This window comes from Plantactinospora alkalitolerans, from assembly GCF_015690345.1.
GTDB classification, from domain to species: domain Bacteria; phylum Actinomycetota; class Actinomycetes; order Mycobacteriales; family Micromonosporaceae; genus Plantactinospora; species Plantactinospora alkalitolerans.
Genome location: NZ_JADPUN010000422.1, coordinates 51,150 through 155,141, shown reverse-complemented (window position 1 = coordinate 155,141; position 103,992 = coordinate 51,150). Strand labels below are relative to the sequence as shown.

Below are 103,992 nucleotides of genomic sequence, written 5' to 3'. Positions count from 1 at the left end.
AACGTGGTGGGCGCATCGACGTACTCCCGGGTGTGGGAGGAGGCGCGAGGGCTGGCACTGACTCCACATCAGGTGGCCTCGCCGCTGGCGGGTCGGCCGTACGACCTGCGGCACGCGGCGGTGTCGCTCTGGCTGAACGCTGGCGTTCCGGCAACCGAGGTCGCCGACCGAGCCGGCCACTCGGTCGACGTGCTGTTGAAGGTGTACGCGAAGTGCATCGACGGCCAGGAGGCGACCGTCAACCAGCGGATCGAGGACGCGTTGCGAGGCTCCGATCAGTAGCCTCGTGCCACCGGACGTCAGTCCGAATCTTCGCGGGGCGGCCTTCGTGACATGGGCTAACCATCCCAAGGTCAATCCGTGAGCAGTCCGTGGATGGCGACAAACGGCGGCTGTCGGCGGCGCTCCGCTGCACACGGCGACCCAACTACGGAAGACTATATCCGCTGGTCGACTGCCGTTTTCGCTGATCTTCGAGGTGCCCCCGGCAGGATTCGAACCTGCGACACACGGTTTAGGAATCGTAGACCGATCAAGCCTCTGACCTGCGGCGGAAACTGTACCAGCAGGTGGGGGCCCCTCTGTATTCGGCCGCACTCGGCCACATCTGGCCATATCTGGAACCCGGTGCTGGCATGCCAGCACGGGATTCACTTAGCGTCACTCCCGTGACGACGAAGCCCCGGCAGCGCGGAAACTCCTGGCAGATCGAGTGGCGGCTCGGCGGCCGACGCGACGGCATCTACCAGGCCCTGTCGTTCACCGGTTCGGACCCCAACGTCTCGTACAAACTCGCCCTCGCGGCGAAGGCATTGGTCGAAGCGGCCGGGCACCGGATGACCCGGGACGAGGCGAAGGCGAAGATCCTCGGGGAGGAGCCGCAGACCGGTGACACGCCGACGCTGGAGGAGTTCGCCAAGGCGTGGCTGAAGAGCCGGGAACCGCTCGACCCGACCCAGATCGGCGAAGGCGAGGTTGAGGCCGGCACGGTCCAGGAGTACGCCCGGGTGCTTCGGCTGCGAATCCTGCCGTACCTCGGCCACTACCTGGTTCGCGACATCACCGAGGACGTACTCATCGACTTCGTGCGCAAGCTGCGGACGTCTCGGGTGGGGAAGACGAAGTCGAAGCCGAAGGGGCGTCAGATCAGTGCCAACTCGGTGCGGCGCGCCCACGAGCTGCTGCACCAGGTGCTCGGCTCGGCCGTGCCTCGGCACCTGGCCCTGAACCCCGCGGCGAAGCCGCACGGAACGCGGAAGAGCCGGCTCGGGCTGCCGAAGACGAAGATGTTCGAGGGGATGTTTCTTCAGGACGACGAGGTCGACCTGATCCACGACAACTGCCCCGAGGCCATCGCCGACCTGTGGCTCACGCTCGTCAACACCGGTCTGCGGCTCGGGGAGGCGCTGGTGCTGCGTGTCAGGGACGTGACTGTCGACGGCAACGCCCCCGAGGTCCGGGTGCGCCGGGCCTTGAAGAGGGACGGGAGGATCGGGCCGCCGAAGACGGACCAGTCGGCGCGAGACGTGACGGTGTCGTCGGTGGTGGCCGAGGTACTGCGGCGTCGGTGCGAGGGAAAGCGGCCCAGCGACCTGATCTTTCCGTCACCGCGGGGCAAGGTGTGGCAGCGCAACAACCTGTACCGGCGGTACTGGCTGCCGACGCTCGCCGCGGCGATGCGGTGCGAAGAGCACCGGGTTCCGGATCGGCGCCGGCAGTGGTGGACCCTCGACGACGTGTCGACGTGCGGCTGCCCGGGGGTGCTGACGCGTCGGCCGCGGATGTACGACGCCCGGCACACGGAGGCGTCGCGGTGCATCAAGGACGGTTGGTTGCCGATGGAGGTGGCGGACCGGCTCGGGCACTCGAACTACAACACCACGATGACGATCTACGCCCATCTGTGGAAGGAGAAGGGCCAGCAGCACATGCGGCTCAACGAGCGGGATCGGCGGCGGTTGCTGCGGGACGACGAAGCGGCGTAGGCCGGGGCGGGGCCCCTACCCGGTCGCCTCCTCCTCTTGGGCGTTCGCCGCCCGAACCGCGTCGATCAGCTGAAGCACCGCTACCGCCTGCTGCCGCAGGGGTTTGCTGCGGTTGGGGTTGTCGGCGATGGCGCGCATCTCCGCCTCGACGTCGGCGAGCGTCCTCGTCGACCCGGTGGCCAGGATGGTGTCGACGGTCCCGACGTCCCACCCGAGTGCGATCTCGATCCGCGAGAGTATGTATCCCTGGAACGTCGTTTTGGGGCCGTTCTCCACGCTGTGCCAGGTTTGTCGGGCAATGCGTGCGGCCGTTGCCGCCTCTTGCAGCGACAGTCCTCGTCGTCCCCGTTCGGCCTTGATCGCGGCGCGTAGCGCCGCCCAGTTGCCGTCCCCGCTCACCACGCATCGAATGATGGCAGTTAAAAGAAGTTAATGGTGACTGCTTGTACGAGAATAGACACCCATTGGTGAAGATGGACATGGCCAGACGGCTGAGGTGTCCATCCTTGTTAAAAGACGTTAAAAGCTGTTAGTGTCCCGGCCATGCCTAACCGAGGCACCTCCACCTGCGAACGTTGCCGCCGAGGCATGGCGCACGGCAGTCCGACCCCGGACGGCACAGCCATACGCCGGCACCGGCACGCGCTCGGTATCAGCCAGAGCGCCCTGGCCCGGAAGACGGGCTACAGCTCCGCGTATCTCTGCCAGATCGAGAACGGTCTGGCGCACACCATCTCGCCGGACGCGCTGAACCGCATCCAGCGAGCGCTCGGCAACCCCGACCGGAAGTACCTGGTCCTCTCCGCCGGGGGGAGACCGGCCCCGCGCAACCCGAACATGACGCAGGGCCATCTGGCGGATGCGGCATGACCGTCCAGACAGACACTCGCGCTGTTGCCGGATTCGACCCGTCGACCGACTGGTTCACCCCGATCCAGGTCGCCAAGATGTTCGGCCTGCCGTACGAGGCCGTACTGGAGCGGTGCAAGACCGGCCAGTTCCCGGCGACACGGCGCGGACAGGGCCGCCGCCGGTACCACTTCCGGTTCAACCTCGACCACATCGAGCGGATTCGGAAGATCCTGGCCGACGGCGACCCGGTCCCCGCCCAGCCGCAGCCCGAGCCGGTCAACCCGCTTCAAGAGGCGATCGAGGCGACCCGCCGGCGGCTGAATCGTCACCCCGGCCCCCGAAAACGGTAACCACCCCCGGCGGATTCGTCCGCCACGCGAGCAGGGGCCGGGCGGGACAGGCAGCCGAGCAGATCGGACCTCCACCCGCCGCTCGCACCGCCGCCCGGCCCCGCACCGCACCAAGACGACGAGGCCCCGCCGGAGGGGGCGGGGCCTCGTTCTCCACTACCAGGGAGACATCGATGCCAATCGTAACGCAACCGCACCTGGTCGCCCACACCCCGGAGCAGGTGATCGCCGCCGGACAGCTCGCCCGGAGCGCGGCACTACGGATAGAGCAGTACGGCCACCACGTCGGCGACTTCGGATCGGAGATGGTCGGCTACTCGATCGACGGCGCCGTGTACGCGGCTGCCGGTTTCAGCCCGCAGCGCGCCACGATGCGCGACCCCGTCATCTGTGAACCGTGCGTCGATAAGCGCCGCACGGGCGGCGGCGCCGGCCCGAACTGTGTCTCGGGGTGCGAGCGGTCGCTCTGGACCCGCTGCCAGCGGACGTTCGCGTTCGCGGCTCACGTGCTCGGCTCCGCGAACGGTCGCCAGCTGCTGCTGCGCGACGTCGAGATCATCCCCGCGCACGACTACGCCACGATCCTGTCGGCGAACGAACGCCTGACCCGGCAGGGCGCCGTCGAGGTGCTGCACGAGGTGTGGCTGTGCGCGAAGGACCCGAGCCACAGGCGTCACCTGGTCGCGGCCCGCCGATGAGCGTCCATCCGATGGTCGTCCCGCTGTTGCGGTTGTGGCGATCGACCGGCTGGACCGCGAAGGCGTGGGCGGTACGCGCCGGCGTCGGACAGATGACCGTCAGCGCACTGGTGCGCGGCACGAAGGCCAGTCGGGTGACGTCCGTGGCCGCCCTCGCCGGGGCCTTGGACGCCCAGTACGTCGTCGCGCCGAAGGACCTGACGGACCGAGGGCACGTCGAGTTTCTGATCGAGCAACTGGGACTACCGGCCGACAGGGCCGCCCGTGTGCGGGAGTGCCTGCTCTCCGCCCCCTCATCTCCCCGGCCGGTTCCGGACGGGGTACGCGTATCGAGGAGTTTCGTTGATTAACCGTAAGTTGGCCGGCGCGTTCGCGCTGACCCTGATGGCCGGCGCCGTCGTCGTCGGCACCGCGGCTCCGGCCGCGGCGACCGGCAGCAAGACATGCCCACCGGTGTTGCACAGCAACACCGGCGACATCACGCTCGCCGGCCAGCCCGACCCGACCGTGACCCTGCTCGCCAAAGGTGTCCAGGTCTCCACCTCCGACAACAACGACCAGGGTGCCACCTGGTGGAAGTCGGTCGCCCCGGTCCCCCCGATCTTGGTGCACCGGATGTCGTACTGGACGAACAAGGTTGCGCACGGCGTGGAGTCGCCCGAGGCGATGCCGGCGTACCTGCTGCGGCTGTCGCTGCCCGGCGGGAAGACGGCGACGCTCGTCTACGAGCCGTACGGCAACCCGAACGACAACAACAGCCCGATCCCGCCGGGCCTCGGCGAGAAGACCTTCGACGTCGACAAGGGCACGTTCTGGACCCTGGACACCGCGGTCAAGGGGATGATCGAGTACACGTCGAACGCGCACGCCGGCAAGAGCCTGAAGGAGATCGCGAAGGCGAACCCGTTCGCCAAGGTGGTCGCGTTCGGCTGGCGGCAGGAGTGGTCCAAGGGGCTGATCGCCCAGGTCGACGACGTCGAGTTCGCCGCCGGGAAGACGTGCGAGAAGCACGTGTGGCGCAAGCCGGCGGGTAAGCCGGCCGCCGAGTTCGTCGACACCTGCACCGGCACCGACGTGACCGTGAAGAGCCCCGACGACCGCAAGTGGAAGTTCTGGCTGCTGCGCAGCGCCAAGACCGTCGGCGGCCCGGCCACGGTGGACAAGGGTGGCAGCAAGACCTTCACGGTCCCGGCCGGGCCGGGCGAGATCGTCGTCCTGGCCAAGCCGTACCAGCACGGCGCCCGGTGGGCAACGGTCGGGAAGCACCGGTGGGCTGAGCCGGCCGGCTGCGACGCCGACATCACCTCGGAGAGTACCTGCGACGCCCTGAAGGTCAAGATCGTGGTGCCGGCGAAGTCCGGGCCAGTCAAGGTCGTCATCACCCCGGGCCTGGACGGCGCCGCGACGCACGAGTTCGAGGCCGCCTCGGGCAGCGTCCACAACTTCACCTACCCGGCGAACCCGAAGGTCACGGTGAAGGTCGAGGTCGCCGGCACCCCCACGGAGGAGTTCACGTGGGCCCGGCCGGACGACTGCGCGCAGCCGACCCCGACCCCGGGGCCGACCGGATCGCCGGAGCCTGGCACCGGTGGCGGCGGTGACGACGACGGCGGCGGCGAGCTGCCGCTGACCGGCGTCCAGGTCGCCGGCATCGCCGGTGGCGGCGGTAGCGCCCTCGCCCTCGGCATCGTCCTGTACTTCCTCGCTCGCCGCCGGCGTACCCCCAGCTTCACGGCCGGCGTCGACCAGTAGCACGAGGCGGGCGTCAGGCCACGGATGGGTGGCCGCGTCGTGCGGGTTCGAGTCCCGCGGCGCCCTCAAGGTCCAAAGCAAGACAGCGAGAGGTTCACATGCCCGAGCTACCCGTGGGCGCGCCACTGCCAACCGTCGTCGCCATCTACCTGCTGGTCGGCATCGGCCTCACTGAAGCGATCCGGCAGACGTACTGGCTGGCCAGGGAAGCGCTGTGGCAGCTGGCGTTGTGGCGGGCCAGGCGCTGGTCACGGCGCGAGTGGGCCAAGTTGCTCCCCCCGGAGCTGCCGAAAAGACGGCTGCCGAGACGGCGACCGCCGATCAACCACGACGGAGGGAAAGAAGCATGACGGACGAATACGACGACGGCTGGTTCGCTCTCGTCGGCCGCGGCTCGCACTGGCGGGTCGCGGTACGGCAAGACGCACCCGACTCCGCGCGCGGCGAGTGGTACGAACTGCTCGGGAGGCCGACGGAGACCCTGTCGTGGGGCGACCTGCGAAACGCCAACTCGTTCTCCTCGCCGCCCGAGCCGGTCGTGCCGCTGTACCTGACGGAGCAGGCTGTCGAACTCCTGTTGCTGCCGGTGTTGATGGAGGAATACCGGCGGCAGCGCGCCGAAGCGGCGGCGTCGGCGTCAGCACCCACCGGCCGGCAGCTCAGTCAGGCGGCACTGGGAGTCCGGACGGCCATCGAACGGTTCGCCGAGAGATACAGCCTGCCCGCGCCCGACTGGGGTGAGCCAGCCGACCCGCCCCCGCCGCCCGGGTTCCTCGCGGAGATTACTCAGCCCATGGCGCCCATCGTGCCGGCCGAGCCGATCGAGCCCGTCACGTCGACCGAACCTGTGGAGCCGGTCGAGATTATCCCGCCCGAGGCGGCGGCGGAGACCAAGGTGCGACGCCTGCTGCGGTCGGTGTGGCCGACGAACAACGGCACGCAACCGCGTGGCGGCCGTCACCGCCACCACCGCCGCGACGCGAACTCGGGCACCTGGCCCCAGCAGACGGCGGCGGCCGGCGACGACACCGGTCAGGTGGCGGTGACGTGACCGATCGGGAGACACGGCTGCGGGAACGGGTCGCCGACCTGGAGCGCGAGCTGGAGGAAGCCAAGCGGGATCGGGACCTGCACTACGAGGTCGCCCGGGCTGCCCGTGAGGGATGTAGGGCCGCCGGCGAGGAGTTCGCGAAGCGCGCCGAGGCCGCCGAGCGCGCGGCGGATGCCGCGCGGCGAGCCGGGCAGGCGGCGCTGATCGAGGCGGGGGACAAGACCGAGTACGTGGGGCGGATCTACGGCCGACTGGGCGAGGTCGACACGCAGGTGCAGGCATGGGCCGACCGCCTGCCGCCCGAGTTTGTGGCCGAGGTGCGTAAGCACACCCGGCCGGACTTCGCGGAGCTGCTGGGGGTGGGGCGCTGATGTGGGACGACGAGTCGACGGGGGTCGACATCGGCGACGCGACGGTGCGCCAGGCGTGGCAGTTCCTGGCCGAAGAGTGGGCCAGTGAGGGCTTCGACTCGCCGACGGTGCTCACCGTCGTCACCGTCGGCGCCGTCGTCCTGGCCCTGGGCCTGATCGCCGCGGTGTGGCTGCGGGTCTGGGCCCGGCGGCTACATGACGAGGCGGATGCCCGGCCGGTGGATCCCGGGCGGCGCGAGGCCACCTTTCAGCCGGGTCGGTTCAAGGTGGGGCCGGTGGCGCCGGAGTCCCCGCGTCGACCTGGAGCGGTGTACGCGCCGGGAAGTGTCGACGAGACGGTGCTCCTGCGTCCGGGGCCACCGCCGGCGAGCGGGCGGCCCAGGCGATGGGATCCCGACACAACGATCGAGTTCCGGCAGCAACCCCGGTGATCCTGGATTGACCAGGGTTGTCGCCGGGGGATAACCTAAGTCATACGGCTTTGAGAGGTGGGCCCTGTGGGCGACAGAAGCGTCAGAGCGCGTGCCGGCACCGCCGCGTACGCCGCCGGCCAGCTCGGCGCGGTCGGCATCATCGGGGCGCTCGCCCTGATCGCGCTGCCGGTCGTGGTCGTCGTCGCGGGAGCCGCCTGGCTCCGCGACCGGCTGCGGAAGGGGAACCGCGGTGCTTGACATCGACGACATGTCAACCCGGATGCAGCGATACTGGCGGGATCTGCTGGTCGCGGCGGACAACGGCAACGTGCGCCGGATCCCCTGCGGCTCCGCGATGCACGACAGGCCATCCGGTCAGCCGCAGCGGGTCTGCGGCATGGTCAACGCCGCCCGGGGGTCCGGCTGGTTGCGCCTGGACGTACCGGCCAGCCTGTACCGGCTGACCGACGCCGGGGGCGAGGCCCTGGCCGCACTGCAGGAGCGGATCGACCAGGTCGACTGCGTCACCGTGAGCCGCCGCGCATGAGTCTCATCGTCGCCGACCGCCCAGGCCCACCGAACTCGATCACCTTCGAGTCCGGCGCCCGGATCTACCTGATCGGCGACGAACGGTACTGGTCGGTAACCAGCGCCCTGAAGGGTGTCGAAAAGGAAGGGCTGGTGCACGGAGCCGGCTACGCCGCCGCCGACGCGGCCCTCGCCGACGTCACCCGCATCGCCGTCGCCGTCAAGGTCGACCCGTGCGGCCGGTCGTACAGCAAATGCAAGCACCCCGACGGCGACCGTAGCGACTGCTGCCCCTGCTGGGAATGCCAGACCTGCGCCCGCAGGTGGATAGCCGAAGCACACATCCGCAAGTCGGTCCGACGCTCCGACGAAGGCATCCGGGCCCACAAGTTCGTCGACTGGTGGGCAAACCGCGACGGCGAGCAGCGCGGCTACGACGACGACATCGCCCCGTACGTACGCGCGTTCCTCGCCTTCATCGAGAGATACGGACTTACCCCCGAGTCGTTTCTGGTCACCGAACGGACCGGCGTCAACAAGATCTACCGCTACGCCGGCACCCTCGACGCGATCATCCGGTTCCGAGCCCGCGCCACCCCGGAGGCGGCGAAACTCGTCGCCCGGGTCCTCGGCATCACCGCCGAGGCCGCGATCGCCACCGACGCCTTCGTGGACCTGCTCGTCGACTTCAAGACCGCCGAGAAGATCGACGCGCCCTTCCGCCCGGAACACGCGCTGCAGACGGCCCCGTACCGCCGTTTCACCGGCCTGCTGATGAAGGGATTCGACGACGAGGAACCGATGCCGGCGACCAACGGCGCCGGCATCGCCCTGCTGCGCCCCGACGAGGCCGTCTTCCGGCCCGTCGTCACCGACGACGCCGCGTTCACCGCTTTCCTGCACTACCTGCGCGGCTTCGAATGGGTCATGGAGCACGGCAACAACGCCATCCTCATCGCCGCGTTCCCGCTGCTTAAAGAGCCGAAGCCGGAGCCCAAGCGCCGCGCTCGCGCGAAGAAGCCGCCGATCGACGAAACCCCGGCCGCCTGAAAGGAGTCAACGTGCCGATCAATTCGAAGCTCGTCCAGACCCGGCTCCCGCCCGACGGAGTGATCCGACTCGGCTACAGCGAGCCCGGCAACAGGGGCGGGAAGAAGCCGAAGAAGCTCGACAAGTTCCGACTCACCTCGCCCAGCGAGCCGTTCATCGTGGAAGCCGCCGCACTGTACGGCGGCGAGCCGCAGCCATGGCAGTCCGACGAGGGCCCGCAGTGGCAGGTGTTCACCACCGCCGACGCCATCAAGGTGTTCGTCCCCCGGCAGCGAATCGACCCGTTCATGGAGTACTGGGAGGGGCGAGCCCCGCAACGCAAGTGCGACGGCGAGCGGGAGTACCTGCGCGGGCAGCCGTGCAAGTGCCTGCAAGGTTGCCGGCTCTACCCCGAACACGACTTCGAGACGAACCTGCTCAGCCGTGGCGAATGCCCCTGCGGCGCCAAGCGGCTGTGCAAGCCCACCACTCGCCTGTCGGTGATGCTGGCCGACGTCCACTCCGCCGGCACCTGGAAGCTGGAGACCCACGGCTGGAACGCCGCCGCCGAACTGCCAGGACTGGCCGACGCCATCGCCGTCGTCGCCGAGCCGGTCCCGGCAACTCTGCGCCTGCGCATGCACAAGGTGACCCGGGTCAAGATCCAGAGGGGCGTGGAGGGCACCGAGGTACGCCAGTTTGCCGTGCCGTACCTCGACTTCGGCGGCCTGTTCACCCCCCGACAGGCGTACGAGGGGCAGCTCACCACCGCCGCCCGGGCCGCGATCGGTGCCCCGTCGCTGGCCGCGATCGCCGCCGGCCCCACCCGGCCCACACTCACCGAGGAACAGATCCTCGACCAGGCGAAGCATCTGCAGACGCCCGACCAGGTCGCTCGACTGCGGGAGATGGCCGAAGCCGGCGGCGCGCTCACCCCCCGGGTCGAAGCCGCGCTGGCCGCGGTCACCGCCGATCTGGATGAGGCGCGCGAACAGCGCGAGGCCGTCGACCCGGACCGGGCACGTCGCGCCACCGCGAAGGCGGCCGTGGCCAGTCAGCCGCCGAAGGACGTGATCGTCGACGCCGAGGTGGTGCCCGACGAGGCGATCCGCGAACTGTGGCAGGAGGCGGTGCGGCTCGCCGCAGCGCTCGGCTGGGGCGAGGACGTCGTCATCCAGCGCTTTGAAAGGCGGTACGGCTACCACCCCGGCGACGAGAGCAGGCTGCGACTCGCCGACTTCGAGGCGTTTCGCGACCTGGTTCGAGACGCCAAGCCGATACCGCCGGCGACCGCCGAACAGGCCACGTGATGGGCAGGCATATTCCGGCGGGCCTCACCGGCAAGGAGCAGCTGGCCTGGGCAATGACAGAGCGACCGGAGCTTCAGGACGCCGTCGTCGCCCGATGCAAGGCGCGGGCCCTGCTGTGCTACCACACCTACGACTCCCGCAGGAGCCAGAAGGGCTTCTTCGACATCGTGGCCATGGGGCCGGGCGGGATCGTGCTGTGGGAGCTCAAGCGCGAGGGCGAGAAGCCGACGAAGGCGCAGCAGGAGTGGCTGGACGCCGCCGGGCGCCTCGGGCTGACCGTCGCGGTGATCCGCCCGTCGGACCTGTTCTCCGGTTACGTCGACCGCGAGATAGCACGCCTGGCCGCCCCGCAACGTAGGCGGACCGTCACGGAGCGCCTGCGGGCGCTGCAGGCGGTCCTGCGGACGGCGCGGGAGGCTCACGGCTGGACTCAGGACGAGTTCGCGAAGCGGGTGGGAACCTCGCAGTCCCATCTCAGCGACATCGAACGCGGGGTGACGTTCCCGCAGGTCGACACCCTGCTACGGATCGCCGAGGAGCTGGGGATCCATGACCTCGCCATCTGACCCGCGACCCACGTCGGCCCCCGGTGCGACCGGCAGCCGCACGGGTCGTGCCGCCGACCCGGTCGAGGTTCGGCTCGGGGCTGCCGTCCAGCGTCTCTACCGTGCCCGACTCGCTGCCGGCTTGAGCCAGTACGCCCTCGCGGCCCGTAGCGGTGTTGCCCAGCCGGTCATCAGCGGCCTGGAATCCGGCCGGCAGCCTCCCACCCTCACCACCGTGATACGCCTGCTCGAAGGGCTGGGTATCGATGAATTCACCATTTGACGAGTGCGGAGCGATCCGCCTGTCCGGGTCCACGCCCTGCGTGAAGCGCCCCGGCCACGAGAACCATCCTGGCGACGAGAGCCACCAGCCAGGCGACGGCAGTGACCCGTGGCGGGAGCGCCCGTTGCGGGCGCCGGCGGACCCGGATCGGGTAGAGGCGTCCGTGCGTGCCGACGCCGTGCGGATCACGCTGCCGTACACCGCGCGGGCCACGACCGGTCACCCGCTGGTCGTCGAACCGGCGGCGCCGGTGCGTCTTCGAGACCGTGTCGTGTCGGCGGTGTCCATCGGCGGCCGGGTCTTCACCGCGGCCGGCGCCCTGGACCTGTCGATCGCGATCCGGGCGGCGTGGCGCAAGAAGTGCTCCCGGACCGTCTCGCCGGTCGGCGAAGGTCGCCCGATCCAGGTCCGTCCGGTCAACCGTTCGACGGCGTTCGTCGACGGCCTGCCGTTCGCGCTCGGCGACGCGCTCCTGCTCGCCGCCGCGATCGCGGCGGCCGTCCACCGGCCGCTGAAGGCCGTGGCGACCGCCCGAGGGCGGGAATCGGACACACCGCGGCTTGACAAGGGTTATCGCCCGGGAATAACCTCGGTCAAGTCAGTTGTTGCTGCTGCCGGAGGTTCGACGTGAATGACCCGGATCCGACCCTGGTCGACTTCCCGACGCCCGCGCTGCCGCCCGGCACGGTCCAGGTACGCGCGGACGAGCTCGTGAAGCTGCTGAGGCGACTGGCTCCCTTCCCCGGATCCAGCACCGCCGCCGTCACCCTCCGCTACGTCTGGCTGACCACCGCCGGCAAACGACTCGTCGGATTCGCCTCCGACACCGGCACAGCCGCGCAGGCCACCGCCCAGACCTACGGCGACGGCCCCGGCCTACCGCTGGCCGGGATCCTCCCCGTCGACATCGCCGAGCTGGCCAAGGCGCTCAAGGAAGTCGACAACCTCGTCCAGCTCGTTCCCGTCGGAGCCGAGCTGATCGTCCGCAAACGCGACGACGAACTCGCCCGCGTCCCGGTCCGTGTGCCGACCAGCAGCGACGAGAGGTTCATTGGACAGCTGGAAGCCGAGTTGCATGAGTCTCACCGGCTCGCCACCAAGAGCAGCCTGCCGCTCGGCTACGTCAACCTCGCACCGCACGTCGTCAACCGGTTCAAGCTCGGCCGCAACACCGGCGATGTCTGGTACGCCCCGCACGGTCGCGGATTTGTCCGCGTCGATGCGAACTTCTGCGGCCACTTCAAGCCGGTCGGCCCGACCCGCTCCACCCGGCCGACACCAACCGCCCCCCTGCACATCTTCCCCGCCACCAGAGAGGCAGCCGCCTGATGCTGGACACCCTTGATCGCCTCGTGATGTTGCCCCTGCTCCCCTCCTTCGACGAGCTCGCCGAACGCGGCGCCGAACACCTGGACCAGCACGGGCCGACCGACTGGCCGTGGCTGACCGACCCGGACCGGCTCGACCTGCAGAGCACCGCGGACTGCGTAGCCGGGCAGGTGTACGGCGACTTCTGGGAGCTCCCGGCGCTCGCCGAGGTACGCCCGGCCAGCGACCCGGGGGACGAGGCCCGCTACCGGCTCGACATCGACAAGGTCGCCAGCCGGCTCGGCTTCGCCGTCTGGCCCGAGCACGCCGAACCGCTGCGGGCGGCGTGGATCCGGGCCATCAACCGCCGCCGCGCCGCCGCCCAGCCGGCCGTGACCGATGCGAACCTGGCGAACGCGGCATGAGCGCCATCGCCTTCGCCCTGGCGCTGGTTGACCGGCTCGCGACAGTCGTCCACAACGCGTGGATGCGCAACCAGCAGCTCAATGGTCGAACCAGCACGTGGTCGCGGCTGACCTGCCAGCCGCTGATGGTGGCCTACCACAAGCTGCACGAGGCCGACAAGGAAGTGGACCGGGGCACCGTCCGCGCCGTCCTCCAGGAGCTCGTCGCGGCGGGCCACGCCGTCGCACTGCCGATCGACGAGAACAACCCGCCACCGACGACAGTGAAATACGTCCTCGACGCGGACGGGCACCTGTGGGCGCGCGTTGAAGATCGCGACCTGTGGAATCCACTGACCGGCGACTCCTACCCGCGATCCTGGGCGCAGTTGTACGGAGTCGGGACGCCCATCACCGTGCTCGTCGCGGCAATCCCGCTGGACGTCGAGCGGTGAGCGCCCGACTGGCGATCGTCGACGACGAGTGGGCAATGATGTCGCCCACCCGCCGTGCCGGCCTGACACTGTTCCTCGGATACCACGCGCCGCTCGACCTGCCCGACGGGGGTCGCAGCGAATGGGCGGCGCTGCCTGCCAGTTCGCAGGAGTGGTGGATCGACCTGGCCGCCCAGGCAGCCCAGGCGTACTCGCCGCACCCGCAACACCTCCGCTGGTGCGTGTGGCCCGGCTGCCCCATGTCGTACGACGTCATCAGTCCCGACCCGGGTCGACCCCGGTGGATCCGGCCGGGGCACGAGCCGATGTGCCCCAGCCATGCGGCGCTCGGACATCTTCCTGGCTACGGCACCGCGCTCGGCGACGGTACTGCCTGGCGGGCTACCTGCTCGTGCGGCGCAACAGCGGTCATCGCCCCGGCCAGCGGGCGGGCCATGACCGACTGGTGGGCCGGACACGTCATGGAACTTCCGGTCTCGCGCGGAGAACTGGAGGGAACGCGATGAACATTTCCAGCCTGAACGTCCTCATCGGCCCGCCCGGCTGCGGCAAGTCCACGTTCGCTCGTCGCCACTTCTACTCCGAGGACATTGTCAGCCTCGACATCGAGCGCGAGCGGATCTGCGGCGACCCCGGCAACCAGCGCGCCACCGAGTACGCGGTGTCGATCATGCACCCACTGCTGGCCGGCCGGTGCGCGTTCCGGCGGACCACCGTCCTCGACAACACCAGCGCGAAACGGGTTGATCGGCTGTCGGCGCTCGCCGCCGCCAAGCAACACCCGAACCCAATTCCGACAGTCGCGATCGTGTTCACCACCCCACTCGACGTCTGCGTGGTACGCAACGCCGAACGTCCTGCGAACCGGCGCGTACCCCGCGAAAAGATTGAGGAAATGCGGGAGACCATCGACCGCGACTTGCCGCCCGGCGTGCCGGCAGACGGGTTCAACTTCACCTGCTGGGTCGACGTCGACGGTCGGGTCACCGTGTACGACCCGATCCCCGAGGTGTTCGCGGGCGCGTCCTGGTTGCGCGGAGCGCGGACGGAGGTCCGGTCGTGACACAGGCCATGCACCCGTCGCACATTGCGGAGCCGGCGCTGACGCGGGTTCTGCCCGGCCAGACGCTGTGCACCGCGTGCTCGCAGACGATCCGCAGCGACCGTGACGGCGTGCTGCACGCGGGTGCTCAGCCCTGCCCGAAGGCAGGTGCGCGGTGAACACCGAAAGCCGCACCCAGTTCGACGTCTCACAGAGCTTGGTCAGCGACATCGCCGACGGCCGCGTATGGCGGCACGTTGGGGGACCCATTACGCGCGGTCGTCCCAGCCGTTGCCCCGCCAAGAAGGAGGGCCAGTGATGGCCGTCGTTTACTGCCAGGTCTTCGACGTCAGCAGCACCACTGCCGAGCCCGAGCACGTTGGCGTCTTCTTGAGCCACCCGGCGGGGCCGCCCGCGGTAGGCGCCCTCGTGCACGTCGAACCAACCCGGCGCTCCCAGTGGACCACCTCCACATGGCGGGTCGTCGAGCACTACTGGTCGATCGACCGCCCCGACGAGTCGGCAACGAAGTTCTGCCTGCTCGTCACTCCTGCCGAAGACCCGTTCGCGACCAACAAGGAGGCCCACTGATGGCCGGAGACACATCGATCACCGTCATCGGCAATCTTTGCGATGACCCGGAATTGAGGTTCACCCCGTCCGGCGCCGCCGTCGCCAAGTTCCGGGTCGCCTCGACGCCCCGGTTCATGGACAAGGCGTCCGGCGAGTGGAAGGACGGCGAGCCGCTGTTCCTCGCCTGCACCGTGTGGCGGCAGGCCGCCGAGCACGTCGCCGAGTCGCTGCAGCGCGGTGCACGGGTGATCGTTTCCGGTCGGCTGCGTCAGCGCTCGTACGAAACCCGCGAGGGCGAGAAGCGCACGGTGATCGAGTTGGAGGTCGACGAGATCGGACCGTCGCTGCGGTACGCCACGGCGAAGGTGCAGAAGATGTCGCGCTCCGGCGGCAGCAGCGGCGGGTTCGGCGCGCCGGCCGGCGGCAACGCCGGCGGCAACGAGGACCCGTGGGCCACGGCGGCGCCGTCCGCGCCGTCCGCGGACACCTCCCGGGCCGGCGCCGGCAACTTCGACGACGAGCCTCCGTTCTGATCGACCCATCGACAATCGTCCAGTCCTTGCTGTCGAGCAAGCATCCTGATCGGAAAACGACATGATCATCGAGACGTACGACTTGATCAGCCGACTGTGTTACATCCGCGCATTCGCCCCCAGCAGCCGAATCGACCGCGACAACGCCCTGGTCCGCATCGCATGGACCGGCACCCAGCTGCACATCTCCGCCTACGCAACCAGCTACGGCGCGGTCGCCACCTGGGAGTCAGTTCCGGTCGACGACGCGCCGGGGGAGATTCTGCTCCCGAACGCCAAGGTCAAGGAGATCATCGACACGTTCGAGCTGAAGGGCGCGAACACCCAGCACACCCCACTCGACGTCGAGATCGGCTTCAACACCCTCCGGATCCGCCGCGCCGGGAACGCCGACGAGGGCGTGCCCGCCAAGTCGTACGGCTACACCAGCGAGATCGAGCACAACCCGCCCAAGACGTGCGAGGTCTTCGCTGACCTCGGCGCACCCCAGTTCGGGGAGCCGGTCCGGATGGACCCGTCGGCGCTGATCGCGCTCGCCGCCGTCGCGAAGCGCAGCGAGATGCAGGTCCAGTTCGACCCGTACGAGCGAGGCGTCCGGTCGACGATCGGCCCCGTAACCGCTTTCTCGCGGCACCCGATCGAGCCCGAGGTGGCCGAGAAGGCCGCCGACGAGGACGCGATCGCCAAGGAGGCCCTGGCGGGCGTCGGTGGCGCGGCGTGAACGCGCTGATGCGGGCGCCGATCGCCGTCGCCCTGGCCGCCGGCCTGGCTCTCGGCGCGTTCGGCTGCGACAGCCCGGCACCAGACGCAGGCGTCGAGATCGAGGCTCCCGACGTGTCGGACTGCGACGCCGGCGACAAGAAGGTCAACAAGACCCCGGACTGCGGCCGGATCGTCAACGGCAAGTTCGTGCCGTGGTCGTGGGTGAAGGCGAACAAGACCAAGCCGCCGCCCGGGTGGACGCCGGCCTCCGAGCCGAAGTCCACCCCGGCCGGGCCGACGCCGACACCCAGCAAGAAGAAGGCGGGCCGCTGACATGGGCCCGATCGGCTTCCTCGACACGGAGACCACTTCCCTGGAGCTACCGGGCCTCCCGGAGCACGACGCCGAATTCGACTGTCGGGCATGGGAGGTGGCTCTGCTGCTGCCCCGCCACGACGGCGTCGTACGGCGGCAGTGGCTGATTCACCAGTACGACCTGAACCTGGACCGGGCCGACCCGGAAGCCCTGCGCATTGGGCGGTTCCATGAACGGCACCCTGCCGGCGAGCGGTACCAGCCGCCGGCCGGCCCGGCGCCGGTGCTGTACCGCGAGGGGCAGGTCTGGCGGGCCGTGGCCGAGGAAACCGCCGGCCGGACCGTGATGTGGGGGTCCAACGTCGGATTCGACATGGTGCGGATCCAGTACCGGATGTCCCTGTGGGGCATCAAGCCGACCTGGCACTACCACCCGATGGACGTGCCGAGCATGGTTCTGGGTTGGCTGGTGGCCAAGGGTCTACCGCTGCCCGAACAGATCAAGTCGGACACCTTGTCGCTGGCGGTCGGGGTCGACCCGGCCGACTTCGACCGGCACACCGCGCTCGGCGACTGCGAGTGGATGTGGGCCGTGTACCAGGCGATCGGCAGCCCGTGCGGGGAGACGTCCTGATGGCCGCCGTCGTCTTCCTCGTCTGCGTCCTGTGTGTCGCCACGGGGTGCTTCGTTGGCTACATGACCGGCCGTACCGCCGAGGTGCGCGCCCATATGCGCCGCTACGGAATCACGCCGAAGTCGTCCCGGCTGCTCACTTCCGCAGCCAAGATCCTCAATCGTCTCGTCACCGTCACCGACCTGGACGGCGATCTCGCCGCCGACCTTCTCTCCCCCGGCAGCCGTCGTCAGGTCGACACGTGGCTGGCGGAATACCGCAAGGAGATCAGCTGATGCCTGCCCTGTTTGTCGCCGCCCTCGTCCTGTTCGCCCTCGCCGTCGTGGCGGCGCTCGCGGCGGCCGTCTCTCGCGACCACCGTGCCGGAGCCGCCGGTGGCGCCGTCGTCGCCGCCTTCCTCGGCATGCTGTTCACCGTCTCCGCGTCCGCAAACACGGTGCCGACCAGGAATGTCGGGATCGTCACGGCGTTCAACAAGCCCACCGGTGAGGTCACCGGGGCTGGCCTGAAGTGGGTGGCCCCATGGAAGAAAGTCGAGGACTGGGACGCGTCCCGGCAGACCTTCGACCACAAGAGCCAGAAGACCTGCGTCCAGGTGCGGATCGTCGGCCTCCAGGGCGCCTGCGTGGAGGTGCAGATCGAGTACCAGACGCACTCCGCGAAAGCTCCGGAGCAGTGGGCGTCGTACAAGCGCGACTTCGGCCTGTTCATGAACCGGCGCGTCGAGCCGAACCTGACGGGCGCGTTGAACGACATCTTCGCCGCCCACGACCCACTCTCCAACGTCGACGCCACCACCGGCGTGGTGAAACCCGTCGACACGGCGGCTCTGGTCGAGCCACTGAAGGCCAACATCGCCAACCGAACCGGCGAGGACATCCAGATCCTCGGTGTCGTCTTCGGCTTCGTGCACTACGCGGAGAAGACCCAGCAGCAGATCGAGGCGTTCCAGCAGAAGGTGCTGGAGGCCAAGAACCTGGAGCAGGACCGCAAGAACGCGGAGCTACAGAGGCAGGTATCGGCCAAGAACGCCCAGGTCAACCCGACCGTGAGGTGCCTGGAAATCGCTGCGCAGCACGGCAAGGAACCCGGCTTCTGCCTCGGCGGCGGCAACCCGGTCCAGACCCAGAAGTAGCGCCACGTAGCTCCTCCGCGACCGCCGGAGGCCCGCCAACAGTAAGGAGAACGTGCGTGAACCGCCCGACTCACGGAAGGGCTCACCGCCGCCCGGTCGAACGCAATCGCCAGGGCGGACCGGCCACCAGCCGACCGTTCGATCCGGCCGGGACGCTCGATGACCCGACCGACCTGACCGCAAGTTCCGACCCGACGCCCGTGTCCGACGACCGGTCGAGCTCGTCGTCCGGCAGCTCGTCCTCGTTCGACTCCGGCTCGTCGTACGGCAGCAGTTCCCCGGGCTCGTCGTACGACAGCGGGTCCAGCTCCTCGGGATGCGGCAGCAGCGACTGACCTGACCGCACCAACCGGCGCGGCCCGCGCGCCAACCGGCGGGCCGCGCCAACCCATTTCCAGAATGACATCGAAGGTGGTGAATCGTGACGCTCGCCCCGGAACGCCCGAGTCGACCCGCCCAGGAGGAGGGGTCGAGCAGAACGCCACCCCAGGACGTCGCCGCGGAGCAGTGCGTGCTCGGCGGGATGCTCCTGTCGAAGGACGCCATCGCCGACGTCGTCGAGATCCTGAAGTCGACCGACTTCTACATGCCGATTCACGGGACCATCTTCGAGGCCATCCTCGACCTGTACGGCACGGGTGAGCCGGCCGACGCAATCACCGTCGCGGCCAAACTCAGCAATGAGGGCGATCTCGGTCGGATCGGCGGCGCGCCGTACCTGCACACCTGCATCACCACCGTCCCGACCGCCGCGAACGCTGGCTACTACGCCCGGATCGTCGGCGAGCAGGCCGTGCTTCGCCGGCTCGTCGTGGCCGGCACCAAGATTGTTCAGCTGGGGCACGGCGCGGTCGGCACTGGCGACGCGGACGACGCGGTCGACAAGGCCCAGCAGCTCGTCTACGACGTCACGGAGCGGCGGGTCAGCGAGGACTTCATGGTCCTCGCCGACATGCTGCAGCCGACGCTCGACGAGATCGAGGCGGTCGGCGCGAACGGCGGCGTGATGACCGGTATCCCGACCGGGTTCGCCGACCTGGACCGGCTACTGAATGGTCTCCATCCTGGACAGTTGATCGTCGTGGCAGGAAGACCTGGGTTAGGCAAGAGCACGGCGGCCACAAATTTTGTCGCAAATGCGGCAATCCGGCACAACCTTGCCGGCGCGATCTTCTCGCTGGAGATGAGCAAGATCGAAATCACGATGCGCCTGCTCTCGGCGGAGGCGCGGGTGCCGCTCCAGGTAATTCGTAGCGGCAAGTTGTCCGACGACGACTGGACCAAGCTGGCCCGCCGGATGGGCGAGATCAGCGAGGCGCCGCTGTTCGTCGACGACACCCCCAACATGAACCTGATGGAGATCCGAGCGAAGGCCCGGCGGCTCAAGCAGCGACACGACCTCAAGATGATCGTCGTCGACTACCTACAGCTGATGACCGGCTCGAAGCGGGTGGAGAGCCGCCAGCAGGAGGTCGCGGAGCTGTCCCGGGGGCTCAAGCTGCTCGCGAAGGAGGTCGAGTGCCCGGTGATCGCGGTCAGCCAGCTGAATCGCGGCCCGGAACAGCGCCAGGATAAGCGACCGCAGCTATCCGATATTCGTGAGTCGGGAGCCGTTGAGCAGGATGCGGACGTCGTCATCTTTGTTCACCGCGACGACTACTACGACCCGGAATCACCGCGCGCCGGCGAGGCGGACTTCATTGTTGCCAAGCACCGTAATGGCCCGACGGACACCGTCACGGTGGCCGCCCAGTTGCACCTGTCGCGCTTCGTAGATATGGCGATTGTGTAGTGACCCGGGTCGAAGCGTCCCGTGACGCCCGCAATTACGTGCGGATATCGAATGATATCTGGCACAACAAGAAGCTGAAGAGGATCAAGAGCCACGCGGCGCGATGGGCCTACGTTGTCTCCATCGCGTACTGCGGCAGCACGATGAGCGATGGCCACTTCCCGGTCGATGTCGTCGTCGCGGTTGCCGAGGTCCCGCAGAGTGTCGTAGCAGCGCTCGTAAAGCAGAAGTTATGGCACTTGCCGGAGCACGAGTGTGGCCAGTGCGAGCAGCCAGAGTCGGGCGACGCCGTCGTGCACGACTACCTGAAGCACCAAAGGTCCCGCGAGGACGTTCAAGATCTGACCGCCAAACGACGTGCCGCCGGAGCCGCCGGAGCCGCCGCACGCTGGGGAAATGCGTCAGAGAACGCGCAGCCCGGCATGGCAAGTGTCAAAGCAGGCCGCAATGGCACCGCAATGCCTAGAAAGAAAAGAAAGAAAGAAGAACCCCCTCCTCCCTCCCCCACGTCGGACGCCGCCGGCATCCCGGTCGGGGAGGAGGAGGACTCGGGAGCGAAGATCCTGGACGACGCCGTCGTCGAGGTGTTGAAAGATCGCCCCGACTGGGATGCCGAGGAGTTGCGCCAGGCCCTGGCCGACCCGAAGGTGCGACGTCGTCCGCCGGACGTCGTCGCACAGGTCCTGCTCAAGCTCGCCGCCGACCCAGGCACTGAACGCCCGGGTCGGATCCGGGCGAAACACCCGTACTGGCAGCAGGTGGAGCGCGAGATCGGCCGCCGGTCGGCTCGACGCGACGCGACGCTGCCGGGCAAGCCGCATCCGTGGCCGTCGCCGACGGCCGTGGAATGCAACGGGTGCACCCTTCCCCGCCAGCACGCCATTCACGACGTGCGCCCGCCGGGCGCCAACCCCCCGATACGTAGCGCCGCTACCTGTAGGGACACACCATGACCGCCTCAGCTGCCCCCAGACTGTCCGGGCTACCCGGGACACCCCTCGCCAGCCCCGCCGGGGCCGGCAGCGGACCGCCCAGGGCCGTCAAACGACCACCGCCGCGAAACGACGACCCCCGCGATGGCAGGGCAGCGAGACGCCTGCCGCCATCGAGCGCCTATCCGCCTCCTGCGGCGGGTGCGACGCCCGGTGGACCGGCGTCGACGCCGCGCACTGCGTTGTCGGCTGCCACCGCACGTATGCCGACGTCGACTCGTACGAGGCCCACCTTCGGGGCGGAGTCTGCCTCGACCCGAAGGATGCCCGCCTCATTTCAATCAGCGACGGTGAATGTGAAAAGTGGCTGGGACCCGCCGTTGAATTCCAAGCCTGGGTTACATCCATCAATACAAGTAAGGATAGAAGTGAGCGCTGAACCGACCTACGAAATCGTCGACATCACACCCGAATTGGCCGCCGACTGGCTCGACCGGTACAACACCCACAACCGCAATCTGCGGCGGCGGGTAGTGGCCGCATACGCCCGGGACATGGAGGCCAACAACTGGCAGCAGACCGGCGAAAGCATCAAGCGCGCCGTCGACGGCACGATCCTCGACGGACAGCATCGCCTGGCCGCCATCGCCGAGGCGAACGTCACGGTGCGGATGCTTGTCGTCGGCAACCTGCCCATGCGGGCGCAGGAGGCTGTCGACGGTGGCCCCAAGCGCAGCTTCAGCGATACCCTGAGGTTGCGCGGCGAGAAGCAATACGTCTTGCTGGCCTCGCTCGTTCGCCGGGCCTGGTTCTGGAACTCTGGCCTGCGAAAGTCGACCGGTAACTACTCGCCGAGCATCCCCGAGCTGCTGGTCGTTCTCGAACAGCATCCCGAGCTCCGACACAGCACCGAGGTCGTCGCCCGCATCAAGAACTCGGTACCGATCCCGGGGTCGATCCTCGGGCTCTGCCACTGGCTGACCTACCGGATCGACCCCGACGACGCCGAGTTCTTCTTCGCCCGACTTGCCGACGGAGTCAACCTGGAAGCCGGCCACCCGGTCTACGTACTGCGAAAGGCTGCCATCGAGGGTCACACCAGCAAGTCGCGTCTTACCGAGGTCGTCGCCGCCGCCTACGTGATCAAGGCGTGGAACGCCTACCGCGACGGCAGGACGATGGGGCTGCTGCGGTACCGCCCCGGCGGCGCCAACCCGGAGACGTTCCCGGAGCCACGATGAGAAGAACCTTCGCCGAAGTTTGGGACAAACTCGCGCGCACAGACCTCAATACGTGCCCCTGCGGCGTTCGCATTCCAACCTGGCTCACACATTGCAACAACGAATGCCAAGAAGCGGACGCCGAAGCCCGTTCCGAGAGCCGTGAACCCGGCTCGCTGACGCAGGTCCTCCACTACCCGCCGACACTCTCGTTCGAAAACCGGGGGCGGCGCGACGGGGCAATCCCGGACCGGACTGTCAACGGCGAGCAGCTATGGCTGCACTGGGAGGTGCACCGCCGCAACGGCTGGAACACCTGGCACCTGCGCCTGTCCGCCAACGCCCGGCGCGTAAGTCCGGTCGGCTACGACTTGCCCGAGGGTGAGGAAGAGCATCGGGCGGCCGAGGTGTGGTGCCGACTGGAGGACAGGCTCCTGGCCGACCTTCGCGAAGCCGGAGTCGTCAGGTGACCGGCGACCCGCTGGCCGCGATCGACGCCGCCATCGAGAGTCGCTGCGGCCACTGCGATGAGGCCATCTCGCCAACCAGCCCGTCCGCGTACTTCTGCGGGAGCAACTGCCAGAAGTCGTGGCTGCGGAGGCGTGCGACCGGCGCCGCGTCGGTCGAGAATTCCGAGGACCCGATAGACCTGTCGCCGACCAGCCGAATGCGCTGGGCACCGAACATGGTCACCCGGGAGCCGGACGACGACCCCGACCTCGTTCCGGCGGTAAACCCACCTGCTTTCCTCCTCTACTGCGGAGACAGGTTCACGTCGACCCTCTACCGTCGGCGCGCGACGCCGCGTTGGCACCTGCGGCTCGACGACGACTACCGGTTCGTTGGGCGGGACCTGGCCGACGAAGGCGCCGCGCAGCTCGTCGACGACGTGTGGCGGTCGCTGGAGCGCGAGTTGACCAGTGCGCGCCGGGTAAGCCGGGGTCCCATCCCGCCGTGCCAATGTCCCCGTTGCCGACCGGAGCAGTCAGCATCGGACATCGCCGCCCTCGGGAACTCGTACGAGACCCTGGCTCGTCGCGCTCGCCTCGGGTTTGGCGACCCGCGCGTTTTCCGCAGGTCGCTGATGGCCTCGGAGCGATGGCCGGACTACAGGTGGTGCCCCCACTGCCTGCAACGTTCGCGGGCCGTTCGGGCCGAACCCTCGTATCACTCCTTCTGGGACTCGCCCCGCCTGATGCGAGTAAGGGATTTCGATTCCGGGCCTGCCTGCGGGGAGTGTGGGCACCGCCTACCGCCGATCGAGATGCGTGTCGCCGAGGAAGACCCGTCCGGAACCATCTGTCAGCTCCGCACAGAGGGGCAAGAGGTAACCGTCATGGTGCCCCCGAACCACCTCGACGAGCGCTCGGTGCACGACGTCTTCGACTGGTTGGATTCGCTGCTCGCGCACCGTCTCGCCGGGAGGCCGGACGGCACGGAGCTGTGGCGACGCCCCCCGTGGCGCGGCCAGCCGTCGCGCCGCCGTTCAGACGGTCGGCGATGGGTAGTCTGACCGCCCGGGACGCGTTGACGTCCGACTGGACATTCTTCGTCGCGACCGGCGCTTACTTTGGGTGCGTCGCGGCCTACAGCGCGGCGCCTCGCTGGTCGACGGCGGAGCGGGCGTACCTCGCAGGAGTGGCGGCCGTGCCGGCGCTCCTGGCTGCTCGCGCCGCCGCGCTCGGGAAACCCGACGACTACGCCATGGCGGTCTGCTGGCTTGCCTTGACGCGGGCGTGGGCAGCCGAGCTGGCCGACGCGATCGCCCCGACCCTGTACCGGGAGCGTGGCGGTCGCCGCGTGGGCGAACTGGCACTGGCCGCCCTGGGGTGGGTTGTCGCGGCGTGGCCCCGGCACCTGGAGTGGATTGTCGGCCCGCGGCTGCCGGAAGAATCACCGCAGGACCCGCCGGGTCAGCAGGTGCGAAGACCGCCTGGCGGGGCATGATAGCGGCGACGGCCGAACCGCCATCCGGCCGTCGCCAACGACCCGCAACGAAGCTGTTGGTGATCTCCGCCCACCCTACCGCCCACCTGCGCGGACGGAGATCCACCAGATGTCTGACCTCACCTGCGTCCTGTGTCCGGTCCTGCGGCCGAACGCCGACGCGCGGTACGCCGATCGGCCGCCGGCCGACGACGGCTGCCGGTACGGATTCGACCGTCTCCTGGCCACCCTTCCCGACCTTCACCACCGCCTCGCCATGCCGGAGCCGGCCGGGTACGACAACCGCTGGTATGCGGTCCTCGATCAGCAGGGCCGGATGACCGGCGACCGGCGGCGGAGGGACCCGCTCGCCGCGTTCGGCGGCGCCGGACCGGTGCCGGGCCGGCGAGATTCGACACCGGTCAGTGGCAGCCGGGACCGGTCGGCTCCCGGGAATCTCGACGCCGTCGACCTGGTCGCGCCGGCGCGGCAGGCGGCCGTTCGGGACACTCTCGTGCCGGCGGTTGTCCTGCGACCGGTGACGGTGACGGTGCGGAACACCGTCGTCGAGTGCGCCGGCCCGGTGGTCCGGGAGACGCAGGAGCACCGGTGGCAGCGCCAACAGCTGGTGGACGAGGCCGGCCAGCCGGTGCTCGTGGCCGCCGGCGACCAGGTGGGTTACGTGTCGGTGGCGACGATCGTGGACTCGTGGGTGCAGAACGTGCGTCTGCGGCTGTGGCCGAGTTCGCCGTCGCCGGACCCATTGGTGACGCACCTGGTGGCGTGGCTGCGCGACCGCCTGGAGGTGATCGTCGACCTGTTCGAGCCGATCGCGGACATGGCGCGCGAGTTGCGTGACGTCCAGGGTGGGTTGCGCCGCGCGCTCGGCGAGGGCGAGCCCCGCCCGGTGATCATGTGGCACGTGCCGTGCCGGAAGTGCGATGCGGTGTCGCAGATCGTGTTGCACCCGGACGGGTACCGGGAGTGTGCCGGGCAGTACGGCTGCGGGCTGCTGTACTCCGAGCAGGAGTGGAAGGACCACCTGGCGAGCGATCAGGTGCGCCGGTTGACCGGCCGCCCGTAGACGCGAAAAAACCGCCGCCACCCCGGGCGGGGGTGGCGGCGGCGAGGTGACACTTGGGGGTGTTCCTGAGTGGAAGGCTACACCGGCGGAGGCGTGGGCCGGTCGGCGACGAGGGAGCGCTGGGCGGCGTCGGTGGCACCGGTCGGCCGGTACAGCCCGAAGTGGACCGCGACCGCGATGGCCAGGTTGACGGCGGTCGTGTAGACGACCGGGATCCATTCGAACGTGGCGGCCGTGTTCGCCGCCTGCAGCCACGCCTCCAGGATCACCTTGACGGCCGCCAGGGTGAGCAGGAGGACCGCTTTCGTGCCGGCCGAGGTGGAGCGGCGGGTGATGAGGCCGACGAGGATCGGCAGCAGAATCGTGATCGCGAGGCTCAGCAGGCCGCCCGCGTCGGCCCGGAAGCCGTAGACGGGCAGCGCGGGAAGATCGGACATGTCCCCTCCGGGGTGGTCAGCAGGATTCGGACGGCGGTGGCGGAACCGGGTTCAGACGGCGGCGTTCCTCGATGTCGGCCCTGGTGGTGTTCGCCTCGGTCCGGATCCGCGCCGTCTCGGCACGCACCAGCAGGAGTCGGTCGAACGACTTCTGCACCTCGGCCTGCGAACCACCGCGCGCCATCGCCTGCAACGTCTCGTCCAGGGCGTCCTCGTTGCGGACGGCCGCCTGCCGGTCAAGCTCGGCCAGGGCGCGGTCCTCGGCGGCGGCGTCGGCGCGGGCGGCCGTCGACTTGGCCGACGCGTCGGCGTACGAGGCGAGGCAGGAACTGACTCGGGCGTACCCGAACACCAGTGCGCCGATCATGATCGCGTAGACGAGCATGCCGGCGGTGATGATGCGGACGGTGGTGGGCGTACCGAGAGCGGACCATGCCCTATGTGCCACTGTCGCCACCTGACCTCCCTCTCCGGTCCCAGGCTCGCCGGGCGAGCATGCCGGCGAGCACGTAGATGGCGGCAGAGGCCGCGGTGAGCAGTAGGTAGTGCCAGACCGGATTCACGGCGCCGCCTCCGGCTCGGGCGGCGGGTTCGGCGCGATCACCGGCGGGCCCGCCTCGGGCGGCGCCGGCGGCCCGGACGCGCCCGAGGCGGCACGCTGCCAGGGTGTGTACAACGCGCTGTACGGGGCCAGCGGGATGCCCCAGAACCAAAACGGGGGCAAACTATCCAAAACCTTCGCCCCCGAGGTGAACAGCTGAGTCACGGCCGCGCCGGCGTAGACGATCCAGATCAGCAGGGTCAACATCATGATCAGATCGCGGACCTGTTCCGGCCGCGTCCTGGCGGTGGTCACGGCCTGCCGCCTCCGTCCAGGGTTGTACTTAGCTGGCGGCGTCAGCGGTCAGCTTCGCCGCCAGTTCGTCGACCCGGTCGCCGAACGCCGCCTTCAGCGCGGTCGCCACCTCGTCGAGGTCCTTCGAGCCGAGCCCGGCGAGCACGCCGTTGACGATCTGCTCCTCGTCGACCCAGTCCTTGCCGAGCAGGACCTGCTGGTTGGCCAGGATCTGGGCAAGCTTGGCGGGCATTGGCTGCAGCGCCTGTTCCACCGTCGGTCCGGTGCGGCCCATCAGCTGCCGGACAGTCGCCTGCCCGGCCCTGGCCGCGATCTTGTTGATCGTCGCGTCGTCCACGTCTTCCTCCTGGTCATCTCCGGCCAGTACCGCGGCCACATCCCGCCGGAACCGGTTCATGTCGAACGTCGGATCGGTCTTCGTCGACCGTTCGCCGGCCGGCCGCCCGGCCGCCGGCTGGTGTTCCTTGTGGCCGGCAACCCGGCTGACGGGAATCCCGAGCCGCTTGACGAGCGCGGCGACACCACGCACGTACGACTCGTACTGCCGGGCCGGCCACGGTTCGCCGTGGTTGTCGTTGGCGGCCTCGATGCCGAGCAGGTTGCTGTTGCCGTAGCCCTTGTTCGGGCCTGCCCAGCCGGTCTTGTTGTGGTTGCAGCGGCCGGACGCGACGACATGCCAGGCGCCGGTGCGCGAGAGGTACAGCTGCGCGATCGGCGGCGGTGCGGTCGTCGAGCCGTTGATCAGGACGTTGATTTCGCCGGCGTCGGTCGCGTTGCGGGATCCGGCGGTGGCGTGGCAGGTGATGCCGCGGATGGTGCTGAGCGAGTTCGCGCCACGGGTTCGCCATCCGGCGACCTCGTGGACGGTCAGGCCGGCGCCACGCAGGACGTCGGCGAGCCAGGTCAGGCGGGCCATGTTCGACCTCCTCAGAGTTCGGGGGTCGCGATGTACCGGGCGTTGTCGTCCGGGTCGCGGGCGACCGCGTAGCCCGGGCCGTCGACGCGGCCGTACTCGGCGGCGTCGACCCGGGTGGTACCGGTGAAGGTCCGGGTGGTCCCGTTGGGCAGCACCACGGATCCGCGGAACGTCACGTCGACGAGTTCGCCGCCACCGACAGCGACCCGGAAACCGATCGGCTCCTGGCTGCTGTACGCGGGCTTGTCGAAGACGACGCCAATCGGTGGGTCCGGCGGCGACATGTGGGCAACCAGCGGCATGGCTCCTCCTGTCCGCTGCGGTCAGGAGCCGCCGAGCCAGACGTCGGCCCAGTCATCGGTGGACATCACGACGCCGGCGACGCCCTCCGGGTCGGCCGGGCCGACGAACATCCTCGGCTTCGACGTGTCCGCTTTCAGCGGCGCCGGGACGTAGGTGGTGCCGTCCCAGCGCAGCATGTTGCCGAACAGGGCGACGAGTTCGGGCCGCATACCGCTCGGCTCGTCCGAGTCGTAGATCGGAACGCTTCCGTTCGGCCCCGGCTCCAGCACGGCAGGCGTCCCGGCGCCGGTGGCGACGAGCAGCGCACCCTTCTCCGTGTATGCCTCCAGCGGCAGGTAGTCCTCCAGCTGGTCGGGAGAGACGGTGCCGCCGACGACCGGAGTCGTGATCAGCGCGCGGGGGCCCTCGGCGGCCTGCGCCCACATCTGGGTGACGGCGTCGGGGCCCTGGAAGCGGGGGATCTGGCCGAGGGCCCGCTCTCCCGATCCGTCAGCCGAGACGACCGAGGTTGTCGCGACGCCGCCCTCGTCGAGCAGGTCGGTGTACTGGTCGCCGCCGGACTCGGCGTCCCACAGGGTGACCGTGGCGCTGACGACGACGCAGACACGCCCGCTGAGCGCACCGACGGTGACGGTGTCCCCCATCGCCAGGGTGAAGTCCGGAATTCCGCCACCGAACCAGTAACGTGCCAAGGCCGTCCTCCTCTATGCGACAGGCCAGGAAAAGGTGGCCATGATGGCGCTGCGGTTGGCGTTGATACCGGTCGGACCCGAGTTGATGACCACGGCGCCGGCGGTCGAGATCGTGAAAGCGACCACCTGGTTACCGGAGGGCACCACGCCGTTGGTCTGGATCAGGAACGGCGGCCGGTAGCCCGCCGGGACGGTCGCCACCTGCACGTTCGTGTTCGCCGGGATGATCGCCGCCGTGCGCCGCACCGTCAGCTCGCACAGCACCCAGCCGTTGCGGCGCTTGATGTGGTTGTTGCTGGCGGTGAAACCGGAAGCGAGCGACATCGTCGACTCGCCGGTCTCCTCCGCGTACACCAGCCACGAACTGCCCGACGAGATCAGACCCCGGGCGGTGTCGGTCTGCCACACCCGGCGGCCAACCTCGTGCGGCGGCATCGTCGTGGACGTGCAGCGGATCTGGCCGTCGACCCCGACGGTCCAGGCGACCGGTGTCACCGTCGAGGCCGCGAGCGTTGTCGCGTTGTGGGCGACCGTGACCTCCGCCAGCGGCAGGTCGTACACACCGGTGTCGCCGGTGTTGTACGTACCGTTCGGCGCGCCGGCGCCCGGGGTGCCCTGCACGTACGCCTCCTGGATCCGCCACGTCGAGCGGGTCAGGCGGAGCACGATCAGGTCGACGCGGGTGGTGCCGGACGTGTTCGCCGGCAACTCGATCGGAATGTCGGAGGAGCCGGACTCGTAGGCGAACCCGCGCAGCAGGGCCCGCTTGTCGGCCCGGACCTTCACCGTGCGGGTGCCGGACCCGTCGGCGAACACGGCCGCCGGATCGCCGGGGTGCCCGATGACACCGTCGACGGCCTGCGGGCCGACCAGCCGCTCGTACAGCAGCTCGGTAACCTCGCCGCCGTTGTAGTCGGGCCTCGGATAGGAGTTGCTGGCCACCGGTCTCCTTTCACGCGCTCGTCGGCGCGGTGATGCGTTCGAGGTGGCCGAGGCGGCGGTCGAGGGCCCGCATCCGCTGCACCCACTGCGGATCGTTCGACGCCTCCTGGGAGCCGACCATGGCCGAGACGAGCTCCCCGGCGGTCGCCCACGCCTGCAGATGCACGAGGCGGACAAGGTCGGAGACCTCTTCGCCGGGGCCGACCTGGATCGAGACCCGGGCGCCGAGGTCGTAGTCGTCGGGGTACCGCTGCGTGTCGGTGTCCCACGCCGACGACTGCAGGCGGACCGTTTCCGCCTCCTCCACCAGGGCTTCGTCGCCGGCCTGTTCGAGCTCGCCGATCGCGTCGTCGCCGGAGCGGGCGACGAGCTTTTCGGTCCGCCCCCAGACGGTTTCGCCGATCGTGTTGGTGCGGGAGGTGACGAACCGGGCGGTCCCCTCGCCCTGGCCGCCGACGAGGACCGTCGTCGCGGTCGGCGCCGACCGTTCGTAGGCGAGGTGGCGAAGGTTGCCGAGGCCGAACCCGAACCGGACCTCGCCCGACAGGTCCTGCGGCTGGTAGGTCTGGAACTCGATCGTGTTGCCGACCTGGCGGGTGCGGAAGCCGAGGCCGCCGCCGTTGGACGCGACCCGGCGCAGCACCTCGACCAGCGGCTCCAGCCGGGTCGTCATCGTGATCGTGTTGCCGATGCCTTGCAGGTCGCCGAGGGTCAGCGCCGGCACCCGGCGCGCCGCGAGGGCACCCGGGCCGGCGTTGAGGTTGACGAGGTTGTGCAGGATCTGCTCGGCGTTGACGGAGGTCGCTGTCCAGTCGTCCACCAGCCAGTCGTCGGGTTCCTGCGCTGGGTTCGGAAAGGTGATCCGGGCGGCGACCCACGCCAGGTCGTCGGCGAAGTCGACGGTCAACGTGCCGATTCCGGAGTTCTCGCCGTCGTCGGACTGCTCCACCGTCGTCTGCTCGATCGGGCCGGCGAGGAAGATCCGCCGGTCGCGGATGACGACAACCCGGTGGCTGGCCTGGATCTGTTCCCGGATCCACGGATAGGCGGGCACGGTCAGGACACCGGACCCGACGGCGTTGAACCGGGCGGTGCAGTCGACGGACATCCAACAGACGATGGGGTCGCCGACGACGGCGAGGTTCGCGTCGGTGACTAGCACGGTGATCGCCACGTCAGGCCGTCTCGTACCGGCGGTAGAACGCCAGCTCGATCACGGACCCCTCGCCGGCGCCCTCCATCAGCAGGCCGACGTCGTTGGCGCCGGGCACCAGCGGCCACAGCACCGCGTCGGGCCAGTCGAGCGCCCCGGACAGGTTCTCGCCCGCCGGGCCCCGGATCGTCGGCCGGACCGAGCCGGTGTCGACGGTGATGGTTTCGCCGGCGTCGAGATTGAACGTGATCGTCCAGCTCGCGTCGAGGGTGTTGCTGGTCGCGGTGACGGCCGTGGTCGGGCCGGTGATCGTCCACACCGGCCAGGTGTCGACATCGCCGGAGTTCGTGATCGTCGTCTGGCCGAGGACCTGGCTTGACGACACCGTGATGTACGGGTCCAGGTACGGCGTCGCGGTCTCACTGCCGTACGCCCGGGTGACCCGCTCGACGACGGTGTCCCGCCAGTAGCCATCCGGGCAGAAGAGCGTCAGCACCGGGTTCGCGTGCCAGGCGTTCTCCCCGCCCTCGCCACCGAACCCGTCCTCGTAGTACCCCTCGATCGATCTTGCCTGGCCGGTCGGGCGGCGCACCGTCAGCACCCCGGGCCGCCGGAACCGGGACGTCTGCGTGAACGCCCGCATCAGGTTCCGGTACCTGGCCAGGAACTGCGTGTGTGTGGCCCCGTAGACGTTCAGCGGCCACGTGATCCGGCGCGGCTCCGTACGGATGTGCCGCACCTCGACACCGCCGCGCGCCAGCGGATCGGTGACAATGGTGATCGGCGCCGCCCCCCAGCCGGCGATACCGGGCGTGGTGAGCCAGCCGAACTGCTCGTGCGGGCCCATCAGCTCCCAGGCGGTGCCGTCGGGGGCAACCCAGTTGGCCCGGACAACGTCGATCTGCGGCGCCGGAGGTGGCGGGGGCGGGGGGATGACACCAATAGACAGAGGCATCGCTCACCCCCGCCCGCCGCTGTGCGCTACCCCGGTCGTCCAACCCGGGCCTGCGCGTTCTGCCGGTCCTCGATCGCACGCAACCGTCCGAGATCGAGAGTGGCCTGCTGGAAGTGGAAGACGTTCTGCCGCGGCTCGGCGTGCGCGTTGCGCGCCAGCGCCGCCATCATGTTCCACTGACTCGGGCTCAGCACCGCCTCGGGCCGTCCGGTGTTGTTGACCACCGTGGACACGCCGGTCGGCAACATGCCGCCGGAGTCGTACGCCCAGTGGACGTGCGGTGACGACCCAGCCACACCCTTGTACGGACCGTGCGCCCGCAACAGGCTGTCGCTGAACCGGTGGTAGCGGCCGTTCTGGATGTTGCGCGACGGGTCGCCGCCCCAGATCAACTCCTTCGTGACCTTGAAGAAGTTGTCGTGGATCCAGCTGAAAACGTCCCGCCGTGGCGGAACGTCGACAGCCCGGTTCACCGAGTGCCACGACCGGTTGCCCGACGAGGTGACGGCGCCCGGTCGGTACCCGCTGTAGAGAGACAGGCCCGGGAACTGGGCCCGCAGGAGCCGCATCATCTGCGCGGAGCCGATCCCGCCGCCGGACACCGGTCCGCCGTCCTCGCCGGAGAACAGGTTCTTCACCTTGTCGATCGCGGCTTCGGCGATCGAGCGCGGAACCCCGAGGGCAGCCCGGCCGAAGTCGGAGTCGGCGAAGTCGCCAGGAACCAGCTTGATCAGCTTGTCGGTCAGTTTCCGTAGCGTTCCCGCCGGATCGGACAGGAAGTCGGTGACGCCCTCCCAGACATCTCCGGCCTTCTTCTTCAACCGGTTGAACAGGTCACCGATACCGTCGCCGATCGGCCCGCCGTCACGGAACGCCGGGAGCGTCCCGTCGAGGACCGCCTGCCGCAGCTGATGCACCCGCTGGTGACCGCCGGCCGCCCGGACCTCCCTCGCCGTCCACATGTGCTCGCCGCGGGAGGCCCGGATGATGTTGTCGTCGGAGGTTCCGGTGCCCCAGCCGCCGATCGCGCCACCCCGGGCGAAGCCCTTCAGGTCGATGTGGACGTTGTCGGGCTTCACCTTGAACGCTTTCGCGATCGTGTTGTAGCCCTTCAGTAGGCCATTGTTCAAAATCGTTTCCACAATGAAGCGGATCGGCGTTTTCGACAGTTCGACCAATTCCGACCACGCCTTGCCTACCGCGCTTACGCCCGACCTGACGGCCGGCAGAATGTGCGAGAACCAGATTCCGGCGAACGCCATGAAGACCGGCCGAACAAGATCCCAAATTGGCTTGATGTAGATCTTGTAGAGCCCCGCCCACACCAGGCCGGCTATCTTTACCCAGATCTGGAAAAGCCCGAAGGCGACCTGGATCACGGAGAACCCGATTTTGAACGCCAGGGAAATCCCGTCCCAGATCGGGTCGATGATGTTGTGGTAGAGCCACGAGAACAACGGGGCGACCCGTTCTTCGATCAGCCATCCGATGCCATCCAGGGCCGGACGGATCCGGTTTTCGTACACCCAGGACACCACCGAGCCGATGGCGTCGAACACGGTCGTCACCGCGGTACGTACCGGCTCGACGGTGTTCCAGAGGACAAGCAGGGCGGCCACGAGGGCGCCGATGCCGGCGATGACCAGGGCGGCCGTGCTTGCTGTCGCGATGGCCGTGGCGGCAGCGAACAGGCCGATCGCGGCGGCCACACCGGCGATGGTGGCGATCAGGATCGTCAGCACGTCGACCGGGATCTTGTTGATCCACTCGAAGAGCTTCGTCAGCACCTCGATAACGATCACGCCGATAGGCGCCGCCGCGGCGACGAACCGACCAAGCAGGACCGCGGCCCGCCCCAAGAATTCGATGACCCGCGGACCATTCTCACGCACGTATTCCAGGAACTTCTGGAATCCGGTATTGGTGTCCAGGGTTTTTGACCACTCGGCGAACCGCTTCGTCATTTCGACCAGGCCACCGCCGACGGGTTCGTTGAATGGGGTGAACGCCATGAACAGGTTGATCATCGCGGTCGCCAGATTCGAGCCGATTTCCCACAGCGTGAACAGCATCGGAATGGTCTCTTTGCCGACGTAGCCCCAGAACCTCTGCCACGACTCGTCATTCGTGAGCAGGTCGGCCGTCTTCTCGAACAACAGGCCAGTGGCCGTTGCCACCTTGCCGACCCACTTGCTGAAGCCCGGCAGATACGGCAGCACCGTTTCGATAGCCCGCTGCACGCCGGGCAGCAGCCCTTCCTGGGCCGCCGCCCGAAGCTCCTGAATCGGCTTCTTGAGCGAGTACAGGAAGGCTACGAAGGTCCGGCCGGCCGGCGAAAGCGCCTCCATCCGCTCCTTCAGCGTGTCCAGGGTTTCCAGGCCAGCGAGGTTCTGGCTGCTTGTCGCCTGCTGCAGCTGGCGTTGAGCCGACGCCAGGGTCTGCTGGGCCTGGGCCACGGCGAAGACCGCCTGCCGCTGCTGGTCGGCCTGGGCTATCACCGCTTCGGCGAGGCGGCGCTGGGCGTCCTGGACACCCTGGACGGCGTCGCGCTCGCGGCGTTTCGCGGCCACGACCCGGTCCGATCCCTCAATCCCGTTCTTGTTCGCGGTGCGTTGCTCGGCGGTCAGCCGCTGGTGCTGGACCGCCAACTCCCGTACCCGCAGGGAGATTTCGTCGTAGGCGATCCGGGCGGCTTCCTTCTGCTCCTCTGTCGCCCGTGGGTTCGCCAGGATCCGGTCAAGATCGCGTTTCGCCTCGGCCTGGTCGAGCGCCGCCTGCCGCTGCGCGATCGACGTACCTTCAAGATCAAAGGCGAGATCCTGGTTGGCGCGCCGCTCCTCTTCCCGCGCTCTGATCAAGTCCAATGTGGCCTGGCGGGCCTGCTCCTGCGCCCGTGCGATGCCCCGCTCCGCGTCCTCGACCGCCTGGGCGGCCCGCCGGAAAGCCGACGCGTTGCTGGCACGGGTGTTCGCCAGCCCCCGCTCCGCCGAACGGACCGCGTCAGTCGCGCTCGCCACCTGTCCGGCCGAACGAGCCAAGCTGGCCTGCGACTTGTCGAGATCCTTCGCGTGGGCGTCCATCGCCTTGAGGGCATCGCCGATACCGGAGAAGCCGAGGATGAGGACACCGATACCGGCCGCCGCCGCGACCGCGGCCGTGCCGATGGTCCCGATCGCGCCCGCCGCTGCCGCCGCCGCCGGAACGATCGCCGTACCGAGCGACGACGACGTCACGATCAGGGCGCCCAGGCGGTGCAGCGTCACCTCGGCGTTCGCAGCGACACCGGCCAACGCCGAGGTCGCCGAGCGGCCGTCGGCGAAAACGTCGATGCGGACGTTGCGACCGTCGAGATCCTTGGCGAGGCGTTCGACACGAACCAGCTCGTTGTAAGCCCCGACAGCCGCGGCCCGAACCTCGATCGTCGGACTCGTCGCCGCCAGCTCGCGAAGCTGTTCCTTCAACACCGCGATCTGGGCCAGCGCCTCCCGCGCCGACAGGTCGACGCCGACACGGGCGCCGCTCAGAGTCTCGATCTGCCTCCGCAGGTCGAGAAGAGCCCGGGCCGCCGGCTCCGTGTTCGCATCGACGTCCAGGTCAGGAATCTGCCGGTAGGCGTCGGTGAACACCTTCCGGATCCGGCCAGCCAAGGTGGAGTTGAAGGCATCCTCGGTTGCCTTGGCGGACCGTGCCGCGAGGCGCTCCGCCTCGCGGGCGGCGTCCTGGTTGATTTTGTCGAAGAATTTGACGACGGCGACCGCCGTCTGCTGCTGCCGGTCAAAAGCCGCCTTGGCCGCCCGCTCGCGCTCCTTCGTCGCGTCGGCCGCCGCCCTGGCAACCGCCCGCTCGTAGTCCTCGTAGATCTTCTGAGCTTCGCGGGCGGCCTTGGTCGCTCCGGCGATCCGCAGTTTCTCCTCGCGCTGAAGTTGCAGCTCGATTGCCCGCTGCCGCTCCCGTTCAAGGTCGAGTACGGCCTTGTTGGCGCCCCGCTGCCAGTCGTCGTAGACCTTTCGTGCCGCCTCGGCGGTCTTCCTCGCGGCGGCAACCCGCAGTTCCTTCTCGCGCTCGGCCTGAATCCGGACGGATTCCTCCGACCGCGTCTCGATGGCTCGGAATAGGCCGTCGATGGTACGGAGCCCGGTCTCGGCATCGACGCGGATCTGACGAGGCGCCTCCGCGTCCTTCGACAGCTTGGCCAGCTCGGACCGAAGCTCCTTAAGTCGGGCCAGCCCTTCCTCGGAGATCAAGAAATCGGGACTACCGTTGACCAGCTCCAAGATCTGGTTCCGTACCGCGCGCAGCTGCTCGGTCCCCGGCCCGATGTCGACACCCTGCTGAAATGTCGGCATATCCCGAAACACTCGCTCAGCTGCCTGACGCACCCGCAGGGCGTAGGCGCCACTGATGGTGTGAGCGAGGTTGTTCTCCCAGGTCCGCCAAGCTCGTTCGCCGTCGTTCAGGGCATCGTCAAGCCCTCCCCGGACGCCGTCGACGATGCCCTTCGCCACCCCGTTGGCGACCCCTTTCGCCACCCCGTCGCCGACGTCCTTGCCAACTCGGGCGCCGCCGCGCTTCGCGGCCTGGCCCGCCCTCTGGGTCGCCCTGTCCAGGCCGTCGCTGACGCCCTCGTTCAGGCCGTCGGAGACCTTGGCGTTGAGGTCCTTGCCGATCTTCTCGGCGAGGTTGCGTAGCTGTTGCTCGATGCCTTCGAAGGCGACGTTGACGTGGATGACGGCGGTGCCGACGTCGTAGGCCACAACCCGCTCCCTCCTGGAAAGAGGCGGGCGCTACTGGTCGGACGCCTTGTGTGGCAGGAGGACGTTGACGAGCCGGTTGTGTGTCGCCCGGCGACGTCGGGCCCGGGCGCGGTCCAGCGCCGTCGTCGGCCTCGGTGCCGGCTGCATCCGCTTCGGCTTCGCGCCGGCGGACGCCACGACCGCCCGAATCAGGTCACCGACGCGGTCGAGGAGATCGGTCAGCCGCTCGACCTCCGGCGACCACTCCGCCATCGGAACCGTCGGTCGCCGCTCGGCCTGGGGCAGGCGGAGAACCTGCTCGGCCCATTCGTCGTCGTCGGTCAACGCCTGCATGTACGCGGAGTTGCGCGGCAGGTGGTCGACGAGGTTGAGAATCCGCCGGAACCGCCGCTGGCCCCACTCGTCGACCAGGTCGACCTGACGGTCCGCCAGGTCGGCTTCGATCGCGTCCCCGAAGCGGTCAATTAACTCGGAGGCGCGGTCTATTCCCCCGGTTCCATCGAATAGTGGTCCCCGTAGGCGGAGAAGAGGTCCTGCATCAGCTCGCCGTTGACCTCGGGAAAGGAGACGAAACGCTCGTAGTCCTCCGGGGTCAGGAGCAAGCGGATCGTCTCGTCGATGTCGCCCTTGCCGAGCTTGCGAAGCTGGAGGTAGTGCAACCGGTTCGGATCCTGGAACGTGACCGACTGGCCTTCGTAGCCAGGGGACTCGCTCTCGTATTCGAACGGATCGCGCTGCCGCTTGTCGCGTAGCTTCGATTCCCGCTCCAGGCGGGACGCGGTGAAACGTGCCATGGGTGGGGCTTTCCTTTCTGGGGATTAAGAGCTGCTGCCGCCGGTCGACTTGGTCGGCGGGGTGGACTTGGTGGCCTTCGGCTTCTTTCGCCACCCGTCGGCGATCAGGTTGACCTCCTGCGACGGGGTGTCGGGGGTCCGTTCCTGCTGCTCGCCGGTGACGGGGTGCTCGCGAAAGTAGGTCTCGAACTCGAACTTCTGGGGCTTCTGCGGCATGCGACTCTCCTTGACGAAATGGCGTTTTAGGGAATGGGAAACCGGGGTGGCGAGCCCCACCCATAGGGCGCCACCCCGGTCGAATTGCGCGACTACGTCGCCTGTTCGATTCCCATGTCCTCAAGCAGCGCCAGCCAACCGGGCCCGCCGAAGATCCACTTATGACTATACCCGAGGGTGCTGTCGCGAAATCCGGTGAAGGTAAGGGACACCTGTACCGGGTCGTCCCCGTCGGAGGTGTAGACCGTCTCGCCGAATTCGGTGATACGTGCATTCGGCATATACCGGGCCATGTAGATCTCTCCGTCAGAGCTTTCGTCGACGAAAAGGCCCAGGACGTGGTAGTAGCGCGGGTTCGGCAGGTCCGGCTTCGCGATGGCGAACTCACCCGTGACCGCCGCGGCCTCCAGAGCAGACGTGTCGACGCCCGTCATTAGGCCAATCGAGAGCATTTTCGTTTCCTGCGCGGTCACCTGCATGGTGACGACGTCGGAGGTGATGTCCTCCCGAGTCGGCTCCGTGCTGCCGAAACTGCGCACCTGGCTCGACTCGGTCTCCCGGCCGTAGGTGACACCGTCGGTCGAGGTGTAACCGAGGTCTTCGTAGCCAGCCGGCAGAGCGACCAAGGTGGCGGCAGACGTGCTGGTGATCGCGCTGATTGCCGTGGCGGAACGAGGCGCGATGAACACCGACCCGTCCCGCGCCCGGCGAATGAGCTGGTTTTTCTTGTCGGCAACGCCCGAATAAGTGGGCATCTGGCGTCCTCTCGTGATCGAGGGCATGCGAAACAGCCCCGACCAGCGGGGCGGACGGGTGGGTGGGGCTTCAGGTCGCCAGGTAGCGGCGGGCGGTGACCCGGTACGTCGCGCTCAGGCGACGAATCCCGGGCGCCCACGGAAGTTCGGCAGCCGCCGATTCGCAGGTGATCCGGTCCAGCACTGCGGCGCCGGAACTCAGCGGAGGGCCGGTCAGGTACTGCCGAATCCGCTCGGCGAGCGGTTCGGCGGCGGCGTACGAGGCCGCGAAGACGTCGACGTCGACGGTCGCGTAGTCGGAGGTGCGGGTACTGGGGCCGCCGGTGCGGATGACCCGCACGAACGGCAGCTTCGACTGCAGGTCACCGGGCGTCTCGATCCCGGTCCGGCCGACGCCGGCGAGCGGTTCGAGCAGCGTCACCAGAACCCGCTGCACGTCCGGAAACCGGCGCAGCGGCGCAGTCACGGCGCCGCCGGGATCTCGAAGTGCTGGAGAGTCCGGGTCAGCACCCTGAAACCGTGGGTGGTGACCACGGTTCCGTCGGGTCTGGTGCGGGCGGTGCCCTTCTCGATCGCCAAGGCGCCGGGGTCGTCGTTGAACACATCGGCGCACGCACGCGGGTTTGGCCTACGAACCGGCCAGTCCCGACGGATGTGCGCGTGGATCCCGAACGAGCCGGCGTAGTCCCCGCTCTCGTGCGGCGAGATGGACACGGCGTGGGCCATCATCTTGGTGGCCATGTCGAACACGGCCGCCCTGCTCTCGGGCCCGGTGGCCGCCTTGCCGATCCCCTTGTTGTTGATCCGGAACCGGACCGTCTTCGTCGCCACGGCCACCCCCGATCAGCCGGTGACGAGGCGGACGACGATCTCCAGGCCGACGGAGTCCCACCGGCGGGGGCGACCCACGACCTCGTAGACGTCGCCCCGGATCCGCAGCTTGTCGGTCGGCTCGATGTCCGCACCGACCGGCGCGTACACGGTGCCGTCGGTGTCGACCTGGGTCGCACCGTTCAACATCTCGGCGGAGGGCCCCGGCGCGAACAGACAACCGGCGATCGGGGTCTCCACACCGCTGCCCGGTACCGGATCGCCGTACTGGTCCCGTAGCGGCGGCCGGATCGCGACCACCGTCTCGGTCTCACCAGCGCCGAACATGACTGCCCCAGCACGGCCCCGGCGGCGCGAGGCCGGCACGGACCCGGATCGTGCTCGCCCGGGCCCGTGGCTTCTCCGCCGGCTTGGCGACCAGGTCCAGTTCGGCCTGGGTAACGGACAGCCAGGCGGTCGACGAGTCCCGTTCCCACTCGCGTCGGAACGGGCCGACGGTTTCCGCTGTCAGGCCCTGCGGGTTCCGCATCACCCGCAGCACCATGTTGATGACCGCGGTGGACGCGTTGACCGGATCGACCTCGCCGGAGATCAGCCGCTCTTGGAGGTCCGGCACCGCGCCACGCAGCATCGCGGACGCCCGGGCCAGAAGGTCGGCCACCTGCGTCTGCTGCTCGGAGGTGAGCGGCCCCGTGAGTTTGGTGATTTCGTTGACGGTGGCGTACGACGTCACGGGCGACTCCTTCCCGAGTCACCCCGGCGGCGGGCGGGGATATCCGCCGCCGGGGTGAGGCTTCTCAGGACCGGTCGAGCGCCCCGGCGTCCTCGCACGCGGCGATGATCTCGTCGCGGCTCGCGCCGTCCGGCACGTCGACGTCGTTCGCCTCGGCAAAACTCGCCCAGGCTTCGATGCCGCTGCCCCGGCCAACCCGGGGCGGCGGCGGGACCGTGCTGCGCCGGGTTGGCGCAGCCGGCTCCTCGTCTCCGGGTTCGGCGGTGTCACTGTCGACGAACTGCGGAACCTCGCCGGCTACCCACGCCTTCGGGTTGGTGATGCGGCGCGCCGCATCCTCCGGCACCGGATCGAAAGGCCCGTAGCGTTCGTTGCCGAGGTGGACGTATCCGGACAGGAGGTGTCCCTCGTATCCAGCGATTGGTGGCCGGGCGGACTTGCCGTCCGGCCCGGCATCGCCGGCTTCCCACGCCTTCGGGTTGGTGATGGTGGCGGCGACCTCTTCGGGCATGTTGTCCTCGGGCTCCCACCACTGCCCGGCGGCGTACTGCCGCCGGGCCAGCTTCCTCGCCATGTCGTCCCCCTTACGCCAGGACGTCGGCGACCATGAGCTTGTTGGGGTCGGTGATGATCGGCATGCCGACCGCGCCGACCTTGGTCCACACCCGCACCGGGTCGCCCTCGCGCAGCACGACACCGATCAACCCGGGCAGCTCCTGGAAAGACAGCTGCGGGTTGCTGACGCCGGCCAGTTCCAACGCCTCGGCGGTGACGCCCCAGGCGGTGAAGCCGAGGCTGTCACGGTCCGACGGCAGGAAGATGAGCTTGTCCTCGGGGATGACCCGGGTGTTCACGCCATCGACCTGGATCTTGGTGTTGTACTGCTGGATCGGCGGCAGGCCGTGCGCCTGGAGCACCTGGTTCACCTGAACCGGGGTGATCAGGTTCGGGCTGGCGTTCAGCGGGGAGCCGACCGTGTTGAACAACTTGCGGAACTCGTCCGCGAGCAGCAGGTTGTTCATCACGGTGTTGCTGGTCAGGATCGACCCCGGAGCCTCACCGTTGATGTCGATGTAGGTGTCGACCCAGGTCTTGATCTCCTGCAACGGGTGCGAGTCGTCGTGGTCGGACCACACCACCGCGGCGTTCACGATGTTGCTGCCCGGCACGCCGAAGTCGGCCTCCAGGAACAGGCCGTTCTCACCCGCCAACGTGAACTTTCCGTCCACCAGCACGTCGCCGCGAGCGACCTCCATGCGGTTCAGGACCGCACGGGTGTTGTTCGCCGCGTCGTCGTAGATGGCGTTGACGTAACCGTCGCGGTTGTCGCCGCCGGTGCGAATCCGCTCCAGCATCAGCCGCTCGTGCTCGCCGATCGGCGTCTTGATGCCGAGCGGAGGGAGCTTCACGCGGCTGCGCTGGAAGGAGTCACGGACGCCGATGGGCGTTTCCGTGTCCCAGCTGCGGAACTGGGCGGCCCGGTTGACCCGGGTCACCTGGTCGATCGCCGCCTCGATGTCCGGGATGAACCGGTCCGGCAGCACCTGGTTCAACAGCAACGCGTACGGGGTTGGAACGTTGCGGACGAAGCCGGTCAGCAGGGCCGGCTCGACATACTCATCGATGATCATCGGTCAGCCCTCCTCACGCCTCGAACCGGAACTTGGCGCCCAGCACGTCGCGGGCGTTGGCGTCCAACCCGTTGCCGGCCGGCAACTTGCTGGTGCGGATCACCCCGCGCCAGTGCAGCGGGGCGCCCAGGTTGCGGGTGCTCCGCACGTGCGTGGAGTTGAAGAGGAAGCCGTCCGGGATCTCCAGGCCGTTGCTGGAACCGGAACCACCCGCAGTGGTGGTGGTGACCCCGACAGCCGGCGACGAGCCGCCGGTCAGCGACGCGCCCGAGGCGGTCATCTGCGGCACGTTGTCGCCGACGTAGCGGCCGGCGAACGCCACCACGTACGGGGTGCCGGGGCCAGGGCCGCCGGACACCGACACGTCGCCGGGGTTGATGTTCGACATGGCCTCCAGGGCGGTCTGCACCGCCGACGCGGTCGCGTTGTACGCGATCGCGCCAGAGGTCTGCCCGTCCCAGGTGAGGGTGAAGGTGCCACCGGTCGGAGTGCCGGTGATGGTGACGGTCTGCGCCTCGGAGGTGCTGCCGGCGTACGGGCCGTACAGGCCGGTGCCAGTCCCAGAGGTGATCTTGGCGATGACGATGCCCGACGGGATGAACCCGTTCGGGTAGTGGACGTTGGCGGTGAACGACGCGAGATGCAGGGTGATGGTGCGTGTGAACTCGGTGCCGTCGCGGCTGCCGAGCCAGTCCCTCTTCTCGACCGTCCACGCCTCAGTCGTCAGGGAAATGTCCACGATGGACTAGCTCCTTGATCGAAAGGGAAAGACGGGAGCCCGGCGCCTGGGATGACCCCTTCGATGCGGGCCGTGCGGTGTTACAGCTGCGGAGTCGCCGGCGGCTGGGCCTGCCGATCGCCGAAGCGCTGACGCGCGATCTCGGCGCCGGCGGCGAGGCCGCTCGGGCGGGTTGCCGCGTGCGTGCCCTGGCCCATGTCGGGCGCGGGGCGAAGGGGGGCTCCCGTGACGGCAGCCGGGGCTTGCGGGGCGGCACCCGTGGCGGGCACCTGGGGCTGGCCGGCCGGCGATGCCGGTACGGCAGGGGTGACCGGCGCGGCGGCCTGCGGCAGAAGCGTGCCGACGAACGCGGCGACCCGGTCGCGGTCCACGCCGCCGGCGGCGGTCTGGAAGCGGCGCAGGTCGAGGTTCTGCAACAGTTCTGTCACCTGGTCGTCGGTCATCCGGTCGCCGATCGAGACCCGCATCTGCGCGTCGACAAGCTGGCCGCCGACTTCAGCGAGGGCCGCGGTCCGGCCCCTCGCCTCGGCAGCCGCCACCGCGCGCTCGTGCTCGGTCTGGTTCGCCTCCACCTGGCGCTGGTGCTCGGCGGCGGTCGCCCGGAGCTGGTCCAGTTCGCCCGGCTGCAGTCCGAGCGCGCCCAGGTGGCGGGATTCGTGGCGGCGGGACTGGGCCCGCCAGTACTCGACCTGGTCCTCGACCGGCAGTTCGCGCCACGGTGCTCCCGGGTTCGCCGGTGCCGGCGCCCCGCCGGCGGCGGGTGCGGCCGGCTGCTGCGGCGCAGCGGCAGGTGAAGGAGCGGTCGACGCCGGCGGCGTCGGTACGGGCGCGGGCGCTGGTGCGGGGGTCTGATCGGTTCCGGTCGCCGTGGTACCGGCGGTACCGGCGGCGGTGCTGTCACCGGCAGGCTGCGTCATCGCCGACCACCGACTTCGTCCGCGGCGCGGACCACGAGGCCGTCGTTGATCAGCGTTGCTCCCGCGTGCAGGACCAGGTCGTTGACGATCTCGTACGGGACCTGCTGTGTCAGCAGTTCCCGGCGGAAGTCGCCGAGCAGTTCAGCGGTGGTGGGTTCGGGCGCGCCACTGGCTGCCGCGACCGAAGATGTGGACGACATGGACAAATCTCCCCTTGGCGGGTAGAAGAAAAGCGCCCACCGTGACGGCGAGCGCTGGATGAACAAACCCGGTCAGGGCCGGGTGTGAAACAGGCCGACCCGGACAGAACCCCGGGCTCGGAAGATGTCGAGCGGCCCGCTACAGGGCGGTCGCCGCCAGTACGCCGGAGTTGTCGACGGTGATCTGGTACGCGGTGCCGTTCGGCGACCGCAGGACGATCGCCGAGGTGGTCGCGTTCGAGGTGAGAGACACCGGGCCGACGTTGGTCGTGTTGCCGGCTACGTCCCGGTTGAGGAGGAACACGATCCGGACGTAGGCGGTGCCGTACGGGAAGGTGTTGTTCCCGCCGGTCGCGGCCGTGTCGTAGCCGCCGATGTAGCCGCTGTACGCGGTCCAGGTGGCGGGGATCTCGACGTTCGTGCCGGCGATGTACTTGTAGGTGCTACCGCCGGTCGAGTTCCGCACCGCCGTACCCGCCGGGATCACTGGCCCGCTCCAGGCCCCGTTGAGCGTGATCGTGTTGCTGGAGATGCCGCCGCTGGCCCACCAGCCGCCGGCCTTGTATGTGGTGCTCGACCGCCGCGTGTAGGTGTAGTTCGGGTACGTGTAGCCCTTGCTGTTCACGTAGCCGTACCAGATGAAGTGGCTGTTCGTGCTGTTCAGGGCGCCGTTGTACCAGCCGGCCGCGTTCGTCAGCTGCACGGTGGTGTCGCCCGGATTCAGCTGCGCGGCGAGGGTCGTGTCGGTCGACCCGGTGTACTTCATGTAGTTCTGCGGGGTGATCCCGAGCCCGTCGATGTCGTACGGGGCGATCCCCAGCAACGCCTTCGCCCCGACCGCGTACACCGACGAGATCGCGTGCACGCTCAGCCGGTACGTGCTGGTCGGGATGACCGGGATCAGCTCGTCGTTGGTGGCCACGGCCGAGAACGTCGCGTGCCGGAACGACCCGCCGCCGGCGTACGTCACCGTCGGGTCGAAGGTGAAGCTGGAGAAGTTGTAGTTGTTGCCCAACAGGCCCGAACCGTTGGTGATCAGGTTCTCTTCACGTGACTGGACGTACGCGACCGTCGTCAGCGGCTGGGAACCCGTGCCGGCCTGGCCGCCGGCGCTCGTCAGCACCGCGCCGCTGACCGTGCCGCCGGTCAGGTTCAACTTTCCGGCCAGCGCCGTCGCCGTCGCCGTCGACACCGGCTTGGCCGCGTCGCTGGTGTTGTCGACACTGCCCAGGCCCACATCGGCCTTCGCGACCGCGACGAACGTCTTGTCGGAGCCGCGCAGGAACTGCGACGCGGTACCCGACGGTAGGCTCGCCTGCTTGGCGTTCAACGCCGACTGCGTGGCGTTCGAGATCGGCTTGTTCGCGTCCGCGACGTTGTCGACCTGGTCCAGACCCACCGCCGACTTCGAGACCGACACGAAGGTGTGATCCGAGCCGCGCAGGAACTGACTGGAGGTGCCCGACGGCAGGGTGGCCTGCTTGCCGCCGAGTGCCGTCGCCGTCGCCGTCGACACCGGCTTGGCCGCGTCCGAGGTGTTGTCGACGTTGCCGAGGCCGACGTCATCCTTCGTGACCGCGACGAACGTCTTGTCGGAGCCGCGCAGGAACTGGCTGGCGCTACCCGATGGCAGGCTCGCCTGCTTTCCGGCCAGCGCCGTCGCCGCCGCCGTAGACACCGGCTTGGCCGCGTCGCTGGTGTTGTCGACGGCACCGAGCCCGACGTCGGACTTGGTGAGCGTGACAGCACCGGTGCGCCCGTTGACGCTGCCGACGTAGACGGCGCTGGGCGGCGGCGGGTCGGAGATCGGCGGGCGGGGCCACGGCGCGACGTCGTTCAGTTCGACCGCGGGGGCCATGTCCGCCGTCAGGGTGATCTCGTACTGTCCGAGCCCGACACCGAAGTCCTCGGTCACCGCGTACGTCATGCCGGCCGGCGCCAGGTCCGGGTCGTCGGACACAGCCAGGGCCACCGCGAGCCGGCCGTCGACCACCCGCACCTCGACGGTGCTCGGGATGACGACCGCGCCGTCCGCGATACCCAGCGTCGACGGGGTGAACGTCACGATGCCGTACAGCGGCAGGCCGCTGGTCGACCGGTAGTCGGCGGTGACGAGGACCGAGGTGACAGACGGGATCTCGGGCACGAGCACCCCCTCGCGGTCAGCGTTCGGACACGCCGTAGACCTTCGCGCCATGCAGCGGCGGCGGCAGTTCGACCAGCGGGATCAGTAGCCGCTCCTGAACCGCGCAGGTGTCGCAGTAGTCGCAGATCGGCGCCCGCGCGAGATCGCCGCCAGGCGTCCGCCACAGCTCCAGCCAGTCCGAGCCGTCGCACCGGGCCCGAATCGCAATCTGGTTGCTGGCCGGCACCGACATCGGGTCAATGTCATGTGCCCGCAGGAACTCGACGAGGTCCTGACGCTCGTCGTCGGTCAGCTCGCCGAAGTACAGGTCGCCGTCCCAGAGGTAGATCAGCCGCGGCTCGCAGCCGCAGGTTGGCTGAGCCGCGTCGCCGCTCACCGCGAACCGCGGAGGGTGCCGCCCTGTGTCTCCAGGTGCGTACGTACCGCCTGCGCCACCGCGACCCCGAGCGGACCGGGATCGATGTCGACGAACGTCTCGCCGTCGGACGTCTCGTCGTCGTCGTCGACCAGCCGGACGGTCGCCTGGGTGATCAGTACTCCGGCGGCGCCAGCATCTCGGCCGAACTGGTGAAGGGTCTCGCGGTCGCTCTCCCCCAGGTCGGCGGGCACCTGGTCGACGATGAGGGCGAACGGCGCAACGCTCTGGTCGACGCGCAGGCCGGTGCTGGGCAGATAGAGGGTCTGGAGTCGCATCGAGAAGGGCATGGGTGGGCTCCGTGCGGTGGGTGGGCATGGCAGGGCCGGCCCGGCGCGGAGTCGTTCTCACTCGCCGGGCCGGCCCAAGCTGGAGTCGCGACCGCCTTCAGCGGCCTTGTTGGTGAAGATCATGTCGCCGGAGGTGTAACCGAGAGCTCCCCAGCTCAGGAACAACATCAGCTGCTCGAACGGGTCGAAGCCCTTCGCAATCCACACCCACGCGGCGCTCGCCGGCCAGCCGGCGACAACGAACCCGAGCAGCGCGGCGGACAGCCGCAACCGGGTGTCGGCGCGACGCCACCACCTACGCGGCCCCACGGCACGCCACCTTCGGCGGAACCAGGAAGAGCACGTCAGGGTCGGCGCCCTCCGCCTGCTTCTTGCGCAGGCAGATACGCAGACCGACGATCCAGTGGGCGTAGTACGGCCCGTCCCGGGCGCTCGGAGCAATGTAGGCCCGCATCCGACCCCACCTGTTCATCGGCCGCCAGCCGCAGGTAGACCCGAGAACGGCGCCCTTGAGGTCTGGAATCTCCGGCGCCCATTCGCGGCGGATCTGGCGGGCTTCGGCCAGCGTGCGGGCAACCAGGATCACCGGCGGCTTCGACCCGGGCCCCAGGGCGAGATCGACCGGCAAGTCCCACCTCCCCGTACGGTGTCGGCGTGACGGTCGCGGGCAGGTGGATACGGCGGCGCTCCGGGTGGCTCTGGGTGGAGTGGAGGCCGAAGACCTGCCGGAGAGGCCACCAAGACCCGCTACTCGGCTGGGGCGCCTGTTCCCCGTGCGGTCGGATGAGTCGTACCTGGCGATGTCGCCACGACAAGTGCCCGGACGTGCTCTACGCCTGCCACGGCGACGAGACCGAGCCGGCCCGGGTGCCACCGGTGCCCGGCACCCCGTCAGACCCCGATCTCCGCCCGTAGCTGTTCGATCAGGCGCTGCTGGTAGCCGAGCAGTGGTCGGACCCGCGTCTCGCCCTCGTCAAGCCGGCGTTGCAGCCCGGTCGTCGACCGCTCCAGGCCCGGCAGGCGCCGGCGCGCGGTGGCGGCGCGGCCGTCCCGGTCGGCCTCCTCGGCATCGCGAAAGCCCTTGCCGTACGGCAGCAGGATCGGGCCGATCTCGCCGTGCTCGCCGATCGCGACCCGCAGTTTCTTGAGTTTCCGGCCATGGGTGCCGCCGGCGGCCTTGTAGATCCGGTCCAGGTCCTGGCCGTTGATGTCCAGTCCCGGATCGGCCGGCCCGCGAATCGCCAAGACGCCGCAGCGGCAACGATCGTGGATTGGCTTCAGTTCCTCGCGCTTGTAGATCCTGTCCGCGGCGACCACGCACAGGCCGCACGGCGGCGAGTCTGGATTCCGCAACTCGGCGAGCAGGATCCGGCGGTACCCAGTGATCTCGCTCGGGTTCTGTTGGATCATCACCTCGTGCTCCTGGGCCCGCTGGGCCAGAGCCACGTCCATGTCGGCAACGTCGGCAGCCCGGGCCAGCGCCCGTTCCAGCGCCTCCGTCTCCGAGGTGCCCTCCGAGATCCGCCACCGGTACTCGGATCCGATCCGGATGTACGGCTCCATCGGATCCAGCGCCAGGAGCCGGGCCTCGTCCTCGGCCAGCTCCCGCTCCAGCTCCTGGTCGAACTCGTCCTCGATCGCCCGGAGCTCGTCGTCGACCTGCCGCTCGAACTCCTCGTCGAGCCGCCGATCCTCGTCTTCGTCCTCATCCTCGAAGACATCGTCGAGATCAAGGTCGCCTTCGGGCTCGATCTCCACGGGCGGGCGCGCCGACACGATCCGGGCCACCGCCGGTGTCACCACGCGGCGCAGCTGGGTCACGTCGATGGTGCCGACCGGACGTACCGGGCGGCCCGTCATCAGCGTCAACGTCCGGGCCAGGTAGGCGTCGGTGACCTGGGCCGCCCGGGTCTGGATCGGCTGCACGATCCGCAACACCCGCTCCACCGCGAGCGCTACGTCGACCGGGTCGTACCAGTTGACGATCCGCAGCGGCCCGAGCACAGCGGCGATCGCCATCTCGGCGAGCTGGCGGCGGATCTCCGACTGGGCCTGCACCAGGGCGTAGATGGCGGCGATCTCGGCAGCGGTCAGGCCGCCGTCAGGCGCAGGCACCGCGCACCCTCCCGTCGATACACTGGGTGAGTATTGACAAACCCCGAGTCACAGGAGTTGCCGTGATCTACTCGGACAAGCCGTACGGGCCACGCATCCGCCTGCCGCTGCGACGACGCCAGCCAGGTGCGCAGCCGGAACAGAACTACGAGATGGTCTGGGCCGTGATGAAAGAATTCCCCGAGCACGACGTCGACCAGGTGCTGGAGGAAGCTCGCCAGCGCGGCGCCACCTTCACCCGTGAGTTCGTTCAGGCCGCGATGCAGGTGTAGTGGTCACGCCGCCACCGGGAGCCCGCCGAGCGGGTTCTTCAGGACGTCCGCTGGGGTCGGCAGCGTCGGTAGCGCCGGCAGCGGGCTCGCCGCGGCCGGGCGGCCCGACTGCTGCTGGCCCTCCGGCAGCGGGTTCATGGCGGCGGTGGCGGCGGCGACCTGGGCGGCGAGCAGTTGTTCGTCGGCCCATTCCGTCATCATCGCGTCCGACTCGGTGGGGGTGAATCCCCAGATGTGGATCAGGCGGCTACGTCGCGGAATGTCGTTCGCGGCCTTGCTGGCGGCGTCGGCCCGCTCGGCCAGGCTCAGCCGCTCCGGCGGTGCCCACAGGGTCCGCAATTTCGAAAGGTCGGCCCGGTCCGGCTGATCCATCGTCAAGAAGGCGAGGCTCATCACCCGAGCCCAGGCGTGCGACGTCCGCGCGACCCGGTCCTCGACCTTGAAGACCAGGCCCTCGCGGCTCAGCGAGGCACCCTCGGCGGACTGGTTTTCACCGGCCGGCTGCAGCATGTGCATCGGCGTGGAGGTGACGCTGGCCAGGGTCTCCAGGTCGTCCTTGACCGCGCTCAGGATCGGCGTCAGGTCGACCTGCTGCGACTCCCACATCTTGGCCTCTTCGGGCAATTGCCACAAAGCAGCCGGATCCATGGTGAAGACGTCGGAGTAGTCGATTTCCTCACCGGTCTTGGGGTCCTGCAACGGCAGGCCGACCACCGCACGCTGGCGAAACGCCTGCATGGTGGCGATCGTGAGGCGCTGCAGGATCTGGTGATTGATCCTGTTGAGTAGATTCCTGTGCGGCTCGTACTCCCCGAGGCCATCCTCGTTGAGGAATCGGACCGCCGGCATCCGGTTGTGGGGCAACCGCTGCCCGTCCGCCCCGCCCTTGTCGGGGTGCCAGTCCCAGCCACGCGGGTCGAAATACACGCCGAGGCTCGTGTCCGGCCGATCCGGGGCCCCAGGCAGCCGGTTCGCCCACGCCTGCGTCTTCTGCTGGCGGTAAGCCACGAAGACCTGGCCAGGCAGGAAAAGGTAGGCGCGGTCCTCTTCGGCGACGTCGTCGTGCAGCACCTTCAGGGCGGCCCGCAGCCGGGTCGGCTGCGTTGGGTCCGGCTCCCCCACCATCGTGCGCGGGTCCTCGGCAGTGATCAGCGGCGCGCCGGTCTCCTCATCGACGTCGCCGACGATCACGTACGACTCGGACAGCGCCAGCATCTTGTTGTGCGTGTCCGGCGCGACCACGGCCATCCCGGCCCGATCCCACATCGCCGCGGCTTCGGCGTCACCGGTGACGTCGGCATCGACAGCGGTCTGGAAGCCGACCGGGCGCATCCGAGACGACGTCGCCGAGACGATCAACTTCGAGAAATTGCTGCGGCAATGCTCCTGGAAGGCGGCGTACGCCTCCCGGACGTTTTCTGCGCCTTCGGGCAGCGGTGGATGCCCGATGTAGTAGTTGTGCAACTGGGCAAGCCGGCGACGGCGCGGCGGGTCGTTGAGCTGGAAAAACAACCGGCGCAGCCACCAGCCCGGGGACTCGCGAACCTCGACGTCGATCGGCACCAGCGCACCTCCTCGGGAGATAAGGAGGCACGTGACCCCGTTGACTTCCGAGCGCCACGCTCGTAAGTTAGTAGGCGTCAGGAGTTAGTCACAAACCGAGGGGCAAGCAGATGACCGAGCAGTCGCAGCACGCAAGAGCGTTCGACCTCCCCGGCTGGCCGTGCCCGCCGCGCGTGCGTGACATCCCGAAGCACCACAACAGCTGGGGCCACATCTTGGTCGTGCATTCCGGTCCGGTCGCACAGGACGAGCTGGGTTACCTATGGGTGAACGGCGAGACCATCCCCCGATTCCAGACTCCGAACGAAACCTTGACCAGCCCCGGTGCTCTGGTCTTCTGGACGGAATCCGGCCTCGGCCTGTGGGTACACCCGAAGTCACTCCGGAGCCTGCCCTCGATCAGCCGGCTTGACATGCGGCCCGACGAGTGGTTGGCGGTGAACGAGGTTGCCAGCGAATGGCCCGACTTCATCAAGTCAACCTCGTGACCGAACTGTGGACCGTCGAGCAGGCGTCCAAGCATTGGGGCGTCAGCGTGTCACGCGCCCGGGCGATCCTTGCCAACCGGAAGATCAAACGCGTCAGCGGTTACCCGGCAGATCAGATCAAGGCTGTCGAGCTGCGGCAAGGCGCCCGCACCGACCTCGCCCCGAGTGCCGACCAGACCGGAGCCGACGGCGGTGCGTAGCGGTCACCGGCACCAGCGCACCCCCTCGGCACACTGGGACCTGTGCTTGAAATCGGCTCCGGTCAACCGGAGGAACTGACCCCTGACGAGGTCGCCGCGCTGTGGGCAGACGACGGCCCGATCCTCGGCGCCACGCCGGGCGTGCGGTGGGTCGAGTTGGACGGCTCCGCCGACGGGGTCGCCATCACCGATATCCCCGAGCCGCCGCTGACCGTGGTCGACGTGATGGAGGTCGACGGTCAGTGCGTAGTGGTGGCGTCAACACCGAGCGGATTGCTGATCGGGTTCGACGCGGCTCGGCGAGGTTAGTCGTCGTCAGAGCGCCGGAAGGTCACGAACGCCCAGTCGGGATGCTCCTCGGGCACGACCGCTTCCATGATCGGGTACCTGTGCCGCATGCCGATCAGGTCGAGCTGCGGCAGGACCTCCGGCAGCACCGAGTACGTGCGCGACTGGACACCGCCCACCGCCGCGAGCGCGGCCAGCTCGGCGTCGATCGCGCCGCAGGAGAACCCGGCGGTGAACGAGTCATCCTCGTACGGGCCGTTCGCCGATCGGCAGACGATGAACGGCAGCACGCACTCGTGGCGGTCACTCTCCGGCTGGTCCAGCTCGCTCAACTTGTCGGTCCCCTCCGATACGATTGACATCGGGCCCGGCAGCGACAGACCCGCGGTTAGTCAGGCTGCCGGGCTCGACCATACCCACGCGGCGTTCGGCGAAATTACCGCCGGGTCACCCTGCTCTCCGGCGGGCTTCGGGACTATCGTCTTCGGTGGGCCCGGCGCCGATCAAGGGCACACCACGACCTGTGCCGGGCCCGCCCATGCTCACCGGATTCGCTTCGCGGCGTACACCCGAGCCGCCCGCGGCTTCGCGCCGATTGCAATCGCGTCCCCGCGCGCCTCGAACGCGAGCACGGCGCTCATGATCCCATCGATCTTCTTGGGCGATTTTGGAAATTCCTTTGCTATTCCCAATCCCGCCCGCGACGGCCTACGGCGAGCATTCAAAGCGTGCCGGCGTAGCGTCACCGCCAACTCGGCGGTACGTCCAGCCCGGTCCGCCGCCGGGGTGAAGCTGACCCGCCTGTCGACGACCGCCTCGTGAAAACGTTCGAGCGCGGCAACCATCCGGGTTGGCTTATTGGTCCACCATTCGAGCGGACGAGACTGGGTCGCTTTCACCTGCATCTTCTCGCCAAATTCCGCCGAGAACTTGTCTGCGTAGTCTTGCCAATGGGCGGGGTCCATATAGAAGCCCGCTACTTCGAATCGTTCCATGGCGTGCGCCACCGCAGCGTCAACCGCGATCCGATCGACCTGCCAGCCCTCGCCGAGTCGACCCGGGGGCTTCTCGAAGCAGTCGAGCAGTTCCAGGTGACCATCCGAAATGCGGCAGGCCACCAAACAGGTGCTGTCCTCGTTGACGCTTCCATCCAGGCCGAGGCAAACGAAGTCGCGGTCCTGCAGTTGCCGGTCCGGGCGGCCACAGCCGTCCCATTCCTGCGCCGTCAGCCACGCGTCGCTCGTCGACGTCTGCGCGTTCAGGAAGTAGCGCCGCGAGTCGACGGGATCGTTACGCGAGTCCCAGAACTCGTTGATCAGACCGTCGATGTCAATCCACTCGACGGCGTCGCCGTACGCCTCGATCAGGCCGGCTCGCAGCTCGTCCTCGTTCGTGAGATCGTCGACCTCGCCCCACCTGTGGTCGTACAGGAGACGGTGGTCACCGCGCTTGCGGCCCTCGCGCATCGACTCGGCCTCGGCGAAGGTGTCCTCGGCGGTCGACTCCTCGCCGGGCGCGAACATGGTGGTCGTTTCGAGAAACCATGTACCGGTCAGCTTCTTACGCTTGCGGTGGTTCCTCGTGACCGTCTTATACATGCGCTTCAATTCGGGCAAATTGTACAAATGCGACTCGTCAAAAGACAGAGAACGTCTCCTTGCCACCGTCCTTACTGGCCCCTGACGCCGTTGACGGCATGATTCTGCCGCCCCACGGAAGGAAGACCTGCCCCTTGCCGCAATCGACGCCCGGCACTTCGGAAATAGGGCAGTCGTCGTCGGTCAGATTGAAGTAAATCGAGTCATAGACGTTTCCGGTCTGTCCTTCTTCAGTGGCGAGAATACGGACGTACGGAACCTGGATTGGCTTGCCCATCGGCTCGCCGGGCTGATATTCGTAGCGAAACCCGAGCCCCCACGGATCCTCGTATACCTCGCCGCCGCGTGCCCACCCGCCGAATCGGCAAGGGCCGAGCGCTTCGAAAAGCGAGAGACGGGCACCCAGTCCGCTTTTATCGCAACCTTTCGATCTTGACAGGAAGGCCGCGTCGATCAGCAGGTGGTTATTCTTCGCGTCGTCGCCCTGGGCGTAGCAGTCGACGATGAAGCCGGTGTATTCGTCACCGTGCTCGATCGCCATCCCCTGCACGTCGCCGGGACCGTGCCGAACGAAGTGCTCCATCCAGGCAACGGCGAGCCAGCCGAGCGACCGGTTGCGGTCGTGCCCGGGCGGCCGGACCAACGTACGTGGCACGGTCAGCCCGCCAGGCGGTTACGGCGCGACTGGATGTTCGTCACCTTCGCCCCGCCGGCGGCCGGCGTGGCTTCCGGCTCGGACTTCGCGAGTTCCGCCGGCTCGACGTACCGAATCCTCAGCTTGCGCCGAGCCTCCGCCGTCGTGCCGATCTGGTCCTCTCGGCGCCGGATCTCGGTCGACTTGTTGGCGTGAACCGTCTCGTCGCTGAAGTAGTTGCGCCACCAGTCCTGCCACATGAAGGCCGTGACCAGGGCAAAGTCCCAGTCCATTTCGGACCAGAGCGCGCAGTGCGGCATCCGCCGCACCATCTCCCACCACTCGCGGACCCGGAAATTCCACTCGAACTCCGGATACTCGGGCAAGTCGGGCGACGGGCCGGTGTAGTCAACGGCGGGCACGTCGTTCCAGTCGACGGTGTAGCCGCGACCGTGCTTGTTGTCCTTGGGGGGCCGGCCAGAGTAGGCCATGTTGATCAACTCCCGTGGCGGGATCGACGCGGCGTCCCATGTCGGGGCGCGCGGTGGCGTCACCCCATGGCGGGGAGCGCGGTGGGTAGTGAGGTTTCGGCGACCGCCGACGTCCTTTAGGGCGGAGGGCCGGCCCGGGCAGCCGGGGTCGAGATTCGGCGGGGCCGCGCAGGGCTGCATGGGCGCGACAACTGATCGCTACGCAGGACGCCGGCCCTCCGCCGATAAGGTGGCAACGAGGGCTGGTCCGGGCAGCCAGGAAAGATCCGATGCGGATCGAGAACCGGCGGTGATCGCTTCGGGCTGACCGGAAGCGCGTAGTTGCGAGATCCCGCCGGTCGCCAGCCCTCGCTACTCCTCGGCTGGGTTGAGCATCACGTACGGCGTCGCGGCGGCCAGCAGCGCCTCTTCCAGCTCCGGCGCCTCGATGACCAGGTGCAGCAGCTGCGGGTCGTCGGACACCCACATCCGAACCGGCCGGGCGCCGGGCGGCAGGTTCAGGCCGGCGGCGATCGTCGGCATGTCGAGTACGACCTGGCCGCGCCGCGACGTGGCGTACGCGGCCTGGGGGTCCAGGTCGGCGCACTCCGCGCAGTCGCGGTGCGCCGCGGCGACACCCGGCTGGGCGGCGACCGCCCGCCGGGTGCCCTCGGGATCGTTGTGCATGTCGGCGTGGACCTCGGCCCGGTTCAGCGGCGAATACCGCCTGCCGGTCAGACCCATGCGTCGTTCTGTCGAGTCTTCAGCGGATGCGACACCCAGGCGTCGTCGACCCGGACCCGCATCGAGGCGGACGGGCCGACGGTGATGGTGACGGTGTCCTGCGAGCTGGTCGCCGACCGGTCATCGGTCACCGTCAACCCGAACGTCAACGTGGTCCCGCTGACCGTGGACGGCGCGGTGAACGTCGGCTGCGCGGCGCTCGCCGAGGACAGGGTTACCGCCGGCCCCGACAGCTTCGTCCACGAGTACGCGGCGATCGTGCCGTCCGGATCGGTTGAGCCGAGCCCGGTCAAGGTCACCGTCGCACCGGGGCTGACAGTCTGATCCGGTCCGGCGTTCGCGGTCGGCGACACGTTCGAGTTCGACAACGCGAACGCGAGCGTCGTCGGCACGAGCGCGAAGCCGTTGTTGATGTGGTGCGCCGTCTGCGGCACCGTCGCGACGCCTGGGTTCGGCTTGCTGTAGAGCGCCATCGCCGAGTTCCGCAGCGTCGCCAGCGACGACGACACCTGGCCGATCAGCGTCCACCCGGACGTCGGGTCGAACGACGGGATCGGCGAGCCGGTCGTCGCCGCGGTACCCCCTCCGACAGCGGCGACCACGAGCGTATCGGCGGCGGCCGGGGTGATCGCCGGCGACGGCGGGCTGGTCGTGCCGGCGCTCGCGGTGTTGAAGTAGGCGGTCGTCTGTTCCAGGGTGACCGGCAGGCCGGCGTTGTCGTAGGCGACGAACGACCACGAAGTCCAGCGCGAGTTACCGGCGGTCATGCTCCAAGAGGCGCCCGCCTCCACCAGGGAGGCGATCCGGTACCGAAACGCCCGGGTAGAGCTGACAGAGGTCGACGGGGCCGCCGCCAACTGCGTCCACCCGGCCGGAACGTTGGTGAACACCGGCGCCGAGGAAGTCAGGGCGACGACGACGATCAGCAGGTCGCCGACCTGCGCCGCTCCGGGAATGACTCCGCCGGGCGTGGGCGAGCTGGCGCCGCCGGACGACGCCGAGCTCGACCCCCTGATCAGGATGGTGCCCACAGCCACCTCCAGTTACGGTGTCGGCGGCGTCCAGACGCCGAAGTGGTCGGATTCCCAGTCGAAAACCGACTCGCCCTCGGTGACGACGTAGCTGTAGAACCAGGTGGTGACCCCGCCGGAGACGGAACGATGAAACGTCTGCCCGCTGACATGCCACACGTTCGTTTCCCGCTCGACCACGGTCGTCGGATCGGTGCCGGACAGGATGTAGGCCGGTAGACCGTAAAACCGCAGGCCGAAGCGGTTCCGGCGGTAGGAGTAGTAGGTGGTGTAGAACGTGCCACGCGACACCGTCTGCGGGGACTCGACGCCGGCCCGCATGTGGATGTTGGAGCCGTCGCAGTAGTTGTCGTGGAACGCGTGCCAGCTGCTGTCGCCGGTCATGTGGCCGACGATGGTGGCCGCGTTCGCGAAATCAGTGATCTGCGGAACCTCGTCGGACTCGTTGCCGTTCCACATGTCGAAGCGGCAGAACCGCACCGCCGTGTTGTGGCCCGCGGTGATCTGGTGGCTGTCCGCGTGGGCGCCGGGCGCCTTCTTGAGATGGTGCGTCCAGCAGAACTCGACCAGGCAGTTCGTGCCAGTCTTGATCGCGTCGTTGCTGATGTTCCAACAGTCAAGGTAGCGGGCCGTGAACTGCCCGTACGGCGGGATGATCGCGCTGATGGCGAATCCCGCGATGAACTCGCAGTAACTGATAACCGCACCTGGGAAGTCGTCCCGGGTGGACAACATGTACTTGCCCTTGCCCTCGATCAGGCGCGAGTCGATTCGGTTGTACCGGAAGGTGACATTCTCGGCCCGAATCGAGACGGAGCCGACGATGTCGATGTACTGCACCAGCGCGCCGCGCCGGGTGATATTGAGGAAGGTGTTGCCGGTGACCGGGTCGTGCGTCACCGTTCCCGACGGCAAACCCTTCGCGTCGATGAACGTGCCGACCGACGAGGCGTCGAGCACATGCAGGTCGTCGTAGGTCTTACCCTGCGCGGTCAACACCGGCAGGACACCGCAGTACGTCGCACCGAGCTGATAGCCGTTCGTCACCCCGGGCGGTGGGGTCGTCGCACCCCAGTACCCACGGCCGTTCGGCGTCAGGGTGCTGCCGCCCCAACCCGCGGGGGCCCCGACGATCGGCCCGATCGAGCCGATCACCCACTCCCCCGACGGGGTCGCCAGCACCTCCGCTTCCTCGCCGAAACCCGCCTCGTTCAGGGCGGTGAGGCTGACCGTGTACGCGACCCCGTTTTCCAAGCCCACGAACGTCCAGGTGAGGTCGGTACTGTCAAGGCTCTGCCCGGGAGCGTCGTCAGGTTCGATCGTGATGGTGTAGCCGAGGAGCGGCGTACCGCCGTTGTCATACGGGGGCAACCACGTGACGGTCAGTTGACCCGAAGACTCGGCGACCGCGACCTGTCGAGCGGGGCCCGGAGCCCGCAGGCTCGGCACGCCGCCGGACATGACCCGCCAGTGCGTCGTCGGGCCGCTCCACACGCGTACCTGACTCATTAGCCACTCCCGACCCAGGTATCGAACCAGTCGTCGGTGTTCAAGACCACGCCGGTGGCCACGGCCGGGTCGACCGGACCCACGAAGATCCTCGGCTTGCTCGTGTCAGTCTTCAACGGGGTCGGCACGTAGTCGGTACCGGTCCAGGACAAGACGTTGCCGAACAACGCCGTCGTCTGCCAGCGCAGCCCCAGCGGCTCCGAAGCGTCCGCGACCAGGCTGGTGCCGTCCGCCCCGGCCTCCAGCTCTCCTGGAACACCCTCGTCCGCGCCGGCGAGAATGACGCCGTGGCCGGTGTAGTCCGACAGGTCGACCTTCGTCGCCAGGCCATCTTCGAGGTCTTCCGGGGTCACGCCTGCGCCACCCCCACCACCCCCGCCGCCGTAGAAGCCGCGGCTCACCGCGGCACTCCGCGCACGGACACGGTCGGCGTGCCGGCCGACAGCAGCTTGACGACCGTCGGCCCGGACGAGCCCGGCCGCAGGCTCAGGAAGGACAACGCCGCCGGCAAGACGTGCGTGCCGTCGCCCATCGCCACCGGCGCCTGCCCGTCCGCCCGGAACCACAACGTGGCCGGGTCGGCGATCATCGCCACCTCGACCTCGTAGTAGTCCTGGTCCAAGGTGACGGTCCGGACCGTGTCGGCGGCCAGGACGACGTGCTGCGGGGAACCCGGCATCGCACACCTCCTTCGAGGCGTTGCTCCCGCAAGTGGGAGAACGTGGGAGAGAGCTGGCGAAGTCGCGTCCCGTTGCTACATTGGAAGCGCTGAGGGATGTGTTTCCCTTACACGCGGAGCAAGGCAGTGCCTTGCCACTCAGGGAGAGCCGGCTACCGCTTCGCGGCCCGGCTCTTTCCTTTTCTGGGGCGCCAGGAGCTCCAGGTAGATCGGCGGCTCGGAGTAGCGGTCCCGCCGGCAGGCGATCTGCACGGCGCGGACAATCGCTTCGGCCGGTGTGACCCCCACGTCCAGGAGCGCGTCGAGCGCGCCGAGTGCCGACCCCTCACCGGAACCGAGGGCGGCTCGGCCGTCCGGGTGCCGCAGGGCGCAGCTGTGCACCAGCGTCCACAGGTGGCCACGCCAGCCAAGTAGCAGGTTCGATTCCATCCGCCCGGCCTCGACGAGCCCGGCCTCGACGGCCAGTTCGGTGGCGGCGACTGCGACTGCGTGTGCCCACGCCTGAGGGTCTTCGTCCTCGACCGGGACCGCGTCGAGCTTCAAGCCCGCGTGCAGCACGTCCGGCATTCCTGCCGAGCCACTGACGCCGATCAGCACCTCTTCGTCGCCGGCGGGCAGTCGAACGACCTTGCGGGCGGCGTCATGCAGCGGGCGCTCGTAGACGTTGGTGCAACTGTCCGCCGCCATCAAGATCCGGTCGCCGACCGCGCAGGCGAGCACCGTGGTCACCAGAACCCCCTACATCAGGCCCGGATGCTTGCCCTTCGGGCGGTGCAGCGGCACCCTCGCAGCGTTCGCCTCGATGGCGGTCTTCGCCACGTGACATCGCTGCGGTGTGCGCCAGGAGTGGATCGGGCGCAAGTTTTCCAGCCGATGATCATCGCCCCGCTTGACGTGATCAATTTCGTCGGCACCGGGCGCGTTGCACCAGTGGCAGATTGTGCCGTGCACCCGGAAGGTCTCCCGGCACCGCCAGGCCCAGTCGTCCGGCAGTCGACCGCGTCGGTTACTGCCCTCCCACGGCGTACGGCCAAGACGAGTAGGCACCGGTCACCCCGCCCGACCTGCGTAGGGTTACCACATTCGAGGGGTGGCCAGCGGGCAGAGGCGACCTTCCCCGACGCCTCTGCCCGCTTCCCTTGCCACCCCGGCGAGGTCTTCTAGAAGGTCGGCTCCGCCGGCGGGGCCGGCGGAGTGTCGGAACCGTCGGCGTCGCCGATCTCCGTGTCGAACGCGTCGACCTTCGCGGTCAGCCGGTCAAGCGCGGCCTGGCCGTCGGGGGTCAGGTTCTCCCGGTCAGCCTCCAATGCGTCGAGGGCGGCGCGGACGTCGGCCACGAGGTCGTCGACCTTCGTGGAGAGGGTGTCGAGCTGTTCGGCGGCGGTAGCCATGCGGCGCTCCAGTTCGGTGAGTAGGTGATCGATCTCGTCCAGCCCCAGGTAGTGGCGGACGACGTCGCGCATCGTCGGGCCGGCCAGCCGCCGGCGGCGCGTCATGCCGCGCTCCGCTCTTCGACACGGCCGCGGCGCCAGTTGCGCGGACTGTTCCGGCTCGACCGGGTGTGCCGCTCGGCGTCGACGAGGTCCCCGAGGTGGTACTCCAGCCAGGACCGGGCGCCGGCGCGGGTACGCAGGTGCCGACGCTCGCCGTCGGGGGTCAGCCAGCCGCGGGCTCGCCAGTGGGCGATCGTGCTCGACGGAACGCCGGTCAGCATCACGGCCTGGGCGCGGGTCAGATACGCGTCGGGGTCCACGATCACCCCCGAGCGCATCGCCGATCTACAAGATCATCACGGGGGCACAAAAAAAGGCGGCCTCGGGAGGGCTCCTCCGAGGCCGCGCATTCAAGCTGTGTCCGGGCATACCTCTGCCCGTTTCGGGAAGGATGCCACGCTCGGGGCGCGGGTCGCAAGTGCTGTGACCGGGGCAACTCGACGAGCACGTACCCTCGACACGTGGCGGAGATGACCCGGCCGAGCTGGAGCAGCTGCTCGACGAGTACGCCACCCTCCACACCCGCCACAGCAGCCGCGGATCGCGCGGCACCTACCACAGCTTCGGGCCGAACCGCGAGCGACGAGAGCGCGCCACCGAGATCCGCCAGCTGATCCTCGACGCCTTCGAGCCGTCCGCGCCCGGGCCCCGCGTGGACTGGGAACCGCCCCGACAGGTGATCGACGACCTGGTGGACGCGTGGCACCGTCCCGCCCGCGAGCTGCTGGACGATCACTTTCGAGAGCTGCTGCGGTCGTGGCGCGCAGGCGGGCTTCTCGGGTAGCTCAGGCCGCCGCCCGGGCACTACCCCCAGATCATCTCCTTCGACCGCCAGCGCGAACGCCCGACGAACACTCTGGCGCCCGCCCGCCGCTCGGCGACCATAAAGCAGTACATCTGCAGCGCCCGGTTGACCGTGTCCTCGACGTTGTGCCCCTCCAGCGCGGCGGCATCTTCCAGGGCGTTCATCGCCTTCGGCAGAAGGCCCACCTGCAGGTTGATCCAGTCGTTTGACTCACTCACGGTCATGACCTCCGGGGGAAGCGGTCGGCAGCCTGCCAGGCTACCCACGCGGCGCGGCGCCGAGAGCGCGGTCGTCGATGTCGGGCGACCAGACGCCGAACAGCTTCCGCAGCGCCTCCTGGTAGGTATCCGCCAGGACCAAGACGTAGCTGCGCATCTCCACGGTCAGCTCGTACCGTCGGGTCGGAGTACGCCGGCCGAGGAAGCCGCCCCAGTCGTACTCGTCCAGCTCGGCGGCCAGCTCGGCATGGTTCAGGTCCTTGCTGGCGCAGATCACCACCTGACCGTCCGGCGTCGGCACCCCGAGAATCACCCAGTCCGGGCTCTGTCGCACCGCCACGTTCGGGAATCCTGTTCGTCGAGATGATCTAGGGGGCTCCCTAGGCGTTCTTGGGGTGTTTCCGAGGCTACCCGGGCCCCCGGGGGCCGAAATGGGCCGCCAGGGGCCAGCTCAGCGGGCCCGTGGGGCCTTCCTGCGAGGGGCTTCTGAGGAGTGCCACGAAAGGTCCCAGAATTGATCGCACCGCGAGGCCCAGTACGTCCCGGTCCCGCGCAGGCCACCCGGGGGAGGGTCCCTCCCCTCTGGACAGTCCACAAGCGACAAGACATCGACGGAGCGGCACGGATACCACGTCGGACCGGCAGGGCAGGCAGTGACGTACGGCGATCGATTGACTTCGACTGATCATGTTCAACGATCATCGCGACGCGTCGAGCGAGGCAGGCACGGCACAGGGCAACCGCAGATGGCACGGGGCAGGGTAGGCAGGGGCAGACCTGTGTCGGTCTGGTGCGGGCTACGTACGGCAGGGGGTAGGTGTCACCACGTGCACAGGGTGAGCGATTGCGGTTGGTACTACCTGATCAGGTGAGGGAGTAATTCATCCATTCGGTCAACTGTCCGTTTCTCCCGTTCCGTAACCCTTAACGCTCGTTAACTTTCGGCCTTCATTTGGCCTGTAAGCGCTTAGAGCCTGGTAGCGGGTATGACCGGATGCGCGGTATCAAGATTAATTCCATGAGCGTCTATTTACCGGAATCTCTTGCGGTAGCACCTGCGGATCATGTATGGAGCAGATCTCGTCTCAATACGTGAGACTGTCGCCCGGGTGACAGTCGATGTTTTCGCAGGTCAGAGGCTTGATCCAGAAGTATTTCAAAAAAACACTGTGACCCGGGTACCAGTAATGGCACTCAGGGCTTACGTTTGGCGTGCTCGATCCGAGCGACGCGGTTTACCCCCGGATGCGTTCCGGCTCAATCGCTGACCTCGGACAGGGCTTGTAGCTTGATCAACTAAACAGCGGATGGCGAACCTGAAAGCGTGTTACGCGGACCGGTTGCGCGGTGAAGGCTAGACACTGATTCCCCTAGGGGAGTTGCTCCACTGGCAACAGTGGCGAGTCGGGTCACTCTCTCGGGGGTGGCTTATCGAGGTACCGCGCTAGACGGATGGCGGATACACGGTAGTCCCTCGCAAGAGGGTTGATCCGGGGTGCGATAACCCCGGGGAGTCGACACGTATCTAAGGGTCGCGATTCGCTGGCCAGCCATGGGCAAGGGATACCTCCCGTGTATACGGGTCGGTCCGTCGCTTATGTGGCTGGTAACTTGTTCATTGAGAATTCCATAGTCAATGCCCGCTAGCACAGTGGGTAGACACGTCCCCGGTTAGGGGATCCGTCTCGATGTTTTAAGGACGGCGCAACATAAAAGACCATGCGCAGAGCATGGCACGGGTCGAGGTCAGAGTTTTACCCATGGCCGTAGTTTGCTGCCTTATTTCCCAACGCTCCCGTGGATAAGTGCCACTGATAGGCCACCCGGTTAGAGCTTGAGTGCGGAGATCTTTTCGTATGGTGAAGCATTGCGGCGCGCGCTTGAAAACATGGTACCGACGTACGTTGTCGGGAAGCGGTTGCGCGTAACCGCTTATCTGAATAAACCCGTAGGCACGTGGCCTAACAGCAAGCCTGCCAAGCTTGCCGGTCACGGGATCTAACAGCGGACATGTCCGCCGGTCGGTCGCCTGTGCAAGTCCCGTGCAAGTCGGGACATCGGTTTTACCCAACGGTGTTCGTTCGTGTAGCTCCGTTGGAGGTTTGCCGACCGGTCCGGTATCGCCCGGCCCGGTCGGCAAACCATCCCACCCATCCGGTTTCGATCATGGGTACGGCCCGTGGTCGTGACCGAGTGGAGGGGGCCAAGAGTGCACGTGTCATTGATCCGTAAGGGGATGATGCTCGACGGTCACACGGTCACGGCCGTGGGGAAGATCGTTCGGCAGGGTAAGGCTCGGGTCAAGGTTGACTTGAGCAACGGCGGATATCGGCTGGTCAAGCCGAATGGATCCCTTCCGGTCGTGGGATACGTGGGTAACATCCCTGCCGGACCGACGCAGAGCCGTCACGTATCGGCGCCGCACAAGATCACTGCATCTCGCCGCGAGCCACGCGGTATGGCAGCCGACAGTCACACCCGCATCGTTGCTATCAGTCCGACGTACAGCGCACGCTGCAACTATGAAACTGATGCGAGCTAGGGAGAGCAGATGGACGTCAAAGACGAAGAAACCGCGCCGCCGGTGATCATCGTTACCTCAGACCGTGACGTGGTGGACCGCGCGATGAGAGCTAATCCGGGCGTGGCGTTCAAGTGGTATCGATCAATGGATCACGTCCCGCGCGCAACCCGCTAGCCCCCGCGCCGTCAGCATTCCGACCGGCATCGTGCACGTAGCCCGATGCCGGTCGGTGTGCCCACGGATAGGGCCGTACGTAGGGAGATATGCCATGCACGCTTTTGGTGACCGACCGGCAGAGATCCACGCGGGAAAGCCTCTGATCGTCGGTATCGATCAGGGCAGCAACGCCCATGGCATGAGAGTACGTCGATGCGATGGCATGCTCGGCCGGATCGACGGTGCACACTGCACCTACGGCGCAACCGTCCAGTGGGACAACGGCACGCGCTACTACATCGACTCGGCGTGCCTGACGCGCGTGCACTGGCGTGTCGGTCACAAGACGGATGCCGTCGGGTCGGACCTGAGCACCGTCACCGAGCACGCTGACTACGCGGATGCGCTCGACGCGTTCCGGTGCCTGCTCGAATCGATCGCGGGGGAACTGTTCGGCGAGTCGCACACGTGCGAGTGCGACTCGGACGACGAGTGCGAGCCGTGCGCGGCAGAGTCGGACGCGCGTTCATGGCTGGCCGACCGGCTGACCGGACGTACCGACCCGGGGCCGCTGGAATTCGCGCACCGTCCGGAGTCGTGGGGGGTAACCGCGCTGTTCCGGCTGGAGCGCATCTAGTCACACCCATGCTTCCCGCCCGGCACCGTGCCGCGCGCCCGGTGCCGGGCGGAGTGCCCCATGGGTAGGGCCGTATGAACGGGAGCGTTTCAATGCGTCAGCTTTGGGACCACACGAAGATCCACTACACGGACCGTCGCGACGTAAACGGGCGCACGGTCTACACCGTCACGCACCACGGCGAGCCGGTCGGCTGTGTCTCGCGAGGCGCACGCAAGTCGGACGGGTGGCGGTACGCCGAGATCACGGAGGGCAAACCCACGGACGTAACGGCTGGCACCAAGTGGAGCCCGTCGCACGAGACGCGCGCCGATGCTGCCGACCACTTGCTTTCCGCGCGTAGCCCGTCTGCCGCGTGGCTTTCCTGACCACACCGTCAGCGTTCCGACCGGCATCGTGCGCGTAGCCCGGTGCCGGTCGGTGTGCCCACGGATAGGGCCGCACGTAGGGAGCGTTCCAATGCAGTACGTACTCCGGCATCCGATGATCATCACGGCTTCACTGGTGCCTGGCATCCGCGTCAGTGACGGCGAGATCCGAGTCGAGGCGGTAGGCCAGGAACCGAACGGCCGCACGCACTTCCGCTACGTGATCGAAACACCGAACGGCCGCTACGAGAGTCCGAAGACCGGCCGGGAGGTTGTGAACGGCCGGGAGGTGCCCTCGCTGACGGTTGCGCCGTTGGCTGGTGAAACACTCGGCGATCTTGCGGCGCGCGCCGCGTCTCTGCTCTGCGAAGAGTTGGCCTCGGAAGAGTCGGACCTCGGATGGCTGCCCCGTTCCGTACAGGAATGGGCGCGCGACAACATGTGTGACCTGTACGTCGCCTACGAAGAGTTGGAAGCGTTGCGCGACTGACCGTGCATCGATGATCGCTCACCGTGCCGCGTGCCCGGTGGCCGGTCATGGGCGGACGGTCCGACCTAGCCAATCCAGGGGGTATCCCATGGCAGAAAGCGCGTTGCCGTACCGGTGGACGTACGGCAAGGGCAACAACGACATCACCGCACAGCCGCTCTACGCCGAGGATGACGCCGAAACGGCTACCGCATTCGAGGGTGCTCACGGTGACATGCTGCTGATCCACCTGGTTCGATCACCGCGTCGACTGTGGCAGATCGACGCGACCGAGGCGTTTCGACTCCCCGTGTTCGCCGACAGCATGCGATTTCGCACGCCCGGTGACGCGCTGGAATGGGCCGCGCGCCGTGCCGGACGGACGCCCGTGGAAGCGGTTTGCCGGTGCGGCACGCCCGGCGCCGAGTGCGACTGACCGTGCACAGATGATCGGCCACCGTGCCTAGCCCGGTGCCCGGTCACGTGTCGCACGATAGCGACCTGAGGTATGGAGGTACGTCATGGCCAAGGTTCACACCCTGTCCGACGGTACGACGATTCGCGTCCGGATCGAGCGGGGAATCGTCGGCAGCGTGTACCACGAGGTCCCATCCCGTAAGCGGCCGGGCGGCCGGCTGATGCGGGTTGACTCGCACATGTTCCTACTCGCGGGCAAGCGGGACGACATGGTGCCGGTCAGTCACCCGGATTACGCCTACGCGGCAGACGACACGGCGGGTGCCGCGCTGGCACTGCGATTCTTCGTGGAAGGTGCCGAGTCGATCATTCGCGAGGCTACGAAAGATGGCCTACCGGTCGAGCAGTACTACGGCGGCTGACATCCCCGTGCGCATGTTCGGCCGGGCATCGTCCACTCGTGACGGTGCCCGGCCGTGGATTCGCAAGGATTGCGGTCCAGGAAAGGCTTGCCATGTGTGACGACTACATTCTCGAAATGGTAACCAAGGTTGCCGACAATCACCCCACCGAACACCTTTACCGTCGCCTTACCTTCGCGGCCTGCCAGGCCATCGAAGACGGGGACGTGGGTACCGGTGCCACCCCCGACGACTACCGCGACGCCTACGCGGGCCGATCGGGCAGGTACGACCGGAGCGACTATGCAGCAGTTGTCGGCATCGCCGTACGCGACGCGCTACGCGAGTACGTCGAATCGTCGTTGCCGTCCGGCCACGTAGTGGCCGTGATGCTCGCGGAAATGCTCGACTACGGCAATCGGGAACTGTGGACGATGTTCGGCGAACACTACATGCCGGACCCGGACGAGGTTTTCCCGGACGACACCGACCCGGACGACGCCGACTGACCGATCACCCTGCCTTCATGGTGGCCCATCACGCCGCGCGTGGTGGCCTGCCATGGGGTCGCACGGTAGCGACTGCAACCCGAGAGGGTGACCCATGATCCACAACGAGATCCGCCCGGAGTTGGCCGACCGTCCATCCCGCTACCTTCCCGGCCGCACGGTGGCCGACGCGGCACGGGGCGCGCTGGCCTCGGTGCTCGACCAGCTCGACAACCCCGAGCCGGGGGTCGTAGGCGTCGCGCACTGCGGCGCCGAGGACCGGCTCGACCACGGCCGACCGGTGCGCGTGTTCGTGACCGATTCCAGCCCGGCCGTGTCGGTCGTCTTCCTACTCAAAGCGGGCGAGCCCACGCCGGCTGCGCGGCTGGAGTACAGCGAGGGTGACGGGCCGGTCGCCGTGCCGGTGCCTGACGGCCGTATCGCGCCGCTGTACGCCGCGCTGTGGCGATACGGCCGCTGACCCGTACGCCGATGGTGCTCGCCCGTACGGGGGCGGGCGGGTGCCACCGCCGGATGGTCCGGAGGGAAACGAGGTTGACCATGCAGACGCTCAACGTTGGAGAGTTGTACCCGGTGGCCCCGGGCGAGTCCGCGCCGTCCGGCCGCGCTAAGGCCCGCGTACGGGCGACAGGCGAGACGCGGTGCCCACGCGCGGGCGAGTGGTACCTGTCTGGTGCGGTGATCGAGGGGTACCGCGCCAAGACGGCACTGAGTACGGAGTACCCGATTGGCGTCCTGGTACAGGGCCGGCTGGCCTGGCAGGAGAGCTGACCGTACGCCGATGGTGCCGGCCGGGCCACGTGTCCGGACGGTGCCACCGCCGGATGGTCCGGAGGAGACAGGGGCATCACCATGGCACGCATCACGGACGCTGAGGTCAGCGCGGTGAACGACCGCATTGCCCAGGCCAAGACCACAGACGAAGCGTTCGAGATCATCGATGGGCTGACCCGTACCATGCTCAGCCGCGTACTCGACCTGAACCACATCACCGACGGGCGCGGCGTGGCCGCCCGGAATGCGTTGGGTGCCGCGCACGGCCGGGACCGCCACGCCCGCGACAACGGCCAGCCGGCCGCGCCGGACAGTCTGCACGACAACGCGGGACGCAAGTACGTGACCTATAACGCCTCGATCACCAAGTCGGACGGGTCGGACACCAACGCCTACGGCGAGCCGTGCGAGCCGGGTAAGGGCTACCGGGAGTTGGCCCCTAAGCGGGGGTTCTACCCGCAACGGAACTACTCACGAGACTCCGGCGAATCCCCGGCCGCATGGCTGGCACGGGTCCTGCGGGATTCGCTCGGGGCGATCGAGGGATACAACGGCTGTCCGACGTTCTACGCGTCCGACACGGTGTCGGACGGGCCGGGTCGCACGGCGAGCGTCGCCGCGCGTGCCGTGGGGTTCACGGACGACGAGGAGATCGAGGCCGCGCGGCTGCTCGGTTTCCTGCCCTGACCCGTACGCCGATGGTGCTCGCCCGGTCCGCCGGGCGAGTGCCACCGCCGGACGGTCCGGAGGGGAAGGGGTAGAGATGACCACGGACAACAGCGCCACCCGCCGGGTCATGGCTGGTGACGCCGTGCGCCTGGCCACGCCGTGGCGTGGCGGCAACATGGGGGTCAAGGTCGGTGCCGTCGGCGTGATCGACGGCATGCTCGGCAAGCCGATCGATCAGGGCTCGATCACGTTCAACGCCAGCACGTACCGCGATGGTCGAGTGGTCCGCTGTTCCGGTGACCCGGCGACGATAGCCACGGTCACCGCCGAACTCCGGTGGACGGGCGAGACGACCGAGGTGACGGTGTGGCGCTTCCGCAACGGCATGCGCCGGGCGGACAACCGCGAGGAGTACACCGTCACGGTGCCCGTGTGGGACTGGTGCCCCGGCGTCTGACCGTACGACGACGGTGCTGGCCGGGTCACGCCCGGCCGGCGCCACCGCCGGATGGTCCGGAGGAGAGAGCGAGGCAGCCATGTTTCCCGGTGCCGGGGCAGAGATTCACCGCAACGAGGCCGGCGAGCCGACCGGCTGGGACGCCCCGGGGCACGACGACGCCCCGTACGACCCGGACGACTACCTACCGGAGGGCGACGACGAGGGCGACGACGAGGACGACGACGACTGACCCGTGCGCCGTTGGTGCTGGCCGGACAGGTGCCGGCCGGTTGCCATCGTCGGATGGTCCGGCTAGAAAGTGAGGCACTTCAATGGAAGACAACGCGTCCGTCTACCGGCAGGCCACGATCACGGTTCGCTGCCGCTACGGGGGTGACGAGCGGGAGCCGTACCAGCCGAACGTCATGGCCGCACTGGAAGGGCTCGACATGGCGCTACACGCGCTGAACCTGGCAGGTGGCGGGTACCCGCTCGGCGCTCAGGGCCGGGGGCCGTACGGAGCCGCAGAGACGGCCATGCGGGTGGCTCTGACCGAGGGGTACGGGGCGGAGCTGGCCGAACGAATCATCGACATCCGAGTCGAGTCGGGGGAAGACATGGCGTACTGCATCGACTCCGCCAAGCGGGAGGCCGCAGAGCTGGCCGCCGAGGCGACCCTCGACGCTGCCGACGACTAGCCCATACGCCGACCGCTGACACCGCACGTAGCCGGTGCTGGCCGGGCACGAGTCCGGCCGGTGCCGAGGTCGCGCGGTGCGACATGGGCGCGGGCAAAACCATGCCCACAACGACGAGGACTGGGAGAAACGACGAGTGAACAACGACGACATACGCGACCCGTACGACCCGGATCTGGCGCGAGAGGCCGCGAGGAGTCGCGCGTACCGCATCGCCCAGCAGAAAGAGGCGGCGGCGCGGATCGCGGCCGGCATGACGGATGAACAACTCGCAGACGCGCTGCGGACCTTTCAAGGTCTGGTCGCCAGGCAGGCCGCGCTGCCATGGTCCGTCGACATGCTGCGGGCCGAGATCGTCCGGCGCGGCTGACGGCCCGCGTGCGTCGCGAAACACCGCACGTAGCCGGTGCTGGCCGGGCACGAGTCCGGCCGGTGCCGAGATCGCGCGGTGCGACCTGCCTTGACCGGCATGGAGGTACGACATGGAACTGACTCCGGGCTGCGGTATGCCTGGCGCTCCTGTGGCGACGAAGAACCCTGATCATCAGCCCATCGTGCCCATGGCTGGCGGTGTCCCGCCGCGTTGCACGTGCGGCTTCAAAGGCGGGAACGGGGTCACGACCGGCCCGCTCCTGGCGGATCACCTACGGGAGTACGACCCGACGTACTGAACACCGCACGTAGCCGGTGCTGGCCGGGCATGAGTCCGGCCGGTGCCGAGGTCGCGCGGTGCGACCTGGAGAGGGGCAACGATGGCCCGCGAGTTGACATTGCGCCCGGAGATCCGGGCGTTGCAAGATCGCCTGACCGCCGAGCACCCCGACATGCGGTGCTACGACGGGTTGTGCCTGCACAACGAGGCGACGCCACCGCTGCCGGCCGGGGTGTCCGCCGTGGTGGTCCGCGATTGGAGAAGCACCACGGCCGCCCGGGGTCTGGTGGTCCTGATCCGTTTCACCAGGCGGGAGTGGGGCGGCTGGCACGTCGTGCGGGCCGACAACGGGCGGGGCCTCGGTTGGGCGGTACGCGAGGAGTTCGGCGAGTATGCCGGCCAATGGCTGGCGTACGTGGGATCGGACGCCTTTCGTGGTACCGGTCCCGACGACCTAGGGCACGTGCTGGACGCGGTGCCGTCGCACCTTCACCGGTCCCCGGACGGCAGCTCGGTTACCAGCGGGGTAGTCGACTACGCCGATACCCGGTTCTGGGCCGCGTTCGCGCTCGTGTCTGAGCTGGTGCGCGAGCAAGCACCAGCCGTCGGGTTCGGCCCACATGGAGCCGTGCGGCCCTACGGCCGATGATCGCCACCGCACGTAGCCGGTGCTGGCCGGGCTGATGGTCCGGCCGGTGCCGAGGTCGCGCGGTGCGACCTTGGAGAGGGGGCGACGATGCCCACGACGACCGCTGACCGACTGGGCATCGACGCTCGGGTTGAGCAGCTACAGGCAGAGATCGACGCGGCCGGCGGCTACGCCGTGGTGCCGGGCTTGTTCGATCTGGCGGGCCACCTGGTGCCAGCCAAGATCATCGACACGCGTCACGGTCCCCGGTGGGGCGTGCTTGACCCGGCCGACCACGGCGCCGCGCCGTTGCGGTGGCTCAAGGTGAGCCCGGTCAACCCGGCAACTCTGGAACGTCACGGATACCGACAGGGCCGCGTGCTTGCCCGTGCGCGGGCGTTCAAACGGCCGATGTACGGCGGTGGCGAACGCCCCGCCGTCGTACAACTCGACGGCGGGTACTCGCCGGACGTAACGGTGATCGACAACGGATACCGCGAGGGATGACGGTGCTCGCCGGGGTAACCCGGCGGGACGCCGCCGGCCGCGCGGTGCGGTAACGGAGAGAGGCGATCATGAACAGCCACCACGAAGGCGAGGCCGGGCGGCCGAACGATGCCGACACGGGAGATGTTGCGATGTCGGTCGTGATCAGCGGCCCCATCGATCCGGAGCTGGACGGCCAGTTGCGCCAGTTCCTGGCGCGACTGGCCGAGAAGAAGGCGGCCGGGGAGCTGCCCGACATCGAGATCATCGACAACGGCGTCCGCGAGGGATGACGGTGCCGGCCGGGGTGACCCGGCCGGACGCCGCCGGTCGCGCGGTGCGGGCGGAGAGAGGCGGAACGACATGCGGTACATGGTGCGTACGTCCGTGGTACGGGTGATCGGACGTATCTGGCAGCCGGGACACACAGCCGGGCAGGACATCACCCTGACGTCGAGCGACGTGGACAACGCCCGGGACGACAACGGCAAGATCACCCGCGAGTCGGTCGGACTGTGGCTGGACAGCCACGCGGGCGACTTCGCCGAGATCATCGACTTCGAGGCGTCGGTCGAAGACGGAGACGCGACGATCGACATTCCGTGGGCCGACGAAGAATCGGAGATGACCTACAACGACTGCATGTGCCCCGCTGAGGACTGACCGGCAGTCACCCCGCTCGGGTGATGGTGCCGCACGGGCCACGTGTCCGTGCCGCGCCATGTCGCGAGCGAACGACTCGCGCAACGATCGGAGAGAGCATGAGCGACGAGAGGGCGGCGGCACTGGCGCGACGGACCGAGGGGTACGCCGCGAAGTTCGCAGCCGAGACGGTCAGCTACGAGCCGCCCAGCTTCCCGGGTGCGTCGGACGCAAACCTGGCGGCAACGTTCGCCCACTGCACCCGCGTGCCGAAGGCGGACGAGTACCCGGCGATCCGTGACGCGCTGGCGCGGCTGTGGCCGCTGGCGTTGGTCCGGGTGTGGCGCAAGGACGAGCGGTGGTACGCGGCGGTGCCGCTGGCCAACCCGGGCAAGCGCCAGGTGCCGGGCGACGAGGTCGAGCGGTTGTGCGGTCTTGCGGCTGAGGCGATCGGTCTCGCGTCGCGTGGCCAGCACGGCGAGGTGATGCCGGCCGGGCCGACGATCGCGGGCGGTCCGGGCGAGGTGGGGTGGCACATCACCCCGGCGTTGGAGCCGCGCGAGTACCTGTTCACCGATTCGCCCCTGCCGGGCCTGTGGCCCCGCGACCGTCAGGGCAACGTGATCCGCACCCCGCTCGGGTGATGGTGCCGCACGGGCCTCGCGTCCGTGCCGCGCCACCGTCGAGCGGTTCGATGGAGGACGGAGATCGTGATGGAGAGCGACGACGCGTTGGTGGCCCTGCTGCCCGCCCTGCCCTACAGCTACGTCGGCAGCGGGTACGACTGGATGGGCGGCCTCGCCGGTGGCTGGTACGCGGTCGGCGTGTGGGGCTCCGACGGCTGGGATCTCGGCAACTGGCCGTACGTCATCGTGGCGCACTACGACGACGGGGTGTACGGGCGGGTGTTGTACTGCGAGGGCGACCTCACGATCGAGGCGTACCCGGAGGTTGACGCCCGAGACAAGGCGACCAGCGACACGGCCGTCTTCTACTGGCGGCACTACGGCCACGGCCCGAAGGACCTCCCCGCCGAGGGCGAGGCGCCGCTGTACGGGCCGTGCACCTGCTGACCACCCCGCTCGGGTGATGGTGGCCGCCGGGCTTCGGTCCGGCGACCGCCACCGTCGAGCGGTTCGACGGAGGAGGGGCCGATCATGCCCAAGCCCAGGGTCATCACGAAGTGCGTCGCGAACGCTTACACCGGGCCGGACGAGCGAATCGTGGAGGTGTCGAGCAACACCGGCAACGGTCAGGGGTGCCTGATCAACATCACGAACATGCCCGACGGGAGTCTCACCGTGGACGTGTACGGCATCAGCCAGGGCACCGAGGTCCGGGTGAGTGCGGAACGTCGTTCCTGACCACTACCCGTCCGGCCCGTCTCGTACGGGCCGTGGCGGTGGTCGCCAGGTTGGCGCCGGAAGGGAGCACTGTGGAGAGGGACGAGAACAGCACGCGCACCGAAGGTGACGTAACGATCGAGCGGGCCGGGGCCGACGAGGAGCTGGTCGTCCTGTGGGATGACGGCGCGTCGGTGACCGACATCATGTCGCTGTGCCAGCGGTTCGCCCGGTGGCACAGCGAGCCGGACGACGACCGACGGCGCGTGCAGGCCGTGTACGTACGCCGTGGTGACGAGCTGATCCGCGCGTGGCTGCTCACGCCCCGCGTGGCGGGCAACCGCGTACGAGTCACCGTCAGCAACGAGCCGAACGACGCAGTCCACATCGCTCGGGGCTGGTACGACGTCCCCTGACCGCTCCGGTTCCGCCCGGCTCGACCGGGCGGCTCCGAAGTCGCCAGGGTGGCGGCACGAAGGGAGGGCCGAGACGTGGCCAGGATCAACGCGTTCGGCGCGGTGGAACCGATGCGAGTGCGCTTCGATGCGAGCGAGGTCAACATCATCGCCCAGGTGTTCACGACGTACGCCGCGCTGGTGGCGGTGTTCGGCGAGCCGGACCAGCGAATCGACGGCAAGCCCGACGTGCACGCCGGGTGGCAGATCTACACGCCGTTCGACAGCGTCGTCGTGTTCGACTTCATGGCCGACGGGCGGCGCCAGAGCGGCTGGTGGCACGACGAGCACCCCGACGAGGCGATCCCGTACTCGATATCCGGCCACCTGGAGGGCGCCCCGCACGCGTTCGCCGTGGTGGTGCTCGCACTTGCCCGCGCCGGGCAGCCGGTCGAGGTGACCGCTGGCCGCGCGGGCATCACGTACTGACCCGCGCGGGTGATGGTGGCGCATCGGGCGACCGGTGCGCCGGCCACCGCCGAACGGTTCGGCGAACGAAAGGGGACTGACCATGCCCACCATCAACGACGACGGCACGGTGACCGAGCGCCCGCGCTGGGCTGAACTGAACAGCACCGATCTCCGCGCCCGGCTGCTCACGACGTACGCCGCGCTACGGGCGACGTTCGGCCCGCCGTACCAGGTGCTCGACAGCGGCCCGGACCTCTCGCACGGTTGGTACATCAAGACGCCGGCCGGGTGGGTCAACCTGTACGACTACGACCGCGACGAGCTGCCGGCCGGCTACCGGTACGACGAGCACGCCGACGAGGTCCGGTCGTACAGCGTCGGCGGGTGGCGCGAGGACCACCCGCACGCGTCGGCGTGGGCGGTGCACGCGCTGATGTCGGCGGGCCACGCCGTGGAGATCGAGCTGCTTCGTGGCCCGAACCCCGATGGCACGTGGGGCTGACCTGACCGCTCCCGTGGTTGCCCGGCTCACTGCCGGGCGGCTGCGGAAGTCGCCAGGGTGGCGAACGTCCGTACGACTGGAGATCACGATGACCGATACGAGACCCGAGGTGACCCCGGACAGCACGCCCGCCGAGATCGACGCGCGCCTGGTCGAGCTGGCGTGGGCGATGGCCCGCGAGATGGCGGTGCTGGAGGCGAAGGGCGCCACGCCCGACCAGCAGGCCGAGGCGGAGCTGGCGTACGCCCGCCTGGAGGCCGAGTCCGAGCCGCTGGAGCTGGCATACGCCAGGCGTCAGTGGCCCCGGTGGTACTGGGTGCCGAACGGGCACATCCACCGCGAGTACAAGGAGTGCAACACCCTGTGGCCGAGCACCGAGCGCAACCTGTACCCGGCCGCGTCAGACATGACCGGCGAGCAGGTGGTGGTGCTGCGCGGCTGGCACGTGTGCACGGTGTGCGTGCCGGCCGCGCCGACCCTGCCGGCGTTTCGCACGCCGGGGACCGCCGGGGTGGCCGAGCAGGAGGCGTCCGGCGACTGCCCCAACCGGACCCCGGTCCAGGGCGGCGTGGACTGGCGCAGGGCCTACGTGACCGGCAGTTGCGAGTGCGGCGCACGTGGGGTGTCGATAACCCCGCTCGGGTACCTGCGGAAGCACCCGCACGAGCGCAAGAAGCTGGACGCCGACCAGAAAGCGCGGATCGAGGACCCGAAGTTGATCGGCGCTCCGGACGGCAGCGTGCTCCGGGTCGACGGCGAGGTCATCCGGACGGTCGTGACTGCTCAGAACAACTACGTACGGTACATGGAATACGCCGCGACCTGGGGCAACACGGCGGCCGAGAACCGGGCGCACGCGAAGGTCATCGCCGAGGCGTTGGCCGCTAAGGCGGGCGTCACGGTGGAGGAGATCGTCGCTCGACTCCAGCCCCGAGTGGACCGGAAGGTCCGCGAGTACAACCGCACCTGACCACTACCGTCCGGCCCGGTCAAGTCCCGGGCCGTGGCGGGGGTCGCCAGGGTGGCGGGCGCAAGGAAGGAATGGGCTATGCGCGAGATAACGGTCGGCTCGGCGAAGCTGCGCGCGTCGTTGCGGGCAACGGTCGGCGATGCCGGGGGAAGCTGGGCCTGGAGCCTGATAAGCAGAGGGGTGGCTTGCGAGGGCGAGTACAAGGGGTTGCGCCTCGCGTCTCGCCCGCTTCCCGCCTGCGAACGGCAAGCGTTGATAGACCTACTGGAGATGTTGCTGACCGATGGCGAGACGTGGTCTCTTCACGGAGTCGCCGGGGACGGCGGCGGGTGGCGCACGACGCCGATCGTTGCTCAGTGGGCGCACGAGCACGAGCGAGACCTCGTAGCTGCGCACGATTCCCTCGACGAGGAAAGGCTGTCGGAGTGAGCGGAGATACTCTCGGGGTGGTCAACCCTGAGAGTGCCGTCGCGGTCGCGTCGAACGCCCCCGTGGTGCTCGAACTGTTCTCGTGTGCGTCCGGGGCAGGGATGGGTTACCACCGTGCCGGGTTTCGAGTTGTCGCGGTAGACATCGAGCCGCAGCCCCGAAACCCGTTCCCGTTCTTTCAAGGCGACGCGTTCCACCTCCTGCCGCAACTACTGGCCCAATTTCACCCTGCCGCCCTTCACGGCTCCCCCCCCTGTCAGGCGTACAGCCCCTTGAATGCCTATAACAAGAAGGTGTATCCCGATCTGGTAGACCGGACGAGGGAAGCGTTCGCCGCAACCGGATTGCCGTACGTGATCGAAAACGTACCGCAAGCCCCGCTGCGAAACCCCACGCTGTTATGCGGAGCTATGGCTGAGGTGGGGCTGCGCGTGTACCGCCATCGTTCATTTGAAACGAACTGGCACCTTCCGCAGCCGACCCACCTGCCGCACCGAGAACGCTGCACCAGAAACGGCTACCTCCCGACACCCGAAGCGCCGTTCATGTCCATTCATGGCGGCAAGCACAGCAAGGCGTGGCGCGAGCGAGCTGCGCTCGAAATGGATGTGCCCTGGATGGGCACCATCCGCGAGGTCTGCGAGGCGATTCCTCCGAGGTACACCGAGTACATCGGAGGACATCTTATGGCCGCTGTGCGGGGCGAACCCGCCAGGGCCGCCTGACGGTTCCCGTGCTCCCCCGGCCTCGGCCGGGTGGGCGCGGAAGTCGCCAGAGCGGTGACAGGGAAGAGGTTGGGTATGGGCAACGACGACCCGTGGCCGTTCGGGGTCGAAGCTCGGCGGGACGACCCGCTGACCGCTCGACGCATCGCGGTGACCCACCAGTGGGCGGGCTGGCCGTTCCTGGTCGCGTTCGACTACGACTCGGCCGAACGTCCGACGGAGCGCGAGGCGGCCATGCTGGCGTCGTACCTCGCCGAGTGGAAGCAGCGTTGGTACAACACGAGCTGGATCGCGCGCATGGAACGCAGGCTGCTCGACGTCGACGGCGCCACGAACGGTGTCATCTTCCGGAAGTGGGCCGACGGCGACTGGAGCTACAAGAGGCGTCGGTGGTCGGAGTACTCGGGTGGGGGCCCACGCAACCGGCGCATGCACAGGTCATCGCTGACGCTGGTCGACGCCATGGACCCCCTGCACTCCGAGGCCACGGAGGGACCGTGGACCGAGTGGAAGCACACGCACCCCGAGGTGTTCGGCTCCTGACCGCTTCCGTGCTCCCCCGACTCCGGCCGGGTGGGCGCGGTGGTCGTCACGGTGGCGACGGATCGGAGATCGAGATGTCCACGACCATGTACGCCGAAGACCGGCGCATGATCATCATCTACAACGCGGGCGGGGACTGGCACTCCGAGCACGGAACCGTGCAGGACGTGGCCAAGATCTTCTCGGATCTCGACCACGGATACGCGGACCTCGGTGGGGCTCCGCAGCCGTATGGGCTCGACGACGCCGGCAAGCCGGTACCGCTGGAGGTCAAGGTCGAGCGGGGCGAGTACAACGCCGACAACTGGTCGGACCGCTCGGTCACGGTGACCTTCCCGGACGGGGCGGTCGCCGTCGGCAGCTACCGCGTCGACGGCCGCTGCTGACTGCTTCCGTGGCGCCCGGACGGGGCCGGGCGCTCGCGGTGGTGGCCACGGTGGACACCTGATCGGAGGCAAACAGTGGACAACGACGGCCGGCTAATCGTGTTGGGCAGCGGGGATGAGGTGTATGTCTTCCGCGCGGACCAGCGCGACACAGCCAACCAGATGAGCGCTGTCTTGGACGTGGCTCGCCCGGCGGGAGATGTGGACCGCTACCGGGTTCCCGAGGGCGACTGGGTAGGCGTGCTTGCCAAGCTGGAACGGGCAGGCGCGACGGTAATCGACTGCCGCGAGGGCGAGGACTGACGGTGGGCTGGGGTACCGACGGCGGCGCCGAGGCGGCGCGTCGCGCCAGGGCGGGTGCCCACGCTCGCCGCCATCGCCACCCCTGTCCGTGCGGCCGGGAGTTGTGGGGCAACGGGTGGAGGTCACACGCGCGTAGGTGCGCCGACTACCTGGAGCAGCACGGCTGGGAGTGGAACGGCGGGGACCGAACCGCCCTGTTCAACTCGCTGTATGAGATGTACGAAACGTACAGCGAGTTGGATTCTGACCAGCGCAGCGCCAAGGTACGGGAGGCGATGCGGGCCGCCTCCATCCAGGAGGCCAAGGATCGCGGTCTGCTCGACGCCGACGGCCGGGCTGTAAGCCGAACCGCGCAGTAGTCCGCACGAGTGAGGGTGGTCGCCGGGCTCCGGTCCGGCGTCCGCCCCCGTCGAGCGAAGGTCTCGCACGGAGGCAGGGGTCGACCATGGCAGGGAAGCAACACACGATCGGCGAGGGAGTGCTGGCCAGCCACTCGGGTGAGCGACACACCGACCGCTACGGCCTGGCGTACCTCAAGGTCGAAAACAGGGGCGACAGCGCTCCGGTGGAGGTGAACGTCGGCGAGCACGCCGGGCGGCTCGGCACGCTGTACGCCGAGGTGGTCGAACCGTCCGAGAGCGACGGTCCCCGGCGGTTCGGACCGGAGGCGGCCCGGGTCGGCGAGGTCGTCGCCCTCGGTACGGGCGAGCTGTTCACCGAGGCGGCGTTTCGCGACAAGGACAACGACGTGCCCGGCGTGGGCGTGAAGCCTACCGACGGCCGTGAGTGCTGGTGGATGGACTCCATGGCGCTCTACAGGGTTAGGCACCAGCGGGTGCGCCTGTTCTTCGTGCCCGCTTGATCGCCCCGCACGAGTGATGGTGGCCGCCGGGCTTCGGTCCGGCGACCGCCATCGTCGAACGGTTCGGCGAAGGAAGGTGCCAGCAATGGTCTACGTAATCGTGGAGGACGTGACCGATCCGGTCGCGGCGGCGTCGGCGCTGCGGGAGGGGGGCGAGCTGCTGCGCGCCATCGGGGTCGAGAAGCTGGGCAAGGGTGCGTACGAGCGGACGGACGCGTACGTGCCGCGGGGAGGCAACCGGGCCGACGGCCTCCGGGCGCTGGAGCAGTTCCGCGCGGAGCACGCGGTACCCGGGCTGATGTACTACCTGCGGACCGATTTCGACCCGGACTGGAGCAAGCAGGACGAGGCCGCCCGCGCCGCGCTGGCCGAGGTGCGGATGCCGCGCGAGCGGTGCGGCATCCGGGCGGTGAACGCCTTCAAGCGGGCGTACTACACCTGGGGTCCGGAGTGGGACACCCCGGACCCGTGCGGGGGCAGGTGGGCGGCGCACCACGCCCGCAACTTCCGCGACGGCGCGCTGGTCCTCGGCAACGCCCTCGCCGGGCTGTGCCGGTCGGACGGGGACATGGCGCCGATGGTCGAGATGAAGATCGTCGCGAGTCTCGGCTGGGACGGCGAAGAGGTCGGCCCGGAGGCTCGGATTCGTGACGAGGCGTGGGTGGCGCTGTCGCTCGGCCGAATCCTGCGCGAGTGCGGGGACGGGCGGATCGGCGACCTGCTGGAGGCGATCGAGGCCGGCTACGACGGCCACAACTGACCCGTGCGCCGATGGTGCTCGCCCGGACGGGGGAGGGCGGGTGCCATCGCCGGATGGTCCGGCGAAATCGGAGGTTCGCCATGGCTGGTCGAGAGCGTCAAATGGGAAGCATGTCGGTCGACGAGAGGGCGCGTCACGCCGCGCAGTTCGTGGAAAAGACGGTGGTCGTAACGGCCGACTGGAGCGGCAGCGCCTCGCTGCGCGAGAGCTTCACCGGATTTGTAGTGGCTCTGGCGCACGGGTGGGGCGGTAGCAATCTCGGCTACATCCTCGTGCTGCTCTGCGAGGGCAGCGGCAACGACCGAGTCATGGCGTTTCCGCTACGGATTGTGCGCAAGATCGAGCTTCGCGAGGGGTGACGGTGCTCGCCCGGTACGCCGGGCGAGACGCCGCCGGCCGCGCGGTGCGGCGGGAAGATCGGAGGCAGGGTCATGGGCAACATGGTGGCGCCGATCGGCGCCGAGGTGCACGTGGTGGTGTACGTGAACGAGTACGGCAAGTTCGTCACCACACACCTGACCCCCGAGGGGGCCTTGAAGGCGAAGGCGGGGTACGCCCGGGATGAGTGGGAGGCCCTGTCGGCCGACCACCCGGATCTACCGACAGAGCCGCCGGAGGACGACAACGAGGCGGCGGAGGCGTACTTCTCACGACGCCTCGGCGAGTGGGCGGACATCTCGGCTTGCAAGTTGGAGGCGTAACGCGAGGGGTGACGGTGCTCGCCGGATAACCCGGCGGGACGCCGCCGGCCGCGCGGTGCGGTCCGAAGGGAGAACAGCATGCCAGTCATCGAGCTGGAGGGGTGCGAGCTTCACGCGATCGTGCCCAGGTATCACAACGGCGAAATCCAGGGCTACTTCGTCGCTGGCGTCTCCGCTACCAACTGGGAGGCCGTCAGCGCGTGGATGCCCAATCTGACAGGGACGGCGATGTTCTACGAGCGATGCTTCAACTACGACGAGTACGACGGTCGCGACGGTGCGCTCCGGGAGGCAATCCGGGACGCCTGCGACCGCGCCGGCCTCGCCGGCTGGCTCAACCCGGGACGAGCGTTCGGCTCCGAGGGCTGAGGGGCGTGCCCCCTGGCATCCGGGCTTCGGCCCGGCGGCCGGGGAGTGCGCCATGGTGGCGTACCGAAGTGGAGGTGCACGGTGATCGAGCAGGGCAGCAAGGTGTACGTACAGGGCTGGACCAACAGCGTTTTTGGCGTGTCGATGCTGCTGCCGGCGGACAAGGTAGCGGTCGCGTCCTGGCCGCTGACCGAGCCGGGCGTCCGAGGCGACGAGCTGCGCGTCACTCCGCACGGCTACCGGCCGATCATCGTGACCGAGGGCGAGCGCGGATTCTGCCACCAGGGCAACGAGGCCGCAGGTATCCAGCCGTGGTACCTCTCGCGCGACTTCGAGACGGCGAAGCGGCAGGTGGACGACTGGAACACCGAACTCGGCATCAGCAAGGCGGTGGCGATGGAGATCGTCGCCGAGTCGTTCGCGTCGAACGACTGAGGCTGACCGCTTCTATCCGGCCCGCCAGGTGCGGGCCGGGTGGTGGTGGCCAGACGGTGGCCAACCTACGAAAGGACAAGATCATGCCTGGATTCGAGCAGCACCTCGGCCTACTGGCGTCGCTTCCTCACGGCGCGCACCGCGTGCTGGTCATGGAGCCGCGCCAGCGTGAGGACGGGTGCACGGTCATCCCGCTCGGCAGCAAGCAGGGCGGGGACTTCAACGGCCTCGGTCACATCTACCTGACGCCGGACGAGCGGGAGACCCTGATCGCGGCGCTGATGAAGCACCGCAAGGTGGCGCCCGGGGACGGCGTGGCAGGGCGTTTCGACGCCTGGGAGACCGAGTCCCTGGTCATCACGGCCGCCGAGCTGCACTCCGGCGGCGACGCCGACCTGAGCACCAGTCAGGAGGAGCTGGCCGAGGAGGCGTTGGGGCTCCTTCGCACGCTCAACGAGTTCTGATGGACGATCGACAGCGGACACGGGCGATGACGCCGGCTGAAGCGTTCGTCGCCGACCCTCGTCGCTTCGGGCGGGCGTTGTACCGCGCGCTACGTACCGACGAGGGCTGGACACTCCTGCCAGGCGGCGGGATGGAGTACGACTGGACTGACGGCGGTTGCCTACTGCTCGCTGACGCGCTGGCAACCCTGTTCGAGGGTCGGCGCGATTTCGAGCCGGTGGCACTGGTGGCTGGTGGCAGGTATGTCGGCGAGCATTACCTGATCAGGTACGGCCGCTGGCACCTGGACGCGGACGGCGCATGTCTGGAGCTGACCCTGCTGCGCCGCTACGAGACGGCGACGAAGTGGTCTCCCCGGGTGGTCCCGTTCAAGGTTGCCGAGCTGTCGCCGGGGGTGCCCCGCGATCAGAAGGTGTCGGAGCGGATCGCGTCGTACCTGGTGGCGACGCTCGTATAGGAGCTGACCGCTCCCGTCCGGCCCGTCTCGTACGGGCCGTGGCGGAAGCCTGGCCAGGTCCAGGTTCAAGGGAGAGGAACGACGATGATAAGCATTCAGGACTACGCGCAAATCAGTGACCGCGACGTGCGCGCCGCCGTAATCGCCGGTTGGCGGCGAGATCTGGGGAAGGCGTACCGGGCAGCCCGGGTCGCCCCGTACAACGCGGCCGAGGCCGGCGTCATGCTCCGCCGGTACTACCCCGAGGCGACGGCGGTGGTCTTCACTCTGCACGAGGACGGCGAGGGCACCAGCGTGACCATCGAGCAGGTGGTCGGCGCAGGTGACCGCGTGCTGTACGACGACCGCAAGTGGCTGACTGACGGCTACTTCGAGGACCAGTCGGACGTGGGTGACCCGCTGGGCACCGCCGCACTGCAACTGGTCAAGCGGGGCGATGGTCGCGACAACCTCGGACGTGACACCGGCGACGACGAGGAGGACTTCGGCGACTGGGTGGAGCGCCTGGCGAAGGGCAACGCACTCTTCCGCCCGTACGACGCGTGCCAGCCGGACTCCGGCGCCGTCGCGTTCCGGTACGACCTGCCGTTCTGACCGCTTCCGTGCTCCCCCGGCTCCGGCCGGGTGGGCGCGGTGGCTGCCAGGGTGGCGGCGCGGAAAGGAGGGCAGCAGCATGCCCACGATGCGAGTTCTGGAGTTGGCGAACTGCCATCTCCCCGAGGAGGTGTTCGACGACCTCCTGGATATGGATGGAGTCCACGCGGACCCGATCACCCGCGTACACCTTGGCGGGCAGATCGGCGCCCTGGTGTACGCCCCGGAAGATGACGAGTACCACGTGCAGTGGTACGGCAGCATGCCGCCTGAGCTGGCGCGAGTGCTGCGTTACGCGCGATCCCAGGGGTGCCGTTACGTCCTCTTCGAGCGCGACGCGCCTGACGACGACAACCTGCCGTACTGGGAATGGTGAGAGCGACCTGACTGCTTCCGCCGGGCTCGGGGTGTCGAGCCCGCGCGGTGGCCGCCAGGGTGGCGCAACCGAAGACAGGAAGGGAGCATGGCGATGAGCCAGCTCGACGACGCTCGTGAGCAGTTCGTTCGGCAGTTCGCCCATACCGACAACCCCGCTTGGTACGCACTCAAGTACCTGGCGCAGGTGTCCGGCATCGGGATCGCCTGGATCGACCGGACCGTGGTCGAGCACCAGCTCGGCCGCGAGCTGACCGAAGAGGAGTGGGCGGACGTCGGGCCGCGACTCGACGACTACGACAAGTACATCGGGGACTTCGACCAGGCGCCCGAGGACGCCTTCATCGACAAGGTTCTCAGCGACGCCTGTATCGACTGGTCCTGACCGCTTCCGTGGCGCCCGATCGGGGACGGGCGTTCGCGGTGGCTGCCAGGGCGGCGGCGAGAGGGGTTGGCGATGTACCTCCTGAGGATCTACGACGAGCCTGCGATCGAGGCCGCCTGCGCGAACGGGCCGGCCGGCCTCGCGGGGTGCGACTGGTGCGGCGACGACCTGGCTGTCCACGTGCGCCTGGTCGTGCAGCTCGAACTGGATCGGTCCGAGGCGACGGTCGGGCATCGGGTGGTGGCCTGCGACCGGTCACCGCGGACCTGGCAGATGTGGGCACGGCGGCAGGAGAAGGTAGTCGAGGGTCGCGAGTTCATGTGCTTCGGTGACGAGCAGAGCGTCCACCGGCCGTGGACGGGCCGGGGCGAGCCGACCGGGGTGCTGCTGACCGAGGATCCGGAGGGTCAGTACTACGGCTGGATCAAGTGCGAACGCGAGGTGGGCCACGAGGGCGTACCGGTCATGATCCAACCTCATCCGGCCATGTTTCGGATGCAAGAGCCGGGCGGCTTCTATGGCCGCGTCAAGCAAGGGCGGGGCGAGGTCGTGCGGATGAGCGTCAAGGCGTTGTCCTGACGACTCCCGTGGTGCCCGGCCCCGCCGGGTGCTCGCGGTAGTCGCCACGGTGGCGAACAGAGAGGGGATCGGTGACAGTGCACAGATGCAGTGCGTGTGGCGTGCTAGGGAGCACGACGGTCGAGAGGTGCGCCGTCGAGATCATCGGCGAGCGGCAGGACGGCGACCCCCGGCCGGACCGGTCGACGTGCCGGTGGTGCAAGGCGACGATCGAGCGCGATCCGCACCCGGACGCGCTGTGGGGTTCAGCCAAACTGGGTGGTTTGACGGGGCGAAACACCGAGTGCCCGGCCCGACAGGACGAGGAGGGCTTCGGCGAGCACGAGCCGGGCACGCCAGTGCTACGGCCGCCGGCCCGACGGTCGGCGGAGCTGGTCGATCCGGCGACGCTGGCGCCACCCGCCATTCCGTGGATTCCACGAAGCGCTCCGGACGCCTGACCGCTTCTGTCGCGCCCCGGCACCGGCCGGGTCGCGGCGGTGGCTGTCAGAACGACAGCCCGACCGTAAGCTATCGCAGAATTGGAGATGATGATCATGGTGAAGTCGTGGCACGAGGAGGAGCCTCGCCGCCCTACGGACGGGGGCGATGTCGGCGGTGACGAGCAGATCGGCACGGCATGGGAGCGGCGTTTCACGCTGCCACCCCGCGAGGACGGGCTGCACCCGGTCCTGACCCTGCGCGTGTACGTGGCGGACGAGGACTACCTGAACCAGGACGACCCGGGCCACACCCCTCGGCCGGTGCTGCGCCAGCAGGAGGAGCGGATCCTGTGCCGCGACCCGAAGGACCCGGGTGGCACCGGGGATTGGGCCGACTACCACCACATGATCATCCCGTTCGGTGGGAGCACACCGTCCGACGCCGACGCGTACCTGGCATGCGCTGCGCTGCGGGTACCCACGACGGAGGACTGGGATGGGCTGGCCGGGTACGAAAGGAGCATTCGATGATCACCGGCAGGGACCTGGAGCACATCGCGGCGACCATCATTGCCCGAGCGCGTAACGCCAGTGGGCTGAGCGCCCCCGCGTTCGACTACCAGATCTCGACCGAGGGCATCGGTGGGCCCCACGGCTGGCTCGGTCAGGAGGCGTACCGGATCGCCAACGAGCACCCGGGCGACGCTCCCGGACTGCTGGCCGAGCGTGACGCGAACCACCTGGCGCTCTGGGAGGCGCTGCGGCCGGAGTTGGAGGCGTACGCGCGGCGGTGCGGCGAGCGGCGGTACTCCGGCTGGTCGAACGCCGCCCGTTCACTCGGCCAGCCGATCCAGTACGCCACCGACGAGGCCGGCAGTGCGGACAAGACGGGAGTGCCCGGTGGGCAGGCTGGCTGACCTTCACGCGTACACCACCGCCTTTCGAGACGAGGCGGAACGGCGCGACCTGTACCCGTCCGGCGGCTGGGGATCCGACCACCTGAAGATGATCCGCCGGTTCTCCGAGCTGCGCGTCGACGCGGTCGAGGCGGTCGCCTGGTGGGCGCTGCACGTGGGCCCCTCCGTCGTCGCTCAACTCGCAGGCCGAGGCACCGCGGCCGAGTTCGGCGCCTACGCCGAGCGCATGTTCGGGGCGGATCGAGCCCTGGAGGAAACGGCCGTCGCGCTCGGATGGTTCGGGTCGGGCCAGCCGGTCGAGGTCGCAGCGGCCTGGCACCGGCGAGGTTACACGCCAGAACGGGCCGCCGCCCTCATCGTCGAAGGTGTCGACCTGGAGCTGATCGCGGTTGTCGACGACGCGGGGCGGCGGGCGGCCGTACGTGAACTCACCGAGCGGTGGACCGGGCTCATTGTCGACCCGGACCTCGCCGACCAGATCGGCCTGGACGACGACGAAAGAGGTGTCAGGTGATCCGGCGAACGACAGCCAGTCGAACAGGCATGACATGGCGGCCACACAGTATTGGGACGGAGAGATATGACGGCTGACCCGCAAGCCGACAGATGGACACCAGTTTTCAAGATTGCCGTCGTACTGCACCTTGTCCTGATGACCCTGGTGCTCGGTTGGTTGGCGGCCACTGTCGTCGCCTGGCGAGAGGATGGCCGGCCCCCCGCTGTCGTGCCAGCGGTGATTGCCGCCGTCGTCGGGATTGTTTCAGGCCGGGCGCTGTTCAGGATCTGGCGGTATCGCCGCCGAAATCAAACGACGGCTGCGGTCGGGCGACTGTTCTGGGATCGGATTCAGCGGTTGGATCCGAAAGCCGCGTACGAGAACCACGACAGCCGTACTCGATACATCCGCACTACGCACAAGACCCCAATAGGACAGCTCGACGACCTCGACGTCTCCGACTTGGACCTTGACTACGCCGCGGAGAACGAGGCGGAGCAAACCGGGCAGGCAACGAAAACTGCCAGGATCTACAAGATCGGCACAGCCGACATGGTCGTCACGTGCGAAGTTCGCGCGTACCGCCTCGACCGGAGTACCTATACCTACACCCGGGTCGACGCCGACCTGCCGCTGTGGCGGCAATTTCTGAGGGCCATGCGTGGCGAGCGGCGAGCCGCGAAGCTCGGCCTGCTGACAGCCACGGAGGACGAAATCCGAGCACTGATAGAAGATCTCGACGGGGCCGAGGAGTTTGGAAGGTAGTCGCGATGACCAACAGCAAGACCTCCACCACCACTGCCGACGAGCGGGTGTGACGTGGCCCAGTACGTGGTTATGATCGTCGGCCCGACGGAGACTCCGACCCTCCTCGGGCCGTACCGCTCGGAGGAACGGGCGCAGGGCGACGCCGACGGGTGGAACAAGGCGAACCCGCCGAGCGACGAGGACGGGGACGAACGGTGGCATGCGAAAGCATGGCCGGTCCAGCCGTTCAGCATCGATGCGGACTGACACGCACCATAACAGCGCTTATGCGCGCCTACGTAAAACGAGGGGGTGAAAGAAATGGTCACGGAAACCAGTCAGGAACTGTTTACGGCGACGCTGATCGACGGTTACGGCGGCGCCCGAATTCAGATTGACGGCCCAGGCGAAGTCGAAACCATCTGGCTTACGGATACCGGCGGAGGTTTGGTCGGCATGGCGGCGAGCGCTCTCGCCGAACATCGATGGCGGCAGGTAACGCAGTGGGTCCCCGAGTTCGGCGGAGTCATGGGCAGGGGCTTCACCGCTCAGGTTCAGCAGCGATCCCCCGACTACTGCCCACGGTGCGGTATGAACCTCAAGGACGAGGGTTACCCCATCTGCCACAAGACCGACGAGGGAATCGAGTGCAGCTTCGTCCTGGACTGACCACGCGGCGTCAGTGACCTGCGGTTCGGTCGGGTCGCACATCCGGACTTCCGGGTGGGCGGCCCTGTCGACCCGAATAGCGCGACGAAGGGAATCCGAATGAGCAAGAGCAGGGACATGCAGCGAATCAAAAGGGGGTTGGAAGAGCTGCGGGAATTGAACCAGGAGCACGCTGATCTGGAAGGCGCACGTGCCGATCGGGCACGCCAACGCGGCCTACTCGCGGCAGATCTGTACTTCATTGAAGGCGTTGCGCAGGAACGGTTGGCCGACGAGATGTCCAAGCTCGGCGGCGACGAGGCAACACGTTCGTCGGTGCGCAAGTGGATTGCCCAGCACAGTCCGCAGCTCTTCGTGATGGTGCGACGGAAGGGCGACGGGTACGAGCTGGCGACCCTGCCTCTGCCGTGGGGCGACCGCGGCCCGCTGCTCGACCAGGGGCGTCGACTGGTCAAGGAGCACCAGGACCAGGGATACCGGATCGTCCCCTCTCGCCTGGAGTTGACGGTCAGCAAGGTCCGCGATGCCGCCGAGCTGTGGCGCAGCCTTGAACCCTGACGGCCACCGTGACTGCCGGGCAGCCGGCGCTCGCGGTGGCCGTCAGGGTGACGGCGGGAAGGGGGCGTCATGTCGACGCCGACACAGCGGGAGCGGTTCGAGGCGGCATTCCGACGACTGCGGGCCGTGGGCATCACGCCGGTCGCGGTGCTGTACGACACGGCGGCCAGGTGGGCCAGGCTGGCGCCGGACCGCGAAGACTACGAGGTGACGGCTTCGATGGCGGGGACGCCTGGCCGTTGGGCGGGCACGTCCGTCCCGGACGCCACCTGGATCGACGACGAGCTGGTCCACTGCGGGATCAAAACGCCGGTGGCGGTGCTGCTGTTCGTCTGGCCGCTCGCCGCGCCGGACATCGGCGACGCGGTCGTGACGGCGTTCGGCGAGGAAGGTTTCGGGGTCGAGCGGCGCGGGGGCCTCGCCTGGGGTGCGGAGGTACGGCTGATCGCGGCGGACGCCGACAAGCCGGCCGACGTACGGTAATCGTACGATCACCCGAGCGTCGACCCACCCGGTCGGTTACATATCGATGACCGGCCGCTGAGAGTATGCAAGCTGTTCTATTCATGCCGCTTCCGTGCGGCCCGGGTGGAGAAACCGTCCGGGCCGTGCGGTGGCCCGCATGTCGGGACAAAATCAACAAGCACTGGAGGTGGTTATGACGATTACCTGCACGGTGGCGCTACGAACGCTCACCAAGGGCGGCTGGATCATACGGGAGCGGAAAAACGTTCACGGCGAGGACGGCGACGGCCTGTACGACCTGCTGGTGGACTTCGCGCTCAACCAGAACCCGGCCGATGCCGTCTGGAACGTTGCCGCGTGGAAGGGGGCGAACGCCAACTTCTTCCTGACGCCAGATCTGGTACTCGATCCTCAGGCGGTCAATCGAGCCGCTTCGTCGCCCAGCTACGTGCGCCGGTCCGGACGGCGCCACCATCGGCCTCGGTTGTCGGGGCCGGTCGGCGACGTGGTCGAACTGATCCCGGCCGCGGATGTCAGGCCGGGGACGGCCATCCTCGTCACCTTCGACCGGAGCGCGACGAAGGCTCCGGTCGGCAACGGCCCGTGGCCCGCGGTGGATTCGTACAAAGCGCAACGGGCGGTGGTCAAGCGGAAGGCGTGCACGGAGAACCGGCAGGGGGAGGTGACGGGCGTCGATCTGGTCACCACGCTGGGCGAGGTTCGCGGGTTGAAGCCGTTGACCGGACTGCGGCCGGCAGCCTGACTACTAACTGTCAATCAGGCGACACAAATGGACTAACTCTTATAACAGGTAGCTAGCATAAGCCGGGTGGAGACCCCGCAACGCATCACGCCGCAGCTGCTCGCCGTCCTCCGAGTCCTCGTCGACCAGGAGGACGGCGAGCAACTGTACGGACGAGCTGTGGCCGAGAAGACCGGCCTGACAAGCGGGGTAGTGACCCTGATCTTCAAGCGGCTCGCGGCTCTCGGTTGGCTCAGCGAGGAGTGGGAAGCGCTCGACTCGCGCACAGCCCGGCCGCGTCGCAAGTACGTCAGCCTCACGCCACAGGGACGTGAGGCATCTCAACGTGTACTGGTCGCCCGCACGGCGACCCGAGGGAAGTAGGAGACCCGAGATGGAACCGACCGTTTTCACTGTGGAGATCCAGGCCAGCGACGCCGACGAGACCATCTGGCAGGCCCTCCATCCGGCGGAAAACGTCAAGCAAATCGAAGGTGAGACTGCCGAAGATGTCGCGCGCTGGGTCGCCGGCAACCAGACGGTGGCAGAGGGCCCGCACTGGCGGGTGGCGGTCTGGACCGGTGCCGATGCGGACACCGTCGGCGAGCCGGCCGCGATCTGGTCGGCCGACGACGAGGCGGCGCTGGTCTGATGGCTATCGCCAGCCCTCGCTACCCGACGAGCGGGCGCCGATGAACATCTTCGCCTCGCTGACCAGGTACGCGGCGACCGTCCCCGAGCTACCGCCGCCCTGCTACCGAGAGCGCCGGATCGACTGGGCTCTGCACATCCGATACGTCACCAACGACAACTCACCGCGGATCGATATCGAGCCCTGGGGCGAAATGAGTGTCGTGCCCACGATGCGGCGCTCCGGCCCCAAGCCCATGCCGTTGCTTTGCGTCGACAACGCCGCCTACGTGCTAGGCCAGGCCGGCGTGGGAGCCTCCGAGGCGCAGGCAACCAGCCGCACCAAGGCTTTCTGGGACCAGATGGGGCAGTGGTTGGCCAGCGAGCATCGTCATCCGGCCCTCGGCGCGGCCATTGTCCTACTTCAGACCCACGGCCGGATCGAAACCGAGCACGAGGTCGACGCACGGAACGTCGTCGGGGTGCGGATCGACGGGATCTGGCTGCACGAGTCCCCGGAGGCAGTCCGGTTCTGGGTCGAGACGGTGACCCGGCTCAAGGGCGGCCAGACCGGGTTGTGCGTGTCGTGCGGCCAGATCCGAATCCTCGCGGCGACGCTTCCGAACGCCATCCCTGCACACCTTGTCCCGGGGGCCGCATGGGAGGTCCAGCTGTCGGTGCTCACGGAGGCCGAGCGCAAAACGGCGGGGAGCGGTTTGCCGATTTGCGTGGCCTGCGGAGACCGGGCCACCGTGGCGTTGCAGCACCTGTTGGCGGACAAAAGGCGCACTCAGCGGATGCACGGGCAGAACTCCGCGACCGTGTCCTGGGGGCTCGACCCCGACGCCGACGAGGCGGTTCTAGGGCTGCTTTCGCAAGTCATGGAAGGCAGAACGAACTGATCCCGACCGCTTCCGCCGCGTCCCGACCGGGAGTCGGGTCGCGGCGGTGGCAGCCGAGTTCGGCAGCCACTCGAACACAAACGATCAGGAGACCGACATGCCCTGGACGACAACAACCACCTACGGCAGCAGGTTCGGCAAGGACGAGCAGTCGGACAGCATCTACGCCTACATCAACGGCGCTGACTACGGGTCGGAGCACGCAGGGACGGTCGCCGCGGCTCTTTTCCTCGAATTGCAGTTCGAGGTCGACGACCGTCTGCCCGAGGGTGTGATGTGGCAACCGCAAACCTCCGCGTTCGAGCACCCGCTCGACGTCGCGCTGCCCGACGAGGAGGAGATGACGGAGCTGTTCGCCGAGGCGTGGCGGGCTGTTGAGGTTCGGTACGACGAGATCGAGGTCCTGGCGCTGCTCGTCGACGCGCTCAACGCGTACCGGGGCAGCAACCCGTGGCAGGACGTCGTCATGGCCCCGTCGAACCCGATCGAGCTGGACCTGGCCGGCTCAATGGAGATCGACATGGATGCGGCCCGCGACCGCTTCGTCACCACCGCTGGCATCATCGTTCGACGCGACCCGTCCGGGACCTGGCGGGTGGCCGGCAAGCACGAGCCGACGTTGTCGGAAGGTCAGGCCGCCCGCGGGTGAGTGGTTCGACCGCTTCCGTCGTGTCCCGGCTTCCGGTCGGGGGGCGGCGGTGGCTGCCGACGCGCAAGCCACCCGAGGAGGAGACATGTACAACCAAGCGATGTCCACGTACCCATACCCGGTGTCCGCGCTGCCGTACTCCGCTCCCCCGGTGCCCGCGCCGCCGCACCCGACATACTGGGCGCCGCCGCCGTCGCACCCCATGTACTGGCCGCAGCCGCCGTATCAGGCGCAGATCAACCCCGGCCCGGTCGCCCAGCGCCCGGTTTGGGGCCCCGCCGACCGGCTGCCGCCTCGGCGGACAAACCGGGTCCTGACCCTGGGCCTCATCGCGATCGGGCTGTTCACGGTCCTTCCGTTGGCAATCCTGACCGCGCCCGTCTCGGTCCCGGTGGCAGTCATCTGCGGGACGCTCGTCGGCTGGCCGACGGTCGGCGTCCAGATTCGGCGCTGGCGCGGGCGCTAGTCGACCTCGGCGCGTCGCTGCTCATGCTCCGGCGGGAGCAACACCGGTGGCACGTCGAGCCGGCGGGCGGCGGCGGCCAGGGCGTCGGCGGCGGCCTTCTCCCTGTCGATGCGACGGGTCGACCAGTCCCAGGCGGTCCGGGCCAGCGTGTTGGCGCCGCGGCCGTACCGGGTGTCGGTGTAGTCCTCGACGAGCCGGACAAAGATCAGCTCCGGATACTGGGCGACCGACCTGGACAAGATCACCAACTTCGGCAGGCGTCCACTGTCGGGATGCTGGGTCATGTAGCCCGCGGGCATGACGTCGGTGCGGCCGTCGCGCCAGGCGTTGACCATGTCGGCGACCTCGGGGAAGTCAGTGATCACCGTGACGGGGTTACGTTCGCGGGGAAAGAGGGACCGCATCCCCCAGAACAGGCCGCGGGCCTCTGCGCCGACGACCTCGTCGCCGCCTACCCGTCGCGGTACCGGGCTCGCACCGAGGCCCCAGTGTCCACTGCTGGCCAAGTAGCCCCAGGCCAGCGGCGGAACCGTCGGCCCGTCTTCTTCGATCCAGCCGACGGCGGCCAGCTCGACCCGGTCGCCGGGCGGCACGTCGAGGCCGGCGAGCTGTCCCCGGATCAGCCACGGTTCGCGTTTCGTCGCGGAGCCGCGCATCCGCTTGATCTCGGGCTCCTTGGCGCGCCGCTGTGTCTCCACGACCGGGTCATCGCAGACGCCCCGCGGCCACCGCTCGCGGGCTTCCGGTGGGTGAATCCAGCGGATCTTGGGCGGGGGCCCGGGTCGGGGCGGGCCAGTCGTCACCGACGGGTCCGGTACGCAGATGACCAGGCATTTGTCGCAGATCATGACCTTGGTTCCGGGTTGCACCATCCCGCACCGCCCCTCGTTGCCCGCCTGGCGGGCAAGCCTAGACGACCGGCCGACCGTGCCGGTGGACCGCAACTACCATGGAGGAAATGATGACCGGCGACGACGCTTCGATGATCAAGGCGCTGGCGGATGCCGACCGCCAGTACGAGCACGTCAAGAAGACGCTGACGGACCTGTCCGTCAGGCGGGCCCGAGAGCTGCTGGCGACCGAGCCGAGCGAAACCGAGGCGTGGGCGCTTCTCGGTTTGGAAATGATCCGGGGCATGCAGCTGGAGGGCGAGAATCAACGGTTCGCCGCGGAGCTGCTGGCCGCCGCCGCCATCCAGATAGCGAAGAACTCACGCCCTTAGTCGGGCGCGGCGTCCGGTCCGGTGCCGCGCGCCACCTCGTCGGTGCCGCCGTAACAGGTGATGTCGGCACGCTCCTCGACCAGCTGCTCGGTCCCGGGCCACTGCCGGTACAGCTGGTTGAGCGCCAGGTCGAACGCGCGCTCGCTGTACGGCGTGGCGCTCATGCGCCGTATGGACCTGGCCACCCGCTGCGCGAACGCGGGTGGCCAGGTCACTTGGCGCATCGCGCGGATGATGCCGGTGTCGGCGTCGACGAGGAGCACCAACAGGAGCAGGTGGTTGTCGCCCTGGTGGTCGAAGGTGACCGGCTCTGATTCGCGGCCCGGGTGGTACGGGGCGTCCGACCATGGGATCGCGGTCCCGAACTTGAAGGCGAGCAGGCCGACGTGCTCGCTGTCGATCCAGGCGAACCAGGGAGCCCCCCGGCGTAAGTCTGCGATCTCCTTCGCGCTCGGGCGGGCGAAGAACAAGATCAGCTCGGGGCCGGCGGCCGTGAACCGCAGGTAGGTGCCCTCGTTCCAGCTGGTCCGACTAGCGTTGTACAGACCCCCGACGCGGTATGCATGCATGCCGATGCACCGTACCGGCGGTCACCCGGGAGACACCGCCGGCTCGCCGGAATCCCCGCACACACCGCCCATTGACGCGAAACGGCCCCACCACCCGACGCACGCGAACCGTCGGGCGGTGGGGCCGTTTCGTCAGCGCCTCAGGACTACCTCTTCCTACAACCCGGGCAGGTCACGCTCGCCGGATTGGTCGTCACCTCTTCGGTGGGCGACTGCGTCTTGATCTCCTGGACGCTCGCCCCACAGTCGGTCGTCTTGGCGTCGCTGGTCGGGATCTTGTGGATGTACAACTCTGCCCCCTTTCGTCGACTTCCTCTACGCGGCAACCCGCCGCGAGTCGTGAGGACGGCGTCGTCGAGGCCGCCGTCGGGAGGTGCGCCGATTCGGGAACGTCACTCGGTGATGGGCTCGGGCGGGTCGGCCTGCAGCAGCATCGCCGTCTGCAATGTCCCGTACCGACGCGTCCGAATGATCTTGTCCGGCCCGGCCGGCTCGACCGACTGATAGCCAAACCGCTTCCACCAGTCATGCCGAGCGTCATCGGTCGCCGGGATGTCGGTCCGCACCGGCAACCCCGCCGCCCTGGCCCGGTCGTGGACGTACCGCAGCATCGCCACGTCGCGGCCACGGTCGGGCAGGGCCGCAAGGTCCGAGACGTACACGGCAGGGACGCCGTCAGTCCACAGCGAGTGCCCTCCGGCGATCCGAGCAACAGCGAGGATCCTGCCGTTGTCGTCGCGCAGCACGTACTGCGCACCGGTGCTGATCGCATGGATGATTCGACGGGCCGGGTACGGCCACGGCCACGGCGCACGCCGACCGAGCAGGCTGGCGCTGGTCGACAGCATGTCGAAGAAGTGGCAGATGGCGGCGATATCCGCCCGGCGGGCCTGACGCGGGCCGCTCACGACACCGACACCGGTGCGGGCGGGCGCGTCATCGGCCACAGGCGCGGTCCGCCGTCCGGAACGTCGAACGGCTCACCGGCCTGCCAGCCCTGGGCCTTGAACCATTCCATCGCGCGCACGTCCGGCACGTCGACGTGCGCGAGAACACCGTCCTCGTCGGCGCGGCGGTGCAACTCGGCCAGGAGGGCCCGGCCGATCCCCCGACCGCGCCTCTGCGGCAGCACCGCGAGGTAGGCCAGGTGCAGGTGCGGTTCGGTGGGCCGATGTTCGAGGCTTGCCCGCTCGATCGAGAGCAGCCGGTCGCCGAACGTCGCCGACGGGGCGCGCAGCCGGACCTGGCGACTGTCGGCGACCACCTGTCGATGTTGTTCGTTGAGCTGGCTCTGCGAAGACGTCCAGGCGATGATGCCGCCCTGCCCGTTGTCGATCATCGCCTCGCCGGCGAAGTGGAGGTACCCCAACTCGACTCCGGCGATCCGCCGGCAGAGCCTCAGGGCGTCAACCTCGCTGCTGTCAGAGCCGGCAAGCCAGCGAAGGAGGTCGCCGCGGCCGAGGGTGGCGGTGAGTATCGCCGCGGCCTCGCCGAGGTCGACGTCTTTCGTCCGCCGAACAACCAGTTCCAGGTTGATCACCGCTACCTCGTCGATCACTGCTACCTCACCCTCTTCGTCTCGCCCGCCCCGGGGAGGGGCCGGCACGTTCGATTGCCCGCGTACGTGCCGGCCCCTCGGGGACCTGACCGCGTATCGCCTCCGCAAGGCCAGGTCCGACCTCGGTCACAGCCCCGGGGGGAGGCTTTCGTGGACCGAGGTCCGGCCGCGCATCCTCCCGGACGAGGTGCGCGGCAAGTGCTGAACGCCGCCCGGCGATGCCGTCGGGCGGCAGGCTCCTATTCGTTTTCGTTCCAGCGAAGGACCAGCCTGCCCTGCGGCGTGATGCACACCCGGATCAGCAGGTGCCTCAACGCGCTCGCGTACACCCGGGGGTGCAGACCGGCGAAGTCGCCGACATGTCGCCGGGCAGCCTCGACCACAGTCTGTTCGACGACCTGCGCGTCCACGAGCTGCTGGTGGCACGCCTGCGGGCACTTGTACGACCGTGCGAGACCGGCGCGGGCGGCCATCGGGGCCATCGCCGATCCACAGGGGTCGCAGCAGGCCAACTCCCGCAGCAGGAACGGGCTCAGGTCCGTCACCAGCTCGCAGTGGGGCCAGGTGAAGACGAGCGGAGGGTGGACGTCGACAGGAAAGACGTCCACCCTCCCTGCGCGGCCGTCCGTGTCGTGCCCGCCGTCCGTCGACGCGGCGGGCGTCGTCGGGTACGGGCGGCGGGTGACGCCGCGCTCGATGGTGGTCATGCCGCTGCCCGCCGATCGTCGCCGAGAACCCCGAGGGCCCAGGAGGCGGGGTTGCAGGGCCACCGCTTGCGGCCGGCGCATCCGGGGCCGACGCAGCGGGGCGGGTCCAGGGACGGCGGCAGCAGGTGCAGGCGGTGAAGGTAACCGTCCGGGTGATGCTGTCCCAGCACGAGCTCTTCGGCGAACTGGCGCCGGTCCCACGGGCCCGCGAACTCCATCATCCCGTACCCCGGGACCCGGTCCAGACCGTCGTCGGGCAGCGACGGCGGGATAGTGCCGTCCAGGAGGAACGGCACGGCGTTCAGCTCGGAGGGGCCCCCCGTGACCCCGGCGCCGCCGGCCGCACGGATGGCATCGGCGAGCGGTGCTGGCCTCCAGGGAACCAAGTTGACCATGTCACACCCCGGGCGTGAGATCCGTTGGGAATGGTGCTCGGTGGGTCATTCCCAACCTGGCACATTCCCGAGATCGTTACAACCCCCTCACTCGGCGTGTAGCCGAAAAGGGGAACCGACACCACATGGTGTCGGTTCCCCGGGTTACGAAGTGGATCTAGCAGGTCATGCCTGCGGCGTTGCTCCACCTCGGACGAACGCCTTCCAGGCGGTCGCACTGAAGGTCAGCACCGGTCCGGTGCGGTCCTTGGTGTCGCGGATCTGGACGTTGACGCCGTTCACGGCGTCACGGAACTCGACGCAGTTGCCATCCTGGCTGCGAGTCGACTTCCGCCACGGGCGGTGCTGGCTGGGGATCAGGTTGGACATGACGACCCCTTTCGGGTCTTGGGCTTCGCCGACCCCATCTGGGCGGCGATCTTCCGGATGTACGTGACGGTCTCAGCGTCAGACAGCGCCACGGATACCAGCCTCTCAAAGAGGTTGGCGTGTAGGTCAACCAGCTCACGGTCGGTGAGGATGTGGTTGTCGATCTTAAATGAGTCGATGACGGCGATCTCTGGGGTTACCGGAGAATCCGGATAGTCGTACAGCAGGAACGGCGCCTGCGGCGCGTAACCGGCAGCCATCGGCGCGTCGTCGTCGTCTGACGTCGGATCTCTGGGCAGGACCCGGATGTTGATGTTGGGCAACCTCGCGAGATCAACCAGGTGCTCCAACTGCTCGATCATGACCGCCGTCGGGGCGATGCGGCGGGTCAACGCAAGCTCTTCGAGCAGCAGCGTGTAGCCGAAGTCCTCGTCGTACAAGCGTTCCTTGCGTCGCATCCTGCCGAGGACGACGCTCTTCACCTTCGCTTCGTCGGACGTGACGGCCCGAGCCCGGTGCAGCGCGTACGCCTCCGTTTGGGCGATCCCGCCAATCACATGCGACTGATACTCACCGCACCGACAGGCGCCGTAAGCAAAGTTCGCGAACACGTTCTGATGCTCGTCGGCGCCGTACGCCCGCCCGTCCCACCAGCAGGGAGTAGCGGCAGCGACCGCCGTCTTGACCAGGCGATCATGGGCCGAACCGGACAGTCCAAGGCTCGATGCCATCTGGCCAACATGTACGGGGTTGCAACGACGCCCGAGGCTTTCGATGCTTACGGTCGGAGCAAGATGACGGTAGATCGTCTGGCGCGACAGGCCGCACAGCCGGGCCAGCTCCGCCTGCGTAATTTTCTTGGCTCCTTCGAGCTGCATCAACCTCTGCAACTCCTGCGCCACGCGTACGCGCAGTACGAGTGGACTGGTTGCCATCCGAACCCGCCTCCCGACGTGGGTCAGCCCCAGACTGGGACACCCGCCTGTCCCAGTCAGAGTACCCGGGTCTCAATGGCCATGGATACCTACACCCAGCGGGTGCAAGAGATGACCTTCAGTCGATAGACTTGACCCTTCAGGTTGGGATATGCCGCACGAGGGAAGGCCCCGGAGTCAGCGTCTCCGGGGCCTCTTGTGATCGACGAGTGCGTGGCCCGGCTACATCGACACACCCACGCGCGTAGCGAACTGCCGTAGGTCCGGTAACTCGCTACACGCGCCACCGGCAAGCAGGCGACTTGTCAGCTGCTTTGCCCAGGGGCGGTACCGAACCTCCTGCGGCGCGGCCCGCTCTGCCTCGCGCAGCGCCTCGTACGCCCGGCCCGGCCGGCCCCGGCCCACCCACGACAAGGCCGCGTCCTCCCAGTACCGGGCCCGGCGCTCCGGAGTGGGCAACAGGTCGAGTCGTACCCGACCGATCAGGCTCACGGCGTGGCCGTAATCGCCGAGCATCCTGGCCACGCCCGCCTTGTACAGCGTCAGGTCGTTGGGGGTGAACCCGCCGCCGCCGCGCCCGAGTGCCCCCTCCGCCTCCTCGACCAGAGTGAGTGCGTCGTCCCGCCGGTCGGCGATCGCCGCGGTGTACGCGGCGGTGGCGAGCATGCTCGCGTACAGGGATGCGTCGCGGCCGGAGGCGAGCCCGGTGTCGGCCCGAAGTCGTGTCGCGGCGTCGAGCAGGACAGGCTGTGCCTGTCGGGCCTGGCCGGTGCGCCGCATGACGACGGTCACGGTGCGGTCGACCAGGGCCACGATCGCCGGTTCGCCGCAGACGCGTGCGGCTTGGGACGCCCGGACGGAGCAGGCCGCGGCACCCTCGGTGTGATGCATTTTGATCATCAGTCGGGCGCCGAGGTCGTGAGAGAGGGCCACGAACGCCCCGGCGCCGGCCCGGCGATCGTGGGCCGTGGCGTCCCAGGTGGCTTCCGCGGCCTGGACGAGGCCCGGTAGCCGGCGGGCCAGCTGCTCGTATCGGGCCGCCGCGAAGTCTGCCCGGCCGGCGGCCAGCTCGGCACGAAGCCGGTCGAGCGAAACCGGCAGGACGGCAGCGGCCCGCGCAGCGGAGGGGCCGCCCACCGCCGGCGGGGTCGCGAGAGTGACCAGCACGCCGGCCAGGAGGTTCCTGCGGTCCATGTCGCCTCCGTCGATAGATCGCCCTTCCGGAACCCTAACCGCCGCCGTCGTGGCCGGCCGGTTGTTGACGGACGTCAGACCGAGCATTCCCGGCGGAATGCCGAGGGCGTCGGCCAGTCGGTGCAACACGTTCACGTCGGTCAGTTTGCGCCGTCCGGTTTCGAACCGGGACATGGTGGAGCCGGAATATCCGCAGAGCCTGCCGGCCTGCTCCAGAGACATCCGATGTGCGGTACGGGCGAGGCGAAGCAGCTCGCCGGGGTTGCCTACCGCTGCCTGGGCAGGGGGCAGCTGGTGCCATGGGGGTGATGTGGACACGATTACTCCCTTGACGGGTCGTGCGGCACCCCTCACCTTGCGTGATCGATTGCCGACTATGCAAGACCTGTGCGTAGGACGCACAACAGCTTTCCCGTCGCCGGTCATCAGGTCGAAGCTTCCCCCAGGGCCCGCCAGACGAGCCCCGACCTCAAGGAAGGAGCACTCGATGCCCACCCTGACCAACCCCGCTCCGGTCCAGCCGGCGGACACGGTGGAGACCGGCCGAGTCACCGCCGACCGGCCGTTCGGCCTGACCCTGTCCCGGCCGTCGACTCTCGGCGGCGAGCTGAACCTGACCGACGTGGTGTACGACCCGGCGGCGCAGATGCTGACCGGACGTAACGGTGAGCCCTTCGCCAGCAAGAAGGGGCCGTCCCAGGGCAGCGTCAACACGCCGTACAAGACGACCCACGACCACTCCTCCTGGCAGGACAGCAAGAAGGACACCTACTCCGACTGAAGGCGAGGCAAGGCATTGACCGTTCTGGTGATCACCGAGCCATGTGACGTGACTGTCGACCTGGTCATCCAGGAGCTGAACGACAGGCACGTACCGGTGCACCGGATCGATCTCGCCGACTTCCCGCAGGCACTGTCCGTGGTCGCCGCCGTCGGCGACCACGGACAGTGGGCCGGAACACTGGCGGACGATCACAGGTGCACCCGCCTCGAAGAGGTGCGCGCCGTCTACTTCAGGCGCCCCGAACCGGCCCGCCTGCCCGGGGCGCTCGATCCTTACGAGCGGCGCTGGGCGGCCCGAGAGGCAGAGCTCGGCTTCGGAGGGTTGCTTGCCGCACTACCGCACGCGCGGTGGGTCAACGACCCCCGGGCGAACGCCGCGGCGGACCGCAAGCCTCGACAGTTGGCGGTCGCGACCGGCCACGGGATGACCGTGCCCCAGACGCTGGTCACGAACGACCCCGAGGAGGCACGCCGGTTCGTCGCAGCCGCCACCGGAGGGGCGATCTACAAACCGTTTCACATGCGGCCATATGTCGACGCTGACACCGACCAGCTGATGGCCCTGGCCACCACGCCCGTGACCGCCGGCGACATCACCGACGCCGTTGCCGGCACCGCCCACCTGTTCCAGCACCAGGTGCCGAAAGCATACGAGCTGCGAGTCACCGCGGTCGGCGACCGCCTGTTCGCCGCCCGGATCGACGCCCACTCCGAGGCGGCCAAAATTGACTGGCGCACCGACTACGCCAACCTCGCCTACGCTGCCGTTGACCTGCCCAAGCAGGTGTCGAAGCAGCTGCACGCGATCCGCACCAGCCTCCGACTGACGTATGCGGCCTTCGACCTCATCGTCACCCCGGACGGCGATTACGTGTTTCTCGAAGTGAACCCCGACGGTCAGTGGGCCTGGATCGAGCACGAAACCGGCCTGCCGATCGCCGCCGCCCTCGCTGACACCCTGGAGAAAACGTGACCCTCACTCTCGATCACGAAGAGCTTCGCCAGCGGCTCGTGGCCAGGATCCGCCACAGCGGCCACCTCACCAACCCCCGCGTCGCCGCCGCGTTCGCAGCCGTACCCCGACACGTGTTCGCCCCCGCCGCCTACCACGTCGACGAAGCCGGCCAGGTCGGCGACGTCCTGCGCGGCGACCGCCCCGAGCAGCGAGCCGCATACCTGGAAGCCGTCTACTCCGACAACGCGATCGTCACCCAGGTCACCGCCGACGGACGGGTCACCAGCTCCTCCACCCAGCCCGGCGTCATGGCGGTCATGCTCGAAGCCCTCGACCTCGCCGGCAACGAACGCGTCCTGGAAATCGGCACCGGAAGCGGCTACAACGCCGCCCTGCTGTGCGCGCTCGTCGGCGAAACGAACGTCACCACCGTCGACATCGACCGCGACCTGGTCAACCAGGCCATCACCGCGCTCGGCGCAGCCGACTACCGGCCGGCCGCGATCGCCGCCGACGGACTGACCGGACACCCCCGGCGCGCACCCTACGACCGGATCATCGCCACCTGCTCGGTACGCCGGGTGCCGGCGGCGTGGCTGCGGCAGACCCGGCCCGGCGGGATCGTGCTGGCCAACCTCTCCTACGGCGTCGTGCCGCTGCGGGTCGACGACAACGGAAACGGCATCGGCCGGTTCCTGCCGCAGGTCGCGGCGTTCATCGAGGCCCGGCCCGCCGACGGCCCGCTCGGCCCGAGCGTCGACGAGATCGTACGCACATGCATGGAAGGCCGCGGTGCCGACAGCGCGGCCGACGTCCGCGCTGTCGAGCTGTTCACGGACCCGAACTGCGAATTCTTCTGGCACCTCGCGCAGCCCGACGTCTACCAGTGCGGGCCGCTGCTCGACGGCGGGGAGGTCCACTGCCTCGTCGACGGCGCCACCGGGTCGTGGGCGCGGGTACGCCACCACGGCGACGAGGTCACCGTCACCCAGGGCGGCGGCCGGCGGATGTGGGACGAGGTCGCGGCCTGGTGCCTGCGCTGGGACCAGGCCGGGCGACCGGGACATAATCGGCTCGGCCTGACCGTCACCCCGGAGGGTCGACAGACGGTGTGGGTCGACACCCCCACGGGGCGGTGGCGCTGGGACCTCGCCTGAGTAAGCGGACGCGAAAGCGGCGGTGAGCAACAAGCTCACCGCCGCTTGACCTCCCCAGGCCAGGTCTACCAGGGCCAGCTCTGCGAACGACCCTGTTCGATCAACCCAACGGCTCGGAACGCCTGGTCGGTCAGGCCACCAAAGGTGTGCCTGGTGCCGGATCCCGACGCGGTGGAGCCGACCCGGTATCCGGCGATGTTCCAGGTGTAGACCGGGACGGTCGTCGGCACGACCTCGTCGATCGAGCGATACCTGTGGGCCGTGTTCTGCTCGTCGGTCACGATCACCACCCGGTCGTGGCCCGCGAAGTGATCCCCCGCCGCGCCGAACGTGTCGGTCCCGTCCACCGAGTGGAACTGGCCCATCAGCCGCAGCAGCGCCCCGCCCCGGCGGAACGGCACCCGATACGACTGCGCCCCGTAGCCGACCAGGGTCGCGTCCGCAGCTCGCAGGGCCACCGCCCCTCCGAACAGTGTCGCCAGGTCGTTGTTGGCAACGTGCTCGCGCTCCTGCTTCGACGAGAAGGAGTAGCCGGGGAACATCGACGGCGACTGGTCGACGAGGACCAACGTCCGCCCTGGCAACGACGGCACGTTCGCCAGCGACGCCTGCAACGCCTTCTCCAAAGGCTGTCCCCACCGAAGCGACTCCAGCGCCTTGTAGGCGGCGAAGATCTGGAACGGGAACAGCCGAGACCCGGCGACCTTCTCCGGGTCGGCGATCCGCGCCGCAACGCGTTCCGCCACCTCGTCGGACACGCCGGCGTCGTCGAAGTTGCGCAGGTTCGTCAGCAGCGCCTGGTAACCCATCGTCGGAATGATCTGCGACCAGACGTCAGCATCGAGCGGGCGCTGCAGCCAGCCGGCGACCGCACGCCACGTCATGCCGGCCGCCCGCAGGCGGTCCGTACCGTCAGGCGCCAGCAGTGCGGCGCGGCGCCCGTCGAGCGGCACGGCTGTCAACTCCGAACGCGACCGCAGCATCGCCAGCTCCGCCGGAATTTCCCCGGCCCGGCCGCGCATCTCGCCGTGGAGGTAGCCGAACAGCGTCCGCTGCGTCTCGTCGGAGCTCGCCGGGTGAACCAGGTCCAACACCCGGGCGAATCGAAACGCCGCCTCGACCCGGTCGTACTTCGCCCAGCCGTACTCTCCGTACAACCGCAGAACCGCCCGGGCGACGCCCTTCTTCAAACCCTTCGGCAGCGACATGCCGTAACGGGACGTGTAGTAGGCCAGGATCTCGCCAGGCTCGTCCGCCCGCTGCAGGACGCCGTCGACAACCTCGGGAACCTGGCCAGCCGGATCCGGCTGGCCGCGCCGGGCGGCTACGAACTCCGCGGCACCGATCAGTGGCGCCGTGCGCAGGTTTCCCTCACGGCGAAGCCACGGCAGGAACCCGGCCAGCCACGCCGGATCGCTCACCGTCACCGCCGCGACCAGGTCGCGGAACCGATCCAGTCGGGCGTCCGCCTGCTCGTGGAACTTGTTCTGCCGCACGTTCATCAGCGAAATGCCGAGCAGGTACAGCTCAGAAACGGCATCACGAAGATGACCGGGGCGCCCTCCGGCACCAACCGCGGCGCCTTCGGTGCGGACGGGCGAGGTCACGGCCGGGCGGACGCGCGTCTTGTTGAACGTGGACATCGAGCTCAACCCCTTCGGGAATAAGCCGGGGGGAGCATTTCGACAAGCGGACCGGTCGGTGGTCGGAGGTGACGGCGGCGTTTCGCGTTCCATTGCTCTGCCATTGAGCTACGCCGGCCAGGCCGGCGACAGGACTCGAACCTGCAACCCTCGGATTAAGTGGAGTAGCCGCAGTCTGGGCACCGACCGGTCCGCTTGTGAAGTTGTCCCCCCGGTGGTCAAAGTGAGCGGTCTCGATTTCTCAACCAGAAGGAGGTGTAGAGACTGCTCGGGGCACCGGAGGTGTCTCACACGCTACCGCGATGGACCGTCCACCGCGAGCGCGTTTCGTGCTCGCTCGATCGAGGTTACCGCCCGGCGGCAACTCCGGTCAAGCATCTACGTCGTGAGCCCCGGTGTCGAACCGGGCAGACCGGGGACATGACTCCCAGCTGAGCAGCCAGCGCTCGCCCACGAAGATCCACGGTGGATGGCGTCGAGCCGGGACTCGAACTGAACGTCGCGCCTCCTTCGGTATCCTTGGCGAGGACGGGGCCTCGTTGGATCTAACGCAGGAGGCAGGGGTGAACTTCGATCTATGCGTCCGACATGACGGCCGGACACTCTTCGAAGACGCGGAGGGTGCAGCCCGGCGGTTGATTAGTCAAGCGAAGAGAGATCTGCAGCTAAGCGAGGTACTTCACCACTCGCACCAGTGCCCCCGTTGCGGCAATTGGTACGTTCCGGCTGAAGTCTGCCGGAAGCACCCCGAGAAGCGGGCCTTCGATCTTCTCTCGGAAGCGAAGAAGTCGGCTGCACGAATTGCCCGCATGCCGGGCGCCACCATGGTAGAGCCGTATCCCTGCGGCCGATGCGGAAAATACCACCTTATGGGTACTTATGGGCGCCCGGAGACGAAGCCCGCATTCAGGGTGAGTAGACGCGTGGGCGATCGTCACGGGAAGCGCAAGCAGAAAGACAAGCGCGACAAGCGCATACCTTAACGATCACTCCCGGACCGGTTCGAACGGCCGACATCCAGGTTCGAAGCCTGGCGCTCTATCCGCTGAGCTACGGGGGCATGGTGTGCGTCCCTGGACTCGAACCAGGCGTGCCGAAGGCAATGGTTTTACAGACCACCGGGCGACCTGCCGCCCACGACGCACTTGGGGTGACTGACCGGAATCGAACCGGCACCACCAGGACCACAACCTGGCGCTCTACCGTTGAGCTACAGCCACAACCTCGGCCTTTCGGCCAGTACCCGCAGAGGGACTTGAACCCTCGAAACCTCCGCCGTGTGAAAGCGGCGCTCTGCCAGCTGAGCTATACGGGCATCGCTCTGGCGACAGGACTCGAACCTGTAGAGGACTTTCGCCCGCCGGGTTAACAGCCCGGACCGCTACCAAATTACGGTTTACGCCAGATCGAGCAGCGCGGACGGGATTCGAACCCGCAACATGTCCTGCTTGAAAGGCAGGCGACTCTCCCATTCGTCCACCGCGCCATGCGTGTTCCGAGCTGGATTCGAACCAGCGGCCTCCGCCGTGTCGAGGCGGCGCTCTGGACCAGACTGAGCTACCGGAACAAGTACTGTCCGTTCGTGACCACCCCGACCGGACCGATCACCAGCCGCCGTCGCCTGCGTACCGCGCTGCGTCAAGCCCGACTGCGGGCCGCGATGCCGCTCGACGCGGTTGCCAAGGAGCTGGAGGCATCCGTGTCCAAGCTCGTCCGGATCGAGTCCGGGGCCGTCACCGTTTCTCCGGGCGACCTACGTGTCCTACTCGACCTGTATGGCGTCACCGGCAGCGCCGAGCGCGGGGAGCTACTGCTGCTTGGCCGCCAGGCCCGGCAACGCAGCTGGACGGGCAGGTACCACGACCGGGCGCCAGCCGGCCTGCTGCGGTACGCCGACTACGAGAGTGAGGCGCGCCAGATCCACCAGCACCACCCACTGGTCATCCCACCGCTGCTCCAGACCTCCGCGTACGCGGCGACGCTCGCCGAAGCCGGCGTCCCGCGCCTGCGCCGCAAATACCGCGACGGATACCTGGATCTGCTCGCCGAACGGCAGTGGCGGATCTTCACGCTGGCGGCGGCGGAGCTGGCGTTCGTCGTCGACGAGACCGCGTTGGCCCGACCGATCGGCGGACCCGACGTCCATCGGAAACAACTCACCCACCTACTGGAGGTGGCCGAGCACCCACGCGCCCGGATCGTCTCGCTGCCGGTCGGGCCGTACCCCGGCCTGGACGTGCCGTTCACCATGCTGACCCTGTCGACCAGCGACACCGACCTGGCATTCGTCGACGAGCCCGGCGGTGTCGACGAGATCCAG

161 protein-coding genes and 7 tRNA genes (1 of these 168 cut by a window edge) are annotated in these 103,992 nt (G+C 68.4%); 104 read left to right on the top strand and 64 right to left on the bottom strand.

The features are described from left to right. Positions 1-6: 6 nt before the first annotated feature. Together I0C86_RS41760 and I0C86_RS41755 are read left to right on the top strand one after the other, a co-directional pair. Positions 7-282 (top strand): site-specific integrase, encoded by a 276-nt coding sequence (locus I0C86_RS41760; RefSeq protein WP_323374160.1) that lies wholly within the window; start codon positions 7-9, stop codon positions 280-282. Positions 283-668: 386 nt separating this feature from the next. Next, positions 669-1,985 (top strand): tyrosine-type recombinase/integrase, encoded by a 1,317-nt coding sequence (locus tag I0C86_RS41755; protein ID WP_196206829.1) that lies wholly within the window; start codon positions 669-671, stop codon positions 1,983-1,985. Positions 1,986-2,000: 15 nt separating this feature from the next. On the opposite strand, the gene I0C86_RS41750 is transcribed toward I0C86_RS41755, so the two are convergent. Then, entirely contained in the window at positions 2,001-2,387 is a 387-nt protein-coding gene (locus I0C86_RS41750) for a helix-turn-helix domain-containing protein (protein ID WP_196206828.1), read from the bottom strand. A 186-nt stretch (positions 2,388-2,573) separates the two neighbouring features. Here I0C86_RS41750 and I0C86_RS41745 point away from each other — a divergent pair, with 186 nt between their 5' ends. The 28 genes from I0C86_RS41745 to I0C86_RS41610 all read left to right on the top strand — a co-directional run bounded on the left by I0C86_RS41745 (position 2,574) and on the right by I0C86_RS41610 (position 18,268). Then, positions 2,574-2,855 (top strand): helix-turn-helix domain-containing protein, encoded by a 282-nt coding sequence (locus I0C86_RS41745; RefSeq protein ID WP_230395625.1) that lies wholly within the window; start codon positions 2,574-2,576, stop codon positions 2,853-2,855. Further along, complete coding sequence (locus I0C86_RS41740) at positions 2,852-3,187, top strand: MerR family transcriptional regulator (RefSeq protein ID WP_196206826.1); 336 nt, start codon at positions 2,852-2,854, stop codon at positions 3,185-3,187. The genes I0C86_RS41745 and I0C86_RS41740 overlap by 4 nt, the downstream gene beginning before the upstream one ends. Before the next feature lie 173 nt (positions 3,188-3,360). Next, positions 3,361-3,885: a hypothetical protein gene (locus tag I0C86_RS41735; protein ID WP_196206825.1), complete on the top strand. Its 525-nt coding sequence runs from the start codon at positions 3,361-3,363 to the stop codon at positions 3,883-3,885. Between the two features lie 11 nt (positions 3,886-3,896). Further along, entirely contained in the window at positions 3,897-4,235 is a 339-nt protein-coding gene (locus tag I0C86_RS41730; RefSeq protein ID WP_196206824.1) for a hypothetical protein, read from the top strand. Further along, positions 4,228-5,637, top strand: coding sequence for a hypothetical protein (locus tag I0C86_RS41725; RefSeq protein ID WP_196206823.1), 1,410 nt, complete (start codon positions 4,228-4,230; stop codon positions 5,635-5,637). The genes I0C86_RS41730 and I0C86_RS41725 overlap by 8 nt, the downstream gene beginning before the upstream one ends. A 98-nt stretch (positions 5,638-5,735) precedes the next feature. After that, positions 5,736-5,987, top strand: coding sequence for a hypothetical protein (locus I0C86_RS41720; RefSeq protein ID WP_196206822.1), 252 nt, complete (start codon positions 5,736-5,738; stop codon positions 5,985-5,987). Further along, positions 5,984-6,688, top strand: coding sequence for a hypothetical protein (locus tag I0C86_RS41715; RefSeq protein ID WP_196206821.1), 705 nt, complete (start codon positions 5,984-5,986; stop codon positions 6,686-6,688). The genes I0C86_RS41720 and I0C86_RS41715 overlap by 4 nt, the downstream gene beginning before the upstream one ends. Further along, the gene (locus tag I0C86_RS41710) at positions 6,685-7,059 is read left to right on the top strand and encodes a hypothetical protein (protein ID WP_196206820.1); all 375 of its coding nucleotides are present in this window, start codon (positions 6,685-6,687) and stop codon (positions 7,057-7,059) included. The genes I0C86_RS41715 and I0C86_RS41710 overlap by 4 nt, the downstream gene beginning before the upstream one ends. Continuing rightward, the gene (locus I0C86_RS41705) at positions 7,059-7,490 is read left to right on the top strand and encodes a hypothetical protein (RefSeq protein WP_196206819.1); all 432 of its coding nucleotides are present in this window, start codon (positions 7,059-7,061) and stop codon (positions 7,488-7,490) included. Before I0C86_RS41710 ends, I0C86_RS41705 begins: the two co-directional genes overlap by 1 nt. A gap of 66 nt (positions 7,491-7,556) precedes the next feature. Further along, a complete protein-coding gene (locus tag I0C86_RS41700; protein ID WP_196206818.1) occupies positions 7,557-7,730 on the top strand; it encodes a hypothetical protein in 174 nt (57 codons plus the stop codon). Continuing rightward, positions 7,723-8,019: a hypothetical protein gene (locus I0C86_RS41695; RefSeq protein WP_196206817.1), complete on the top strand. Its 297-nt coding sequence runs from the start codon at positions 7,723-7,725 to the stop codon at positions 8,017-8,019. The genes I0C86_RS41700 and I0C86_RS41695 overlap by 8 nt, the downstream gene beginning before the upstream one ends. After that, positions 8,016-9,050, top strand: coding sequence for a hypothetical protein (locus tag I0C86_RS41690; protein WP_196206816.1), 1,035 nt, complete (start codon positions 8,016-8,018; stop codon positions 9,048-9,050). Before I0C86_RS41695 ends, I0C86_RS41690 begins: the two co-directional genes overlap by 4 nt. An 11-nt stretch (positions 9,051-9,061) precedes the next feature. Continuing rightward, complete coding sequence (locus I0C86_RS41685; RefSeq protein WP_196206815.1) at positions 9,062-10,339, top strand: recombination directionality factor; 1,278 nt, start codon at positions 9,062-9,064, stop codon at positions 10,337-10,339. Between the two features lie 53 nt (positions 10,340-10,392). Continuing rightward, on the top strand, positions 10,393-10,905 hold the full coding sequence (locus tag I0C86_RS41680; protein ID WP_196206814.1) for a helix-turn-helix domain-containing protein: 513 nt from the start codon (positions 10,393-10,395) through the stop codon (positions 10,903-10,905). Positions 10,906-11,026: 121 nt separating this feature from the next. Continuing rightward, positions 11,027-11,167: a helix-turn-helix domain-containing protein gene (locus I0C86_RS44240; RefSeq protein WP_230395624.1), complete on the top strand. Its 141-nt coding sequence runs from the start codon at positions 11,027-11,029 to the stop codon at positions 11,165-11,167. Next, the gene (locus I0C86_RS41670; RefSeq protein WP_196206812.1) at positions 11,151-11,798 is read left to right on the top strand and encodes a hypothetical protein; all 648 of its coding nucleotides are present in this window, start codon (positions 11,151-11,153) and stop codon (positions 11,796-11,798) included. The genes I0C86_RS44240 and I0C86_RS41670 overlap by 17 nt, the downstream gene beginning before the upstream one ends. Beyond that, positions 11,795-12,496: a hypothetical protein gene (locus I0C86_RS41665; RefSeq protein WP_196206811.1), complete on the top strand. Its 702-nt coding sequence runs from the start codon at positions 11,795-11,797 to the stop codon at positions 12,494-12,496. Before I0C86_RS41670 ends, I0C86_RS41665 begins: the two co-directional genes overlap by 4 nt. After that, positions 12,496-12,900 carry a hypothetical protein gene (locus I0C86_RS41660; RefSeq protein WP_196206810.1) on the top strand — a complete coding sequence of 135 codons (405 nt, stop codon included), beginning with the start codon at positions 12,496-12,498 and terminating at the stop codon, positions 12,898-12,900. Before I0C86_RS41665 ends, I0C86_RS41660 begins: the two co-directional genes overlap by 1 nt. After that, complete coding sequence (locus I0C86_RS41655) at positions 12,897-13,334, top strand: RyR domain-containing protein (RefSeq protein ID WP_196206809.1); 438 nt, start codon at positions 12,897-12,899, stop codon at positions 13,332-13,334. Before I0C86_RS41660 ends, I0C86_RS41655 begins: the two co-directional genes overlap by 4 nt. Further along, on the top strand, positions 13,331-13,840 hold the full coding sequence (locus tag I0C86_RS41650) for a hypothetical protein (protein WP_196206808.1): 510 nt from the start codon (positions 13,331-13,333) through the stop codon (positions 13,838-13,840). Before I0C86_RS41655 ends, I0C86_RS41650 begins: the two co-directional genes overlap by 4 nt. Continuing rightward, positions 13,837-14,397 carry an ATP-binding protein gene (locus tag I0C86_RS41645; protein WP_196206807.1) on the top strand — a complete coding sequence of 187 codons (561 nt, stop codon included), beginning with the start codon at positions 13,837-13,839 and terminating at the stop codon, positions 14,395-14,397. The genes I0C86_RS41650 and I0C86_RS41645 overlap by 4 nt, the downstream gene beginning before the upstream one ends. A gap of 294 nt (positions 14,398-14,691) precedes the next feature. After that, entirely contained in the window at positions 14,692-14,967 is a 276-nt protein-coding gene (locus tag I0C86_RS41640) for a hypothetical protein (RefSeq protein WP_196206806.1), read from the top strand. Beyond that, complete coding sequence (locus I0C86_RS41635) at positions 14,967-15,482, top strand: single-stranded DNA-binding protein (protein ID WP_196206805.1); 516 nt, start codon at positions 14,967-14,969, stop codon at positions 15,480-15,482. The genes I0C86_RS41640 and I0C86_RS41635 overlap by 1 nt, the downstream gene beginning before the upstream one ends. Before the next feature lie 61 nt (positions 15,483-15,543). Next, positions 15,544-16,203, top strand: coding sequence for a hypothetical protein (locus tag I0C86_RS41630; RefSeq protein WP_196206804.1), 660 nt, complete (start codon positions 15,544-15,546; stop codon positions 16,201-16,203). Continuing rightward, on the top strand, positions 16,200-16,517 hold the full coding sequence (locus tag I0C86_RS41625; protein ID WP_196206803.1) for a hypothetical protein: 318 nt from the start codon (positions 16,200-16,202) through the stop codon (positions 16,515-16,517). The genes I0C86_RS41630 and I0C86_RS41625 overlap by 4 nt, the downstream gene beginning before the upstream one ends. 1 nt (position 16,518) lies before the next feature. Continuing rightward, the gene (locus I0C86_RS41620; RefSeq protein WP_196206802.1) at positions 16,519-17,133 is read left to right on the top strand and encodes a 3'-5' exonuclease family protein; all 615 of its coding nucleotides are present in this window, start codon (positions 16,519-16,521) and stop codon (positions 17,131-17,133) included. Then, on the top strand, positions 17,133-17,408 hold the full coding sequence (locus I0C86_RS41615; RefSeq protein WP_196206801.1) for a hypothetical protein: 276 nt from the start codon (positions 17,133-17,135) through the stop codon (positions 17,406-17,408). Before I0C86_RS41620 ends, I0C86_RS41615 begins: the two co-directional genes overlap by 1 nt. Next, positions 17,408-18,268, top strand: coding sequence for an SPFH domain-containing protein (locus tag I0C86_RS41610; RefSeq protein WP_196206800.1), 861 nt, complete (start codon positions 17,408-17,410; stop codon positions 18,266-18,268). Before I0C86_RS41615 ends, I0C86_RS41610 begins: the two co-directional genes overlap by 1 nt. A gap of 82 nt (positions 18,269-18,350) precedes the next feature. Here the strand turns inward: I0C86_RS41610 and I0C86_RS41605 are convergent, their stop codons facing one another. Beyond that, positions 18,351-18,674: a hypothetical protein gene (locus tag I0C86_RS41605; RefSeq protein WP_196206799.1), complete on the bottom strand. Its 324-nt coding sequence runs from the start codon at positions 18,672-18,674 to the stop codon at positions 18,351-18,353. A gap of 15 nt (positions 18,675-18,689) precedes the next feature. On the opposite strand from I0C86_RS41605, the gene dnaB reads away from it, so the two are divergent. From dnaB to I0C86_RS41570, 8 genes are all read left to right on the top strand, one after another. Next, positions 18,690-20,060 (top strand): replicative DNA helicase, encoded by a 1,371-nt coding sequence (dnaB, locus tag I0C86_RS41600; RefSeq protein ID WP_196206798.1) that lies wholly within the window; start codon positions 18,690-18,692, stop codon positions 20,058-20,060. Continuing rightward, complete coding sequence (locus I0C86_RS41595; protein ID WP_196206797.1) at positions 20,060-21,013, top strand: hypothetical protein; 954 nt, start codon at positions 20,060-20,062, stop codon at positions 21,011-21,013. The genes dnaB and I0C86_RS41595 overlap by 1 nt, the downstream gene beginning before the upstream one ends. Positions 21,014-21,164: 151 nt before the next feature. Further along, positions 21,165-21,431, top strand: coding sequence for an FDXHR family putative zinc-binding protein (locus tag I0C86_RS45775; protein WP_456319985.1), 267 nt, complete (start codon positions 21,165-21,167; stop codon positions 21,429-21,431). Beyond that, positions 21,421-22,233 carry a hypothetical protein gene (locus I0C86_RS41590; protein ID WP_196206796.1) on the top strand — a complete coding sequence of 271 codons (813 nt, stop codon included), beginning with the start codon at positions 21,421-21,423 and terminating at the stop codon, positions 22,231-22,233. Before I0C86_RS45775 ends, I0C86_RS41590 begins: the two co-directional genes overlap by 11 nt. Further along, on the top strand, positions 22,230-22,682 hold the full coding sequence (locus tag I0C86_RS41585) for a hypothetical protein (protein WP_196206795.1): 453 nt from the start codon (positions 22,230-22,232) through the stop codon (positions 22,680-22,682). The genes I0C86_RS41590 and I0C86_RS41585 overlap by 4 nt, the downstream gene beginning before the upstream one ends. Beyond that, positions 22,679-23,725: a hypothetical protein gene (locus I0C86_RS41580; protein WP_196206794.1), complete on the top strand. Its 1,047-nt coding sequence runs from the start codon at positions 22,679-22,681 to the stop codon at positions 23,723-23,725. The genes I0C86_RS41585 and I0C86_RS41580 overlap by 4 nt, the downstream gene beginning before the upstream one ends. Continuing rightward, positions 23,713-24,159, top strand: a complete 447-nt coding sequence (locus I0C86_RS41575; RefSeq protein WP_196206793.1) for a hypothetical protein — start codon at positions 23,713-23,715, stop codon at positions 24,157-24,159. Before I0C86_RS41580 ends, I0C86_RS41575 begins: the two co-directional genes overlap by 13 nt. A 109-nt stretch (positions 24,160-24,268) precedes the next feature. Continuing rightward, positions 24,269-25,222, top strand: a complete 954-nt coding sequence (locus I0C86_RS41570) for a hypothetical protein (protein ID WP_196206792.1) — start codon at positions 24,269-24,271, stop codon at positions 25,220-25,222. Positions 25,223-25,299: 77 nt separating this feature from the next. On the opposite strand, the gene I0C86_RS41565 is transcribed toward I0C86_RS41570, so the two are convergent. The 29 genes from I0C86_RS41565 to I0C86_RS41425 form a co-directional block, all read right to left on the bottom strand. Next, entirely contained in the window at positions 25,300-25,659 is a 360-nt protein-coding gene (locus I0C86_RS41565) for a hypothetical protein (RefSeq protein ID WP_196206791.1), read from the bottom strand. A 16-nt stretch (positions 25,660-25,675) separates the two neighbouring features. After that, positions 25,676-26,116 carry a hypothetical protein gene (locus I0C86_RS41560; protein WP_196206790.1) on the bottom strand — a complete coding sequence of 147 codons (441 nt, stop codon included), beginning with the start codon at positions 26,114-26,116 and terminating at the stop codon, positions 25,676-25,678. Between the two features lie 102 nt (positions 26,117-26,218). Beyond that, complete coding sequence (locus I0C86_RS41555) at positions 26,219-26,515, bottom strand: hypothetical protein (protein WP_196206789.1); 297 nt, start codon at positions 26,513-26,515, stop codon at positions 26,219-26,221. A gap of 28 nt (positions 26,516-26,543) precedes the next feature. Next, on the bottom strand, positions 26,544-27,431 hold the full coding sequence (locus I0C86_RS41550; protein WP_196206788.1) for a peptidoglycan recognition protein family protein: 888 nt from the start codon (positions 27,429-27,431) through the stop codon (positions 26,544-26,546). A gap of 11 nt (positions 27,432-27,442) precedes the next feature. Further along, positions 27,443-27,733: a hypothetical protein gene (locus I0C86_RS41545; RefSeq protein WP_196206787.1), complete on the bottom strand. Its 291-nt coding sequence runs from the start codon at positions 27,731-27,733 to the stop codon at positions 27,443-27,445. Between the two features lie 21 nt (positions 27,734-27,754). After that, positions 27,755-28,426, bottom strand: a complete 672-nt coding sequence (locus tag I0C86_RS41540; RefSeq protein ID WP_196206786.1) for a hypothetical protein — start codon at positions 28,424-28,426, stop codon at positions 27,755-27,757. Between the two features lie 12 nt (positions 28,427-28,438). Continuing rightward, the gene (locus tag I0C86_RS41535; protein ID WP_196206785.1) at positions 28,439-29,368 is read right to left on the bottom strand and encodes a hypothetical protein; all 930 of its coding nucleotides are present in this window, start codon (positions 29,366-29,368) and stop codon (positions 28,439-28,441) included. Positions 29,369-29,378: 10 nt separating this feature from the next. Continuing rightward, positions 29,379-30,530, bottom strand: a complete 1,152-nt coding sequence (locus tag I0C86_RS41530; RefSeq protein ID WP_323374162.1) for a siphovirus ReqiPepy6 Gp37-like family protein — start codon at positions 30,528-30,530, stop codon at positions 29,379-29,381. A 13-nt stretch (positions 30,531-30,543) separates the two neighbouring features. Next, positions 30,544-31,476: a phage tail family protein gene (locus I0C86_RS41525; RefSeq protein WP_196206783.1), complete on the bottom strand. Its 933-nt coding sequence runs from the start codon at positions 31,474-31,476 to the stop codon at positions 30,544-30,546. A 26-nt stretch (positions 31,477-31,502) separates the two neighbouring features. Further along, positions 31,503-36,230 (bottom strand): hypothetical protein, encoded by a 4,728-nt coding sequence (locus tag I0C86_RS41520; protein WP_196206782.1) that lies wholly within the window; start codon positions 36,228-36,230, stop codon positions 31,503-31,505. A gap of 30 nt (positions 36,231-36,260) precedes the next feature. Then, the gene (locus I0C86_RS41515) at positions 36,261-36,563 is read right to left on the bottom strand and encodes a hypothetical protein (protein ID WP_196206781.1); all 303 of its coding nucleotides are present in this window, start codon (positions 36,561-36,563) and stop codon (positions 36,261-36,263) included. Between the two features lie 149 nt (positions 36,564-36,712). Next, positions 36,713-37,024 carry a hypothetical protein gene (locus I0C86_RS41510; protein WP_196206780.1) on the bottom strand — a complete coding sequence of 104 codons (312 nt, stop codon included), beginning with the start codon at positions 37,022-37,024 and terminating at the stop codon, positions 36,713-36,715. A 24-nt stretch (positions 37,025-37,048) separates the two neighbouring features. Continuing rightward, positions 37,049-37,240, bottom strand: coding sequence for a hypothetical protein (locus I0C86_RS41505; RefSeq protein WP_196206779.1), 192 nt, complete (start codon positions 37,238-37,240; stop codon positions 37,049-37,051). 92 nt (positions 37,241-37,332) lie between these two features. Then, on the bottom strand, positions 37,333-37,995 hold the full coding sequence (locus tag I0C86_RS41500; protein WP_196206778.1) for a phage tail tube protein: 663 nt from the start codon (positions 37,993-37,995) through the stop codon (positions 37,333-37,335). A 70-nt stretch (positions 37,996-38,065) separates the two neighbouring features. Beyond that, positions 38,066-38,461, bottom strand: coding sequence for a hypothetical protein (locus I0C86_RS41495; protein WP_196206777.1), 396 nt, complete (start codon positions 38,459-38,461; stop codon positions 38,066-38,068). Next, positions 38,458-38,826 carry a hypothetical protein gene (locus I0C86_RS41490; RefSeq protein WP_196206776.1) on the bottom strand — a complete coding sequence of 123 codons (369 nt, stop codon included), beginning with the start codon at positions 38,824-38,826 and terminating at the stop codon, positions 38,458-38,460. Before I0C86_RS41490 ends, I0C86_RS41495 begins: the two co-directional genes overlap by 4 nt. 12 nt (positions 38,827-38,838) lie before the next feature. After that, positions 38,839-39,153: a hypothetical protein gene (locus I0C86_RS41485; RefSeq protein ID WP_196206775.1), complete on the bottom strand. Its 315-nt coding sequence runs from the start codon at positions 39,151-39,153 to the stop codon at positions 38,839-38,841. Beyond that, entirely contained in the window at positions 39,137-39,559 is a 423-nt protein-coding gene (locus I0C86_RS41480; protein ID WP_196206774.1) for a hypothetical protein, read from the bottom strand. The genes I0C86_RS41485 and I0C86_RS41480 overlap by 17 nt, the downstream gene beginning before the upstream one ends. A gap of 64 nt (positions 39,560-39,623) precedes the next feature. Next, positions 39,624-40,133 (bottom strand): hypothetical protein, encoded by a 510-nt coding sequence (locus I0C86_RS41475; RefSeq protein WP_230395622.1) that lies wholly within the window; start codon positions 40,131-40,133, stop codon positions 39,624-39,626. A gap of 10 nt (positions 40,134-40,143) precedes the next feature. Beyond that, entirely contained in the window at positions 40,144-41,190 is a 1,047-nt protein-coding gene (locus I0C86_RS41470) for a major capsid protein (RefSeq protein WP_196206773.1), read from the bottom strand. Positions 41,191-41,203: 13 nt separating this feature from the next. After that, positions 41,204-41,929: a hypothetical protein gene (locus I0C86_RS41465; protein ID WP_196206772.1), complete on the bottom strand. Its 726-nt coding sequence runs from the start codon at positions 41,927-41,929 to the stop codon at positions 41,204-41,206. Positions 41,930-42,009: 80 nt separating this feature from the next. Continuing rightward, complete coding sequence (locus I0C86_RS41460) at positions 42,010-42,846, bottom strand: hypothetical protein (protein ID WP_196206771.1); 837 nt, start codon at positions 42,844-42,846, stop codon at positions 42,010-42,012. Beyond that, positions 42,843-43,046: a hypothetical protein gene (locus I0C86_RS41455; RefSeq protein WP_196206770.1), complete on the bottom strand. Its 204-nt coding sequence runs from the start codon at positions 43,044-43,046 to the stop codon at positions 42,843-42,845. Before I0C86_RS41455 ends, I0C86_RS41460 begins: the two co-directional genes overlap by 4 nt. 139 nt (positions 43,047-43,185) lie before the next feature. Beyond that, positions 43,186-45,192 (bottom strand): hypothetical protein, encoded by a 2,007-nt coding sequence (locus I0C86_RS41450; RefSeq protein WP_196206843.1) that lies wholly within the window; start codon positions 45,190-45,192, stop codon positions 43,186-43,188. A 16-nt stretch (positions 45,193-45,208) separates the two neighbouring features. Then, positions 45,209-45,568 (bottom strand): hypothetical protein, encoded by a 360-nt coding sequence (locus I0C86_RS41445; RefSeq protein WP_196206769.1) that lies wholly within the window; start codon positions 45,566-45,568, stop codon positions 45,209-45,211. After that, positions 45,565-45,897 carry a hypothetical protein gene (locus I0C86_RS41440; protein WP_196206768.1) on the bottom strand — a complete coding sequence of 111 codons (333 nt, stop codon included), beginning with the start codon at positions 45,895-45,897 and terminating at the stop codon, positions 45,565-45,567. Before I0C86_RS41440 ends, I0C86_RS41445 begins: the two co-directional genes overlap by 4 nt. Before the next feature lie 57 nt (positions 45,898-45,954). Further along, complete coding sequence (locus I0C86_RS41435; protein WP_196206767.1) at positions 45,955-46,206, bottom strand: hypothetical protein; 252 nt, start codon at positions 46,204-46,206, stop codon at positions 45,955-45,957. Continuing rightward, the gene (locus tag I0C86_RS41430) at positions 46,193-46,525 is read right to left on the bottom strand and encodes a hypothetical protein (RefSeq protein WP_196206766.1); all 333 of its coding nucleotides are present in this window, start codon (positions 46,523-46,525) and stop codon (positions 46,193-46,195) included. The genes I0C86_RS41435 and I0C86_RS41430 overlap by 14 nt, the downstream gene beginning before the upstream one ends. 263 nt (positions 46,526-46,788) lie before the next feature. After that, positions 46,789-48,012, bottom strand: a complete 1,224-nt coding sequence (locus I0C86_RS41425) for a hypothetical protein (RefSeq protein WP_196206765.1) — start codon at positions 48,010-48,012, stop codon at positions 46,789-46,791. Between the two features lie 62 nt (positions 48,013-48,074). Between I0C86_RS41425 and I0C86_RS41420 the strand changes: the two genes are divergently transcribed. Then, entirely contained in the window at positions 48,075-48,284 is a 210-nt protein-coding gene (locus I0C86_RS41420) for a hypothetical protein (protein WP_196206764.1), read from the top strand. A gap of 3 nt (positions 48,285-48,287) precedes the next feature. Here the strand turns inward: I0C86_RS41420 and I0C86_RS41415 are convergent, their stop codons facing one another. Then, positions 48,288-49,847 carry a phage portal protein gene (locus I0C86_RS41415; protein WP_196206763.1) on the bottom strand — a complete coding sequence of 520 codons (1,560 nt, stop codon included), beginning with the start codon at positions 49,845-49,847 and terminating at the stop codon, positions 48,288-48,290. A 110-nt stretch (positions 49,848-49,957) separates the two neighbouring features. Here I0C86_RS41415 and I0C86_RS41410 point away from each other — a divergent pair, with 110 nt between their 5' ends. Genes I0C86_RS41410 through I0C86_RS41400 form a run of 3 tightly spaced genes read left to right on the top strand, consistent with a single transcriptional unit; the run spans position 49,958 to position 50,844 of the window. Continuing rightward, positions 49,958-50,335 (top strand): hypothetical protein, encoded by a 378-nt coding sequence (locus tag I0C86_RS41410; RefSeq protein ID WP_196206842.1) that lies wholly within the window; start codon positions 49,958-49,960, stop codon positions 50,333-50,335. After that, positions 50,332-50,535, top strand: a complete 204-nt coding sequence (locus I0C86_RS41405) for a hypothetical protein (RefSeq protein WP_196206762.1) — start codon at positions 50,332-50,334, stop codon at positions 50,533-50,535. Before I0C86_RS41410 ends, I0C86_RS41405 begins: the two co-directional genes overlap by 4 nt. A 42-nt stretch (positions 50,536-50,577) precedes the next feature. After that, positions 50,578-50,844: a hypothetical protein gene (locus I0C86_RS41400; RefSeq protein ID WP_196206761.1), complete on the top strand. Its 267-nt coding sequence runs from the start codon at positions 50,578-50,580 to the stop codon at positions 50,842-50,844. Here the strand turns inward: I0C86_RS41400 and I0C86_RS41395 are convergent. From I0C86_RS41395 to I0C86_RS41330, 15 genes are all read right to left on the bottom strand, one after another. Then, the gene (locus I0C86_RS41395; protein ID WP_196206760.1) at positions 50,841-51,155 is read right to left on the bottom strand and encodes a hypothetical protein; all 315 of its coding nucleotides are present in this window, start codon (positions 51,153-51,155) and stop codon (positions 50,841-50,843) included. The genes I0C86_RS41400 and I0C86_RS41395 overlap by 4 nt on opposite strands. Positions 51,156-51,365: 210 nt before the next feature. Further along, on the bottom strand, positions 51,366-52,430 hold the full coding sequence (locus tag I0C86_RS44235; protein WP_230395621.1) for a hypothetical protein: 1,065 nt from the start codon (positions 52,428-52,430) through the stop codon (positions 51,366-51,368). A 28-nt stretch (positions 52,431-52,458) separates the two neighbouring features. Next, positions 52,459-53,004, bottom strand: coding sequence for a hypothetical protein (locus tag I0C86_RS44230; RefSeq protein WP_230395620.1), 546 nt, complete (start codon positions 53,002-53,004; stop codon positions 52,459-52,461). Positions 53,005-53,078: 74 nt separating this feature from the next. After that, positions 53,079-53,546, bottom strand: coding sequence for a phage terminase small subunit (locus I0C86_RS41385; protein ID WP_196206759.1), 468 nt, complete (start codon positions 53,544-53,546; stop codon positions 53,079-53,081). A 351-nt stretch (positions 53,547-53,897) separates the two neighbouring features. Continuing rightward, on the bottom strand, positions 53,898-54,269 hold the full coding sequence (locus tag I0C86_RS41380) for a hypothetical protein (RefSeq protein ID WP_196206758.1): 372 nt from the start codon (positions 54,267-54,269) through the stop codon (positions 53,898-53,900). Then, positions 54,260-55,300, bottom strand: a complete 1,041-nt coding sequence (locus I0C86_RS45315; protein ID WP_196206757.1) for a PKD domain-containing protein — start codon at positions 55,298-55,300, stop codon at positions 54,260-54,262. The genes I0C86_RS41380 and I0C86_RS45315 overlap by 10 nt, the downstream gene beginning before the upstream one ends. Positions 55,301-55,312: 12 nt before the next feature. Then, positions 55,313-56,809, bottom strand: coding sequence for a fibronectin type III domain-containing protein (locus I0C86_RS41370; RefSeq protein WP_196206756.1), 1,497 nt, complete (start codon positions 56,807-56,809; stop codon positions 55,313-55,315). Continuing rightward, positions 56,809-57,162, bottom strand: a complete 354-nt coding sequence (locus I0C86_RS41365) for a hypothetical protein (RefSeq protein WP_196206755.1) — start codon at positions 57,160-57,162, stop codon at positions 56,809-56,811. Before I0C86_RS41365 ends, I0C86_RS41370 begins: the two co-directional genes overlap by 1 nt. Before the next feature lie 44 nt (positions 57,163-57,206). Further along, positions 57,207-57,488, bottom strand: coding sequence for a hypothetical protein (locus tag I0C86_RS41360; protein ID WP_196206754.1), 282 nt, complete (start codon positions 57,486-57,488; stop codon positions 57,207-57,209). A 138-nt stretch (positions 57,489-57,626) separates the two neighbouring features. Further along, positions 57,627-58,217 carry an Ntn hydrolase family protein gene (locus tag I0C86_RS41355; protein ID WP_196206753.1) on the bottom strand — a complete coding sequence of 197 codons (591 nt, stop codon included), beginning with the start codon at positions 58,215-58,217 and terminating at the stop codon, positions 57,627-57,629. Positions 58,218-58,226: 9 nt separating this feature from the next. After that, on the bottom strand, positions 58,227-58,535 hold the full coding sequence (locus tag I0C86_RS41350) for an HNH endonuclease (RefSeq protein WP_196206752.1): 309 nt from the start codon (positions 58,533-58,535) through the stop codon (positions 58,227-58,229). A gap of 113 nt (positions 58,536-58,648) precedes the next feature. Beyond that, positions 58,649-58,984: a hypothetical protein gene (locus I0C86_RS41345; RefSeq protein ID WP_196206751.1), complete on the bottom strand. Its 336-nt coding sequence runs from the start codon at positions 58,982-58,984 to the stop codon at positions 58,649-58,651. Then, entirely contained in the window at positions 58,981-59,259 is a 279-nt protein-coding gene (locus I0C86_RS41340) for a hypothetical protein (RefSeq protein ID WP_196206750.1), read from the bottom strand. Before I0C86_RS41340 ends, I0C86_RS41345 begins: the two co-directional genes overlap by 4 nt. A 526-nt stretch (positions 59,260-59,785) precedes the next feature. Beyond that, positions 59,786-60,004: a hypothetical protein gene (locus tag I0C86_RS41335; protein WP_196206749.1), complete on the bottom strand. Its 219-nt coding sequence runs from the start codon at positions 60,002-60,004 to the stop codon at positions 59,786-59,788. A gap of 40 nt (positions 60,005-60,044) precedes the next feature. Next, positions 60,045-60,344 carry a hypothetical protein gene (locus tag I0C86_RS41330; RefSeq protein WP_196206748.1) on the bottom strand — a complete coding sequence of 100 codons (300 nt, stop codon included), beginning with the start codon at positions 60,342-60,344 and terminating at the stop codon, positions 60,045-60,047. 2,211 nt (positions 60,345-62,555) lie between these two features. On the opposite strand from I0C86_RS41330, the gene I0C86_RS41325 reads away from it, so the two are divergent. The 57 genes from I0C86_RS41325 (at position 62,556) to I0C86_RS41045 (ending at position 90,185) form a co-directional block, all read left to right on the top strand. Beyond that, positions 62,556-62,702: a hypothetical protein gene (locus I0C86_RS41325; protein WP_196206747.1), complete on the top strand. Its 147-nt coding sequence runs from the start codon at positions 62,556-62,558 to the stop codon at positions 62,700-62,702. Positions 62,703-62,907: 205 nt separating this feature from the next. Continuing rightward, positions 62,908-63,321 carry a hypothetical protein gene (locus I0C86_RS41320; RefSeq protein ID WP_196206746.1) on the top strand — a complete coding sequence of 138 codons (414 nt, stop codon included), beginning with the start codon at positions 62,908-62,910 and terminating at the stop codon, positions 63,319-63,321. Between the two features lie 459 nt (positions 63,322-63,780). Continuing rightward, positions 63,781-64,179, top strand: a complete 399-nt coding sequence (locus tag I0C86_RS41315) for a hypothetical protein (protein ID WP_196206745.1) — start codon at positions 63,781-63,783, stop codon at positions 64,177-64,179. 10 nt (positions 64,180-64,189) lie between these two features. Then, positions 64,190-64,594 (top strand): hypothetical protein, encoded by a 405-nt coding sequence (locus I0C86_RS41310; RefSeq protein WP_196206744.1) that lies wholly within the window; start codon positions 64,190-64,192, stop codon positions 64,592-64,594. Between the two features lie 85 nt (positions 64,595-64,679). Next, positions 64,680-64,997 carry a hypothetical protein gene (locus I0C86_RS41305; RefSeq protein WP_196206743.1) on the top strand — a complete coding sequence of 106 codons (318 nt, stop codon included), beginning with the start codon at positions 64,680-64,682 and terminating at the stop codon, positions 64,995-64,997. Between the two features lie 38 nt (positions 64,998-65,035). Beyond that, positions 65,036-65,485 (top strand): hypothetical protein, encoded by a 450-nt coding sequence (locus tag I0C86_RS41300; RefSeq protein WP_196206742.1) that lies wholly within the window; start codon positions 65,036-65,038, stop codon positions 65,483-65,485. Between the two features lie 94 nt (positions 65,486-65,579). Continuing rightward, complete coding sequence (locus I0C86_RS41295) at positions 65,580-65,945, top strand: hypothetical protein (protein ID WP_196206741.1); 366 nt, start codon at positions 65,580-65,582, stop codon at positions 65,943-65,945. A gap of 80 nt (positions 65,946-66,025) precedes the next feature. Then, entirely contained in the window at positions 66,026-66,256 is a 231-nt protein-coding gene (locus I0C86_RS41290; RefSeq protein ID WP_196206740.1) for a hypothetical protein, read from the top strand. A gap of 81 nt (positions 66,257-66,337) precedes the next feature. Beyond that, positions 66,338-66,946, top strand: a complete 609-nt coding sequence (locus I0C86_RS41285) for a hypothetical protein (RefSeq protein WP_196206739.1) — start codon at positions 66,338-66,340, stop codon at positions 66,944-66,946. A 76-nt stretch (positions 66,947-67,022) separates the two neighbouring features. Then, positions 67,023-67,385, top strand: a complete 363-nt coding sequence (locus tag I0C86_RS41280; protein WP_196206738.1) for a hypothetical protein — start codon at positions 67,023-67,025, stop codon at positions 67,383-67,385. A gap of 79 nt (positions 67,386-67,464) precedes the next feature. Beyond that, a complete protein-coding gene (locus I0C86_RS41275; RefSeq protein WP_196206737.1) occupies positions 67,465-67,617 on the top strand; it encodes a hypothetical protein in 153 nt (50 codons plus the stop codon). A gap of 82 nt (positions 67,618-67,699) precedes the next feature. Continuing rightward, positions 67,700-68,065 (top strand): hypothetical protein, encoded by a 366-nt coding sequence (locus tag I0C86_RS41270; protein ID WP_196206736.1) that lies wholly within the window; start codon positions 67,700-67,702, stop codon positions 68,063-68,065. A 136-nt stretch (positions 68,066-68,201) separates the two neighbouring features. After that, entirely contained in the window at positions 68,202-68,435 is a 234-nt protein-coding gene (locus I0C86_RS41265) for a hypothetical protein (protein WP_196206735.1), read from the top strand. Between the two features lie 382 nt (positions 68,436-68,817). After that, positions 68,818-69,366 carry a hypothetical protein gene (locus I0C86_RS41260; RefSeq protein WP_196206734.1) on the top strand — a complete coding sequence of 183 codons (549 nt, stop codon included), beginning with the start codon at positions 68,818-68,820 and terminating at the stop codon, positions 69,364-69,366. A gap of 87 nt (positions 69,367-69,453) precedes the next feature. Next, entirely contained in the window at positions 69,454-69,852 is a 399-nt protein-coding gene (locus I0C86_RS41255; RefSeq protein WP_196206733.1) for a hypothetical protein, read from the top strand. A gap of 131 nt (positions 69,853-69,983) precedes the next feature. Then, positions 69,984-70,124: a hypothetical protein gene (locus tag I0C86_RS41250; protein ID WP_196206732.1), complete on the top strand. Its 141-nt coding sequence runs from the start codon at positions 69,984-69,986 to the stop codon at positions 70,122-70,124. Between the two features lie 70 nt (positions 70,125-70,194). Then, positions 70,195-70,494, top strand: a complete 300-nt coding sequence (locus I0C86_RS41245; RefSeq protein ID WP_196206731.1) for a hypothetical protein — start codon at positions 70,195-70,197, stop codon at positions 70,492-70,494. Between the two features lie 98 nt (positions 70,495-70,592). Continuing rightward, positions 70,593-71,117: a hypothetical protein gene (locus I0C86_RS41240; RefSeq protein ID WP_196206730.1), complete on the top strand. Its 525-nt coding sequence runs from the start codon at positions 70,593-70,595 to the stop codon at positions 71,115-71,117. A gap of 69 nt (positions 71,118-71,186) precedes the next feature. Then, on the top strand, positions 71,187-71,546 hold the full coding sequence (locus I0C86_RS41235) for a hypothetical protein (protein ID WP_196206729.1): 360 nt from the start codon (positions 71,187-71,189) through the stop codon (positions 71,544-71,546). Positions 71,547-71,630: 84 nt separating this feature from the next. Further along, a complete protein-coding gene (locus I0C86_RS41230; RefSeq protein WP_196206728.1) occupies positions 71,631-71,837 on the top strand; it encodes a hypothetical protein in 207 nt (68 codons plus the stop codon). A 71-nt stretch (positions 71,838-71,908) separates the two neighbouring features. Beyond that, positions 71,909-72,232 carry a hypothetical protein gene (locus tag I0C86_RS41225; RefSeq protein ID WP_196206727.1) on the top strand — a complete coding sequence of 108 codons (324 nt, stop codon included), beginning with the start codon at positions 71,909-71,911 and terminating at the stop codon, positions 72,230-72,232. Between the two features lie 75 nt (positions 72,233-72,307). Next, positions 72,308-72,700 (top strand): hypothetical protein, encoded by a 393-nt coding sequence (locus I0C86_RS41220; protein ID WP_196206726.1) that lies wholly within the window; start codon positions 72,308-72,310, stop codon positions 72,698-72,700. Between the two features lie 82 nt (positions 72,701-72,782). Continuing rightward, complete coding sequence (locus tag I0C86_RS41215; RefSeq protein WP_196206725.1) at positions 72,783-73,184, top strand: hypothetical protein; 402 nt, start codon at positions 72,783-72,785, stop codon at positions 73,182-73,184. A gap of 88 nt (positions 73,185-73,272) precedes the next feature. Then, positions 73,273-74,154, top strand: coding sequence for a hypothetical protein (locus I0C86_RS41210; RefSeq protein WP_196206724.1), 882 nt, complete (start codon positions 73,273-73,275; stop codon positions 74,152-74,154). 78 nt (positions 74,155-74,232) lie between these two features. After that, entirely contained in the window at positions 74,233-74,583 is a 351-nt protein-coding gene (locus I0C86_RS41205) for a hypothetical protein (RefSeq protein WP_196206723.1), read from the top strand. Between the two features lie 17 nt (positions 74,584-74,600). Next, positions 74,601-75,308 (top strand): DNA cytosine methyltransferase, encoded by a 708-nt coding sequence (locus I0C86_RS41200; protein ID WP_230395619.1) that lies wholly within the window; start codon positions 74,601-74,603, stop codon positions 75,306-75,308. Between the two features lie 75 nt (positions 75,309-75,383). After that, a complete protein-coding gene (locus I0C86_RS41195; RefSeq protein ID WP_196206722.1) occupies positions 75,384-75,851 on the top strand; it encodes a hypothetical protein in 468 nt (155 codons plus the stop codon). Between the two features lie 74 nt (positions 75,852-75,925). Further along, on the top strand, positions 75,926-76,237 hold the full coding sequence (locus tag I0C86_RS41190) for a hypothetical protein (RefSeq protein ID WP_196206721.1): 312 nt from the start codon (positions 75,926-75,928) through the stop codon (positions 76,235-76,237). 75 nt (positions 76,238-76,312) lie between these two features. Next, on the top strand, positions 76,313-76,540 hold the full coding sequence (locus I0C86_RS41185; RefSeq protein ID WP_196206720.1) for a hypothetical protein: 228 nt from the start codon (positions 76,313-76,315) through the stop codon (positions 76,538-76,540). A gap of 2 nt (positions 76,541-76,542) precedes the next feature. Beyond that, positions 76,543-76,899 (top strand): hypothetical protein, encoded by a 357-nt coding sequence (locus I0C86_RS41180; RefSeq protein ID WP_196206719.1) that lies wholly within the window; start codon positions 76,543-76,545, stop codon positions 76,897-76,899. Positions 76,900-76,985: 86 nt separating this feature from the next. Continuing rightward, a complete protein-coding gene (locus I0C86_RS41175) occupies positions 76,986-77,402 on the top strand; it encodes a hypothetical protein (protein WP_196206718.1) in 417 nt (138 codons plus the stop codon). An 85-nt stretch (positions 77,403-77,487) separates the two neighbouring features. Next, entirely contained in the window at positions 77,488-78,162 is a 675-nt protein-coding gene (locus tag I0C86_RS41170; RefSeq protein ID WP_196206717.1) for a hypothetical protein, read from the top strand. A gap of 110 nt (positions 78,163-78,272) precedes the next feature. Next, positions 78,273-78,521 (top strand): hypothetical protein, encoded by a 249-nt coding sequence (locus I0C86_RS41165; protein WP_196206716.1) that lies wholly within the window; start codon positions 78,273-78,275, stop codon positions 78,519-78,521. Between the two features lie 72 nt (positions 78,522-78,593). Next, positions 78,594-78,863 (top strand): hypothetical protein, encoded by a 270-nt coding sequence (locus I0C86_RS41160; RefSeq protein WP_196206715.1) that lies wholly within the window; start codon positions 78,594-78,596, stop codon positions 78,861-78,863. A gap of 78 nt (positions 78,864-78,941) precedes the next feature. Beyond that, the gene (locus I0C86_RS41155) at positions 78,942-79,232 is read left to right on the top strand and encodes a hypothetical protein (protein WP_196206714.1); all 291 of its coding nucleotides are present in this window, start codon (positions 78,942-78,944) and stop codon (positions 79,230-79,232) included. Positions 79,233-79,313: 81 nt separating this feature from the next. Next, entirely contained in the window at positions 79,314-79,667 is a 354-nt protein-coding gene (locus I0C86_RS41150) for a hypothetical protein (protein WP_196206713.1), read from the top strand. Positions 79,668-79,750: 83 nt separating this feature from the next. Then, positions 79,751-80,131, top strand: coding sequence for a hypothetical protein (locus tag I0C86_RS41145; protein ID WP_196206712.1), 381 nt, complete (start codon positions 79,751-79,753; stop codon positions 80,129-80,131). Continuing rightward, positions 80,131-80,589 (top strand): hypothetical protein, encoded by a 459-nt coding sequence (locus tag I0C86_RS41140; RefSeq protein WP_196206711.1) that lies wholly within the window; start codon positions 80,131-80,133, stop codon positions 80,587-80,589. The genes I0C86_RS41145 and I0C86_RS41140 overlap by 1 nt, the downstream gene beginning before the upstream one ends. An 84-nt stretch (positions 80,590-80,673) precedes the next feature. After that, positions 80,674-81,183 carry a hypothetical protein gene (locus I0C86_RS41135; protein WP_196206710.1) on the top strand — a complete coding sequence of 170 codons (510 nt, stop codon included), beginning with the start codon at positions 80,674-80,676 and terminating at the stop codon, positions 81,181-81,183. 79 nt (positions 81,184-81,262) lie between these two features. Further along, a complete protein-coding gene (locus I0C86_RS41130) occupies positions 81,263-81,559 on the top strand; it encodes a DUF5983 family protein (RefSeq protein WP_196206709.1) in 297 nt (98 codons plus the stop codon). Between the two features lie 93 nt (positions 81,560-81,652). Then, the gene (locus tag I0C86_RS41125; RefSeq protein ID WP_196206708.1) at positions 81,653-81,943 is read left to right on the top strand and encodes a hypothetical protein; all 291 of its coding nucleotides are present in this window, start codon (positions 81,653-81,655) and stop codon (positions 81,941-81,943) included. 72 nt (positions 81,944-82,015) lie between these two features. Next, positions 82,016-82,522 (top strand): hypothetical protein, encoded by a 507-nt coding sequence (locus tag I0C86_RS41120; RefSeq protein ID WP_196206707.1) that lies wholly within the window; start codon positions 82,016-82,018, stop codon positions 82,520-82,522. A gap of 263 nt (positions 82,523-82,785) precedes the next feature. Further along, positions 82,786-82,962 carry a hypothetical protein gene (locus I0C86_RS41115; protein ID WP_196206706.1) on the top strand — a complete coding sequence of 59 codons (177 nt, stop codon included), beginning with the start codon at positions 82,786-82,788 and terminating at the stop codon, positions 82,960-82,962. An 87-nt stretch (positions 82,963-83,049) separates the two neighbouring features. After that, on the top strand, positions 83,050-83,475 hold the full coding sequence (locus I0C86_RS41110) for a hypothetical protein (RefSeq protein WP_196206705.1): 426 nt from the start codon (positions 83,050-83,052) through the stop codon (positions 83,473-83,475). After that, a complete protein-coding gene (locus I0C86_RS41105; RefSeq protein WP_196206704.1) occupies positions 83,472-83,861 on the top strand; it encodes a hypothetical protein in 390 nt (129 codons plus the stop codon). The genes I0C86_RS41110 and I0C86_RS41105 overlap by 4 nt, the downstream gene beginning before the upstream one ends. Continuing rightward, positions 83,845-84,375: a hypothetical protein gene (locus tag I0C86_RS41100; protein ID WP_196206703.1), complete on the top strand. Its 531-nt coding sequence runs from the start codon at positions 83,845-83,847 to the stop codon at positions 84,373-84,375. The genes I0C86_RS41105 and I0C86_RS41100 overlap by 17 nt, the downstream gene beginning before the upstream one ends. A gap of 138 nt (positions 84,376-84,513) precedes the next feature. Continuing rightward, positions 84,514-85,122 (top strand): hypothetical protein, encoded by a 609-nt coding sequence (locus I0C86_RS41095; RefSeq protein WP_196206702.1) that lies wholly within the window; start codon positions 84,514-84,516, stop codon positions 85,120-85,122. 54 nt (positions 85,123-85,176) lie between these two features. After that, positions 85,177-85,371, top strand: coding sequence for a hypothetical protein (locus I0C86_RS41090; protein ID WP_196206701.1), 195 nt, complete (start codon positions 85,177-85,179; stop codon positions 85,369-85,371). Between the two features lie 45 nt (positions 85,372-85,416). Further along, a complete protein-coding gene (locus I0C86_RS41085; RefSeq protein ID WP_196206700.1) occupies positions 85,417-85,773 on the top strand; it encodes a hypothetical protein in 357 nt (118 codons plus the stop codon). 99 nt (positions 85,774-85,872) lie between these two features. Further along, positions 85,873-86,331 carry a hypothetical protein gene (locus tag I0C86_RS41080; protein ID WP_196206699.1) on the top strand — a complete coding sequence of 153 codons (459 nt, stop codon included), beginning with the start codon at positions 85,873-85,875 and terminating at the stop codon, positions 86,329-86,331. 69 nt (positions 86,332-86,400) lie between these two features. Further along, positions 86,401-86,814, top strand: coding sequence for a hypothetical protein (locus I0C86_RS41075; protein ID WP_196206698.1), 414 nt, complete (start codon positions 86,401-86,403; stop codon positions 86,812-86,814). 139 nt (positions 86,815-86,953) lie between these two features. Further along, complete coding sequence (locus I0C86_RS41070; protein WP_196206697.1) at positions 86,954-87,559, top strand: hypothetical protein; 606 nt, start codon at positions 86,954-86,956, stop codon at positions 87,557-87,559. Between the two features lie 66 nt (positions 87,560-87,625). Then, positions 87,626-87,922, top strand: a complete 297-nt coding sequence (locus tag I0C86_RS41065; protein ID WP_196206696.1) for a helix-turn-helix domain-containing protein — start codon at positions 87,626-87,628, stop codon at positions 87,920-87,922. 31 nt (positions 87,923-87,953) lie between these two features. Further along, entirely contained in the window at positions 87,954-88,190 is a 237-nt protein-coding gene (locus I0C86_RS41060; protein ID WP_196206695.1) for a hypothetical protein, read from the top strand. A 40-nt stretch (positions 88,191-88,230) separates the two neighbouring features. Continuing rightward, positions 88,231-89,070 (top strand): type I-C CRISPR-associated protein Cas8c/Csd1, encoded by an 840-nt coding sequence (locus tag I0C86_RS41055; RefSeq protein ID WP_196206694.1) that lies wholly within the window; start codon positions 88,231-88,233, stop codon positions 89,068-89,070. A 97-nt stretch (positions 89,071-89,167) separates the two neighbouring features. Further along, the gene (locus I0C86_RS41050; RefSeq protein ID WP_196206693.1) at positions 89,168-89,719 is read left to right on the top strand and encodes a hypothetical protein; all 552 of its coding nucleotides are present in this window, start codon (positions 89,168-89,170) and stop codon (positions 89,717-89,719) included. Positions 89,720-89,819: 100 nt separating this feature from the next. After that, the gene (locus tag I0C86_RS41045) at positions 89,820-90,185 is read left to right on the top strand and encodes a hypothetical protein (RefSeq protein WP_230395618.1); all 366 of its coding nucleotides are present in this window, start codon (positions 89,820-89,822) and stop codon (positions 90,183-90,185) included. Here the strand turns inward: I0C86_RS41045 and I0C86_RS41040 are convergent. After that, complete coding sequence (locus I0C86_RS41040; RefSeq protein ID WP_196206691.1) at positions 90,182-90,883, bottom strand: hypothetical protein; 702 nt, start codon at positions 90,881-90,883, stop codon at positions 90,182-90,184. The genes I0C86_RS41045 and I0C86_RS41040 overlap by 4 nt on opposite strands. A 260-nt stretch (positions 90,884-91,143) precedes the next feature. Here I0C86_RS41040 and I0C86_RS41035 point away from each other — a divergent pair, with 260 nt between their 5' ends. Further along, entirely contained in the window at positions 91,144-91,407 is a 264-nt protein-coding gene (locus tag I0C86_RS41035) for a hypothetical protein (RefSeq protein WP_196206690.1), read from the top strand. Here the strand turns inward: I0C86_RS41035 and I0C86_RS41030 are convergent. From I0C86_RS41030 to I0C86_RS40995, 8 genes are all read right to left on the bottom strand, one after another. Next, positions 91,404-91,976 (bottom strand): hypothetical protein, encoded by a 573-nt coding sequence (locus I0C86_RS41030; RefSeq protein ID WP_196206689.1) that lies wholly within the window; start codon positions 91,974-91,976, stop codon positions 91,404-91,406. The genes I0C86_RS41035 and I0C86_RS41030 overlap by 4 nt on opposite strands. 392 nt (positions 91,977-92,368) lie before the next feature. Then, positions 92,369-92,884, bottom strand: coding sequence for a hypothetical protein (locus tag I0C86_RS41025; RefSeq protein WP_196206688.1), 516 nt, complete (start codon positions 92,882-92,884; stop codon positions 92,369-92,371). Next, entirely contained in the window at positions 92,881-93,534 is a 654-nt protein-coding gene (locus tag I0C86_RS41020; RefSeq protein WP_196206687.1) for a GNAT family N-acetyltransferase, read from the bottom strand. Before I0C86_RS41020 ends, I0C86_RS41025 begins: the two co-directional genes overlap by 4 nt. Before the next feature lie 239 nt (positions 93,535-93,773). Beyond that, a complete protein-coding gene (locus tag I0C86_RS41015; protein ID WP_196206686.1) occupies positions 93,774-94,241 on the bottom strand; it encodes a hypothetical protein in 468 nt (155 codons plus the stop codon). Then, positions 94,238-94,537, bottom strand: coding sequence for a hypothetical protein (locus tag I0C86_RS41010; RefSeq protein WP_196206685.1), 300 nt, complete (start codon positions 94,535-94,537; stop codon positions 94,238-94,240). Before I0C86_RS41010 ends, I0C86_RS41015 begins: the two co-directional genes overlap by 4 nt. 264 nt (positions 94,538-94,801) lie before the next feature. Then, a complete protein-coding gene (locus I0C86_RS41005; protein ID WP_196206684.1) occupies positions 94,802-95,005 on the bottom strand; it encodes a DUF397 domain-containing protein in 204 nt (67 codons plus the stop codon). Further along, entirely contained in the window at positions 94,993-95,883 is an 891-nt protein-coding gene (locus I0C86_RS41000) for a helix-turn-helix domain-containing protein (protein WP_230395632.1), read from the bottom strand. The genes I0C86_RS41005 and I0C86_RS41000 overlap by 13 nt, the downstream gene beginning before the upstream one ends. Before the next feature lie 279 nt (positions 95,884-96,162). Beyond that, a complete protein-coding gene (locus tag I0C86_RS40995) occupies positions 96,163-97,452 on the bottom strand; it encodes a helix-turn-helix domain-containing protein (protein WP_196206682.1) in 1,290 nt (429 codons plus the stop codon). Between the two features lie 169 nt (positions 97,453-97,621). Between I0C86_RS40995 and tgmA the strand changes: the two genes are divergently transcribed. The 3 genes from tgmA to tgmC are packed head-to-tail and all read left to right on the top strand — an operon-like array spanning position 97,622 to position 100,029. Beyond that, positions 97,622-97,915, top strand: a complete 294-nt coding sequence (gene tgmA, locus I0C86_RS40990) for a putative ATP-grasp-modified RiPP (protein WP_196206681.1) — start codon at positions 97,622-97,624, stop codon at positions 97,913-97,915. A 15-nt stretch (positions 97,916-97,930) separates the two neighbouring features. Further along, complete coding sequence (gene tgmB, locus I0C86_RS40985; protein ID WP_196206680.1) at positions 97,931-98,890, top strand: ATP-grasp ribosomal peptide maturase; 960 nt, start codon at positions 97,931-97,933, stop codon at positions 98,888-98,890. Then, positions 98,887-100,029: an ATP-grasp peptide maturase system methyltransferase gene (tgmC, locus tag I0C86_RS40980; protein WP_196206679.1), complete on the top strand. Its 1,143-nt coding sequence runs from the start codon at positions 98,887-98,889 to the stop codon at positions 100,027-100,029. The genes tgmB and tgmC overlap by 4 nt, the downstream gene beginning before the upstream one ends. Before the next feature lie 65 nt (positions 100,030-100,094). Here the strand turns inward: tgmC and I0C86_RS40975 are convergent, their stop codons facing one another. From I0C86_RS40975 to I0C86_RS40940, 8 genes are all read right to left on the bottom strand, one after another. Continuing rightward, positions 100,095-101,531 (bottom strand): TROVE domain-containing protein, encoded by a 1,437-nt coding sequence (locus I0C86_RS40975; RefSeq protein WP_230395617.1) that lies wholly within the window; start codon positions 101,529-101,531, stop codon positions 100,095-100,097. A 1,128-nt stretch (positions 101,532-102,659) separates the two neighbouring features. Further along, positions 102,660-102,732: transfer RNA gene (locus I0C86_RS40970), tRNA-Arg, on the bottom strand. A 1-nt stretch (position 102,733) separates the two neighbouring features. Continuing rightward, a tRNA-Tyr gene (locus I0C86_RS40965) sits at positions 102,734-102,817 on the bottom strand. A 1-nt stretch (position 102,818) separates the two neighbouring features. Further along, positions 102,819-102,892, bottom strand: a tRNA-His gene (locus I0C86_RS40960). 20 nt (positions 102,893-102,912) lie between these two features. Beyond that, positions 102,913-102,987: transfer RNA gene (locus tag I0C86_RS40955), tRNA-Val, on the bottom strand. Positions 102,988-102,991: 4 nt separating this feature from the next. Next, positions 102,992-103,078: transfer RNA gene (locus tag I0C86_RS40950), tRNA-Asn, on the bottom strand. Positions 103,079-103,083: 5 nt separating this feature from the next. Then, positions 103,084-103,158, bottom strand: a tRNA-Glu gene (locus I0C86_RS40945). A 5-nt stretch (positions 103,159-103,163) separates the two neighbouring features. Next, a tRNA-Val gene (locus tag I0C86_RS40940) sits at positions 103,164-103,239 on the bottom strand. A 15-nt stretch (positions 103,240-103,254) separates the two neighbouring features. Between I0C86_RS40940 and I0C86_RS45690 the strand changes: the two genes are divergently transcribed. Beyond that, positions 103,255-103,992: the 5' portion of a helix-turn-helix domain-containing protein gene (locus I0C86_RS45690; protein WP_407676411.1), read on the top strand. It continues 144 nt past the right edge of the window; 738 of the gene's 882 nt are visible here — the first part of the coding sequence; it begins with the start codon at positions 103,255-103,257; the stop codon falls past the right edge of the window.

What these genes read in the sequence shown, in the direction of transcription:
- I0C86_RS41745 (WP_230395625.1), top strand. Translation starts at nt 2,574, where the DNA reads ATGGCGCACGGCAGTCCGACCCCGGACGGCACAGCCATACGCCGGCAC.
- I0C86_RS41740 (WP_196206826.1), top strand. Translation starts at nt 2,852, where the DNA reads ATGACCGTCCAGACAGACACTCGCGCTGTTGCCGGATTCGACCCGTCG.
- I0C86_RS41735 (WP_196206825.1), top strand. Translation starts at nt 3,361, where the DNA reads ATGCCAATCGTAACGCAACCGCACCTGGTCGCCCACACCCCGGAGCAG.
- I0C86_RS41730 (WP_196206824.1), top strand. Translation starts at nt 3,897, where the DNA reads ATGGTCGTCCCGCTGTTGCGGTTGTGGCGATCGACCGGCTGGACCGCG.
- I0C86_RS41720 (WP_196206822.1), top strand. Translation starts at nt 5,736, where the DNA reads ATGCCCGAGCTACCCGTGGGCGCGCCACTGCCAACCGTCGTCGCCATC.
- I0C86_RS41715 (WP_196206821.1), top strand. Translation starts at nt 5,984, where the DNA reads ATGACGGACGAATACGACGACGGCTGGTTCGCTCTCGTCGGCCGCGGC.
- I0C86_RS41705 (WP_196206819.1), top strand. Translation starts at nt 7,059, where the DNA reads ATGTGGGACGACGAGTCGACGGGGGTCGACATCGGCGACGCGACGGTG.
- I0C86_RS41690 (WP_196206816.1), top strand. Translation starts at nt 8,016, where the DNA reads ATGAGTCTCATCGTCGCCGACCGCCCAGGCCCACCGAACTCGATCACC.
- I0C86_RS41680 (WP_196206814.1), top strand. Translation starts at nt 10,393, where the DNA reads ATGACAGAGCGACCGGAGCTTCAGGACGCCGTCGTCGCCCGATGCAAG.
- I0C86_RS41670 (WP_196206812.1), top strand. Translation starts at nt 11,151, where the DNA reads ATGAATTCACCATTTGACGAGTGCGGAGCGATCCGCCTGTCCGGGTCC.
- I0C86_RS41660 (WP_196206810.1), top strand. Translation starts at nt 12,496, where the DNA reads ATGCTGGACACCCTTGATCGCCTCGTGATGTTGCCCCTGCTCCCCTCC.
- I0C86_RS41655 (WP_196206809.1), top strand. Translation starts at nt 12,897, where the DNA reads ATGAGCGCCATCGCCTTCGCCCTGGCGCTGGTTGACCGGCTCGCGACA.
- I0C86_RS41645 (WP_196206807.1), top strand. Translation starts at nt 13,837, where the DNA reads ATGAACATTTCCAGCCTGAACGTCCTCATCGGCCCGCCCGGCTGCGGC.
- I0C86_RS41635 (WP_196206805.1), top strand. Translation starts at nt 14,967, where the DNA reads ATGGCCGGAGACACATCGATCACCGTCATCGGCAATCTTTGCGATGAC.
- I0C86_RS41630 (WP_196206804.1), top strand. Translation starts at nt 15,544, where the DNA reads ATGATCATCGAGACGTACGACTTGATCAGCCGACTGTGTTACATCCGC.
- I0C86_RS41620 (WP_196206802.1), top strand. Translation starts at nt 16,519, where the DNA reads ATGGGCCCGATCGGCTTCCTCGACACGGAGACCACTTCCCTGGAGCTA.
- I0C86_RS41615 (WP_196206801.1), top strand. Translation starts at nt 17,133, where the DNA reads ATGGCCGCCGTCGTCTTCCTCGTCTGCGTCCTGTGTGTCGCCACGGGG.
- I0C86_RS41610 (WP_196206800.1), top strand. Translation starts at nt 17,408, where the DNA reads ATGCCTGCCCTGTTTGTCGCCGCCCTCGTCCTGTTCGCCCTCGCCGTC.
- I0C86_RS41605 (WP_196206799.1), bottom strand. Translation starts at nt 18,674, where the DNA reads ATGTCATTCTGGAAATGGGTTGGCGCGGCCCGCCGGTTGGCGCGCGGG.
- I0C86_RS41585 (WP_196206795.1), top strand. Translation starts at nt 22,230, where the DNA reads ATGAGAAGAACCTTCGCCGAAGTTTGGGACAAACTCGCGCGCACAGAC.
- I0C86_RS41575 (WP_196206793.1), top strand. Translation starts at nt 23,713, where the DNA reads ATGGGTAGTCTGACCGCCCGGGACGCGTTGACGTCCGACTGGACATTC.
- I0C86_RS41570 (WP_196206792.1), top strand. Translation starts at nt 24,269, where the DNA reads ATGTCTGACCTCACCTGCGTCCTGTGTCCGGTCCTGCGGCCGAACGCC.
- I0C86_RS41565 (WP_196206791.1), bottom strand. Translation starts at nt 25,659, where the DNA reads ATGTCCGATCTTCCCGCGCTGCCCGTCTACGGCTTCCGGGCCGACGCG.
- I0C86_RS41550 (WP_196206788.1), bottom strand. Translation starts at nt 27,431, where the DNA reads ATGGCCCGCCTGACCTGGCTCGCCGACGTCCTGCGTGGCGCCGGCCTG.
- I0C86_RS41545 (WP_196206787.1), bottom strand. Translation starts at nt 27,733, where the DNA reads ATGCCGCTGGTTGCCCACATGTCGCCGCCGGACCCACCGATTGGCGTC.
- I0C86_RS41525 (WP_196206783.1), bottom strand. Translation starts at nt 31,476, where the DNA reads ATGCCTCTGTCTATTGGTGTCATCCCCCCGCCCCCGCCACCTCCGGCG.
- I0C86_RS41515 (WP_196206781.1), bottom strand. Translation starts at nt 36,563, where the DNA reads ATGCAGGCGTTGACCGACGACGACGAATGGGCCGAGCAGGTTCTCCGC.
- I0C86_RS41510 (WP_196206780.1), bottom strand. Translation starts at nt 37,024, where the DNA reads ATGGCACGTTTCACCGCGTCCCGCCTGGAGCGGGAATCGAAGCTACGC.
- I0C86_RS41505 (WP_196206779.1), bottom strand. Translation starts at nt 37,240, where the DNA reads ATGCCGCAGAAGCCCCAGAAGTTCGAGTTCGAGACCTACTTTCGCGAG.
- I0C86_RS41500 (WP_196206778.1), bottom strand. Translation starts at nt 37,995, where the DNA reads ATGCCCACTTATTCGGGCGTTGCCGACAAGAAAAACCAGCTCATTCGC.
- I0C86_RS41485 (WP_196206775.1), bottom strand. Translation starts at nt 39,153, where the DNA reads ATGTTCGGCGCTGGTGAGACCGAGACGGTGGTCGCGATCCGGCCGCCG.
- I0C86_RS41475 (WP_230395622.1), bottom strand. Translation starts at nt 40,133, where the DNA reads ATGGCGAGGAAGCTGGCCCGGCGGCAGTACGCCGCCGGGCAGTGGTGG.
- I0C86_RS41470 (WP_196206773.1), bottom strand. Translation starts at nt 41,190, where the DNA reads ATGATCATCGATGAGTATGTCGAGCCGGCCCTGCTGACCGGCTTCGTC.
- I0C86_RS41460 (WP_196206771.1), bottom strand. Translation starts at nt 42,846, where the DNA reads ATGACGCAGCCTGCCGGTGACAGCACCGCCGCCGGTACCGCCGGTACC.
- I0C86_RS41455 (WP_196206770.1), bottom strand. Translation starts at nt 43,046, where the DNA reads ATGTCGTCCACATCTTCGGTCGCGGCAGCCAGTGGCGCGCCCGAACCC.
- I0C86_RS41440 (WP_196206768.1), bottom strand. Translation starts at nt 45,897, where the DNA reads ATGCCCTTCTCGATGCGACTCCAGACCCTCTATCTGCCCAGCACCGGC.
- I0C86_RS41410 (WP_196206842.1), top strand. Translation starts at nt 49,958, where the DNA reads ATGACCGAGCAGTCGCAGCACGCAAGAGCGTTCGACCTCCCCGGCTGG.
- I0C86_RS44230 (WP_230395620.1), bottom strand. Translation starts at nt 53,004, where the DNA reads ATGGAGCACTTCGTTCGGCACGGTCCCGGCGACGTGCAGGGGATGGCG.
- I0C86_RS41385 (WP_196206759.1), bottom strand. Translation starts at nt 53,546, where the DNA reads ATGGCCTACTCTGGCCGGCCCCCCAAGGACAACAAGCACGGTCGCGGC.
- I0C86_RS41380 (WP_196206758.1), bottom strand. Translation starts at nt 54,269, where the DNA reads ATGGGTCTGACCGGCAGGCGGTATTCGCCGCTGAACCGGGCCGAGGTC.
- I0C86_RS41370 (WP_196206756.1), bottom strand. Translation starts at nt 56,809, where the DNA reads ATGAGTCAGGTACGCGTGTGGAGCGGCCCGACGACGCACTGGCGGGTC.
- I0C86_RS41360 (WP_196206754.1), bottom strand. Translation starts at nt 57,488, where the DNA reads ATGCCGGGTTCCCCGCAGCACGTCGTCCTGGCCGCCGACACGGTCCGG.
- I0C86_RS41345 (WP_196206751.1), bottom strand. Translation starts at nt 58,984, where the DNA reads ATGACGCGCCGCCGGCGGCTGGCCGGCCCGACGATGCGCGACGTCGTC.
- I0C86_RS41340 (WP_196206750.1), bottom strand. Translation starts at nt 59,259, where the DNA reads ATGCGCTCGGGGGTGATCGTGGACCCCGACGCGTATCTGACCCGCGCC.
- I0C86_RS41325 (WP_196206747.1), top strand. Translation starts at nt 62,556, where the DNA reads ATGGACGTCAAAGACGAAGAAACCGCGCCGCCGGTGATCATCGTTACC.
- I0C86_RS41320 (WP_196206746.1), top strand. Translation starts at nt 62,908, where the DNA reads ATGCTCGGCCGGATCGACGGTGCACACTGCACCTACGGCGCAACCGTC.
- I0C86_RS41315 (WP_196206745.1), top strand. Translation starts at nt 63,781, where the DNA reads ATGCAGTACGTACTCCGGCATCCGATGATCATCACGGCTTCACTGGTG.
- I0C86_RS41310 (WP_196206744.1), top strand. Translation starts at nt 64,190, where the DNA reads ATGATCGCTCACCGTGCCGCGTGCCCGGTGGCCGGTCATGGGCGGACG.
- I0C86_RS41305 (WP_196206743.1), top strand. Translation starts at nt 64,680, where the DNA reads ATGGCCAAGGTTCACACCCTGTCCGACGGTACGACGATTCGCGTCCGG.
- I0C86_RS41295 (WP_196206741.1), top strand. Translation starts at nt 65,580, where the DNA reads ATGATCCACAACGAGATCCGCCCGGAGTTGGCCGACCGTCCATCCCGC.
- I0C86_RS41290 (WP_196206740.1), top strand. Translation starts at nt 66,026, where the DNA reads ATGCAGACGCTCAACGTTGGAGAGTTGTACCCGGTGGCCCCGGGCGAG.
- I0C86_RS41285 (WP_196206739.1), top strand. Translation starts at nt 66,338, where the DNA reads ATGGCACGCATCACGGACGCTGAGGTCAGCGCGGTGAACGACCGCATT.
- I0C86_RS41280 (WP_196206738.1), top strand. Translation starts at nt 67,023, where the DNA reads ATGACCACGGACAACAGCGCCACCCGCCGGGTCATGGCTGGTGACGCC.
- I0C86_RS41275 (WP_196206737.1), top strand. Translation starts at nt 67,465, where the DNA reads ATGTTTCCCGGTGCCGGGGCAGAGATTCACCGCAACGAGGCCGGCGAG.
- I0C86_RS41270 (WP_196206736.1), top strand. Translation starts at nt 67,700, where the DNA reads ATGGAAGACAACGCGTCCGTCTACCGGCAGGCCACGATCACGGTTCGC.
- I0C86_RS41260 (WP_196206734.1), top strand. Translation starts at nt 68,818, where the DNA reads ATGGCCCGCGAGTTGACATTGCGCCCGGAGATCCGGGCGTTGCAAGAT.
- I0C86_RS41255 (WP_196206733.1), top strand. Translation starts at nt 69,454, where the DNA reads ATGCCCACGACGACCGCTGACCGACTGGGCATCGACGCTCGGGTTGAG.
- I0C86_RS41250 (WP_196206732.1), top strand. Translation starts at nt 69,984, where the DNA reads ATGTCGGTCGTGATCAGCGGCCCCATCGATCCGGAGCTGGACGGCCAG.
- I0C86_RS41245 (WP_196206731.1), top strand. Translation starts at nt 70,195, where the DNA reads ATGCGGTACATGGTGCGTACGTCCGTGGTACGGGTGATCGGACGTATC.
- I0C86_RS41240 (WP_196206730.1), top strand. Translation starts at nt 70,593, where the DNA reads ATGAGCGACGAGAGGGCGGCGGCACTGGCGCGACGGACCGAGGGGTAC.
- I0C86_RS41235 (WP_196206729.1), top strand. Translation starts at nt 71,187, where the DNA reads ATGGAGAGCGACGACGCGTTGGTGGCCCTGCTGCCCGCCCTGCCCTAC.
- I0C86_RS41230 (WP_196206728.1), top strand. Translation starts at nt 71,631, where the DNA reads ATGCCCAAGCCCAGGGTCATCACGAAGTGCGTCGCGAACGCTTACACC.
- I0C86_RS41215 (WP_196206725.1), top strand. Translation starts at nt 72,783, where the DNA reads ATGCCCACCATCAACGACGACGGCACGGTGACCGAGCGCCCGCGCTGG.
- I0C86_RS41210 (WP_196206724.1), top strand. Translation starts at nt 73,273, where the DNA reads ATGACCGATACGAGACCCGAGGTGACCCCGGACAGCACGCCCGCCGAG.
- I0C86_RS41205 (WP_196206723.1), top strand. Translation starts at nt 74,233, where the DNA reads ATGCGCGAGATAACGGTCGGCTCGGCGAAGCTGCGCGCGTCGTTGCGG.
- I0C86_RS41195 (WP_196206722.1), top strand. Translation starts at nt 75,384, where the DNA reads ATGGGCAACGACGACCCGTGGCCGTTCGGGGTCGAAGCTCGGCGGGAC.
- I0C86_RS41190 (WP_196206721.1), top strand. Translation starts at nt 75,926, where the DNA reads ATGTCCACGACCATGTACGCCGAAGACCGGCGCATGATCATCATCTAC.
- I0C86_RS41175 (WP_196206718.1), top strand. Translation starts at nt 76,986, where the DNA reads ATGGCAGGGAAGCAACACACGATCGGCGAGGGAGTGCTGGCCAGCCAC.
- I0C86_RS41170 (WP_196206717.1), top strand. Translation starts at nt 77,488, where the DNA reads ATGGTCTACGTAATCGTGGAGGACGTGACCGATCCGGTCGCGGCGGCG.
- I0C86_RS41165 (WP_196206716.1), top strand. Translation starts at nt 78,273, where the DNA reads ATGTCGGTCGACGAGAGGGCGCGTCACGCCGCGCAGTTCGTGGAAAAG.
- I0C86_RS41160 (WP_196206715.1), top strand. Translation starts at nt 78,594, where the DNA reads ATGGGCAACATGGTGGCGCCGATCGGCGCCGAGGTGCACGTGGTGGTG.
- I0C86_RS41155 (WP_196206714.1), top strand. Translation starts at nt 78,942, where the DNA reads ATGCCAGTCATCGAGCTGGAGGGGTGCGAGCTTCACGCGATCGTGCCC.
- I0C86_RS41145 (WP_196206712.1), top strand. Translation starts at nt 79,751, where the DNA reads ATGCCTGGATTCGAGCAGCACCTCGGCCTACTGGCGTCGCTTCCTCAC.
- I0C86_RS41140 (WP_196206711.1), top strand. Translation starts at nt 80,131, where the DNA reads ATGGACGATCGACAGCGGACACGGGCGATGACGCCGGCTGAAGCGTTC.
- I0C86_RS41135 (WP_196206710.1), top strand. Translation starts at nt 80,674, where the DNA reads ATGATAAGCATTCAGGACTACGCGCAAATCAGTGACCGCGACGTGCGC.
- I0C86_RS41130 (WP_196206709.1), top strand. Translation starts at nt 81,263, where the DNA reads ATGCCCACGATGCGAGTTCTGGAGTTGGCGAACTGCCATCTCCCCGAG.
- I0C86_RS41125 (WP_196206708.1), top strand. Translation starts at nt 81,653, where the DNA reads ATGAGCCAGCTCGACGACGCTCGTGAGCAGTTCGTTCGGCAGTTCGCC.
- I0C86_RS41120 (WP_196206707.1), top strand. Translation starts at nt 82,016, where the DNA reads ATGTACCTCCTGAGGATCTACGACGAGCCTGCGATCGAGGCCGCCTGC.
- I0C86_RS41110 (WP_196206705.1), top strand. Translation starts at nt 83,050, where the DNA reads ATGATGATCATGGTGAAGTCGTGGCACGAGGAGGAGCCTCGCCGCCCT.
- I0C86_RS41105 (WP_196206704.1), top strand. Translation starts at nt 83,472, where the DNA reads ATGATCACCGGCAGGGACCTGGAGCACATCGCGGCGACCATCATTGCC.
- I0C86_RS41095 (WP_196206702.1), top strand. Translation starts at nt 84,514, where the DNA reads ATGACCCTGGTGCTCGGTTGGTTGGCGGCCACTGTCGTCGCCTGGCGA.
- I0C86_RS41080 (WP_196206699.1), top strand. Translation starts at nt 85,873, where the DNA reads ATGAGCAAGAGCAGGGACATGCAGCGAATCAAAAGGGGGTTGGAAGAG.
- I0C86_RS41075 (WP_196206698.1), top strand. Translation starts at nt 86,401, where the DNA reads ATGTCGACGCCGACACAGCGGGAGCGGTTCGAGGCGGCATTCCGACGA.
- I0C86_RS41070 (WP_196206697.1), top strand. Translation starts at nt 86,954, where the DNA reads ATGTCGGGACAAAATCAACAAGCACTGGAGGTGGTTATGACGATTACC.
- I0C86_RS41055 (WP_196206694.1), top strand. Translation starts at nt 88,231, where the DNA reads ATGAACATCTTCGCCTCGCTGACCAGGTACGCGGCGACCGTCCCCGAG.
- I0C86_RS41050 (WP_196206693.1), top strand. Translation starts at nt 89,168, where the DNA reads ATGCCCTGGACGACAACAACCACCTACGGCAGCAGGTTCGGCAAGGAC.
- I0C86_RS41045 (WP_230395618.1), top strand. Translation starts at nt 89,820, where the DNA reads ATGTCCACGTACCCATACCCGGTGTCCGCGCTGCCGTACTCCGCTCCC.
- I0C86_RS41035 (WP_196206690.1), top strand. Translation starts at nt 91,144, where the DNA reads ATGATGACCGGCGACGACGCTTCGATGATCAAGGCGCTGGCGGATGCC.
- I0C86_RS41030 (WP_196206689.1), bottom strand. Translation starts at nt 91,976, where the DNA reads ATGCATGCATACCGCGTCGGGGGTCTGTACAACGCTAGTCGGACCAGC.
- I0C86_RS41015 (WP_196206686.1), bottom strand. Translation starts at nt 94,241, where the DNA reads ATGACCACCATCGAGCGCGGCGTCACCCGCCGCCCGTACCCGACGACG.
- I0C86_RS41005 (WP_196206684.1), bottom strand. Translation starts at nt 95,005, where the DNA reads ATGTCCAACCTGATCCCCAGCCAGCACCGCCCGTGGCGGAAGTCGACT.
- I0C86_RS41000 (WP_230395632.1), bottom strand. Translation starts at nt 95,883, where the DNA reads ATGCAGCTCGAAGGAGCCAAGAAAATTACGCAGGCGGAGCTGGCCCGG.
- tgmA (WP_196206681.1), top strand. Translation starts at nt 97,622, where the DNA reads ATGCCCACCCTGACCAACCCCGCTCCGGTCCAGCCGGCGGACACGGTG.
- I0C86_RS40975 (WP_230395617.1), bottom strand. Translation starts at nt 101,531, where the DNA reads ATGAACGTGCGGCAGAACAAGTTCCACGAGCAGGCGGACGCCCGACTG.